Source organism: Thermaerobacillus caldiproteolyticus, assembly GCF_015326725.1.
GTDB classification, from domain to species: Bacteria; Bacillota; Bacilli; order Bacillales; family Anoxybacillaceae; genus Thermaerobacillus; species Thermaerobacillus caldiproteolyticus.
The window spans coordinates 573554-688896 of the sequence record NZ_CP064060.1 but is presented as its reverse complement, the minus strand read 5'-3'; the positions used below and the strand labels follow the sequence as shown (position 1 = coordinate 688896).

Annotated in this window: 116 protein-coding genes (2 of these 116 running past the window's edge); 4 read left to right on the top strand and 112 right to left on the bottom strand. The window is 42.3% G+C overall.

The features are described 5' to 3' along the window. The 92 genes from ISX45_RS03625 to ISX45_RS03170 all read right to left on the bottom strand — a co-directional run. Positions 1 to 533, bottom strand: partial view of a M16 family metallopeptidase gene (locus tag ISX45_RS03625; protein ID WP_194519988.1) — the beginning only. 712 nt of this gene lie to the left of the window's left edge; the window shows 533 of its 1245 coding nt (coding positions 1-533); its start codon is at positions 531 to 533; its stop codon lies off the left edge, out of view. Positions 534 to 546: 13 nt separating this feature from the next. Further along, positions 547 to 1470 (bottom strand): polysaccharide deacetylase family protein, encoded by a 924-nt coding sequence (locus ISX45_RS03620; RefSeq protein WP_194520601.1) that lies wholly within the window; start codon positions 1468 to 1470, stop codon positions 547 to 549. A gap of 204 nt (positions 1471 to 1674) precedes the next feature. Continuing rightward, entirely contained in the window at positions 1675 to 3792 is a 2118-nt protein-coding gene (gene pnp, locus ISX45_RS03615; RefSeq protein ID WP_194519987.1) for a polyribonucleotide nucleotidyltransferase, read from the bottom strand. 173 nt (positions 3793 to 3965) lie between these two features. Next, on the bottom strand, positions 3966 to 4235 hold the full coding sequence (gene rpsO, locus ISX45_RS03610; protein WP_181554883.1) for a 30S ribosomal protein S15: 270 nt from the start codon (positions 4233 to 4235) through the stop codon (positions 3966 to 3968). Between the two features lie 90 nt (positions 4236 to 4325). Further along, positions 4326 to 5309, bottom strand: coding sequence for a bifunctional riboflavin kinase/FAD synthetase (gene ribF, locus ISX45_RS03605; RefSeq protein ID WP_194519986.1), 984 nt, complete (start codon positions 5307 to 5309; stop codon positions 4326 to 4328). A 9-nt stretch (positions 5310 to 5318) separates the two neighbouring features. Next, on the bottom strand, positions 5319 to 6251 hold the full coding sequence (gene truB, locus ISX45_RS03600) for a tRNA pseudouridine(55) synthase TruB (protein ID WP_181554885.1): 933 nt from the start codon (positions 6249 to 6251) through the stop codon (positions 5319 to 5321). A gap of 54 nt (positions 6252 to 6305) precedes the next feature. Next, positions 6306 to 6671, bottom strand: coding sequence for a 30S ribosome-binding factor RbfA (rbfA, locus tag ISX45_RS03595; protein WP_181554886.1), 366 nt, complete (start codon positions 6669 to 6671; stop codon positions 6306 to 6308). 15 nt (positions 6672 to 6686) lie between these two features. Beyond that, the gene (locus ISX45_RS03590) at positions 6687 to 6965 is read right to left on the bottom strand and encodes a DUF503 domain-containing protein (protein WP_181554887.1); all 279 of its coding nucleotides are present in this window, start codon (positions 6963 to 6965) and stop codon (positions 6687 to 6689) included. Then, positions 6962 to 9148: a translation initiation factor IF-2 gene (gene infB / locus ISX45_RS03585; protein WP_181554888.1), complete on the bottom strand. Its 2187-nt coding sequence runs from the start codon at positions 9146 to 9148 to the stop codon at positions 6962 to 6964. The genes ISX45_RS03590 and infB overlap by 4 nt, the downstream gene beginning before the upstream one ends. Positions 9149 to 9152: 4 nt before the next feature. After that, complete coding sequence (locus tag ISX45_RS03580) at positions 9153 to 9470, bottom strand: YlxQ family RNA-binding protein (RefSeq protein ID WP_181554889.1); 318 nt, start codon at positions 9468 to 9470, stop codon at positions 9153 to 9155. Next, positions 9460 to 9750, bottom strand: coding sequence for an RNase P modulator RnpM (gene rnpM / locus ISX45_RS03575; RefSeq protein WP_181554890.1), 291 nt, complete (start codon positions 9748 to 9750; stop codon positions 9460 to 9462). Before rnpM ends, ISX45_RS03580 begins: the two co-directional genes overlap by 11 nt. A 13-nt stretch (positions 9751 to 9763) precedes the next feature. Then, positions 9764 to 10909: a transcription termination factor NusA gene (gene nusA / locus ISX45_RS03570; protein WP_181554891.1), complete on the bottom strand. Its 1146-nt coding sequence runs from the start codon at positions 10907 to 10909 to the stop codon at positions 9764 to 9766. A 39-nt stretch (positions 10910 to 10948) separates the two neighbouring features. Beyond that, complete coding sequence (gene rimP / locus ISX45_RS03565) at positions 10949 to 11422, bottom strand: ribosome maturation factor RimP (protein WP_181554892.1); 474 nt, start codon at positions 11420 to 11422, stop codon at positions 10949 to 10951. A gap of 210 nt (positions 11423 to 11632) precedes the next feature. Then, positions 11633 to 15946 carry a PolC-type DNA polymerase III gene (locus ISX45_RS03560; protein WP_194519985.1) on the bottom strand — a complete coding sequence of 1438 codons (4314 nt, stop codon included), beginning with the start codon at positions 15944 to 15946 and terminating at the stop codon, positions 11633 to 11635. A gap of 110 nt (positions 15947 to 16056) precedes the next feature. Further along, on the bottom strand, positions 16057 to 17760 hold the full coding sequence (locus tag ISX45_RS03555) for a proline--tRNA ligase (RefSeq protein WP_194519984.1): 1704 nt from the start codon (positions 17758 to 17760) through the stop codon (positions 16057 to 16059). Between the two features lie 79 nt (positions 17761 to 17839). Beyond that, the gene (gene rseP / locus ISX45_RS03550) at positions 17840 to 19105 is read right to left on the bottom strand and encodes an RIP metalloprotease RseP (protein WP_181554895.1); all 1266 of its coding nucleotides are present in this window, start codon (positions 19103 to 19105) and stop codon (positions 17840 to 17842) included. A gap of 14 nt (positions 19106 to 19119) precedes the next feature. Next, positions 19120 to 20268 (bottom strand): 1-deoxy-D-xylulose-5-phosphate reductoisomerase, encoded by a 1149-nt coding sequence (locus ISX45_RS03545; protein WP_194519983.1) that lies wholly within the window; start codon positions 20266 to 20268, stop codon positions 19120 to 19122. Positions 20269 to 20288: 20 nt separating this feature from the next. Beyond that, positions 20289 to 21083, bottom strand: coding sequence for a phosphatidate cytidylyltransferase (locus tag ISX45_RS03540; protein WP_194519982.1), 795 nt, complete (start codon positions 21081 to 21083; stop codon positions 20289 to 20291). 5 nt (positions 21084 to 21088) lie between these two features. After that, entirely contained in the window at positions 21089 to 21862 is a 774-nt protein-coding gene (locus ISX45_RS03535; RefSeq protein ID WP_194519981.1) for an undecaprenyl pyrophosphate synthase, read from the bottom strand. 159 nt (positions 21863 to 22021) lie between these two features. Continuing rightward, entirely contained in the window at positions 22022 to 22579 is a 558-nt protein-coding gene (gene frr / locus ISX45_RS03530; RefSeq protein ID WP_181554899.1) for a ribosome recycling factor, read from the bottom strand. Between the two features lie 2 nt (positions 22580 to 22581). Further along, positions 22582 to 23304, bottom strand: coding sequence for a UMP kinase (gene pyrH / locus ISX45_RS03525; RefSeq protein WP_181554900.1), 723 nt, complete (start codon positions 23302 to 23304; stop codon positions 22582 to 22584). Positions 23305 to 23373: 69 nt separating this feature from the next. Next, entirely contained in the window at positions 23374 to 24255 is an 882-nt protein-coding gene (gene tsf / locus ISX45_RS03520) for a translation elongation factor Ts (protein WP_181554901.1), read from the bottom strand. A 158-nt stretch (positions 24256 to 24413) separates the two neighbouring features. Next, positions 24414 to 25121 (bottom strand): 30S ribosomal protein S2, encoded by a 708-nt coding sequence (gene rpsB, locus ISX45_RS03515; RefSeq protein ID WP_181554902.1) that lies wholly within the window; start codon positions 25119 to 25121, stop codon positions 24414 to 24416. Positions 25122 to 25281: 160 nt separating this feature from the next. Next, positions 25282 to 25827, bottom strand: coding sequence for a hypothetical protein (locus ISX45_RS03510; protein ID WP_181554903.1), 546 nt, complete (start codon positions 25825 to 25827; stop codon positions 25282 to 25284). Between the two features lie 9 nt (positions 25828 to 25836). Beyond that, entirely contained in the window at positions 25837 to 26088 is a 252-nt protein-coding gene (locus tag ISX45_RS03505) for a hypothetical protein (protein ID WP_233414465.1), read from the bottom strand. A 382-nt stretch (positions 26089 to 26470) separates the two neighbouring features. Next, positions 26471 to 27232 (bottom strand): FliA/WhiG family RNA polymerase sigma factor, encoded by a 762-nt coding sequence (locus ISX45_RS03500; RefSeq protein WP_181554905.1) that lies wholly within the window; start codon positions 27230 to 27232, stop codon positions 26471 to 26473. A 38-nt stretch (positions 27233 to 27270) separates the two neighbouring features. Then, entirely contained in the window at positions 27271 to 27582 is a 312-nt protein-coding gene (locus tag ISX45_RS03495) for a hypothetical protein (RefSeq protein ID WP_181554906.1), read from the bottom strand. Then, complete coding sequence (locus tag ISX45_RS03490) at positions 27582 to 28088, bottom strand: chemotaxis protein CheD (protein WP_194519979.1); 507 nt, start codon at positions 28086 to 28088, stop codon at positions 27582 to 27584. Before ISX45_RS03490 ends, ISX45_RS03495 begins: the two co-directional genes overlap by 1 nt. Next, on the bottom strand, positions 28081 to 28716 hold the full coding sequence (locus ISX45_RS03485; protein WP_194519978.1) for a chemotaxis protein CheC: 636 nt from the start codon (positions 28714 to 28716) through the stop codon (positions 28081 to 28083). Before ISX45_RS03485 ends, ISX45_RS03490 begins: the two co-directional genes overlap by 8 nt. Positions 28717 to 28736: 20 nt before the next feature. Further along, the gene (locus ISX45_RS03480; RefSeq protein ID WP_181554909.1) at positions 28737 to 29180 is read right to left on the bottom strand and encodes a chemotaxis protein CheW; all 444 of its coding nucleotides are present in this window, start codon (positions 29178 to 29180) and stop codon (positions 28737 to 28739) included. 43 nt (positions 29181 to 29223) lie between these two features. Further along, positions 29224 to 31272 carry a chemotaxis protein CheA gene (locus ISX45_RS03475; RefSeq protein ID WP_194519977.1) on the bottom strand — a complete coding sequence of 683 codons (2049 nt, stop codon included), beginning with the start codon at positions 31270 to 31272 and terminating at the stop codon, positions 29224 to 29226. A gap of 5 nt (positions 31273 to 31277) precedes the next feature. Continuing rightward, complete coding sequence (locus ISX45_RS03470; RefSeq protein WP_181554911.1) at positions 31278 to 32375, bottom strand: protein-glutamate methylesterase/protein-glutamine glutaminase; 1098 nt, start codon at positions 32373 to 32375, stop codon at positions 31278 to 31280. A gap of 6 nt (positions 32376 to 32381) precedes the next feature. Next, on the bottom strand, positions 32382 to 33251 hold the full coding sequence (locus tag ISX45_RS03465) for a MinD/ParA family protein (RefSeq protein ID WP_194519976.1): 870 nt from the start codon (positions 33249 to 33251) through the stop codon (positions 32382 to 32384). Beyond that, positions 33248 to 34378, bottom strand: coding sequence for a flagellar biosynthesis GTPase FlhF (gene flhF, locus ISX45_RS03460; RefSeq protein ID WP_194519975.1), 1131 nt, complete (start codon positions 34376 to 34378; stop codon positions 33248 to 33250). The genes ISX45_RS03465 and flhF overlap by 4 nt, the downstream gene beginning before the upstream one ends. Then, positions 34375 to 36411: a flagellar biosynthesis protein FlhA gene (gene flhA, locus ISX45_RS03455; RefSeq protein WP_194519974.1), complete on the bottom strand. Its 2037-nt coding sequence runs from the start codon at positions 36409 to 36411 to the stop codon at positions 34375 to 34377. The genes flhF and flhA overlap by 4 nt, the downstream gene beginning before the upstream one ends. Before the next feature lie 25 nt (positions 36412 to 36436). Next, positions 36437 to 37519 (bottom strand): flagellar biosynthesis protein FlhB, encoded by a 1083-nt coding sequence (gene flhB / locus ISX45_RS03450; protein WP_181554915.1) that lies wholly within the window; start codon positions 37517 to 37519, stop codon positions 36437 to 36439. Further along, positions 37520 to 38293: a flagellar biosynthetic protein FliR gene (gene fliR, locus ISX45_RS03445; RefSeq protein ID WP_194519973.1), complete on the bottom strand. Its 774-nt coding sequence runs from the start codon at positions 38291 to 38293 to the stop codon at positions 37520 to 37522. A gap of 6 nt (positions 38294 to 38299) precedes the next feature. After that, positions 38300 to 38569, bottom strand: a complete 270-nt coding sequence (fliQ, locus tag ISX45_RS03440) for a flagellar biosynthesis protein FliQ (RefSeq protein WP_181554917.1) — start codon at positions 38567 to 38569, stop codon at positions 38300 to 38302. A gap of 14 nt (positions 38570 to 38583) precedes the next feature. Further along, the gene (fliP, locus tag ISX45_RS03435; RefSeq protein WP_194519972.1) at positions 38584 to 39252 is read right to left on the bottom strand and encodes a flagellar type III secretion system pore protein FliP; all 669 of its coding nucleotides are present in this window, start codon (positions 39250 to 39252) and stop codon (positions 38584 to 38586) included. Further along, entirely contained in the window at positions 39245 to 39910 is a 666-nt protein-coding gene (gene fliZ, locus ISX45_RS03430; protein WP_194519971.1) for a flagella biosynthesis regulatory protein FliZ, read from the bottom strand. Before fliZ ends, fliP begins: the two co-directional genes overlap by 8 nt. 21 nt (positions 39911 to 39931) lie before the next feature. Next, a complete protein-coding gene (locus tag ISX45_RS03425; RefSeq protein ID WP_181554920.1) occupies positions 39932 to 40291 on the bottom strand; it encodes a chemotaxis protein CheY in 360 nt (119 codons plus the stop codon). Between the two features lie 22 nt (positions 40292 to 40313). Beyond that, a complete protein-coding gene (fliY, locus tag ISX45_RS03420) occupies positions 40314 to 41555 on the bottom strand; it encodes a flagellar motor switch phosphatase FliY (protein ID WP_194519970.1) in 1242 nt (413 codons plus the stop codon). Further along, positions 41545 to 42546 (bottom strand): flagellar motor switch protein FliM, encoded by a 1002-nt coding sequence (fliM, locus tag ISX45_RS03415; protein ID WP_194519969.1) that lies wholly within the window; start codon positions 42544 to 42546, stop codon positions 41545 to 41547. The genes fliY and fliM overlap by 11 nt, the downstream gene beginning before the upstream one ends. Before the next feature lie 25 nt (positions 42547 to 42571). Continuing rightward, positions 42572 to 42994 (bottom strand): flagellar basal body-associated protein FliL, encoded by a 423-nt coding sequence (gene fliL, locus ISX45_RS03410; protein ID WP_181554923.1) that lies wholly within the window; start codon positions 42992 to 42994, stop codon positions 42572 to 42574. Then, positions 42987 to 43208 (bottom strand): flagellar FlbD family protein, encoded by a 222-nt coding sequence (locus ISX45_RS03405; protein WP_181554924.1) that lies wholly within the window; start codon positions 43206 to 43208, stop codon positions 42987 to 42989. The genes fliL and ISX45_RS03405 overlap by 8 nt, the downstream gene beginning before the upstream one ends. A 45-nt stretch (positions 43209 to 43253) precedes the next feature. Next, positions 43254 to 44270 (bottom strand): flagellar basal-body rod protein FlgG, encoded by a 1017-nt coding sequence (locus ISX45_RS03400; protein WP_194519968.1) that lies wholly within the window; start codon positions 44268 to 44270, stop codon positions 43254 to 43256. Positions 44271 to 44301: 31 nt separating this feature from the next. After that, positions 44302 to 44760: a flagellar hook assembly protein FlgD gene (gene flgD, locus ISX45_RS03395; protein WP_194519967.1), complete on the bottom strand. Its 459-nt coding sequence runs from the start codon at positions 44758 to 44760 to the stop codon at positions 44302 to 44304. Positions 44761 to 44773: 13 nt separating this feature from the next. Further along, the gene (locus ISX45_RS03390) at positions 44774 to 46033 is read right to left on the bottom strand and encodes a flagellar hook-length control protein FliK (protein WP_194519966.1); all 1260 of its coding nucleotides are present in this window, start codon (positions 46031 to 46033) and stop codon (positions 44774 to 44776) included. A gap of 14 nt (positions 46034 to 46047) precedes the next feature. Beyond that, entirely contained in the window at positions 46048 to 46671 is a 624-nt protein-coding gene (locus ISX45_RS03385) for a MotE family protein (RefSeq protein WP_181554928.1), read from the bottom strand. A 5-nt stretch (positions 46672 to 46676) separates the two neighbouring features. Next, entirely contained in the window at positions 46677 to 47120 is a 444-nt protein-coding gene (gene fliJ, locus ISX45_RS03380; RefSeq protein WP_194519965.1) for a flagellar export protein FliJ, read from the bottom strand. 7 nt (positions 47121 to 47127) lie between these two features. Then, positions 47128 to 48444 carry a flagellar protein export ATPase FliI gene (fliI, locus tag ISX45_RS03375; protein ID WP_181554930.1) on the bottom strand — a complete coding sequence of 439 codons (1317 nt, stop codon included), beginning with the start codon at positions 48442 to 48444 and terminating at the stop codon, positions 47128 to 47130. A gap of 4 nt (positions 48445 to 48448) precedes the next feature. Next, positions 48449 to 49219, bottom strand: a complete 771-nt coding sequence (gene fliH, locus ISX45_RS03370; protein WP_181554931.1) for a flagellar assembly protein FliH — start codon at positions 49217 to 49219, stop codon at positions 48449 to 48451. Continuing rightward, positions 49203 to 50216 carry a flagellar motor switch protein FliG gene (fliG, locus tag ISX45_RS03365; RefSeq protein ID WP_181554932.1) on the bottom strand — a complete coding sequence of 338 codons (1014 nt, stop codon included), beginning with the start codon at positions 50214 to 50216 and terminating at the stop codon, positions 49203 to 49205. Before fliG ends, fliH begins: the two co-directional genes overlap by 17 nt. Positions 50217 to 50228: 12 nt before the next feature. Continuing rightward, entirely contained in the window at positions 50229 to 51821 is a 1593-nt protein-coding gene (fliF, locus tag ISX45_RS03360; RefSeq protein WP_194519964.1) for a flagellar basal-body MS-ring/collar protein FliF, read from the bottom strand. A 56-nt stretch (positions 51822 to 51877) separates the two neighbouring features. Further along, complete coding sequence (gene fliE, locus ISX45_RS03355) at positions 51878 to 52129, bottom strand: flagellar hook-basal body complex protein FliE (protein WP_228485689.1); 252 nt, start codon at positions 52127 to 52129, stop codon at positions 51878 to 51880. Between the two features lie 64 nt (positions 52130 to 52193). Continuing rightward, positions 52194 to 52640 (bottom strand): flagellar basal body rod protein FlgC, encoded by a 447-nt coding sequence (flgC, locus tag ISX45_RS03350; RefSeq protein WP_181554935.1) that lies wholly within the window; start codon positions 52638 to 52640, stop codon positions 52194 to 52196. A 3-nt stretch (positions 52641 to 52643) separates the two neighbouring features. Continuing rightward, entirely contained in the window at positions 52644 to 53036 is a 393-nt protein-coding gene (flgB, locus tag ISX45_RS03345) for a flagellar basal body rod protein FlgB (protein WP_181554936.1), read from the bottom strand. A gap of 380 nt (positions 53037 to 53416) precedes the next feature. Next, positions 53417 to 54196, bottom strand: coding sequence for a GTP-sensing pleiotropic transcriptional regulator CodY (gene codY, locus ISX45_RS03340; protein WP_181554937.1), 780 nt, complete (start codon positions 54194 to 54196; stop codon positions 53417 to 53419). 25 nt (positions 54197 to 54221) lie between these two features. Next, on the bottom strand, positions 54222 to 55619 hold the full coding sequence (gene hslU, locus ISX45_RS03335) for an ATP-dependent protease ATPase subunit HslU (protein WP_194519963.1): 1398 nt from the start codon (positions 55617 to 55619) through the stop codon (positions 54222 to 54224). Positions 55620 to 55639: 20 nt separating this feature from the next. Next, the gene (gene hslV / locus ISX45_RS03330; protein ID WP_181554939.1) at positions 55640 to 56182 is read right to left on the bottom strand and encodes an ATP-dependent protease subunit HslV; all 543 of its coding nucleotides are present in this window, start codon (positions 56180 to 56182) and stop codon (positions 55640 to 55642) included. A 35-nt stretch (positions 56183 to 56217) separates the two neighbouring features. Next, the gene (gene xerC / locus ISX45_RS03325; RefSeq protein ID WP_181554940.1) at positions 56218 to 57120 is read right to left on the bottom strand and encodes a tyrosine recombinase XerC; all 903 of its coding nucleotides are present in this window, start codon (positions 57118 to 57120) and stop codon (positions 56218 to 56220) included. Between the two features lie 66 nt (positions 57121 to 57186). Continuing rightward, on the bottom strand, positions 57187 to 58491 hold the full coding sequence (gene trmFO / locus ISX45_RS03320) for an FADH(2)-oxidizing methylenetetrahydrofolate--tRNA-(uracil(54)-C(5))-methyltransferase TrmFO (protein ID WP_181554941.1): 1305 nt from the start codon (positions 58489 to 58491) through the stop codon (positions 57187 to 57189). A 60-nt stretch (positions 58492 to 58551) separates the two neighbouring features. Next, positions 58552 to 60627, bottom strand: a complete 2076-nt coding sequence (gene topA / locus ISX45_RS03315; RefSeq protein ID WP_181554942.1) for a type I DNA topoisomerase — start codon at positions 60625 to 60627, stop codon at positions 58552 to 58554. A gap of 94 nt (positions 60628 to 60721) precedes the next feature. Then, on the bottom strand, positions 60722 to 61612 hold the full coding sequence (gene dprA / locus ISX45_RS03310) for a DNA-processing protein DprA (RefSeq protein WP_181555237.1): 891 nt from the start codon (positions 61610 to 61612) through the stop codon (positions 60722 to 60724). A gap of 88 nt (positions 61613 to 61700) precedes the next feature. Beyond that, the gene (gene sucD, locus ISX45_RS03305) at positions 61701 to 62603 is read right to left on the bottom strand and encodes a succinate--CoA ligase subunit alpha (protein ID WP_181554943.1); all 903 of its coding nucleotides are present in this window, start codon (positions 62601 to 62603) and stop codon (positions 61701 to 61703) included. 17 nt (positions 62604 to 62620) lie between these two features. Then, on the bottom strand, positions 62621 to 63781 hold the full coding sequence (gene sucC, locus ISX45_RS03300) for an ADP-forming succinate--CoA ligase subunit beta (RefSeq protein ID WP_181554944.1): 1161 nt from the start codon (positions 63779 to 63781) through the stop codon (positions 62621 to 62623). 149 nt (positions 63782 to 63930) lie between these two features. Continuing rightward, positions 63931 to 64206, bottom strand: a complete 276-nt coding sequence (locus ISX45_RS03295; protein ID WP_181554945.1) for an EscU/YscU/HrcU family type III secretion system export apparatus switch protein — start codon at positions 64204 to 64206, stop codon at positions 63931 to 63933. Beyond that, positions 64203 to 65804: a hypothetical protein gene (locus tag ISX45_RS03290; protein WP_181554946.1), complete on the bottom strand. Its 1602-nt coding sequence runs from the start codon at positions 65802 to 65804 to the stop codon at positions 64203 to 64205. The genes ISX45_RS03295 and ISX45_RS03290 overlap by 4 nt, the downstream gene beginning before the upstream one ends. Continuing rightward, the gene (locus ISX45_RS03285) at positions 65801 to 66589 is read right to left on the bottom strand and encodes a ribonuclease HII (RefSeq protein WP_194519962.1); all 789 of its coding nucleotides are present in this window, start codon (positions 66587 to 66589) and stop codon (positions 65801 to 65803) included. The genes ISX45_RS03290 and ISX45_RS03285 overlap by 4 nt, the downstream gene beginning before the upstream one ends. An 89-nt stretch (positions 66590 to 66678) precedes the next feature. Beyond that, positions 66679 to 67536, bottom strand: coding sequence for a ribosome biogenesis GTPase YlqF (gene ylqF, locus ISX45_RS03280; RefSeq protein ID WP_181554948.1), 858 nt, complete (start codon positions 67534 to 67536; stop codon positions 66679 to 66681). Between the two features lie 18 nt (positions 67537 to 67554). Beyond that, positions 67555 to 68106 carry a signal peptidase I gene (gene lepB, locus ISX45_RS03275; protein WP_306465159.1) on the bottom strand — a complete coding sequence of 184 codons (552 nt, stop codon included), beginning with the start codon at positions 68104 to 68106 and terminating at the stop codon, positions 67555 to 67557. A gap of 98 nt (positions 68107 to 68204) precedes the next feature. Next, on the bottom strand, positions 68205 to 68552 hold the full coding sequence (gene rplS / locus ISX45_RS03270) for a 50S ribosomal protein L19 (RefSeq protein ID WP_181554949.1): 348 nt from the start codon (positions 68550 to 68552) through the stop codon (positions 68205 to 68207). A 138-nt stretch (positions 68553 to 68690) separates the two neighbouring features. After that, on the bottom strand, positions 68691 to 69425 hold the full coding sequence (gene trmD / locus ISX45_RS03265; RefSeq protein ID WP_181554950.1) for a tRNA (guanosine(37)-N1)-methyltransferase TrmD: 735 nt from the start codon (positions 69423 to 69425) through the stop codon (positions 68691 to 68693). Further along, positions 69425 to 69943 (bottom strand): ribosome maturation factor RimM, encoded by a 519-nt coding sequence (gene rimM / locus ISX45_RS03260; protein WP_181554951.1) that lies wholly within the window; start codon positions 69941 to 69943, stop codon positions 69425 to 69427. Before rimM ends, trmD begins: the two co-directional genes overlap by 1 nt. A gap of 17 nt (positions 69944 to 69960) precedes the next feature. Further along, positions 69961 to 70347: a YlqD family protein gene (locus ISX45_RS03255; protein ID WP_194519961.1), complete on the bottom strand. Its 387-nt coding sequence runs from the start codon at positions 70345 to 70347 to the stop codon at positions 69961 to 69963. A 49-nt stretch (positions 70348 to 70396) separates the two neighbouring features. Then, positions 70397 to 70642, bottom strand: coding sequence for a KH domain-containing protein (locus ISX45_RS03250; protein ID WP_181554953.1), 246 nt, complete (start codon positions 70640 to 70642; stop codon positions 70397 to 70399). Between the two features lie 14 nt (positions 70643 to 70656). Beyond that, on the bottom strand, positions 70657 to 70929 hold the full coding sequence (gene rpsP / locus ISX45_RS03245) for a 30S ribosomal protein S16 (protein WP_181554954.1): 273 nt from the start codon (positions 70927 to 70929) through the stop codon (positions 70657 to 70659). Positions 70930 to 71022: 93 nt separating this feature from the next. Further along, positions 71023 to 72363: a signal recognition particle protein gene (gene ffh / locus ISX45_RS03240; RefSeq protein WP_194519960.1), complete on the bottom strand. Its 1341-nt coding sequence runs from the start codon at positions 72361 to 72363 to the stop codon at positions 71023 to 71025. 13 nt (positions 72364 to 72376) lie between these two features. Beyond that, entirely contained in the window at positions 72377 to 72709 is a 333-nt protein-coding gene (locus ISX45_RS03235; protein ID WP_181554956.1) for a putative DNA-binding protein, read from the bottom strand. 129 nt (positions 72710 to 72838) lie between these two features. After that, positions 72839 to 73828, bottom strand: a complete 990-nt coding sequence (gene ftsY / locus ISX45_RS03230) for a signal recognition particle-docking protein FtsY (protein ID WP_194519959.1) — start codon at positions 73826 to 73828, stop codon at positions 72839 to 72841. A gap of 21 nt (positions 73829 to 73849) precedes the next feature. Continuing rightward, positions 73850 to 77413, bottom strand: coding sequence for a chromosome segregation protein SMC (gene smc, locus ISX45_RS03225; RefSeq protein ID WP_194519958.1), 3564 nt, complete (start codon positions 77411 to 77413; stop codon positions 73850 to 73852). 625 nt (positions 77414 to 78038) lie between these two features. After that, positions 78039 to 78782 (bottom strand): ribonuclease III, encoded by a 744-nt coding sequence (gene rnc / locus ISX45_RS03220; protein ID WP_194519957.1) that lies wholly within the window; start codon positions 78780 to 78782, stop codon positions 78039 to 78041. 330 nt (positions 78783 to 79112) lie between these two features. Next, positions 79113 to 79346, bottom strand: a complete 234-nt coding sequence (locus tag ISX45_RS03215; protein ID WP_194519956.1) for an acyl carrier protein — start codon at positions 79344 to 79346, stop codon at positions 79113 to 79115. A 78-nt stretch (positions 79347 to 79424) separates the two neighbouring features. Beyond that, positions 79425 to 80165, bottom strand: a complete 741-nt coding sequence (gene fabG / locus ISX45_RS03210; protein WP_181554961.1) for a 3-oxoacyl-[acyl-carrier-protein] reductase — start codon at positions 80163 to 80165, stop codon at positions 79425 to 79427. Next, a complete protein-coding gene (gene fabD, locus ISX45_RS03205) occupies positions 80165 to 81109 on the bottom strand; it encodes an ACP S-malonyltransferase (RefSeq protein ID WP_181554962.1) in 945 nt (314 codons plus the stop codon). Before fabD ends, fabG begins: the two co-directional genes overlap by 1 nt. Positions 81110 to 81122: 13 nt before the next feature. Next, positions 81123 to 82112: a phosphate acyltransferase PlsX gene (plsX, locus tag ISX45_RS03200; protein ID WP_194519955.1), complete on the bottom strand. Its 990-nt coding sequence runs from the start codon at positions 82110 to 82112 to the stop codon at positions 81123 to 81125. Further along, positions 82096 to 82692, bottom strand: coding sequence for a transcription factor FapR (gene fapR, locus ISX45_RS03195; RefSeq protein WP_181554964.1), 597 nt, complete (start codon positions 82690 to 82692; stop codon positions 82096 to 82098). Before fapR ends, plsX begins: the two co-directional genes overlap by 17 nt. Before the next feature lie 99 nt (positions 82693 to 82791). After that, on the bottom strand, positions 82792 to 84840 hold the full coding sequence (recG, locus tag ISX45_RS03190; RefSeq protein ID WP_194519954.1) for an ATP-dependent DNA helicase RecG: 2049 nt from the start codon (positions 84838 to 84840) through the stop codon (positions 82792 to 82794). After that, positions 84833 to 85720 carry an L-serine ammonia-lyase, iron-sulfur-dependent, subunit alpha gene (gene sdaAA / locus ISX45_RS03185; RefSeq protein ID WP_181554966.1) on the bottom strand — a complete coding sequence of 296 codons (888 nt, stop codon included), beginning with the start codon at positions 85718 to 85720 and terminating at the stop codon, positions 84833 to 84835. Before sdaAA ends, recG begins: the two co-directional genes overlap by 8 nt. Positions 85721 to 85767: 47 nt before the next feature. Then, a complete protein-coding gene (gene sdaAB / locus ISX45_RS03180) occupies positions 85768 to 86430 on the bottom strand; it encodes an L-serine ammonia-lyase, iron-sulfur-dependent subunit beta (protein WP_194519953.1) in 663 nt (220 codons plus the stop codon). Positions 86431 to 86496: 66 nt separating this feature from the next. After that, positions 86497 to 88173, bottom strand: coding sequence for a DAK2 domain-containing protein (locus ISX45_RS03175; RefSeq protein ID WP_194519952.1), 1677 nt, complete (start codon positions 88171 to 88173; stop codon positions 86497 to 86499). Positions 88174 to 88190: 17 nt separating this feature from the next. Then, positions 88191 to 88553, bottom strand: coding sequence for an Asp23/Gls24 family envelope stress response protein (locus ISX45_RS03170; protein ID WP_181554969.1), 363 nt, complete (start codon positions 88551 to 88553; stop codon positions 88191 to 88193). A 249-nt stretch (positions 88554 to 88802) separates the two neighbouring features. Between ISX45_RS03170 and rpmB the strand changes: the two genes are divergently transcribed. Further along, on the top strand, positions 88803 to 88988 hold the full coding sequence (rpmB, locus tag ISX45_RS03165) for a 50S ribosomal protein L28 (RefSeq protein ID WP_181554970.1): 186 nt from the start codon (positions 88803 to 88805) through the stop codon (positions 88986 to 88988). Positions 88989 to 89255: 267 nt separating this feature from the next. On the opposite strand, the gene spoVM is transcribed toward rpmB, so the two are convergent. From spoVM to ISX45_RS03080, 17 genes are all read right to left on the bottom strand, one after another. Further along, positions 89256 to 89336, bottom strand: a complete 81-nt coding sequence (gene spoVM / locus ISX45_RS03160) for a stage V sporulation protein SpoVM (RefSeq protein WP_003394991.1) — start codon at positions 89334 to 89336, stop codon at positions 89256 to 89258. A gap of 79 nt (positions 89337 to 89415) precedes the next feature. Further along, positions 89416 to 90063 (bottom strand): thiamine diphosphokinase, encoded by a 648-nt coding sequence (locus ISX45_RS03155; RefSeq protein WP_181554971.1) that lies wholly within the window; start codon positions 90061 to 90063, stop codon positions 89416 to 89418. A 320-nt stretch (positions 90064 to 90383) separates the two neighbouring features. Continuing rightward, positions 90384 to 91034, bottom strand: a complete 651-nt coding sequence (gene rpe, locus ISX45_RS03150; protein WP_181554972.1) for a ribulose-phosphate 3-epimerase — start codon at positions 91032 to 91034, stop codon at positions 90384 to 90386. Between the two features lie 2 nt (positions 91035 to 91036). Next, positions 91037 to 91918 carry a ribosome small subunit-dependent GTPase A gene (gene rsgA, locus ISX45_RS03145; protein WP_181554973.1) on the bottom strand — a complete coding sequence of 294 codons (882 nt, stop codon included), beginning with the start codon at positions 91916 to 91918 and terminating at the stop codon, positions 91037 to 91039. A 15-nt stretch (positions 91919 to 91933) separates the two neighbouring features. Continuing rightward, complete coding sequence (gene pknB / locus ISX45_RS03140; protein ID WP_181554974.1) at positions 91934 to 93883, bottom strand: Stk1 family PASTA domain-containing Ser/Thr kinase; 1950 nt, start codon at positions 93881 to 93883, stop codon at positions 91934 to 91936. A gap of 6 nt (positions 93884 to 93889) precedes the next feature. Beyond that, positions 93890 to 94639 carry a Stp1/IreP family PP2C-type Ser/Thr phosphatase gene (locus tag ISX45_RS03135; protein WP_181554975.1) on the bottom strand — a complete coding sequence of 250 codons (750 nt, stop codon included), beginning with the start codon at positions 94637 to 94639 and terminating at the stop codon, positions 93890 to 93892. Between the two features lie 4 nt (positions 94640 to 94643). Further along, positions 94644 to 95642 (bottom strand): dual-specificity RNA methyltransferase RlmN, encoded by a 999-nt coding sequence (rlmN, locus tag ISX45_RS03130; protein ID WP_267240209.1) that lies wholly within the window; start codon positions 95640 to 95642, stop codon positions 94644 to 94646. Positions 95643 to 95743: 101 nt separating this feature from the next. Continuing rightward, positions 95744 to 97087 carry a 16S rRNA (cytosine(967)-C(5))-methyltransferase RsmB gene (rsmB, locus tag ISX45_RS03125; protein WP_194519950.1) on the bottom strand — a complete coding sequence of 448 codons (1344 nt, stop codon included), beginning with the start codon at positions 97085 to 97087 and terminating at the stop codon, positions 95744 to 95746. After that, positions 97077 to 98033: a methionyl-tRNA formyltransferase gene (fmt, locus tag ISX45_RS03120; RefSeq protein ID WP_194519949.1), complete on the bottom strand. Its 957-nt coding sequence runs from the start codon at positions 98031 to 98033 to the stop codon at positions 97077 to 97079. Before fmt ends, rsmB begins: the two co-directional genes overlap by 11 nt. An 11-nt stretch (positions 98034 to 98044) precedes the next feature. Continuing rightward, positions 98045 to 98518, bottom strand: a complete 474-nt coding sequence (gene def / locus ISX45_RS03115; protein WP_194519948.1) for a peptide deformylase — start codon at positions 98516 to 98518, stop codon at positions 98045 to 98047. Positions 98519 to 98533: 15 nt separating this feature from the next. Further along, positions 98534 to 100948: a primosomal protein N' gene (gene priA / locus ISX45_RS03110; protein WP_194519947.1), complete on the bottom strand. Its 2415-nt coding sequence runs from the start codon at positions 100946 to 100948 to the stop codon at positions 98534 to 98536. Beyond that, a complete protein-coding gene (gene coaBC / locus ISX45_RS03105) occupies positions 100945 to 102150 on the bottom strand; it encodes a bifunctional phosphopantothenoylcysteine decarboxylase/phosphopantothenate--cysteine ligase CoaBC (RefSeq protein WP_181554981.1) in 1206 nt (401 codons plus the stop codon). The genes priA and coaBC overlap by 4 nt, the downstream gene beginning before the upstream one ends. Before the next feature lie 63 nt (positions 102151 to 102213). After that, the gene (gene rpoZ, locus ISX45_RS03100) at positions 102214 to 102414 is read right to left on the bottom strand and encodes a DNA-directed RNA polymerase subunit omega (RefSeq protein ID WP_181554982.1); all 201 of its coding nucleotides are present in this window, start codon (positions 102412 to 102414) and stop codon (positions 102214 to 102216) included. Between the two features lie 3 nt (positions 102415 to 102417). Then, positions 102418 to 103032 (bottom strand): guanylate kinase, encoded by a 615-nt coding sequence (gene gmk / locus ISX45_RS03095; protein WP_181554983.1) that lies wholly within the window; start codon positions 103030 to 103032, stop codon positions 102418 to 102420. A gap of 13 nt (positions 103033 to 103045) precedes the next feature. Continuing rightward, on the bottom strand, positions 103046 to 103309 hold the full coding sequence (remA, locus tag ISX45_RS03090; protein ID WP_181554984.1) for an extracellular matrix/biofilm regulator RemA: 264 nt from the start codon (positions 103307 to 103309) through the stop codon (positions 103046 to 103048). A 54-nt stretch (positions 103310 to 103363) separates the two neighbouring features. After that, a complete protein-coding gene (locus tag ISX45_RS03085; RefSeq protein ID WP_181554985.1) occupies positions 103364 to 104239 on the bottom strand; it encodes a YicC/YloC family endoribonuclease in 876 nt (291 codons plus the stop codon). Positions 104240 to 104327: 88 nt separating this feature from the next. Beyond that, entirely contained in the window at positions 104328 to 107000 is a 2673-nt protein-coding gene (locus ISX45_RS03080) for a cation-translocating P-type ATPase (protein ID WP_181554986.1), read from the bottom strand. Between the two features lie 106 nt (positions 107001 to 107106). Here ISX45_RS03080 and ISX45_RS03075 point away from each other — a divergent pair, with 106 nt between their 5' ends. Then, positions 107107 to 108819: an Rqc2 family fibronectin-binding protein gene (locus tag ISX45_RS03075; protein WP_194519946.1), complete on the top strand. Its 1713-nt coding sequence runs from the start codon at positions 107107 to 107109 to the stop codon at positions 108817 to 108819. A gap of 40 nt (positions 108820 to 108859) precedes the next feature. On the opposite strand, the gene ISX45_RS03070 is transcribed toward ISX45_RS03075, so the two are convergent. The 3 genes from ISX45_RS03070 to ISX45_RS03060 all read right to left on the bottom strand — a co-directional run bounded on the left by ISX45_RS03070 (position 108860) and on the right by ISX45_RS03060 (position 112037). Then, positions 108860 to 109423 carry a Uma2 family endonuclease gene (locus tag ISX45_RS03070; RefSeq protein ID WP_194519945.1) on the bottom strand — a complete coding sequence of 188 codons (564 nt, stop codon included), beginning with the start codon at positions 109421 to 109423 and terminating at the stop codon, positions 108860 to 108862. A gap of 540 nt (positions 109424 to 109963) precedes the next feature. Then, the gene (locus ISX45_RS03065; RefSeq protein WP_194519944.1) at positions 109964 to 111376 is read right to left on the bottom strand and encodes a sensor histidine kinase; all 1413 of its coding nucleotides are present in this window, start codon (positions 111374 to 111376) and stop codon (positions 109964 to 109966) included. Further along, positions 111360 to 112037, bottom strand: a complete 678-nt coding sequence (locus ISX45_RS03060; RefSeq protein ID WP_194519943.1) for a response regulator transcription factor — start codon at positions 112035 to 112037, stop codon at positions 111360 to 111362. The genes ISX45_RS03065 and ISX45_RS03060 overlap by 17 nt, the downstream gene beginning before the upstream one ends. Positions 112038 to 112224: 187 nt before the next feature. Here ISX45_RS03060 and ISX45_RS03055 point away from each other — a divergent pair, with 187 nt between their 5' ends. Both ISX45_RS03055 and ISX45_RS03050 read left to right on the top strand, forming a co-directional pair. Beyond that, positions 112225 to 112980 carry an ABC transporter ATP-binding protein gene (locus ISX45_RS03055; protein WP_194519942.1) on the top strand — a complete coding sequence of 252 codons (756 nt, stop codon included), beginning with the start codon at positions 112225 to 112227 and terminating at the stop codon, positions 112978 to 112980. Continuing rightward, positions 112977 to 115343 carry the 5' portion of an ABC transporter permease gene (locus ISX45_RS03050; protein ID WP_194519941.1) on the top strand. It continues 213 nt past the right edge of the window, so 2367 of the gene's 2580 nt are visible here — the first part of the coding sequence; it begins with the start codon at positions 112977 to 112979; the stop codon falls past the right edge of the window. The genes ISX45_RS03055 and ISX45_RS03050 overlap by 4 nt, the downstream gene beginning before the upstream one ends.

Below are 115343 nucleotides of genomic sequence, written 5' to 3'. Positions count from 1 at the left end.
TAATCTGCCATATATCTGCGGAGTGACTCTCCCGTAAACGTGCGCAATGTTTCTTCTGTTCCTAAAATCGGATAACCAAGCGGATGATTCGCGTAACACGCTTTGCTTAATAAGTCATGAACGATATCATCTGGAGTATCTTCGTACATTTTAATTTCTTCTAATACGACATTTTTTTCTTTTTGTAGTTCTTCATCGACAAACGTAGAATGGAAGAACATATCCGCCAACATTTCCAAAGCGAATTCGGCATGCTCATCTAACACTTTAGCATAATAACATGTATATTCTTTCGATGTAAAAGCGTTTACTTGACCGCCAATACTATCGAATGCTTCAGCAATTTCCCGTGCCGTTCGCGTTTTTGTTCCTTTAAAAAACATATGCTCTAAAAAATGGGAAATTCCATTGTTTTGTTCACTTTCGTTTCGTGAACCTGTTCCGATCCATACGCCAATCGCTACGGATCTTACAGTTGGAATTTGTTCTAGTACAATTCGTACTCCATTTCGACATGTATACTTGTTAATCAAAGCCTTGTTCCTCCTATTTTTTCACAATTCTTTTTTCATCTAATAGCGTAGATACATTGTCGATTTTGTATCCTTTTTGTTGAATCGAAACAATGAGTGGTTCAAGTGCCTCAGCCGTCGATAACGTAGGGTGCATTAAAACCATCGCGCCCGGATGAATTTTAGACATTACCCGTTTCACTATAACAGATGGAGACGGTTTTTGCCAATCAATTGTATCGACGCTCCACATAATTGTTTTCATGTTCAAATCATCGGCAATTTTCACTACATCATCGCGGTAACTGCCGCTTGGAGGAGCGAACCATTTGCATTTGACTCCTGTTGTCGCTTCAATGACTTTATTCGTTTTTTCAAGCTGTTCGCGAATCGCTTGATTGCTCATTGTTTTTAAATCAGGGTGACTGTATGAATGATTGCCAACTTCTTGCCCTGCATCTACAATCATTTTTGCCATATCAGGATGATTTTTTACCCAGCGTCCTTCCAAAAAAAATGTTGCCTTTACGTTATGCTTTTTTAAAATCTCAAGCATTTTCGGGATATATTCATTTCCCCATGCAACATTAATGAGGAAGGTGACCATCGGTTTCTCAGGATGCCCTCGATAAATCGCAGCAGGCGGCAAATCGTCTAGATGAACTTTCGGGGGAACTTGTTCATACACCAGCTTGCGCTTATCAAACGTCCCGTCTTTTTTCATATTTTGGTAAGAGTCGTTAATATTGACCTTTAATCCATTGTAGCCGGGGATGGCTTTCCATACTCTATCAATAACTGCATTTTGCGGAGCAATTTCATATTTTTTTGCTTTTGCTTCAATTTCCATGTATAGCTTATCTTTTGGCTTAGCTGCCTCAACGCTTCTTTCTCGCAACTTTGTAATATATTGATCAATAGCAGGCTGATTGACAATAGACAATGCAAACAAAAGCATAATGAACACCGAAACATATGGAACATATTTCCCTCTCACACCTGTCCCCTCCTTTTCTATTACAAATATGTAAGGCGAGGACAAGATAGAACTATTGCTCCGACAGATATGACAAATAAAAAAGCCGATGATTCCTCCAACTTTACAGCAGGAAGGCTCGGCTTTTTCTCATAACAAAGAAGCCTAGGAAAGTTCCGAGGCTCCTCATTTTATCCGTTCATTCCGTTCTTTTTGTTCGCGCAATACTGCTTTTCGCGACAAGTTGACGCGTCCTTGCTTATCGATTTCCGTTACTTTTACTAAAATTTCATCACCGATTGCGACGACATCTTCCACTTTGCCAATGCGCTCTTCCGCTAACTCGGAAATGTGCACAAGACCATCTTTTCCGTTAAACAATTCCACGAACGCACCAAATTTTTCAATGCGCTTCACTTTTCCTAAATAAATTTGTCCGACTTCGACTTCGCGAACGATATCTTCAATAATCTTTTTCGCTTTTTGGTTCATTTCTTCATTAACGGAGGAAATGAAGATCGTTCCGTCTTGTTCAATATCGATTTTGACGCCCGTCTCTTCGATAATCTTATTAATTTGCTTACCGCTTGGTCCAATGACTTCACGAATTTTATCCGGATTAATTTGCATCGTTAAAATTTTCGGAGCATATTTTGAAAGTTCTTTGCGCGGCTCGCGAATGGTTTGCAACATATGATTTAAAATTTCCATGCGGCCTTTTTTCGCTTGCTGCAGGGCTTCTTCTAAAATTTCGCGCGATAATCCTTTAATTTTAATGTCCATTTGTAAGGCAGTGACCCCTTTAGCCGTTCCCGCTACTTTAAAATCCATGTCGCCAAGATGGTCTTCCATGCCTTGAATGTCCGTTAAAATCGTATAATGGTCTCCATTTTTGACAAGTCCCATGGCAATGCCAGCGACTGGCGCTTTAATTGGCACACCTGCATCCATCATCGCTAGGGTGCTTGCGCAAATACTCGCTTGGGAAGTCGAACCGTTCGATTCCAACACTTCAGAAACAAGACGAATCGTATATGGAAACTCTTTTTCTGATGGAATGACTGGCTCTAACGCACGCTCTCCTAATGCTCCGTGTCCAATTTCGCGACGTCCCGGTCCACGCATCGCTCCCGTTTCACCGACCGAAAATGGCGGGAAGTTGTAATGATGCATAAACCGTTTCGTCTCTTCAATGCCAAGCCCGTCCAAAATTTGCACATCGCCAAGCGCCCCTAACGTACAAACGCTAAGCGCCTGTGTTTGCCCGCGCGTAAACAACCCAGATCCGTGCGTGCGCGGCAAAAGCCCCACTTCGGATGAAAGCGGACGAATTTCATCAATTTTGCGACCGTCTGGACGAATTTTTTCTTCAGTAATGAGGCGGCGCACTTCTTCTTTCACGAGCTTGTGTAAAATTTCATTCACTTGTTTTAACGTTTCTTCATCGGCCTCTTGTTCTTCATATTTGGCAACGACTCTGGCTTTTACTTCATCAATGGCAGCCTCGCGCGCTAATTTTTCTGGAACTTGAACAGCGCGCTTAATATCCTCTTCAGCGAGCTGGCGAATATCTGCTTCAAGCTGAGGGTCAAGCTCGTAAAGAACCACTTCCATTTTTTCTTTGCCGACTTGTGCAGCAATTTCTTCTTGGAATGCGATGAGGCGTTTAATTTCTTCATGTCCAAACATAATCGCTTCTAACATGATTTCTTCTGGAACTTCATCGGCCCCAGCTTCAACCATGTTAATGGCATCTTTTGTTCCCGCGACAACAAGATGAATGTCGCTTTTTTCCGATTGTTCGACTGATGGATTAATGACAAATTTTCCATCAACTCGTCCCACTGTTACTCCAGCAATCGGACCTTCAAACGGGATGTCGGAGATCGTTAAGGCAAGCGACGAACCGAACATCGCCGCCATTTCCGGTGAGCAGTCTTGGTCAACACTCATGACCATCGACACAATTTGGACTTCATTGCGAAACCCTTCCGCAAACAATGGACGAATTGGTCGGTCGATGAGGCGGCTGGCTAAAATTGCTTTCTCGCTCGGACGACCTTCGCGCTTAATGAATCCACCGGGAATTTTCCCGACTGCATATAGACGTTCTTCATAGTTCACAGTTAATGGGAAAAAATCAACATTTTTCGCCTCTTTGGACGCGGTTGCGGTGCTTAAAACCACAGTATCACCGTAGCGGACTAACACCGCCCCGTTCGCTTGTTTTGCTAACTGACCAATTTCCACAACGAGCGGCCGTCCCGCCCAATCTATGGAAAAAACACGTTTTCCTTGCTCCATATAGATGAGTACTCCTCTCTATGTACAAATCAAAAATATCAACGAAGAATTATCATTGGTTTTAGTATGGACGAATGTACAGCAATCTATCAATTATGAGGATGATCACCATTTCTAGAAATTTCTTTATGTAACTAGCAAAAAAGCGGGAATGCTCCCGCTTTTTTCTTACCTTAACGACGTAATCCAAGTTTGTTAATTAATTCACGATAACGTGTAATGTCTTTATTGCGCAAATACGTAAGTAAATTACGGCGCTTACCGACCATTTTTAACAAACCACGACGTGAATGATGGTCTTTTTTATGAACGCGTAAATGTTCATTTAAGTTGTTGATTTGCTCTGTAAGGATAGCGATTTGTACTTCTGGAGAACCTGTGTCGGTCTCATGAATTTTAAACTGATTAATGATTTCGTTTTTGCGTTCTTGTGTTAATGCCATCCTTGTTCACCTCCTCATTATGAAACACCAATTACCGAGCAAGCGTCGGTGACTCGACTTGCCAAGCAATGGTTATTTTACATACATTTATTAGAATACCTCTTTTCGTGACAAAATGCAAGTCTTTTCCGCTATATTCTTAAAATAAGCTTGTGCGTTCGCTTGATCTCTCTTAATTTGTGCAACTAATTGCTCAACACTGGAAAACTTTTGCTCGCTCCGAAGACGCATATGCCATTCAATGGTTACTATTTCTCCATAAATGTCTCTTGCAAAATCAAAAATATGCACTTCGATTGTTGGCCTACCTTCTTGCTTTTCATGGAAGGTTGGCTTATATCCTACATTGCATACCCCTTCAAATGTTTCCGTGCCGATCTTAATTTTGACCGCATATACGCCAAGCGCAGGCAAAAGATAATCATCGGTTAACTCAATGTTAGCGGTGGGAAATCCGATTGTTCTTCCACGCTTTTCTCCGCTAATGACAGTTCCTTCCACTTCATAAAAGCGGCCTAGCAGCTGCGGGAGTTGCTCGACTGCACCGTTTTTTAGAAGCCGGCGAATAGAGGTCGAGCTGATTTTTTCCCCTTTAAGTGTCAATTTCGGGACAATAGTTTGCGTAAATTGCTCGCGGGAGTGAAATGGCAATGTTTCCATTGTCCCTTTGCCAAGTCGTCCGTAAGTAAAGTCGAAGCCCGCGACAACATGTTTCACGTGAAAACCGATAATATATTGATCAACAAATTGTTGTGGAAGCAATTCGGCAAATGAAGATGTAAACTCGACAATATATAAATAATCGACACCTAAATGGGCGATCAGTTGCTCTTTTTGTTTTAATGGTGTAATGCAGTGAATATGTTGTTCTTTTTTTCCTAACACGACGGAAGGATGCGGGTGAAACGTCATCACCGCACTTTTATAGCCTTTTTCAGCAGCGAGGTTCACAGCTGTTCGGATCACTTCCTGATGACCAAGATGGATGCCGTCAAAGTAGCCTAGCGCCATTACCGTCGGTGGGAAGTCTTCTCTTTTCATATGATGAGGATGCGAGATGAATACCGTTTCCATGTTTCTTGTTCACCTTCTGTCTTTCGCTCTTTCCTCAGCAAACACTTTTAACGGTTTGATGAGGTGAGGTTTTGCCGGGTGTTTGATATAGAGAGCTAGCGCTTCTTTCCGTTCATTGATGACTACAATTGGTCCTTCTAACGATTGTAGCAAATGAGGAAGAGGTAAAATAGCTCCGTTTTTTACTTTCCCTGCTACTTTATCATTAATTTGATATTTCGGCAAATAGAAAAGCGCTTTTTCGATTGGTAACAAAATCTTCTCGATTTCGCCGCGCTCAATGTACTGTTCGATTTCTTCAAAGGTGATACAATCTTTTAGAGAGAACGGGCCAGATGCAGTACGAACTAAATGCGACATATGTGCTGGATACCCTAATCGTTCCCCAATCATAACGGCTAACGTACGAATATACGTTCCTTTGCTACATGTGACGCGAAATCGAAACGAAACGGTATCTCCAGAAAATGTTTCTCTTTCATCAAGCAACGTTAATTCATGAATGGTGACGATGCGTGTTGGTCTTTCTACTTCGATTCCAGCGCGTGCATATTCATATAATTTTTTTCCATTCACTTTGACAGCGGAATACATGGGCGGTGTTTGGGCGATTTCCCCCGTTAATTGTTCTAGGACGTGCTCGATTTCGCTTCGCTGAATGATGCGGTCTACTTTTTTCGTCTCGATAACTTCGCCTGAAGCATCTTCCGTTGTGGTGGCTGCTCCTAATGTCACTTCCCCTTCATACGTTTTGCTTGCCCCTGTTAAAAATTCAGCAATTCTTGTTGCTTTGCCAATGCAAATCGGCAATACGCCTGACACATCCGGATCAAGCGTGCCGGTATGACCAACCTTTTTCACCTTTAACAGGCGGCGAATTCGAAACACGCAATCATGCGATGTCATTCCTGCTGGTTTATGTAACAATAGCACCCCGTCCATTCGTGCACCCCTTCTACATACATAATGGAAATGGATAGACGAAATGTCTATCCATCATTCTTCATTTTTTTGTTCCTCTTTTTCTTTAGAAAGTTGCTGAATAAGGGATTCAATGCGATTGCCATAATCGATCGACTCGTCGATTTCAAAATAAATTTCTGGTGTTTTTCGTAAGCGAATGCGCTGACCGATTTCTGAGCGAATAAACCCTTTTGCTTTTGCTAATCCTTTCAATGTATTTTGACGCTGCTCTTCGTCACCTAACACGCTAATATACACTTTTGCTTGCTGTAAATCGCCTGTTACACGCACATCGGTTACGGTAACAAAGCCGATGCGTGGGTCTTTAAGTTTGCGACCGATAATATCGCTTAATTCTTTTTTCATTTGTTCACCAACACGTGTAGCTCGCAAACTCATGTGTTATCACCTCGATTAAAACCACTCAAATGTTGTAACCGTCCGCTCGATTTCCGGAAATGAATCGATCATCTCGAGCGCTCGCTGCAATTCCCGCTCGGTTGTCATTCGATTCGACGTAATGGCCACGATTCCGAGCTTCGTGCGTTGCCACATATCTTGATAATCGATTTCGGCTACTGATATATTATATTTTTGCTTGAGCCGTGTCATTATTCGTTGTAGCACGGCTCTTTTTTCTTTTAATGATTGCGCATCGTAAATGAGGCATTCACAGGCGACGTAGCCGATCATTTACGCTCTACTTCCTGCATAATGTACGCTTCAATGACATCGCCTTCTTTAATGTCATTGAAGTTTTTAATGGTTAAACCGCATTCATAGCCTTGTGCAACTTCTCTTACATCGTCTTTGAAGCGTTTTAATGTGTCAATTTGCCCTTCATAAATGACAACGCCTTGACGGATGAGACGAACACTGCTGTCACGCGTAATTTTACCGTCTGTTACATAGCATCCAGCAATCGTTCCAACCTTAGATACTTTAAATGTTTGACGAACTTCCGCTTGACCGATCACTTTTTCTTCATACTCAGGGTCAAGCATTCCTTTCATCGCTGCTTCGATTTCCTCAATGACTTTGTAAATAATGCGGTGTAAACGAATATCGACTTTTTCAGATTCAGCGACGCGTTTGGCGTTCGCATCAGGGCGAACGTTAAAGCCAATGACAATCGCGTTTGAAGCGGTCGCTAAAATAATATCCGATTCGGTAATTGCGCCGACGCCAGTGTGAATGATTTTCACACGGACTCCTTCAACCTCAATTTTTTGCAACGCTGCTGCTAACGCCTCGACGGAACCTTGAACGTCAGCTTTCACGATAATATTTAACTCTTTCATTTCGCCTTGTTTGATTTGTTCAAATAAATCATCAAGGCTGACACGAGCTTTCACGCTGCGCTGCTCAAGAAGCTGCTTTTGCGCACGCGCTTCTCCAATTTGCCGCGCTTTTTTCTCATCTTCAAATACCATGAAGCGATCCCCTGCTTGCGGCACTTCATTAAGCCCCGTAATCTCGACAGGAGTTGACGGGCCAGCTTCTTTGACGCGGCGACCTGTATCATTGACCATCGCCCGAACGCGACCGTATGTGCTACCAACAACAATTGGATCGCCGACGTGCAACGTTCCTGCTTGAACAAGCAATGTTGCAACCGGGCCACGACCTTTATCTAATTTTGCTTCGATGACCGTTCCGGTCGCACGGCGATTTGGATTTGCTTTAAACTCCTCTACTTCGCTGACAAGAAGAATCATTTCTAATAAGTTATCGATTCCTTCGCCTGTTTTTGCTGATAATTTACAGAAAATTGTATCGCCGCCCCATTCTTCTGGCACAAGGTTATGTTCCATTAACTCTTGCATAACACGGTCTGGGTTTGCTTCTGGTTTATCGATTTTGTTGACAGCGACAATAATTGGAACGTTTGCCGCTTTAGCATGGTTGATTGCCTCGACTGTTTGCGGCATGACACCATCGTCTGCGGCAACAACGAGAACAACAATGTCCGTTACTTTGGCACCTCGTGCGCGCATCGTTGTAAACGCTTCGTGTCCTGGAGTGTCAAGGAACGTAATTTTTTTATTGTTCACCACAACCTGATATGCACCGATATGTTGCGTAATTCCGCCTGCTTCTTGCTCGGTTACTTTGGAATTGCGGATCGAGTCTAAAAGCGTTGTTTTTCCATGGTCGACGTGTCCCATAATCGTAACAACTGGAGGACGTTCCACTAAATCAGCTGGATCGTCAACGATTTCTAATGATTCGAATTCCGTTTCGTCAATGACGACTTTTTCTTCGACTTCGACACCGTAGTCGGCGCAAACCAACTCAATGGCGTCTTTATCTAAATCTTGGTTGATTGTTGCCATAATGCCGAGCATAAATAATTTTTTAATGATTTCAGATGGCTCCCGGCCAAGTTTTTTCGCTAGCTCTGCGACCGTTAATGAGCCTTCAAACGTAATTTTCTGCGGCAATTCTTTTTCCTTTTTCTTTTGCGGCTCTTGTGGCGCAGGTTGATGAGCTTTTGGTTTTCCTTTATTTTTCTTTTTATTGTGATTAAAAACTTTCTTTTCTTTTTGTTGTGTTTGCAAATCGTGTTTTTTTCCTTCCCGGTTTTTGTTTGCACCTTTTTTGATCGGCACTTTCGTTTCGATGACTTCATCATCATCGTCGAAGTCATCAACATATCCTTTTGGCTTTACAGGTGCTGTCTGCTTTTCTTTCATAACAGGTGGTTGTTTCTGTTCTTTTTTCTTATACGTATGATCCAATTTCTCAACGACTTCCGGTTCTAGCGTAGCCATATGATTAGAAACTTCAATATTCATTTCTTTTAATTTATGAATGATGTCCTTACTAGGTACGTTATTTTTTTTGGCGTACTCATATACACGCATTTTAGACATAGATTCACCCCCACAATGATCCATCGAGCATCGTTATTAATTTTTTGGCAAAGCCTTCTTCAGTGATAGCAACAACCACACGCGCATCTTTGCCAATCGCCTGTCCGAGCATATAGCGATCGGGAACTTTTCGAAGCGGAACGCCGTAGGAAGCGCATTTATCAGAAATTTTTTTCTCCGTATTCACCGATGCGTCTTCCGCCAACAGCACTAATTTCGCTCTTCCGCTGCGAATCTCCTTGATCGCCAGCTCCTCACCAGAAACAACTTTACGTGCTCGATTTGCTAAACCTAATAAAGATGTCCATTGTTTATTGCCCATTCTCTACTTTGTTCTCCTTTTCTGCTAGTTGAAGCAGCTCTTCATATAGTGAGTCAGCAATATCTGCTTTTAAATGATGGGCTAACACGTTTTTCTTTTTTGCAAGCAAAATACAGTCTTTGCTTAACGTAATATAAGCGCCACGACCTGCCTTTTTTCCGGTCGGGTCAATGGAGACGTCCCCATCTTTGGAACGAACAATGCGAATCATTTCTTTTTTCGGCTTCATTTCACCTGTCACAACACACTTGCGTAACGGAATTTTCTTTTGACCGGCCATCTGTGCTCACCTCTCACTCGATTTCTTCCTGTAAATCGAATGTTTGGTTGCTTTCATCTTCATTATTCATGTGTATGTCTTTTGAATCAAGCAAAGTGGATTGGGCGTACGGGTCAATTCCTAATTGCTTTGCCTCTGATTCGCTTTTAATATCGATTTTCCAGTTTGTTAATTTTGCTGCTAAACGGGCATTTTGTCCGCGCTTACCAATGGCTAGCGATAATTGGTAGTCTGGGACAATGACCGTTGTTGCTCTTTCCTCTTCATTGACAATGACGCGTAATACTTTTGCAGGGCTCAACGCGTTAGCAACGAATTCAACCGGGTCCGCTGACCAACGAACGATGTCAATTTTTTCGCCTTTTAGTTCATCCACTACTGCCTGAACACGTTGACCTTTTGGACCGACACAAGCTCCGACAGGATCGACTTCCGGATTGTCAGAGTGAACGGAAATTTTCGAACGGTCACCCGCTTCACGAGCGATTGATTTAATTTCCACCGTTCCGTCATAAATTTCCGGAACTTCAAGCTCAAACAGCCGCTTTAACAGTCCCGGATGGGTGCGCGATACGAAAATTTGCGGTCCTTTTGTCGTTTTTTCTACTTTCGTGATATACACTTTCAGGCGATCATGCGGCTTATAAGTTTCATTTGGCATTTGCTCGCTAGCTGGGAGCAATGCTTCGGCTTTTCCTAAGCTTACGTACGCAAATCTTGGGTCCACTCGCTGCACGATTCCTGTCATAATATCTTCTTCGCGGTCGATAAATTCCGCATAAATGACGCCGCGCTCAGCTTCACGCACACGCTGGGTAACGACTTGTTTTGCCGTTTGCGCCGCAATGCGCCCGAAATCTTTTGGCGTCACCTCTAGCTCAACAACATCGCCTACTTGATAATTTGGATTGATGAGACGGGCTTCCTCAAGAGACATTTCCAATCGTGAATCGCTTACTTCTTCGACAACTTCCTTCCGTGCGAAGACGCGAATCGTCCCTGTTTCGATGTTAAAATCGACGCGCACGTTTTGCGCTTGACCGAAATTTCGTTTATAAGCCGACACGATCGCCGCTTCAATCGCTTCGACTAATACTTCTTGGCTAATGCCTTTTTCCCGAACAAGCTCCGCTAAGGCGTCTAATAATTGCGTATTCATGAAACGTAAAATCCCCCTTCTCAAACGTTTGGCTGTCCGTTAAAAAAAGATGACAGCAAGTCTTGCACTCGCAATTTTTTCATACGGAACCTCTACTATTTTTTTACGCGTTTTTTCTTTGACGGTGACAGTAGCGGTTGTTCCATCAAATGCAGTAAGTTCGCCTTCAAACTCTTTTTCTCCTTCAATCGGTTCGTATGTTTTAATATATACATTTTTTCCAACCGCCCGTTCAAAATCAGCTAGTTTTTTTAATGGTCGTTCTGCTCCCGGCGAAGAGACCTCTAGGAAATAGTTATATGGAATCGGATCGACGATATCTAATTTTTCGCTTAATTTTTCGCTTACGACACCGCATTGCTCGATATCGACGCCTTGCTCCGAGTCAATAAATACGCGGAGAAACCAATTTTTCCCCTCTTTGACATATTCGATGTCCACTAATTCGAGGTTCATGTCATTCAGAATGGGTGTAACTAGCTCCTCAACTACTTCTGTCACTTTTTTGCTCATTCTGTCCCTCCTAGAATTCGAGAAAATCGCCTAATCGTTATAATGAGAAAATCCCCTGCAAAACTGCGGGGAAACGATGAAAGCGATCAACATCCAATCAATGCGAAAGAGTGGGTTTCCCCACTCTTTTCCTACACATTATCTTTACCATTTCCACTAAAACTATAACATATTGGGAAATATATTGCAACGAAAAATCGCCATTGGCATCTAGAATAAAGATAGTTGATTATGGTCTGGTAGCGAATCTAAACAGCCGCGGCTTTCTAAATATTCGAGTAACGTCTTTGATAATTTGCCGCGCTGTTGTAAGTCCTCTTTTGATAAAAATTCGCCTTCTTCACGGGCACGAACGATGTTGAGCGCCACGTTCGTCCCAAGACCCGGAATCGCATTAAACGGCGGAATGAGCGAGTTGCCGTCGATGACAAATTCCGTTGCTTGAGAGCGGTACAAGTCAATATTTTTAAACGAAAAGCCGCGTTCGCACATTTCTAATGCAATTTCTAAGACGGTCAACAAGCTTTTTTCTTTTGCTGAGGCGTCCAAACCTTTTGCGTTAATTTCCTCAATACGCTTGCGAATGGCTGCAGAACCTTTAATCATCGCATCTAAATCAAAATCCTCAGCGCGCACGGTAAAGTAAGACGCATAGTATAGCAGCGGATGATGGACCTTAAAGTACGCGATTCTCACTGCCATTAACACGTACGCAGCGGCGTGTGCTTTCGGGAACATGTACTTAATTTTTTTGCATGATTCAATATACCATTCCGGTACGTCATGCTTGCGCATTTCTTCTTCAAACTCAGGGGTTAGCCCTTTTCCTTTCCGAACGGATTCCATAATTTTAAACGCCAAGGACGGCTCCAAACCACGATAAATTAAATACACCATGATGTCGTCACGACAACCGATCACTTCTGATAACGTACAAATTCCGTTTTGAATAAGTTCTTGAGCGTTGCCGAGCCACACGTCCGTTCCGTGCGAGAGCCCGGAAATTTGCACAAGTTCAGAAAACGTTTTTGGCTTTGTATCCTCAAGCATTTGACGAACAAAGCGCGTACCGAATTCCGGAATCCCGAGCGTTCCGACATTACACATAATCTGTTCCGGTGTTACCCCAAGCGATTCAGTACCACTAAAGATTTTCATTACTTCCGGGTCATCGGTTGGAATCGTTTTTGGGTCGATACCGCTCAAATCTTGGAGCATACGAATGACGGTCGGATCATCGTGCCCAAGAATATCCAATTTTAATAAGTTGTCGTGAATGGAATGGAAGTCAAAATGGGTCGTTCTCCATTCGGAACTTGTATCGTCAGCTGGATATTGAATCGGCGTAAAATCATAAATGTCCATGTAATCAGGAACAACAATGATTCCCCCCGGATGTTGCCCGGTTGTTCGCTTGACGCCCGTACATCCTGCCGCAAGCCGGTCAATTTCCGCGCCGCGAAGTTGAAGATTATTGTCACTTGCATATCCTTTGACAAATCCGTACGCAGTTTTATCAGCAACCGTACCGATCGTTCCTGCACGATACACATTGTCCTCGCCAAACAAGACTTTCGTATAGTTATGGGCGCGTGGTTGATACTCCCCGGAAAAGTTTAAGTCGATATCCGGAACCTTATCTCCCTTAAAGCCGAGGAACGTTTCAAACGGAATATCATGCCCGTCTTTTTTATATTTCGTACCGCATTTTGGACAATCTTTATCCGGTAAGTCGAAGCCTGAGCCGACCGAACCGTCATTGAAAAATTCCGAGTGTTTGCAGTTTGGGCAAACATAATGCGGTGGAAGTGGATTTACTTCCGTAATTTCTGTCATTGTCGCTACAAACGAGGAACCAACTGAACCACGTGAACCGACAAGATATCCGTCATCAAGCGATTTTTTCACAAGCTTATGAGAAATTAAATAAATAACCGCAAACCCATGACCGATAATGCTCTTTAGTTCTTTTTCAAGACGTTGTTCGACAATCTCTGGGAGCGGATCGCCGTAAATGCTTTTCGCTCTTCGGTAACTCATTTCGCGAATTTCTTCATCCGCTCCTTCGATACGCGGAGTATAAAGCTCGTCTTTAATCGGTTTGACTTCTTCGATTAAATTGGCGATTTTTTGCGTGTTTGTCACGACGATTTCTTTTGCTTTCTCTTCCCCTAAAAATGAAAAACAATCAAGCATTTCATTCGTCGTCCGAAAATAGACATCCGGCAGTTCATGACGATTAAGCGGATTGGCTCCGGATTGAGAGTGAATTAATATTTTTCGATAAATTTTATCTTCTGGGTGCAGGTAATGAACATTACCAGTAGCAACAACCGGGATATTTAATTTTTCGCCGAGTGAAACAATCTTGCTAATAATTTCTTTGAGCATTTCTTCGTCTTTGACATAGTCCATTTCGATTAACGGTTTGTATACTTCTGGCGGATGGACCTCAAGGAAATCATAAAATTTCGCGATTTCCTCGACTTCTTCCGGCGCTTTTTGAATCATGTTGTCAAATACTTCTCCTTTGTCGCAGCCTGAGCCGACTAAAATGCCTTCGCGATGCTGCTGCAACACGGATCTCGGGATACGCGGAACGCGATAAAAATATTGAACATGGGCAAGAGATACTAGTTTAAATAAGTTTTTAAGACCAACGTCATTTTGGGCAAGCAATGTCACATGAAACGGACGAGAACGTTGATATGATGTTGCTTGGCGTGAGCGCTCATTGAATTCATCGTGATACAAAATCCCTTTTTCTTGCGCATCTTTTAATAGCCGCATAAGCAAATACCCTGTCGCTTCAGCATCGTAAATGGCACGGTGATGCTGCGTTAATTCGATGTCAAATTTTTTACAAAGCGTATTGAGACGGTGATTTTTCAATTCCGGATATAAAAAACGCGCTAGTTCCAATGTATCGATGACGGGATTCGTTACCTTTCCGAGACCGATCTTTTTAAATCCGACATTTAAAAAACCGATGTCAAAGCTTGCGTTATGAGCAACGAGGACGCTGTCACCGATCCATTCATAAAATTGTCGCAACACGTCTTCTACATCCGGAGCATCTTTCACCATATCATCGGTAATACCGGTTAATTCAATGGTCGTAATTGACAGTGGATGGTGCGGATTTGCAAACGATGTAAAACGGTCAATAATTTCGCCGTCTTTCACCTTGACAGCGGCTAACTCAATGATTGTATTGTAAACAGCCGACAACCCAGTAGTTTCCACGTCAAAAACAACATACGTATCTTCCGCTAATAAACGATGCGCTTCATTGTAAGCAATCGGTACCCCGTCATCAACAATATTTGCCTCAACGCCGTACAGAACTTTCATTCCATATTTTTTCGCAGCGCTGTACGCTTCTGGAAATGACTGAACAACAGCATGATCGGTGATCGCAATGGCCGGATGTCCCCATTTTTTCGCCTGTTCAATCAGCTTCGTCACAGAGGTAACCGCATCCATCTGGCTCATCGGTGTATGAAGATGAAGTTCAACTCGCTTTTCTCCTTCCGGAGCAGTATCTTCGCGTTCTTTTGCTTTGATTTCATTAATATCGTTTGCGATGAGAACAAGGTCGCGGACGAACGTGTCGTTTTGCACGCTTCCTCTTACTTTTACCCACATGCCCTTTTTCACGTTGGCCATTAGCGCCACATCTTCTTTGTCGCGCGAGAACATTTTCACAAGAATCGAGTTCGTATAATCGGTGATCTTTAATGTCAATAAGGAGCGCCCGCTTTTTAGCTCTTTTAGCTCAACATCGAACACATAGCCTTGAACGACAACGCGCCGTTCTTCTTCAACGATGCTGTCAAGCGTGCGAATTTCCTCCTCGTCTTTAATTGGATAGCCGATGACAAGTGGTCCTGTCGGTGCCCCGACCGCTTCTTCTGCCGCTGTTTCCTTCTTCATCGTCATTTCCGTTAATGCGGCTAATGCTCGCGCTTCATCTTCTTGTTGTTTTTGTGCTAAAAATTGCTCATAGTCGCTTTCCGATTGTTTCACTTCTGTTTCCAGTTGGAAAAACGGAAAGCCAAACGATTGATATACCTCGGCGATTTTGGCAGCAAAGCGTCTTTTAACAGCAACGGATTCCGTATCATTGCGCACGGTCACATACAATTTATTACCTTTGACAACGGGGATCTGCTCATGAAGCAATGTGATCAACGGAGAAGAAATCCCTTGCAACTCTTGTAAACAAAACCGCCAATATCCGTGAACATCCGATTCTGTAAAAGTGGAGTCAACGGTTTGAATCGTATGTTTGACGTTAGCAATGTGTTGAAACGCCTGAACAAGTCTTTGTGCAAATCGCTCGTACACGCTTACAGGTAAAATAGCTGGGAGCAAAAAATAAAAGTGCCAACACTTTTGTTCCTTGTCAATAACAAGTTTTTGAATGCCCGCTTCAGCAAAATACGGAACGAAATCATCCGATGTCAATTGAAGTTGTTGCAACAATACTTGAAACCGCTCTTTTTGCTCGCTCGTTAACATGCGCTCGCTCCTTTCTCCTCTCTCCTTCGATTAGTATATTAGATAATAGGAGAAGGGCTGTCCTGAAACAGGAATCAGCCCTTATTTTTCTGTTTATAAAAGGCTACAGGTTATTGCTCAAGAAGACGTTGAATTGTATCTACAAGTTCGTCAACATGGACTTCCATTGACTCCCCTGTCCGGCGCACTTTCACTTCGACGATTCCTTCTCCGGCGCGTTTCCCAATCGTGACACGAACAGGGATGCCGATTAAGTCACTATCTGCAAATTTCACACCTGGACGTTCTTGACGGTCATCGTACAGCACTTCAAAACCTGCTTGTCCCAATTTTTCGTACCATTCGTCCGCGAGCTGACGCTGTTCATCGTTTTTTGGATTGATAGAAATTATATGCACATGAAACGGAGCAACAGCAGCTGGCCAAACAAGACCGTTTCCATCGGCAAACTGTTCAGCAATCGCCGCCAACAAGCGTGAAACACCAATGCCGTAACATCCCATAATCATCGTTTGCGTCCGGCCATTTTCATCTAAATATGTTGCATTCATCGCTTCGCTATAGCGCGTACCTAGTTTAAAGACGTGGCCAACCTCAATTCCGCGCGCAAAACGAATCGTTCCTTTTCCATCTGGTGATGGGTCACCTTCTTGGATGAAGCGTAAATCTGCATATTGAGAAACAGTGAAATCACGCTCAGGATTTACCCCGATATAGTGATATCCTTCTTCGTTGGCACCGCACACTCCATTGACGATCGCTTGAACGGCGTGATCTGCAACAACCGTGATAGATTCGCTCACGCCAATCGGACCTAATGAGCCGACTGCACATTTCATCACTTGTTTTGTTTCTTCCGGTGAAGCAAGTTCGACGACAGAGGCATCGAACAAGTTTTTCACTTTCACGTCGTTTGCCTCATGGTCGCCGCGGACAAGCACGAGAACGTATTTGTCATCGACTTTAAAGAGCAACGATTTGATACATTTTTCTGCCGGCACGCTCAAAAACGAAGCCACTTCTTCGATCGTTTTTTGTTCTGGTGTATGCACTTTTTCTAGTTCACGAAGCGGTTCATTGCTTTTTTCATATGTCGTAACGACCGGCGCCATTTCAATGTTTGCCGCGTAGTCTGAAGCGTCAGAATACGCGATCGTATCTTCACCGATGTCTGACAGCACCATGAATTCATGTGTATCTTTTCCGCCAATCGCGCCTGAATCGGCGATGACCGCACGGAAATTCAGGCCGCAGCGACGAAATATATTGGAATACGCTTCATACATTTTATTGTACATTTCGTCCAAACTTTCTTTCGATGTATGAAACGAGTACGCATCTTTCATAATGAACTCGCGGCCACGCAACAACCCGAAGCGAGGGCGCTTTTCATCACGAAATTTCGTTTGAATTTGATATAGTGCTAATGGCAGACGCTTATATGTTTTGATTTCATCACGTACTAACGCTGTGATGACTTCCTCATGGGTCGGTCCGAGCGCAAAATCGCGTTCATGACGGTCTTTCAGCCGCATTAATTCCGGGCCATATGAGTACCATCGACCGGATTCCTGCCATAATTCTGCCTGTTGTAACGCCGGCATGAATAACTCGATCGCTCCGGCGCGATTCATTTCTTCGCGAATAATCGTTTCGATTTTTTGTAACACGCGTTTGCCCAGCGGTAAAAACGTATAAACACCGCTTGCGCTTTGACGAATAAATCCTGCGCGCAACAAAAGCTGATGGCTTTTTACCTCTGCATCTGCTGGCACTTCTCGTAACGTTGGAATAAACGATTGACTTTGTCTCATCCTATTGCACCTCTTTATTTCTATATCTCTTTTTCAAAAAGAAGGGAAATAGGCAGCATCCTTTTCCCTTCCGTTATTTTTATTTTGATAGAAAAAACTTTTGAATGTCGTTCCATGTAACGACAAGCATTAACAGCATTAAAAGAGCAAAACCGATAAAGTGAACCATTCCTTCTTTTTGACGGTCGATCGGTTTTCCTCGCAACGCTTCAATTGCAAAAAAGAGCAAACGACCACCGTCAAGAGCTGGGAGAGGCAATAAGTTCACAATTCCAAGGTTAATGCTTAGAAACGCTCCCCATTTCATTAAATAATAAATTCCTGATTGCGCGAATTTGTTTGTCGATACTGCAATTCCTACAGGACCAGAAAGCATATTAAGCGAGAATTGTCCGGTAATTAAATGTCCTAATCCTACGATAATTTCCTTTGTCCAATAATACGTTTCTAATGCTCCCTGTTTCACAGAACCGAGAACCGATTTTTCCATCGGGCCATATACGCCGATTAAGCCAATTGTTTCTCCTTGGACGGTTTTCGCTTTCGGGGTTACAGGAATGTCAAGTACTTTACCGTTTCGTTCTACTTTAAAAATCAATTCCTCTCCCGGATGGGCTCGGATGATATCAACGATTTGTGTCCATGTCGTTACTCGCTCATCGTCGATCGAAAGAACAATATCTCCTTGTTTCAACCCAGCCTCAAGAGCTGCCCCATTTTTTGTCATCTCGCCGATGATCGGCTTATCTACTGGATAGCCCTGCAATAAACCGATGAGGACAAAGACAACAAATGCAAGGACAAAGTTCATGAGCGGTCCAGCAAAAATCGTCATCGCTCGTTGTCCTAACGTCTTAGCGACAAATTGGCGATGATATGGAGCAATTTGAATTTCTTGATGATCGACGACAAAGAACGCTGGTTCATTTATAGAAAAACGCTCTAGTCGCTCTCCATTTTCGTCCTCATAGCCGGCAATGTACATTCCATGTTCTAAATCGGCATGTTCAACTTCAATGATTTTCGCGTTTGGATACTCATCTTTATGATTGATAATGATTTTATTTACCTTTCCATCTTGATCCAATTCAAGCCCGACCACTTGCCCCGGCTTTACTTCGATCATTTCGGGGTCTTCACCCGCCATGCGGACGAAACCGCCTAAAGGCAATAAGCGAATGGTATAAACCGTTTCATTTTTCTTGAATGAAAATACTTTTGGACCAAATCCAATCGCAAATTCGCGACATAAAATTCCTGCGCGCTTTGCAAAAATTAAATGACCAAGCTCATGAAAAAAAACTAGCGCACCGAAAATAACAATAAAAGCAATTACTGTTTCCAATTTTTCAACCACCTTTACGTTAGTAGTGAACGAACATAATGACGCGTATCGGCATCGATTTTGCGAATCTCATCAAGCGTCGGCTCCTTCACCATTTGATGATGTTCCAGCGCTCGTTCAATGTATTCCTCAATCGCTAAAAAAGCAATACGGCCTTGTAAAAATGCCTCGACTGCTTCCTCATTGGCAGCATTGAGCACTGTCGGCAAAGAACCGCCTGCTTTTCCTGCCTCATACGCTAATTGTAAACAACGATAACGCGTAAAGTCTACTTTTTGAAAGTGGAGCGTACCGATCTCCGCTAAATTGAGCGGTTTGGCGTTTGACAGTTCCAAGCGGTCCGGATACGTTAACGCATATTGAATCGGTACGCGCATATCTGGTGTACCGAGTTGAGCAATAACGCTGCTATCACGAAATTGAACAAGCGAATGAATAATGCTCTCTCTATGTAGTAAAACATCAATTTGCTCATATGGCAAATGAAATAGCCAATGCGCTTCAATAACTTCGAGCCCTTTGTTCATCATCGTGGCGGAATCAATCGTAATTTTTGCCCCCATCGACCAGTTCGGATGACGCAGTGCTTCCTCCACGGTGACATTTTCCAATTGTTCACGCGTTTTGTCACGAAAGCTGCCGCCTGAAGCGGTTAAAATAATCTTTTCGATATGTTTGGACTGTTCTCCTTGCAAACATTGAAAAATCGCAGAGTGTTCGCTATCGACTGGCAAGAGAGCCACTTCATTCTTTTTAGCTGCTTCCGTTACAATATGGCCAGCAGTCACAAGCGTTTCCTTATTGGCTAAGGCAATCGTTTTTTTTGCTTCGATTGCCTTTAGCGTCGGAACGAGCCCGAGGCTCCCGACAACGGCGTTCACTACTATTGTTGCTTTCGGATGTGTTGCGACTTCGATTAATCCTTCTTCACCACAAACAATTTTCACTTTTCCCTTGTACTCGCTATGAAGGCGCATACGTGCGCTTTCATCGGCGACGGAAACAAGTTCTGGGGCAAATTCCTCAATAATTGCTCTTCCCACTTCGATATTTTTTCCAATCGCCATGGCGACAAGGCGAAACTCATCTGGGTGCGAACGAATCACATCTAATGTTTGCGTGCCGATTGAACCGCTTGCCCCTAATAAACTAATATATTTCACTACCTTCACTCCTAACTCCCTTACAACGCTACATTTATGAAAAAGTGTAAAATCGGTAAAATAAACAATAAACTGTCAAATCGGTCTAAAATGCCTCCATGTCCCGGCAAAATGTTTCCTGAATCTTTCACGCCGTAATGCCGCTTAAACGCCGATTCCACCAAATCTCCCATTTGTCCAAATATAGAAAGAATCGCTGTCATCACCAATAAAAGTGGAAAACTTGTAAAAAACCCGGTACATAGTTGGTAAACAGCGGCGACGATAAGGGCGCAAACAATTCCGCCAATCGATCCCTCCACCGTTTTGTTCGGGCTAATTTCCGGCCAAAGCTTTCGTTTTCCCCATGCCCGTCCGATAAAATACGCTCCTGTATCGGTCGCCCATATAATAAATAGCGCGTAAAACATATAGTATAGTCCGGTGAAACGGGTTTCCATGAAATAGTAAAAACCAAAACCAACATATAACGTTGACAGTAAAGCAAATCCAGCTTCGTCAAACGTAAATTGATTTTTCGTGATTACTGTATATGTAAGCAATAATAAAACAGCGATAAGAAGCACGTCCGTTTTTGTGACATGAAGTGCTGATAGCCAACCATCATACGGCTCTCGAGTGAGCAATGTCCACAAAAAAAGAAAGCTTATAATCCCTTCCATCGAAAAGGCACGAAGATGTTTCATGCGAAACAGTTCAAACAATCCAATCGTTGCTAATACGTATGTTACTATTATAAACGGAACTCCGCCAAAAATCACAACCGGTAAAAAAAGTGCGGCGGCGACGACTCCTGTAATGATTCGTTGTTTCATCTCTTTTAAACTCCTCCAAACCGACGACCCCGTTTTTGAAACTCGGCGATCGCCTCTAATAAATGTTGTTCAGTAAAGTCCGGCCAAAGTACATCAGTAAACCAAAACTCCGTGTACGCAAGCTGCCAGAGCATAAAATTGCTTAAACGAATTTCTCCGCTTGTACGAATGAGCAAGTCCGGATCCGCCAAATCTTTGGTCATTAAATATGAAGCGACAAGATCCTCATTGATATCTTCAGGAGATAAAAGGCCTTTCTCCACTTGTTTGGCAATCGACTGAATCGCGTACGTAATTTCAGCACGGCTTCCATAGTTTAAAGCAAAATTCAAAATTAACCCTGTATTTTGTTTCGTCTCGGCAATCGCTTGCTCCACAGCACGTCGTGTATGGTCAGGTAATTGCTCGCGATTACCGATCACGCGAACGTTGACATTTTCCTCGATTAATTCCGGTAGAAATGTCGTTAAAAACTGTTCGGGAAGTTTCATTAAATATTCGACTTCGCTTTTCGGCCTCTTCCAATTTTCTGTCGAAAATGCATATAAAGTAAGCACTTTAATTCCTAACTCGTTCGCAAAGCGAGTAATTTTTCGTACTACTTGCATTCCTTCATAATGTCCAGCTGCACGTGGCAGCGCTCGCTTTTTCGCCCACCGCCCATTGCCGTCCATTATGATCGCCACATGCTCCGGAATGGGGTGGCGCAATATTTCTTCTTTTGTATAGGATAGGGACAAAGGCGATTGTTTTTTATTTTTCCAAATTTTATCAAACATACTAGTCCTCCGCCTTTATGTATTTTACTACTAATGTATCATGAGGCTAGTGAAATCAGAAGTAACGATTTCTCGAAAATGAACAAATATACCTCATTTTGCTTCTCCATTATAACAAAAAAACCCTCCATCAACATAGAGGGTCTTTATTGTTTATAATTACACTTCCATAACTTCTTTTTCTTTCTCTTTTGTAATTGCCTCGATTTTCGCAATGTGTTCATCGGTAATTTTTTGGATATCATCGGTGTAACCGCGCAATTCATCTTCGGTAATTTCACCGTTTTTCTCGAGCTTTTTCAATTCATCATTCGCATCGCGACGAATATTGCGCACAGCAACTTTTGCTTCCTCGGAATATTTTTTTACAAGTTTCACAAGCTCACGACGACGCTCTTCTGTTAATGGAGGAATCGTAATACGAATGACAGAACCGTCGTTAGAAGGCGTTAAGCCTAAATCAGATGCTAAAATTGCTTTTTCGATGTCTTTCAAAATCGACTTGTCATAAGGTTGGATGACAAGTAAGCGCGCTTCTGGTACATTAATGCCTGCTAATTGATTCACTGGTGTAGGTACTCCGTAATAGTCAACAGTGACTTTCTCAAGCAATCCCGGATTTGCTCTTCCGGCACGAATCGTTGCTAATTCACGACTGAATGCTTGAACTGCTTTATCCATTTTTTCTTTTGCTGTTGTGAGCACTTGTTTCGCCATGATTATTTCCCCCTTACAATTGTTCCAATATTTTCACCGAGCACAGCTCGTTTAATATTGCCTTCTTCGGTAATCGAGAAAACAATGAGTGGAATGTTATTATCCATACATAAAGACGAAGCAGTCGAATCCATCACACCAAGCCCTTGTTTGATGACATCAAGGTAGGAAAGCTCATCGTATTTCACCGCGTTTTCATCAACTTTCGGGTCAGCGCTATATACACCATCAACGTTATTTTTTGCCATTAAAATAACATCTGCTTCAATTTCCGCTGCCCGCAGTGCAGCAGTCGTATCTGTCGAGAAATATGGATTTCCTGTTCCTGCCGCAAAAATCACAACGCGTTTTTTCTCGAGATGGCGAATCGCTCTTCTTCTTATGTATGGCTCGGCTACTTGGCGCATTTCAATTGATGTTTGCACACGCGTCTCGACGCCAAGATTTTCAAGGCTATCTTGAAGAGCAAGCGAATTCATGACCGTTGCGAGCATTCCCATATAGTCCGCCGTTGCCCGATCCATTCCCATCTCGCTTCCTGTTTTTCCGCGCCAAATGTTGCCCCCACCAACAACAACCGCTACTTCGACACCTAATTCCGCTACTTCTTTTACTTGTTTAGCGATTGATTGAATAATAGTGGGATTAATTCCAAACCCCTGTTCACCGGCTAACGCTTCGCCACTCAGTTTTAATACGATACGTTTATACTTCGGGTTGCTCATGTTAGACCTCCATGCAGCTAGTCTTTAAAAATAGGGAACACGCAGTGTGTTCCCTATTCGCTCCGGTCATTACTTTCTTACTTGGTTCATGACTTCTTCAGCGAAGTTGTCTTGACGTTTTTCAATTCCTTCGCCTACTTCGTAACGAACGAAGCTTTTTACAGTAGCACCGTTTGATTCAACAAATTGGCGAACTTTCATGTCTGGGTTCTTGACGAATGCTTGCTCTAACAAGCAAATATCTTCGTAAAATTTGTTTAAGCGGCCTTCAACCATTTTTGCCACGATGTTTTCTGGTTTTCCTTCGTTCAATGCTTGTTGCGTTAATACTTCGCGCTCGCGAGCAATTTCTTCTTGTGATACTTGGTCGCGAGACACGTATTTTGGATTTAATGCCGCAATATGCATTGCTACATCTTTAGCTACTTCTTCGTTTGTTGTTCCTTCTAATAATGTTAATACGCCGATGCGACCACCCATGTGCAAGTATGCACCAAACGCAGCATTGTCGCCTTTTTCAACAATTTCAAAGCGACGTAATGTTAACTTTTCACCAATTTTCGCAATTGCTGCATTAATATGGTCTTGAACTGTTGTTCCGTTATCCATTTTTTGCTGAAGCGCTTCTTCTAGCGTAGCTGGTTTATGTTTTAACAAGTGCGCAGCAAGCTCTTTTACAAGCGTTTTGAAGCCTTCGTTTTTCGCTACGAAATCCGTTTCCGAGTTAACTTCTAAAATAACCGCTGTGTTGCCGTCCACTTCAATTAATGTTGTTCCTTCCGCTGCAATGCGATCTGCTTTTTTCGCTGCTTTCGCGATTCCCTTTTCGCGGAGCCAGTCAATTGCTTTTTCCATATCGCCGTTTGTTTCTGTGAGCGCTTTTTTGCAATCCATCATGCCTGCGCCCGTTTTTTCACGTAATTCTTTAACCATTTGAGCTGTAATTGCCATGAATAAAATCCTCCTTTAGTCTTTGCATATATGTATGAACAAAATTCGCAAGGCAAATTTTGTTTTTCTCAGCCATCATTAGTATAGCCAAGAAAAAATGTTTTCTGTCTCAAAAAAAGGTGATAAAAGGCTTTCCCCTCTTATCACCTTTCCAAACATTACTCAGCGGCTACAACTGCTTCTTCGCCTTGTTTTGCTTCTAAAATCGCATCGGCAATTTTAGATGTAAGAAGTTTTACTGCACGAATCGCGTCGTCGTTCGCTGGAATGACGTAGTCGATTTCATCTGGATCGCAGTTTGTATCAACAATACCGATGACCGGAATGTTTAATTTACGCGCTTCTGCTACAGCGATGCGCTCTTTACGTGGGTCGATGACAAACAATGCATCCGGTAGTTGTTTCATTTCTTTAATGCCGCCTAAAAATTTCTCTAAGCGTTCTTGTTCTTTCTTTAAGCGGATGACTTCTTTTTTCGGCAATACATCAAATATGCCGTCTTCTTCCATTTTCTCAATTTCTTTTAAACGCTTAATGCGCTTTTGAATCGTTTCAAAGTTGGTTAACGTACCGCCTAACCAACGTTGGTTTACATAGAACATACCGGAACGTTCTGCTTCTTCTTTAACAGAATCTTGCGCTTGTTTTTTCGTACCAACGAACAAGATTTTTCCGCCGTTAGCTGCTAATTCTTTCACGAAGTTGTATGCTTCCTCGACTTTTTTTACTGTTTTTTGTAAGTCGATGATATAAATGCCGTTGCGCTCTGTGAAAATATATTTTTTCATTTTTGGGTTCCAACGGCGAGTTTGGTGCCCGAAGTGTACACCAGCTTCAAGCAATTGCTTCATAGAAATGACTGACATGCTTTTTCCTCCTACTTGTTTGGTTTTGATTCCTCCGCCCATTTCATCTTTAAGCAAGACTGACTCACTCGTCAGCACCTTTGCTTAAATCGATGAGCGTGTGTATTCACACCATGTAAAAATATATCACAACTAAAAGTGACAATCAAGCTATATTTGACTACCTTTGCCGAAATTTAAGCAACAGCTCAATTTCTGTTTTTCCTTTTTTTAAAATCTTCGCGATTTCTTCGATTGTTTTTCCATTTTTATGTAATTGTATCGCTCGCTCAGCGATGGATGAAGAAGAGCCAATCTCAACTTTGTCGGTGATGGCTTCGATGTTCGGAAGATGCGTTGGCCACTCTTGTTCCACCGGCGCTACCGTTTGCGATGATGAATGAGTGTTTGTCTTCGATGATGGTGTCGCCGTGTTGCTATGCGGCGGAAGACTTTGTTCCGGCTCCGAGCTAGGAGATTTCGATGATGATGTTATCACTTCATCAGCCGGCTGATTGACTGCTTCAGATAACGCATTAAGGAAACGGTCATTTTCTTCCTTCCATTCTACTAAATAGGCGGAAACGGTATGTTCGATGTCTTTGATTAGTTGCGTTTGCCGCTTTTCAACTTCTTTTACTTTTGACCATTGCAAATATAATAAAATGATCACTAAAAACGAAATGGCATGTAATATGAAACTAACGACTAATAAAAACGCTATCATTGAACCCCTCTATCCCTTGACATCAATGTTGTTTCCTTTGTACGGATGCATAGTTTCGCTTTCTTTTTCGCGACGAACGTTTGCACTTGAGCGCTTCTGCGTTACTTGCCGACGCATACGTTCGTCTTGTTTTTGCGTCTCTTGAGTGAGATGTGCTTGCACAAGCTGCGGCTGTTGCTGCAGTTCGTCTTGTATTTTTCCAACATCGTACATTCTTGGAAGTGCGATTTGTAACTCAACCAACTTTAAACTCACATTCATCACTTCCTTTACCGAAATACACAGGCAAGGTGTACCTAAGACGAATCAACTTGGACAGTCCTTCACCCTATTAACTTTTCCGACATATACTATGATAAAACAAGAACTGATGTTTCGTTCTTCTTTAAAAACTGCATAGGTAAGAAATAGCTCAGCCAAACTCTTGTTGAACGTAAAACCTACGAAGCCATTAAGAACAAAATATCAAAACACTAAACCGAATATCAGACATGCTTGATCATAGAGCGCATGTCTACGGAACTATATGCGCTGCCGTGAGAGGGGATACCTCCCCTGAACTTGAGCCATATCCGATGGAAAAATGCCCATCGGTCGAATCACCCAAGAACCTTGCTGTTATAGCTGTGGGAGTGTCAAGAAACTAAAAAGCTTGTTCAAGAATTTTTCGCAGCTTAAAAATAGCCTTTGAGTGAATTTGTGAAATTCTTGACGTCGAAAGCCCCATGATTTGTCCAATCTCTGTTAAGGTGAGCTCCTCTTTATAAAATAAGCTAATGACGAGTTGCTCTTTTTCGCTTAATTGTTGAATCACTTCAGCCAGCTTTTCATATAGTTCTTGTTTTAACACTATTTCCTCAGGGGAGAGCGCTTGTTCATCACGAATCGCTAACGAACTGTCTTCCTCTTCATTTTCGTTTGGTCGATCGTGAAGCGATAAAACGTTGGCAAAAAATCCTTCATTCACTACGCTATATACTTCTTCTTCGGTCATTCCTAATTCATCCGCCACTTCTTTGGCTGTAACGGTTCGCATATATCGTTGCTCTAGCTTTTCAATCGTTGCTTCAATTTTTTTGGCCTTTTCTCTTGTGCTGCGCGGAAGCCAATCTTCTTTTCTTAATCCGTCCAAAATGGCACCGCGAATACGAAACGAAGCGTAGGTATCGAATTTTAAATCGCGAGAAGGGTCAAATTTTTCGAGCGCGTCGTAAAGACCCATTAAACCAAAACTGATTAACTCTTGATGATTGATATTTTTCGGTAAAGACGCAATCATTCGTTGAACATGATAATGAACGAGTGGCATATATTTTTGTACAAGTTCATCGCCAGCTTGCGGATCGCGATGATATATCCAATTGTTCCAATGTTTCTGTTCTTCGCTCGCTGAGATGTTGGTCATTGTACCCCTCCTCGTTCGCTAGAAACCGACCGATCGTTTTACTGATTTTTGCCATCATTAGGATGATTCGTGATATGGCGAATATAGTCGGCTATTTTTTTCGCTTCGTCTTCCGTCAGCTCTTTCGTCAATGATTGTAATTCTTCTTCATTTAACATAAGGGGAGGCTCTGTTTGATCCTTTCGAATGTAAGCAATCATCCACCGAAAAACATATCCGCTGAAAAAGAAGATAATAAACGCCGTAATGCTTCGGATCACTGTTGTCATTACATTATTCGCGGAAAAAGAAAGGAGGAAGACGATGAGCAATCCGAATAATCCCAATAATAAATTCCACCAACTTGCCATTATATTTCCTTTACCCCTTGGCTGACTGTACGAATCAACAACAGCCCTGTTTTTGGATTAAATTCGATCGTTCGTCCGCTGTTTCCCCCAACATCTTCTGCGATAATCGGAATATGAAAGCGGTGCAATTGTTGTTTGACTGCTTCTACATTTCTCGGTCCAATTCTCATCATATCCGTATTCGCAGAGGTAGATTGAAACTGGAACATTTGCGCTCCCCCAGCCATTTTTGCCTTTAAGACTCCTTTTCTTCCGCCTGCTTGAACAACAAGATGAATCAACGCCTCTATCGCTGTGTCAGCATATTTAGCTACATTGATGTTTTCCGCACGCGCTAACGATGAATCAGGTAACATGACATGCGCTAACCCAGCCACTTCTTTCATATGATCAAAAATCACCACTCCGACACATGACCCTAATCCAGATGTTCGAATGACATTTGGGGCTTTGACAACATTCATATCAGCAATGCCGACTTTGACAACCTGAACAATTTCATTCATGAAGTTCCACACCTAACGCACGAAAAATAGGTGCGAACGAATCTGGATCAGGGAGTAAAAAGAAGTGCCCGTTAACGCTATCTTGTGGTTGTTGTTCTTCATGTAGAGCCGTATCAATGACAATGGCATAATCGCCAACACGCGACAACTCAATCAGCCCATATTGTAAAATAGCCCCAATCATATCAACCGTTAGCGCAGGTACAGACGGATATAGTTTCAAATGAGTAAAGTCCGCCAGCGCGGAAAGGTACGATCCGGCTAATATATTTCCTAACTCTTGGAATGCAGATACCCCTAATTCTGATTGCTGGCCTGTAAATGAAAATTGTGCGTCTCCCGTCATTTGTTGGATAAAACGCTCCGCTTGAGGCAAAGACAGAACGAAAAACATATTGCCCGGAGCGTCCCCTTCAATACGTAGAAAAACAGAAGCTACAACATGCTCGGCCCCGCCGACTAGTTCCATCACTTCATCGAAGGAAACAATTTGCACATTTGGAACCGTCATTTCGATTTTTTTGTTTAGTAATTGGGAAAGGGCTGTCGCCGCATTTCCCGCCCCGATGTTTCCGATTTCTTTTAAGATATCTATATGATCATCATTCAAGCCACTTAAGTACGGCATTTGTATCCCCGCCTAATTTGTTACGAGTGTTTTTCTAATACTTTTTCTAAATCAAGCAAAATGAGGAGTCTTTTGTCAATCTTTGCCACACCGTGAATATAGTCAACTTCTACCGCTTCAATTACTTCAGGAGTAGGCTCAATGCTATGTGCTGGAATGTCTAATACATCATTAGCCGCATCGACAATAAAACCGACTTCCACTTCGTCGACAGCAACAATAATGATGCGTGTCTGTTCAGAAAAAGGCGCTGCCTCGATTCCGAACCGCTCTCGTAAGTCGATAATAGGCGTCACTACTCCCCGTAAATTAATAACCCCTTTTACAAAATGAGGAGTGCGCGGAACGCGGGTAATGTGTTGCACTTTTTCGATGGAACGAACTTGCTGAACAGGAATGGCATACTCCTCATCTTTTAATTGAAACACGATGACTTTTAACTCTGCCTCTTGAACTTCCATCATTTTCGTTTTCTCCTTTCGGAAACAAGGTCGTCGTTTTGTCGTTTTATTTGATTAACGCATTACAATCAATGATTAGCGCTACTTGGCCGTCTCCTAAAATGGTTGCGCCAGAAATGGCGAACACAGATGTTAAGTAGTTTCCTAATGATTTTAATACGACTTCTTGCTGACCGATAAATGAGTCAACAACAAGACCTGCCATTTTTTCTCCTTTGCGAACGATAACAACAGATAACGTATCGCTTTCTTCTTTGGAAACAGGCACTTCAAAAATATCTCTTAAGAATAAAAGAGGGACAACTTTTCCACGGAAATCGATCACTTTTTGATTATGGGCATGTAAAATATCCTCTTTTTTAATCATAGCCGTTTCAATAATCGAAGATAGTGGAATCGCATATTTTTCATCTTGAATTTCAACAAGCATGACCGAAATGATCGACAACGTTAACGGCAATTGAATGGAAAAGATTGAGCCGACTCCTTCTTGAGAATCAATCGTTACTGAACCGCCGAGCGACTCAATCGTACTTTTCACAACATCCAGCCCGACCCCGCGCCCGGAAATATCAGAAATTTTATCAGCAGTAGAAAAGCCAGAAGCAAAAATAAGCTCATATACTTGTTTATCCGTTAGATTTGCTGCATTTTGTTTCGAGATAATTCCTTTATTGATCGCTTTTTGCAGTACTTTTTCACGGTTAATGCCAGCACCGTCGTCTTCGATTTCGATAAATACATGGTTACCGCTGTGATATGCCTTTAACTTTACCGTTCCTTCTTCAGGTTTGCCTTTGGCACGGCGCACATCCGGCGTTTCGATGCCGTGGTCTATCGCGTTGCGAAGCAAGTGAACGAGCGGATCACCAATTTCATCAATGACAGTGCGGTCTAATTCTGTTTCTGCTCCGATGATTTCTAAATGGATTTGTTTACCCAAGTCACGCGCCAATTGTCGCACCATTCTCGGAAAGCGATTAAAGACTGTTTCAACCGGCACCATTCGCATATTTAAAATAATGTTTTGCAGATCGCTTGAGATGCGCGACATTCGTTCTACTGTCTCATGAAGTTCTGGGTTATTTAATTCACGAGAAATTTGTTCTAACCGTCCTCTGTCGATGACGAGTTCCTCAAATAAGTTCATTAAAATATCGAGCCGTTCAATATTCACGCGAATCGTTTTATTCACTGCCGTCGTTTGTTTGTGCGTTGTGCTTGTTTCTTGTTCATGTTTTTTTCCCTTTTTTTCTTCCTTTTGCAATGTCGCGGCTACTTCCATTTTTTGTTGATGAACTTCCGACTCTGATATGTCGTGTTCGTTCGTTCCTTTTAGTTCATCTATATCAAATCGGGTCACAGTGACTTCTTCAAGCTCGGAAACTTTCATAACTCGTCGATACAGCTCGTCTTCTGATTCTTTTGAAACGACTGTGACAATAAACTCTTGGTCGAACTGTTCTTCTTCTAATAGCTCCGCAGGCGGATTTGATTTAATGACCTCTCCTACTTGATTCAATGTTTCAAATACCATAAACACACGCGCTGCTTTCAACAAGCAATCCGCACGCAATTTGACGCGAATCTCGTAGGTAAAAAATCCTTGCTCTTTTGATTGTTGCAACACATTGTACTCAAACTCTCCATACGTTTGTGTCAGCGTTGCATTAGAAGAATGCGTTGTTCGCTCAGTTTTCGTCGCAACTGGCGATTCCCCTTGTTCAATACGTTTTAATTGTTCGACAACCTCTTCTACATCTCGTTTGCCGTCCCCACCTTCAGCAATGGAGTTCACCATTGCCTCCAAATCATCAACGGCACGAAAGACGACGTCCAATATTTCCGGAGTAACGGTAATTTTATGGTTACGAATACCGTCTAATACATTTTCCATTTTATGGGTTAAGTTAGCCAAATCTTCAAACCCCATCGTTGCTGACATGCCTTTTAACGTATGCGCCGAGCGGAAAATTTCATTGACGATTGAAATATCGTCAGGACTTTTCTCCAACTCCAACAGTTGCTCATTAATCGTCTGCAAATGCTCTTTGCTTTCATCAACAAACACTTCTAAATATTGGCTCATATCCATGGCTTCTACACCCCTTGCCCGTCTACATATTTCATCATCGTTTCTGCGATTTTTTCTAAAGGAGTAACGTGATCAACGATATTCGCGGCAATCGCCGCTTTTGGCATTCCGAATACGACCGCTGTTTCCTCTGATTCCGCAATCGCCTTTGTATTTCCGCTTTCTTTTAGCTTCCTTAACCCCGCTGTTCCATCGGATCCCATTCCTGTCATAATGACCGCAATTTTTTCATAGTCTGATAGATCGCTGACCGATTCGAATAACACATCGACAGATGGACGATGCCCATTTCGCGGTAGCGATTGTTCCACCCGGGCTACAAGCGCCTCTCCGGAGCGAGCGACTAGCAAATGGAATCCCCCTGGCGCAATGTAAGCCGTGCCATTTTGTAATACTTCCCCATCTTCTGCCTCTTTTACATGAATGCGAGAGAGGGAATCGAGGCGCTGCGCTAACGATTTCGTAAATCCCTTTGGCATATGTTGAACAATAACGATGGGAGCGGCTATATGTTTTGGCAGTTGTGTTAACACTTGTTGCAGGGCACGCGGTCCCCCCGTCGATGTACCGATACAAACAATTTTTTTCTGACGTGCAGTTGAAGAAATCGGTCGCGACGGCTTTAGTTCTATTTTACTATATGACTGAAGAAGCGGACTAGTTGTTGTTTCTATGCGCGCCTGCTTTTCCATCGTGCGCAAGTTCGCGCGGCTGGCCAAAATAACTTTATGAATGAGTTCTTCTTTTACCTTGTGCAAATCAAGCGAAATCGTTCCGGACGGCTTCGTGACAAAATCAATCGCTCCGTACTGCATCGCTAAAATTGTGTTTTCCGCTCCCTCTTTCGTCGTGCTCGACAACATCACCACCGGAAGCGGATGCTCGTGCATGATTTGTTTTAACGCCTCTAATCCGTTCATCACCGGCATCTCGACATCTAATGTGACAACATCTGGCCTCAGAGACGAAATTTTTTCGAGAGCATCTTTGCCGTTTCGTGCCGTTCCAATCACCTTGATTTGCGGGTGTTCAGATAAAAAATCGGTAATAACTTTTCGCATAAAGGCAGAGTCATCAACAACTAATACATGAATGGTTTTCATGAGTCCCTACCTTTCTAACAAGAATTTCCTAATTCTAGTAAAAAAGTTGGATGAACGAGAGAGCAATTCTTCATCCGCCGTCCGGTTCGCTAAATATCGGTCTGTAAGCCGGAACATCGCACGGCTTACTTTTGTTGTCGGATCAAAAAGTACAAATGGAGTTTGTTTCGTTACCGCCCTTAGTACAGCGCGGTCTTCCGGCAAAACACCGAGTTTTGTTACCTCTTTTCCAAGAAAATGTTTCATAGCATTGGTTAACCTTTGCAGCGTTTCCCGACCTTCTTGATCGGTGAGTGCTCGGTTAACAACTAAATAAAAAGGAATGTTTTTGTCTAGCATATGAATATATTTCATTGCGGCATAAGCGTCGGTAATAGCTGTTGGCTCTGGTGTCGTAATCACAAAAATTTCATGGACAGATCTTAGCAATTGCAGCCGGTCTTCGGAAATCCCAGCCCCCATATCAAAAATAAAGTAGTCATATTGGGCGGAAACGGATTGCAATTCGTTTAGAAAATAATGAACTTTTTCCTCATCCATCGTAAAAATTTTCGTTAATCCTGTTCCACCAGCGATAAATGATAGGTTTTCTGGTCCTTTTTTGATAAGATCGTGAATCGAAAGGTGCTGATGAAACAAATCGATTATCGTTGTGTGGGACGGTTGACCTAGTAAAATATCAATATTTGCCATACCGATATCCATGTCAAACAACAATACGTTAAAGCCTTGTTTGGATAGACTAAGAGAAAAATTTAAGGAAAAATTCGATTTCCCGACACCGCCTTTTCCGCTCATGACCGCAATGGCTTTTGTTTCTTTTTTTTGATTCATCTGACTTAATCGCAACCGTAAACTTTCTGCTTGATCTCTCATCTTCGCTCGACCCCAAACAATATATTCGCCACCATTTCTGGGGATGCCTCAATAATGTCATCAGGAACATTTTGACCATTCGTCAAATACGCCGCACCAATTTTCGAATCGACCATTAATCGAAGCATCGCCCCATAATGGCTTGTTTCATCCAATTTCGTGAAAATGAATCGATCGATGTGAATAGCAGCAAACTGTTCGTATATCGCTTTCATATCGATCCATTTTGCCGTTAAAGCGAGGACAAGGAACGTTTCCATTTCTTCATTAAAATCAATGATTTTCTGTAGATCGTTCACATATTGTGGGTTACGAAAATTTCGTCCGGCTGTATCGATAAAGACGATGTCATAGTGTTCTAGCTTTTTCTTAGCCTCCTGAAAATCTTCCATATTATAACAAACTTCCAGTGGCACATCTAAAATTTTGGCATATGTTTTTAATTGATCAATCGCGGCAATCCGATACGTATCCGTTGTCATAAATGCGACTTTTTTTCGATGCTTTAAGACACATTCAGCCGCCATTTTCGCCAATGTTGTCGTTTTGCCTACTCCCGTCGGTCCGACGACATTTACGTATTTCTTATTAAACGAAATTCCGCCAAAAGCAAGTCCTTCTAACTGTTTTCCTACTACTTCCTTTGCCCACATGAACAATTGCTCTTTAGTAGCATTGGCATGGTGCAAATACCAGCGCTCTAACAGATGTGCCATAATGTCTTGACGCAGATCGCTTGAAACTTCTTGCTCCACAAGCAAGTCGTTTAGTTCATTTAGCGGTTGAGGATATTGGGCAAACTCGGTTGTCACATTGGTAGACAGCTGCTTGATCATTGTCTTTAATTCATGTAACTCATGCAACAATGCCGCATCTTCCAGCGGCTTTTTTTCCTCTACCAAAGAGGTGAACGAGCGAGAGGCATCCCTTTTCTCCGCCGCCGCCGAACGTGCTGGTTTTGGGTCAACAGCTGCGATGACTTCAATATTTTTTTTTGTAAACAGCCCGAAAAAACCGCCTTTATGGACGACTTTCGAATTTAAAATGACCGCGTCACTTCCTAATTCGGCACGAATCATTTTCATGGCTTCCGGCATGGAAGGCGCAACAAACTTTTTCACTTTCATTCAATATCCACCATCCCAACGCTTTGAACTTCAACGTTTGCCTCTAGTTCGTTATAGGATAATACAGGAACATTCGGAAAATATCTCTCCGTTAATTGGCGAACATACATCCGAACAGCAGGCGAACAAAGTAAAATCGGCGTCTGATTTTGAAGCGAATGTTGTTCAAGCTGAGATGCCACCGCTTCTATAATTGCTTGTGATACAGACGGATCTAATGATAAGTAATTTCCGTGTTCTGTCTGATGAACTCCCTCCGCAATCGCTTTTTCCACTTTTCCAGACAACGTAATGACTCGTAACGGTTCCCCCGCTACAACATATTGACTTGTGATTTGTCGCGCTAATGCTTGACGTACATATTCTGTCAATACATCGGTATCGCTCGTCATTCGGGCAAAATCGGCTAATGTCTCGAAAATGACCGGCAAATTGCGAATGGATACTTTTTCTTTTAATAATTTGGCTAGCACCTTTTGAACGTCACCAATCGAAAGCGGGGTTGGTGTGACTTCTTCGACTAATATCGGATACGACTCTTTCAGATGGTCAACTAATTGTTTTGTTTCTTGTCGTCCTAACAGCTCATGGGCATGCGCCTTCAGTACTTCCGTAATATGCGTCGAGACAACCGATGGCGGATCGACAACGGTATAGCCCAACATTTCTGCTTGTTCCTTCATGTCCTCCGAAATCCATTTTGCCGGCAGCCCAAACGCCGGTTCAACAGTATCAATTCCCTCGATCGAATCATCTTCTACGCCGGGACTCATCGCCAAATAATGGTCAAGCAGCAGTTCTCCTCGTGCCACTTCGTCCCCTTTAATTTTGAGACGATATTCGTTTGGCTGCAGCTGAATATTGTCGCGAATTCGAACAACGGGGATCACTAAGCCTAGCTCTAATGCTAATTGCCGGCGAATCATAACAATGCGATCGAGCAAATCACCGCCTTGATTCGCATCAGCAAGTGGAATCAGCGCGTATCCAAATTCAAACTCAATCGGATCAACACTTAATAGGTTGACAACACTTTCCGGACTTTTCATTTGATCCATCTCTGCTTCTTCTTGCTCTTCTACAGACATCTCTTCTTCTTTCATCGGCTTAGCAGAGAAATGATATCCCCCAAGCGCAAGCAATCCAGCAATCGGAATCGTTAATACATCATTAATCGGCGTCAACAATCCTAATAGAAAAATAGTGCCTGCTGTCACATAAAGCATTTTTGGAAACGCAAAAAGCTGCCTCATAATATCAGCACCAAGGTTGCTATCTGATGCTGCGCGGGTCACAACAATACCAGTCGCAGTTGAAATAAGCAACGCCGGAATTTGGCTGACAATGCCGTCCCCAACGGTCAATAACGTATACCGTTGCGCCGCTTCAGCGACATCAAGCCCTTGCTGAACAACCCCAACGACCATTCCAAACAGCATATTAATCACAACGATGATAATGCCGGCAATAGCGTCTCCTTTTACGAATTTGCTTGCACCGTCCATTGCTCCATAAAAATCGGCTTCCTGCGCCACTTTTTCGCGGCGTTCACGCGCTTGTTGCTCTGAAATCATCCCTGCGTTCAAATCAGCATCAATGCTCATTTGTTTTCCCGGCATCGCATCTAATGTAAAACGTGCCGCTACTTCCGATACGCGCTCTGCCCCTTTCGTAATGACGACAAATTGAATGATAATTAAAATTAAGAAAACAACGAAGCCGACAACGACGTTTCCACCAACTACGAATGTGCCAAATGTTTCGACGACACCGCCAGCTTCCCCTTTACTTAAAATCGAGCGCGTGGTTGACACGTTAAGCCCTAAGCGAAACAACGTCAGCAACAGCAATAAAGAAGGAAAAATCGAAAATTGTAACGGTTCACGCATATTCATGGAAGTAAGGAGAACTAAAAGCGCAAGAGAAATATTGATAATAATGAGAACGCTAAGCAGCCACGACGGCAGCGGAATAATCAACATCGCTACAATTAATACAACCATCAATAATACCGATAAATCTCTTGCTGGCATGAAATTTCTCTCCTTGAATGTTCTACTAAACTTTTCGTTTTAGACGATATACGTACGCTAAAATTTCAGCAACCGCCTTGAAAAATTGCTCTGGTATCATATCGCCAATCTCTGTCTGATGATAGAGCGCTTGAGCAAGCGGACGATTTTCCACGGTGACGACATCATGCTCTTTTGCTAGTTGTTTAATCTTTAACGCTATATAGTCAACACCTTTTGCCACTACAACCGGCGCGTCCATCTTTCCGTCTTCGTACTTCAGTGCGATCGCATAGTGCGTAGGGTTGGTGATGACGACATCCGCTTTCGGCACTTCTTGCATCATTCGCTTCATCGCCATTTCCCGTTGTTTTTGCTTAATTTTTGATTTGATTAGGGGATCGCCTTCTGTTTTCTTATACTCATCTTTAATGTCTTGCTTGGACATGCGGATATTTTTTTCAAAATCAAAACGTTGATATAAATAATCGAAAAAAGCAAGGAACAATAAAGCAGCGGAAGCATAAAGCCCCATTTTCACCGCTAAACTAGCTAACGAGCTTAATGTCGTATCAAGCGATTGCGTTGTTAACGATAAAATATGATCAAGCTCAAACCATAAAACAGAAAAGGTGACGACTCCAATAACCGTTATTTTCAAAATCGACTTTAATAATTCTACGATGGATCGCAACGATACAATTCGTTTGAATCCTTGAATCGGATCGAGTTTGCTTAACTTTATTTGCAGCGGTTCTGTCGTAAACAAGAAGCCCACTTGTAAAAAGTTAGCAAAAAATGCCCCGGCGATGGCTGCGCAAAAAATCGGTGCAATCGTTCCTGCGATGTCTTTGAGGATGCGGATAAACACCGCATGAACGGAATCGATGGTTATGTCGGTAAACATATATTGTTCCAACGACTGACGCAATAGACGTAAAAATACATCTTTGTACAAATGACCAGAAAATAGTAGAACGATAAAGACAACAAGCAACACAACAGCGGTATTGACATCGGCACTTTTGGCGACTTGTCCTTTTTCGCGCACTTCTTGGCGTTTTCGCGGCGTCGCTTTCTCTGTCTTTTCTCCGGCAAAAAACTGCAAATCCAGGCGCAATCTATTCATTTATTTGCCCCCTAGCAAACTCATAAACTCCCGCATCGATACAAACATCGTTTCAAACAAATGCTGGACAGCGACAAACATGGTTGTCATCGTCACCATTAACAAGATAAAGGTAACAACAATTTTCACCGGCAATCCCACGACAAAAATATTTAATTGCGGTACTGTTCTTGCAACAATTCCTAAAGCTACATCGACTAAAAATAAGCAACCAACAATCGGTACCGACATTTGGAAGGCGATCACAAACATTTGACTAAATGCTTTAATGACATACTCAATGGCATGTCCTTGATCAAACAAAGCCCAACGATGAAGCGGGATGAATCGGTAACTATAAAATACTCCATCTAATAGCACGTGATGCCCGTTCACCGCCAACAACAACAATAAAGCAAAGGTATAAAAATACTGTCCCATTAACGGACTTTGGGCACCTGTTTGCGGGTCGATGACGTTCGCAATCGCAAATCCCATCTGAAAATCGATGAGTCCACCGACGATTTGAATCGCTGAAACAATCATGTACGCAAACAATCCAATGCAAAGGCCGACAAGCACCTCTTTAATTACAAGTAGTACATACGTCTCATCAAGAGCAATTTGTTCTTTTGGAATCGTAAAAAACATAATCCAACTGATAAAGAACGATAATCCGATTTTATGAGCAGCGGGAATCGTTCGGTACGAAAATAGCGGCAATGTGGCAAAAAAGGAAGCCACTCGAGCAAATACTAATAAAAACGCTGAGAAATTTGAAAACAGCTGTTCCATCTTTCATCAGCCTATAAATCTCGTTAAATTATTAAAAATATCATACGCGTACGAAACCATTCTAGAAAGCATCCACGGTCCAAAAAAAACAAGACCAAGTAAAACAGCGACAATTTTCGGCACAAATGCGAGCGTTTGCTCTTGAATTTGCGTCGTCGCTTGAAAAATGCTAATAATCAACCCTACGGCAAGGGCTAGTAACAGCAGCGGACCACAAACGATTAAAGTCGTATATACGCCGCGTTCCGCCATATGAATCACGAAATCAGCACTCACGTATGTCACCTACTTTATTGAAAACTTTCAAGCAATGATTTCACAACTAAATACCAGCCATCTACAAGCACAAACAGTAAAATTTTAAATGGCAGCGAAATCATTACCGGCGGAAGCATCATCATTCCCATGGACATCAGCACGCTTGCCACCACCATATCGATGACGAGAAACGGAATGAAAATCATAAATCCCATTTGAAATGCTGTCTTAATTTCGCTAATCGCAAACGCAGGAACAAGTGCCGTCAACGGAATATCTTTCACGCTTTTCGGTTTTTCGATGCCGCTGTATGATAAAAATAAGGCTAAATCTTTTTGACGAGTCTGCTTGCTCATAAACTCTTTAATCGGCACCGAAGCGCGTTCATACGCTTGCTCTAGATTAATTTTTTCAGAAAACAGCGGCTGAAGCGCTTGGTCATTAATCTCCTTAAACGTAGGGGCCATAATGAAAAACGTTAAAAATAGAGCCAGACCGATTAATACTTGGTTTGGAGGCATTTGCTGTGTTCCAAGCGACGTACGAACAAACGACAACACAATAATAATGCGTGTAAAGCAAGTCATCATAATTAAAATGCCTGGTGCGATAGATAATACCGTCAATAACAGCAACAATTTTACAGACATTGAGACATGTTCAGGAGCAACTTGGTTAAAAAATTGCATAAATTCACTCATCAGACGCTGTTCCCTTCTGTTCAATCTGCTTTAACAATTCATTGCGTTTGTTCGATAGCTCCTGCATTTGCTTCGCAAAGATGTCGCGAAACGGGATTTCCTCGCTGGCAGTCTCTTTCCTCTGCGTAAAGGGCGCTCGCAAAGAGGAAATCCAGCGATTCGGCTCCAACATTTGTTGCAGCTTTTCGTTATGCATAGATAAGATTTCATTGATTTCTTCCTCATCGTCAATTTCCCGCAACAGTTGAATCGACTCCCCGACTCCGATGACCAAAATGCGGTTTCCCACTTTCAATAGCTGTACAGATCGGTTCGTACCAACACTCGTACCGCCAAGGTGTTCAATAATTCCGCGCTTTCCTGAAAGCAAACGTCCACGCTGATTCATAAACCGCAACAAGCCATAAATCAATAGAAGAACGAAGGCGGTCGCACCAATGAGTTTCACGATATCCCAAACCGAAAAAGAAGGGGCCGCCTGCACCGCCGAAGAATGGGAGTCACTTTTCGTTGCGGTCGACTGATCTTGACATGTGTCTGGATGTTGTAAACACTCTTTCACAGTAGGAGATTGCTCCGCAAAAACAGGAAACCCTGTTTGCGAAGCAATAAACATCACGATACATAAAAACAAAGAAATGATTCGCAAACGAAACAAACTTGTTCCACCTCTTATTGTTTATCCAAGTGTTTTGTTAATGGCCTCAAGAACACGATCAGCTTGGAATGGCTTAACGATAAAGTCTTTTGCTCCCGCTTGAATGGCGTCAATTACCATCGCTTGCTGCCCCATTGCTGAACACATAATGATTTTGGCGTTGCTATCAAACTTTTTAATTTCTTTCAATGCTGTAATGCCGTCCATCTCCGGCATCGTAATATCCATCGTAACTAAATCGGGACGCGTTTCTTTATACTTTTCTACTGCTTGCAAGCCATCAGCTGCTTCCGCCACAACTTCATGCCCGTTTTTCGTTAAAATGTCCTTGATCATCATTCGCATAAATGCTGCATCATCCACGATTAGTATTCTTGCCATTTGCAACAAACCTCCTAAACAACTATTTTAATTTTTTCAAGCGGTCACTTTGACTAATAATATCGGTGACGCGGACACCGAAATTTTCGTCAATGACCACAACTTCTCCTTTTGCAATTAGCTTGTTATTGACTAATATATCGACTGGCTCTCCAGCTAGCTTATCTAGTTCGATAATCGAGCCTGACGACAAATTTAAAATATCTTGGACAGAGCGTCTCGTGCGACCTAGCTCTACCGTTACTTGTAATGGAATATCAAGGAGCATCGTCAAGTTTTTCGCCTCGGTCTCAGCTAAGGAAACAGGTTCGAAGCTTGCAAAATCAACCGGTTGAACGTGATGCTGCCCCATTCCTACATGCGTTCCAAAATGATTTGGTCCTTGCGGCTGTTGATACGCTGCCTGATAAGGTGCATCCCCTCCGTGGGAAACATATGGTGCTGCTGTCGGTTGCGGTTCATGAACAAGGTGAACTTTGTCACCTGCTGATACAGCTGTTTCATGATGAGAGCTTTCCAAAAGAGAAGCCTCTTCTTTTCCTGCGTTACTCTGTCCTCCATCCATTGTATCGGAAGAAGATTCATTTGCACTAGATGAACCTAATAAATTTTGCACAAGCTCTTTTGCAAAATCGACCGGCAACAGCTGCATAATATTAGAATCAATCAAGTCACCAATTTTTAAGTGAAACGAAACTTTCACAAATATATCTTCATCTGGCAAATATTCGAGTCCTTCTCCTTCCTTGATATCCAGCAAATGAATGCTTGGGGGAGAAATATCGACTCTTTTTCCAAAAACCGTTGACATCGAAGTAGCTGCTGAGCCCATCATTTGATTCATCGCTTCTTGCACGGCGCTCAGTTGAATTTCCCCTAATAACTCGGCCGGATTTTTTCCGTCTCCACCTAGCATTAGATCAGCAATAATTGCAGCATCTTCTTGTTTAATGACAAGCAAGTTGGTGCCTAAAAACCCCTCTGTGTAGTTCACTTGGATTGCGACATATGGAAACGGAAATTCATCGACAACGTTTTTTCGCTGGATGATTGATACATTTGGTGTTGTAATTTCCACTTTTTGATTTAATAACATCGACAGCGCTGTTGCTGAGCTTCCAAATGAAATATTACCAATTTCTCCTAAAGTATCTTGCTCGAGCGTAGACAGCACATCATCAACGGATGGGGTGTCATCAAAATCACTCTCTCCACGCAACAACGCATCAATTTCTTCTTGGGATAACATATCATCACTCATCATCGTTGTCTTCTCCCCCCTTGAGCTTGTCTAAAATTTGTACAGCCAGTCGTTTGTTCATTTTTCCCGGCTGACCTACAAATTTAGGAATGTCACCAATTTTCACAATAAGTGGTTGTTGAATCGATTGGTCAAGTTGAATGACATCACCGACATCAAGCTGTAGAAATTCCTGAATCGTAATCGTTGCTGTACCGAGTTCCGCGATAATCGGCAGTTTGGCTAGCTTGATTCGTTTTTCTAGCGCTTCTGTTTCCTCTGGCGCCCGCTCCTTTTTCTGCGTCTGCATCCAATAATGAACGGAAAGTCTCGGTATAATCGGTTCAAGTACGACATGTGGGATACAAATATTAATCATTCCGCTTGTTTCGGCAATTTGTGTATTTAACGAAATGACAACAACGGTATCATTCGGTGAAACCATCTGTAAAAACTGCGGATTCACCTCAAATTCAGCTAAAATCGGGTCGATCTCCGCAATCGATTCCCATGCATCGCGCAAATTATGAAACGCCTTTTCAAATAAATTGGACATAATCCGCATTTCAATTTCCGTTAAATTGTCCACTTTATTAAAGCTTGATCCCCGTCCGCCCATCACGCGATCCAACATCGCATAAGCGACATTTGGGTTCACTTCCATTAAAATATGTCCATCGAGCGGTGGAACTTCAAATACATTCAAAACAGTCATTTTCGGGATCGAGCGAATAAATTCTTCATACGGAATTTGATCGGCCGTTGCTACTGATATTTGTACATATGTTCGTAACTGCGCCGAGAAAAAAGTTGTTAATAATCTTGCAAAGTTTTCATGGATGCGCGTTAAACTGCGGATTTGATCTTTTGAAAAGCGGAGCGCCCGCTTGAAATCATAAACTTTCACTCGCTTATCTTCTTCTTCCTTCATTAACTCCTCGGCGCTCATTTCCCCGGTTGACAGCGCAGCTAATAGCGCGTCAATTTCACTTTGGGATAATACTTCACCCGTCATATGTTTCACCCCCTAGCTTTGCAGGTTATTGGAGGATGAAGGAGGTAATATAGACTTGCTCCACTTTTCCTTCTTGCATCACTTGATTAATTTGCTGTTTGAGGCGATTTTCAAGATTAATCATTCCTTGTTTTCCTTTAAAATCTTGCGGCTTCATTTCCGACAATTCTTCAATAATAATATTTTTAATTTGGAAATCGCGCTTTTCCGCCTCCGCTTTTGCATCTTCACTATTCGTTTGAATTTTAAAAGACACTTTTATAAAACTGCCATCTACTAAATTGGTCATAATTTCTGGAATGTCAACAGAGCTTTCCACAATTTCGTCCGCACTTGGCTTTTTATTCTCTTCATGACCGGTTAATTTCATGACAACAAATAAGGCGACAGCACCAATAAGCGCGATGACAACTAATACCATGATCATTGTTTTAACTAGTCTATTCATGTTCCAGTCCCCCTAAGCCATCGGGCAAGCGTAGTACCGAAATTTGCCGATAGAAGTCTGTAATCAGATCGATGACCTCTTGAACAGACTCTTGCACAACAAATTTTTTTCCATTTGTTAATGTAATCGTTGTATCAGGAAATGCTTCTACTTGTTCTATGTAAATCGCATTCAATGTAAATGTTTTTCCATTGAGTCGCGTTACTGTAATCATCTATGTATAAGGGACTAGGCGGCACCTAGCCCCCTCCCTCCTTTATTATTTCTTCAAGTTGACAAGCTCTTGTAAAATTTCATCTGATGTTGTAATAATCCGCGTATTCGCCTGGAATCCGCGTTGAGCGACAATCATTTCCGTAAACTCTTCGGCAAGGTCAACGTTGGACATTTCAAGAGCACCAGATTTAATGGTTCCGATTCCAGATGCCCCTGGGAAGTTTAAAATTGGTGTACCAGAGTTCGTTGTATCTTTAAATAGGTTGCCACCTACTTTTTCTAACCCGCCATTATTAGGAAATTTAGCCAACACAAGTTGTCCTGCCCATCTTAAAGTTCCAAATTGATCTACGTATGTGATCGTACCGTCCGAACCAATGCTTATACTTTGAGCATCTGTTGGGATCTTAATTGGTTTGTATTGTACATTAGTCGTCGTTTTATTAAATGAAGAACCGGTAGGGACGGTGATATTAACATTCCCGTTTGTAATGGTTGGCGGATTATTTTTGAAATCAAAAGAAACATTTTCTACATCTTTTGGCGTAGGACCTAAAGTTGTAGTTATTAATGGATTTGTAGCATCTGTAGTATCTACATCATAATCACCTTGCTCATATGCGGCAAATCCAACAACATATAACCCATCACTTGTTACTAAATACCCATCTTTATCTAAATAAAAGTTTCCAGCTCTTGTAAAAAAAGGCTGACTAGAAAATGGTTTAGTACTATCATTTGTTGTTGTAACTTGGAAAAAGCCATCACCGGAAATAGCTAAATCTAACACCCGACCTGTTGTTTGGGTACTGCCTGGAGTATGAATCGTATCGATGGCAGCCAATTGTGCCCCTAATCCAACCTGACGTGGGTTTGTTCCACCGCGCCCTTGGCTTGGGGCACTTGCTCCAGAAATTGTTTGATTAAATAAATCTTGAAATATCACACGCCCTTTTTTAAATCCATACGTATTAACGTTGGCGATGTTGTTTCCAATAACGTCTAATTTCACTTGGAAGTTTTTCATTCCGCTAATTCCAGAATACATAGAACGAAGCATGTTGATCCCTCTCCCTTTTTCCTATATTTTCTTAGCGTATCTCTTCCGTCGGAGCTTCTACCTTGATAATTTGCTTGCCGGAGATCATCTTTCCGTCTTCCAACTCTAAAAAGATTTCGTTGTTTTTCTGCAACACGGATTTTACAATACCGCTTGTTGGAGTGTCTGATGTATCTGTTTCTTCGCTATCTTCTTCCCAGTACACTTTTTTGCCAATCATTTCACTATAACGCAATATGGCATTTTCATTTTGCAATTGAATAAATTGCTCCAGCTCTGTTGCCATATTGGTGATTTGTTCCAACGTAGAGAAATTCGCCATTTGCGCAATAAACTCTTTGTCTTCCATCGGATTTAACGGATCTTGGTTTTGCAACTGCACAAGTAAAATCTTTAAAAAATCGTCTTTTCCAAGAATTTGGTTTCCTGTCTGACGCTCTGGTGGTTTATAGTTGCTTAATAATAAGCTTGAGTCAATCGTATTTGCCATGTTCGAACGCTCCCTATACTTCGAAGTTGACTAATTCGTTCGTTAACGAATCTTGGAAATGAAGGTCGCTTTCCTGTTTTAGTTGTTGGCGTTGTTCGCGCTGTTGTTGCTCATCACGGCTGCCGCGCTGTTCTCCAAACGGCTGCTCGTAAGTTGGCATTGGCTCATGGGTAAACACATCAAATTTTTCAATTGTAATATGTTGTGCTGGAATCACATGACGAATTTGCTGAATGTTTGCTTCAATAAGCTCCTTTGCTGAAGTACTTGAAGCGATTATTTTGGCCATCAGTTCACCATTTTCTTGAACAAGCTTAACTGTTAACGTACCTAAATGTTCGGGGTGCAACCGAATCACCAGCTGCGATTGTCCGTTCCCTAACTGCGTGAATTTCCCCGATTTTATAATTTCTGTTAGTTGTTGAACGAACTGCTGATTCATACTTTCCTTTGATGCCGTTTCATGTAAAGAAATGACCGGCATTTTTTCTTGTGGAAACACCATTGAATTGAACCCGTTCACAAAAAGTTGAGGCGCTGCTTCGTCATGTGCTTGCTTGTGTATTGGAATTTCCACAGTTTGCATCAATGAATGGTTTGTTAAAGCTGCTGGAATCTTATCGGATTGAACAGGCATGGCGTGTGTTAAGACAAATGGCCGATTTACGTGATTATCGCTACTCATGAGCGGAATTCCGCTACGATTCACAAACGTTGTGAAAAGAGTATTTGTTTCTTGTGTCTGGCGTTTCTTTAACATTGTTAAGAGCGGCCCTACATCAAGTGCTTCATTGTTCCCGTCATCGTTTCGCTGAAACATTGCCGGTAAATCAAGATGTTGTACCATTGTTTCAGCTGTTTCAGCTCCATCACGCTGAAGCAATGCCATAAATTCTGTAACTATTTGTTCTATTTCTGACGTTCCGCGTTGTTCTATCAATTGTTGAACCGAAGATGGATCTGTCTCGAGCCGCTCACGAATGGCTTGTGCTATATCATTCGGCAACAATTGAAGAAGGAAGCTCAGCCACTCAATACTTGCTATGTCATTATTAGATACATCATTATCCATTTTTGAATGAGATACTGACTTCTCTTCTACAGGCGATGATAGCTGCCCGTTTTTAACATTAGAGTTATTGAGCTGTTCTGCCATTAACAACTGCTGAAATACATTCATTCCTTCATGCTTTTGTTCCGCCGTTTTTGCTGTTTGTTTAATTTGACTAGTTACATTTTTCATAGGTACTTGATCATAAACCCCAATTTTCATCGCTTCACCCCCCTTCATTCAGATGTGCTCGCTTCCGCTCGTTTTGTCAGTAGCGCTGTATATTTTGCTGCGTTGGCAGGAGTCATTTTTTCGAGAATGGCCGCTGCTTTGTCACTGCTTAAAGACGATAAAATGTTAATCGCATCTCCGTCAGACATTTCAGAGATAATCGCAGCGGCGTTTTTAGGAGACATCGTTTCATACATTTTCGAAATATCTTGAACGGTCTGCTTTGCTTCATTTGATGACGATTGCGCCTCTTCTTCTTGCTTTGCTGATAGTTCGGCGTTTAGCCGCTCGATTTCTTGCTTTAATGAGTCGATTTGCTTTTGCTTATTTTCTGCTTCTTTTTCTAACTCTTTAATCTTCATCTTTTGTTCTTCGATAGTCGCTTTTTGTTCAACAATGTTTTTTTTCAATACTTGTTCTGAAGTCGTTTTAGTTTCGCCGACAAGTTGTGAAACGCCCGGTACTTTCGCTCCGTACTTTTTCGCTACGTCGAATACATTGACCCCTGCAATCGTTGTAATGACAAGTGTTAAAGCGATAGCAAACAATAGTGGAATGACAATCACAAACAAAAACCATTGAAGTTTATTCACTTTTTCTTCCTTTTCAATTTCTTGGTCTTTCATCATCTCACCTAATTTCTACGATTGGCAAATTGTTGTATAGAAATTTCGTCCATCCATTTATTTTCGTTTGCGCGTATCGTCTGTAACACTGTTTGCACATGTTTTTCTTTCATCTTTTCATATTTCTTGACTTCGATATTTAATTCTGCTAACTTCGCTTGTTTTGCTTGCATTTGCTCCCGCGCTTGGATCACAAGATGTTGATAATGGTGAATCGTTCGTTCCAGATTCGTCATAAATTGCTGAAAATAGCGAATGTCTTGAATTGATAATCCCAATTGCAATTTTTGTTTATGGATCCGTTCATAATCTTCTTTTTGTTTTAAGCATCGATAGAGTTTTTCCGCAACTTCTTCAAACCTCTTCAGCGCTTCATTGTACTCGCTGATCGCCGTCTCTTTTTCCTTTTCTTTCATTGCTAGCACTTTATCAAATTTAAATGCATATACCATGATCGATTCACCCTGAATGTACGAGATTCATTAACATGTCAATGCTTTCGTCTTTCGTAAACTTGTCGTGTATATCTTGTTTTAAAAAAGAAATGATTTTCGGATAGTAGCGAATCGCTTCATCAATTTCTTTGGAAGAACCTCGTTTGTACGCCCCTATATTAATTAAGTCTTCCGAATTAATATAAGTGGAAAGGAGATGGCGCAGTTTTTCTGCCGCCGCCTTATGCTCCGGCGTGATAATGTGGTTCATCACGCGACTAATGCTTTTTAACACATTAATCGCTGGATACTGCCCTTGATTGGCTAAATTTCGTTCGAGCACAAAATGTCCGTCTAAAATGCCGCGGACAGTATCGGCGATAGGTTCGTTCATATCATCGCCATCTACTAGCACCGTATAAAAAGCGGTAATCGTCCCATGTTCGTTTGTTCCTGTACGCTCTAACAATTTTGGCAATATCGCAAATACGGATGGCGTATATCCTTTGGTTGTCGGCGGTTCACCGATGGCTAATCCGACTTCCCGCTGTGCCATCGCTACGCGAGTAACGGAATCCATCATGAACATGACGTTCATGCCTTTGTCGCGAAAATATTCCGCAATCGCAGTAGCAGTGTATGCGCCTTTAATCCGCATAAGGGCCGGTTGATCAGAAGTAGCGACAACGACGACAGAGCGGGCGAGCCCCTCTGGCCCAAGATCACGTTCAATGAATTCGCGAACTTCACGGCCGCGTTCACCGATAAGGGCAATGACATTGATATCGGCGTTCGTATTGCGGGCAATCATCCCCATTAATGTGCTTTTTCCCACACCAGAGCCAGCAAATATACCAACGCGTTGCCCTTTTCCTACAGTTAGTAAACTATCAATCAGGCGAACACCGACTTCGATCGGTTCTGTAATCGGCGGCCTTGCAAGTGGGTTGGGCGGCTCTTGCTCGATCGAAATGGCGTGTAATCCTTTAGGTAACACGCCCCCATTCAACGGTTTCCCGAGCGAATCAAGCACTTGGCCGATTAACTCCGCCCCTACTTTGATCTCAAGCGGTTTCCCGGTGGCTTCGACAATGCAGCCCGGCGAGATGTCTTGAACCGTTGAAAAAGGCATAAGAAGGACGTTTTGTTCACGAAATCCGACTACTTCAGCGGCAATTTTCTGCTTGTGTTTCCCGCTGCCGACATGAATGTAACAAACGTCACCAACCGAGCTTTCCGGGCCTTTTGATTCAATCATTAAACCAATCACTCTCGTTACTTTTCCAAACCGTTTGTATGAATCGATCGTTTCAATTTCTTGAAGAAGGGTTTGCCAGTTCAAACAGTTATTCCTCCCCGAGCCGTTCGAGCAGTTTTTCTTTTATTTTCTGTAATTGAGTGTCGACGCTGGCGTCAATTCGCCCGAATGGTGTCTCGATCATACATCCATTTTCTTCTAATTGTTCATCAGGATAAATAAACATATCAACTTCTTGGTTAAAAATAGATCTCAACTCGTCTTTTTGTTGCACGACCATTTCATAATAAAGCGGGTGCACATAAATTTTCACTTCCGATTGATCGCGGACTTCTTTGATCGCGCGTTTTACAAGGGACAGAAAATGGACGTCATTTTCAGCGAACTTTTCGCCGATGATTCGTTCAGCTACCTTTAATCCAATGAGAAGAATCGTTTCGTCAGCAGCTTCAACTTGCTTGTAAAACTGCTCATTCGCGGCTTCAACAACGCGCTGTGCTTCATGGATGAGCTCACGATAATGATTCAGCGCCTCTTCCTTTCCTTGGGCGAATCCCGATTTATATCCTTCTTCTTTCGCCATGTCAATAAGCTGTTGTTTTTCGATATTCCAATTTTCTCGTTCTTGAAACAGTTGCTGCTTAACGGATTCGTAATAGTGCTCCGCCTCTTGTTTAATGAATTGGGCTTCGCGTTCTGCTTGTTCTATCGTCATTTGGGCATAAGTATGTTCGCTCATATCAACAGTTGCTGACAAATCATGTTGTTTCAAAAAATAGTTTTTAATTTCAATGAGTTTTTTGCGACTATGATCGGTTTTCGTAAACGGAGCTTTAATCACATTAGACAATAATATCATCTCCTCCACCGCGTGCAACAACGATTTCGCCCGCTTCTTCGAGGCGACGAATCACTGACACAATACGTGATTGTGCTTCCTCCACATCGCGCAGACGAACCGGTCCCATAAACTCCATTTCTTCTTTGAACGTTTCGGCCATGCGTGTCGACATGTTGCGAAAGACAACTTCTTTGACCTCGTCGCTCGATACTTTCAGTGCCAGCATTAAATCGTTGTTGTCTACTTCGCGAATGACACGTTGAATCGCGCGATTGTCAAGAGTAACGATATCTTCGAATACAAACATCCGCTTTTTAATTTCTTCAGCCAATTCCGGATCTTGAATTTCAAGTGCATCAAGAATCGTTCGTTCCGTGCTGCGGTCAACGCCGTTTAGCACTTCAACGACCGCCTCAATACCGCCCGTTTGCGTATAATCTTGTACAAAGGTCGCTGATAGCTTGCGTTCTAAAATTTGTTCGACCTCGTTAATGATTTCCGGAGATGTACTATCCATTAATGCGATTCTTCGCGCAATATCAGCCTGCATTTCTTGAGGCAATGCCGATAAAATTTGTCCGGCTTGCGTCGGTTCGAGATAAGATAGTACAAGAGCAATTGTTTGTGGGTGCTCATTCTGAATAAAGTTTAATATTTGCGCTGGGTCAGCTTTGCGAGCAAAATCAAATGGTCTCACCATCAACGCAGATGTTAAACGGTTAATAATGTTCATCGCTTTGTCCGAGCCAAGCGCTTTTTCCAATACTTCTTTTGCGTAAGCAATTCCACCTTGCGAAATGTAATCTTGCGCTAATGCGATTTGATGAAATTCCTCTAACACTTCCTCTTTTTCCTGAGCTTCCACTTGACGAACGTTCGAAATCTCTAATGTTAGTTTTTCAATTTCTTCTTCCGATAAGTGCTTATAAACAGAAGCGGATACGTCTGGCCCAAGAGAAATGAGGAGTATGGCAGCTTTTTGCCTTCCCGTTAATTCGCTTTTTTTCTTTGCCATTCTTCATTCCCCCTAGTCTTCCGCCAACCAAGCTCTTAGTAGCTTTGCAAATTCATCCGGCTTTTCTTTTGCTAGTTTTTCAAGCTGCTTGCGGCGCAGTGTTGACTCTGTTTCTCGTTCTTGATGAATATCTGGAATTTCAGGAACAACTGGCTGTTCAATTAATTCATCCAGCTCTTCTTCATCATCTTGTTTACGCTTGCGCCATAGGAAAAAGACAATCAGACCGATTAAAATTGCAGCAACAATTCCACCGGCAATATATGCCCATGTTGGAATCGCCGATTTTGGCTCAGTAAATTTCATTTTTCCGTTAAATGGCTGAACAGAAACGACAATTCGGTTTTGAATGTCCGCATCGGTTAATTGTTGTCCGTTGTCCTTGGAAATCGATGTACGGACAATCGTTCCCAAGATTTTTTGAATATCATCGACCGTTTGTTGTGGCAGAGAGTTTGGATCTTTCGGATTTGGTGGTTCCACCATGACTTGAATTCCTAAATCGCGAACTTTATACGGGCTTTCGACAATATGTTTTTTTATTCTGTTAACTTCGTTATTAATTGTTTCTTCTGTTCGCTCATAATCTCCGTTTGTATCGCCCGTTGTTGTTTGATAGCTTGGAACTTCGTTTTCTCCTGTACCAGCTACTCCTCCCGGTTGCGCTCCTTTTCCTGAATAAGTTTCTTTAATCCGTTGAACGCTAACAGCAATACCTTGTTTATTTTGTTCATCTACAGGAGTCACCAAGTTTTCTTCGCGATTTTCTTGAGTAAAATCGACATCTGCAGTAACAGATACAACCACTTTATCCTGTCCCATCATCGTGCCAAGCATTTGCTGGACTTGACGTTGAATGTCCCGCTCGATTTGCTTCTTCACTTCTTGTTGCGTAGCAAACGCCGTACCTGTCGATAAATTTTTGTCATTATTTTTTAAGTCGAAATACTCAAAATATTGATTCATAATGACGATATTATCAGTAGGAAGGTTCGGAACGCTTTTGGACACGAGATGATATAATGCCTTAATTTGTTCATCGCTAAATTGATAGCCTGGTTTTGTTTTTAACACGACCGAAGCCGATGCTTCTCCCTGATCGTCTGAAACAAATACGCTCTGCTGTGGAAGGCTAATCATGACTTTCGCGTCTTCCACTCCATCAATGCTTTTGATTAAATTGGCAAGTTCTGTTTGCATTGCTTCTAGTTTTACGACGTTAAACTCATTGTCCGTCATACCGAAACTAGCATTTTTCCCAAAAAAGGAATAATCAATGCTGCCGCTGTTCGGGATTCCTTCCGCTGCTAGCTCGACTTTTAATGTATCAGCCATTTTTTCCGGCACTTTAATCGTCGTACCGTTATCGGTAACCTGTGACTCGACACCGCGTTGGTCAAGCGTCGCTTTAATTTGCCCTGTTTCCTGCGGCGTTAAGTTGCTGTATAGCGGCACGAAGTTCGGTCTTGTTGCCCAAAATGACGTAACAGCAACAAGAAGAAGAAACAATAGAATACCGCTAATAGCAATTATTTTTTGCTTTTTTGTACGCCCTTTCCAGAAAGACGTAAATCGATGTATCCAGTCTTTTAATCTATCGTTCATAGTATTCCCCCGATTACTGCGAGATGAGCATGTTCATTAGTATGTATAAGTATGTATTAGACCTGCATTCTCATCATTTCTTGGTACGCTTCGATAACCTTATTGCGAACTTCTAATGCAAGCTGCAAAGAGATGCTCGCTTTTTGCGAAGCGATCATTACTTGATGTAAGTCGACATTTTCACCGTTGACAAGTTTTTGTGTTAATTCGTCCGATTTTACTTGTTCGTCGTTTACCTTATTGATCGCATCTTTTAAAAATTGGGAAAACGCCTTTTGCGCCTCTGATGATTTTGTGGTTGGAAGCATTTCCGTATTAGAAACTGCTGGAACCCATCCTTGGTTAACTCCTTGAATCATTACTCATTCTCCTTTATTTTCCGATTTCTAATGCTTTCATCAACATTCCTTTTGTCGCGTTAAAAACAGTCACATTCGCTTCATAAGACCGGGTCGCACTTATTAAATCGACCATTTCTTTCAACGGGTCAACGTTTGGTAGCTGCACATATCCGTCCCGGTTCGCATCCGGATGAGTTGGATCGTAAACGAGTTTAAAAGGTGTTTCATCCTCAACAATTTTTGTCACTTTGACACCGCTACCGACGGAAGAACGGCTGTTCATTGCCGCCTGCAAGTATGTAGAAAAACCTTCTTCTTTTGGTTCCATGACAACTAATTTCCGCCGGTACGGCTCCCATTGTCCATTGACGAACCGAGCCCGCGTCGTATCTACATTCGCCATGTTTGAGGAGATGACGTCCATGCGCAATCGCTGTGCCGTCAGTGCCGAAGCGGTCGCATTTAAGCCTTCAAACATCGATTACTTCCCTCCTTTAATAACAGTTTTTAACGTATTGAATTTTCCGTTCAACTGCTCAATTAATGCATTGTAATAAATTTGATTTTCTGCCAAATCCGACATTTCTTTATCAATATCGACATTATTTCCATTATGATTGTATACTACATCGTTTCTTGTCGCCACAAAAAAATTGCCAGTTGCATCATGCTGAAACTCAAAGTGTTTTGGGTTTGTACGCTTCGCTTTCAACGAAGTAAGCGCGCGATCCAGCTCCGTTTTAAACCGAACCTCCTTTGCTTTGTAATTCGGTGTGTCGACATTTGCGATATTATTCGCAATCACTTTTTCTCTCAACGACGCATAATCAAGTCCTTGTTCAAGCATCGTAATCGTCTTGGAAAATAATTTCAAACAAAATCCCCTCTTTTTTCCTATTTTTCGACAATAGCTCTATTTCCCATTTTATAAGAATGTAAAAACAATGTATAGCCGGAATATTGTACTATTTTTCCATACAAAAAATAACAAAAAAGTAAAGGTAATCGCTTAACATTGAGGGGCAACATTCTTTGGGCGTCACAGTAAGAGAATGTTTTCTGCAAAAAGTAAAGCAAGGAGATGTAGTTGTAGTCTATCCCTTTTCTTTCGCAAGAAAAGCATAAGCGCCCTTTCCGGATGAGACAGTATTTTTGTGATCTGGGAGAGCTAGCTAAATCTTTTAGCCGTCTAAAGTTCTTGCTTTCATAAAAATAAAAAAGAGCATTCATCGAACGGAATGCTCTTTTTTCATTTTAGTGTGATTTTAATTTCTCAAGCTCTGTTAAAAACTTATCATTTAGCACTTTAATGTACGTTCCTTTCATACCAAGAGAACGCGATTCAATGACACCCGCACTTTCAAGTTTACGAAGGGCATTTACGATAACCGAACGTGTAATGCCAACGCGGTCAGCAATTTTACTTGCGACAAGTAATCCTTCCGTGCCGTCCAGCTCTTCAAAAATATGTTCAATAGCCTCAAGTTCACTGTATGATAGTGAGCTAATTGCCATTTGTACAACAGCTTTGCTTCTCGCTTCTTCTTCAATTTCTTCCGCTTTTTCACGCAAAATTTCCATGCCGACAACAGTAGCACCGTATTCCGCTAAAATTAAATCATCGTCGTTAAACTCACGATCGAGTCTCGATAAAATTAATGTTCCAAGCCGTTCGCCACCGCCGTTAATCGGCACGATTGTCGTTAACCCTGTTTTAAATAAATCGCGGTTTTCAACCGGGAACGCTGTATATTCACTATTAATATCAAGGTTAGGTGAAGTTTCAGTGATATTAAATAAGCTTTTCGTGTACTCCTCAGGAAATTGACGATCCTCTAACATTTTTTTCATTCGTTCATTTTCAATGGACTGCTTAATCGCAAAACCAAGCAATTTTCCGCGGCGACTGACAACAAACACATTCGCTTCAATCACTTGGCAAAGTGTTTCTGCCATTTCTTTAAAGTTAACTGGTTTTCCCGCTGCTTTTTGCAGCATCGCATTAATCGTTCTTGTTTTCTGCAATAAATTCATGATTTATCTCCTCCTATTCTCATCACTACAAAATAAATTCACTTAAATCTTTGTTTTTGACAATGCTGCCGAGCTTTTGTTCGACATATTGCGGTGTAATCACGACTTTTTCAAGCGTAATATCCGGGGCTTCAAATAGTAAATCTTCCAGTAATTTTTCCATGATCGTATGAAGGCGTCTCGCCCCGATATTATCCGTCGCTTGATTCACCTCAAAAGCCACTTCAGCAATCTTATGAATAGCATCGTCAGAAAATTCAAGATTTATACCTTCTGTAGCAAGAAGCGCTGTATATTGTTTAATGAGCGCATTATTAGGCTCCACTAGTATTCTTACGAAATCATCGACAGAAAGTTTCGCTAATTCGACACGAATCGGAAAACGCCCTTGCAACTCTGGAATTAAATCGGACGGTTTGGCTATGTGAAAGGCACCAGCAGCGATAAATAAAATATGATCTGTTTTGACAGGACCGTATTTGGTCATAACAGTCGATCCTTCCACAATCGGTAAAATATCGCGCTGTACTCCTTCACGGGACACGTCGGCGGAAGAAGCATTTTGCCCTCTTTGTGCGATTTTGTCAATTTCATCGATGAAAATGATTCCAGATTGTTCAGCAAGTCGTACTGCTTCTTGGGTTACTTCGTCCATGTCAATTAATTTTTGCGCTTCTTCGTTTGTTAGCACTTTGCGCGCTTCACTTACTTTCAGCTTGCGTTTTTTGCGCCGCTTCGGCATGAGGCTGCTTAATGCATCTTGCATGTTCATGCCCATCTGCTCGATGCCCGCCCCTTGCAAAAAGTCGAACAACGTTGCTTGCTGCTCTTCGACTTCAATCGTGACAAGCTCGTCTTCCAATTCTCCGTTTGCAAGTTGCAGCGCGACTTGTCTTCTTTTTTGTTCGATATACTGCTCATCTTGCGTATGTGCCGTATCTTGTTGTGCCGTTTGACCGCCTCCGAATAATAGTTCGAGCGGATTTTTCATCGTTTGTTTTTGTTTCCCCGGCACCAAAAGTTCCACAAGCCGTTTGTTCGCTTGCTGTTCAGCGCGGTCTTTTACTTCATTCATTTTCCGTTCTTTCACTAACCGAACAGATGTTTCAACAAGGTCACGCACCATTGATTCAACGTCACGACCAACATAACCAACTTCGGTAAACTTCGTTGCTTCTACTTTAATAAATGGTGCCCCGACAAGTTTGGCCAACCTTCTTGCGATTTCTGTCTTCCCTACCCCTGTTGGACCGATCATTAAGATGTTTTTCGGCACAACTTCATCGCGCAATTTTTCATCAAGCAAGCTGCGGCGATAGCGGTTTCGCAAAGCGATTGCAACCGCTTTTTTCGCTTCTTTCTGACCGACGATAAATTGGTCAAGCTTCTCGACAATTTGCCGTGGTGTTAAGTTTTCGTTCATCTCTCTCCCTCCTCCCTTTCTTACAATTCCTCGACAATAATATGGTCGTTTGTATACACACAAATATTAGCAGCAATTTCTAAAGCCGCTTTAGCAATTTCTTTCGCTGATAGCTGTTCTCCTGCATATTGCTTCAGTGCACGTCCTGCCGCTAGCGCATAATTCCCGCCAGAACCAATTGCTAAAATGCCATCGTCCGGTTCAATTACTTCCCCTGTTCCCGATACTAACAATAAATGGCTTTCATCCATCACAATTAGCATCGCTTCCAACCGCCGCAACACTTTATCGCTGCGCCATTCCTTCGCCAGCTCGACCGCCGCACGCGGCAAGTTCCCGTTGAATTCTTCTAATTTCCCTTCAAACATCTCAAATAACGTAAACGCATCAGCAACAGATCCAGCAAAACCGGCTAATACTTTTCCCTGAAATAGCCTTCTTACTTTTTTTGCTGTATGCTTCATGACGACAGCATTTCCGAACGTGACTTGACCGTCACCAGCCATTGCGCATCTCCCGTTATGACGGATCGCAAAAATCGTCGTGGCATGGAACTGTTCCATTCGTTATCTTCCTCCTTCCCGACTAGCGGCAGTCATTATGCCCGCGGGTGTGTATGCAAATAAATATGGCGCAAGCGATCTTTTGTGACATGAGTATATACTTGTGTTGACGAAAGGTGCGCGTGTCCCAACAATTCTTGAACAGTACGCATATCTGCGCCTTCATTCAGCAAATGTGTAGCAAACGTATGCCTTAGGACGTGCGGGCTTATTTTTTGCATAATCGCCGCTTTCTTGACCATCTCGTTTAAAATATGACGTACCCCTCGAGGTGTTAATGGGTTCCCGCGAGCATTCACAAACAAATAGTTATGAGCGGTTTTCCCCTTTTGCAAAAGCTCACGCCGCCCGTTTTGAACGTATCGTTCTAACGCTTCTTTAGCAAAGCGTCCAAACGGAACATAGCGCTGTTTATTTCCTTTACCATGAATTAACATCGTTGAAACAGAAAAATCAATATCGGAAAGTTGAATGTGACAACATTCACTAACACGAATACCTGTGGCGTAAAGAAGCTCGATCAGCGCTTGGTTGCGTTGTCCGAGTGCTGTATTTACATCATTGACATGAAACAAGCTTTCTAATTCCTGCTCGTATAAAAAACTAGGAATTTTTTGTTCTTTTTTCGGTAACGCTGCCAACGCAAACGGATTTTCCGCCACTTTTTTTTCTCGCAATAAAAACTTATAAAAGCTTCGCAAGCTAGATATTTTACGCGAAATGGAGCGACTTGATTGTTGCTCATGATGTAGATTCGTCAAATAAAGACGGACATCGCTATACGTGACTTCCTCTAAACGCTCAATCGCCTGCTCGTTCATAAAGGCAAAAAATTGTTCAATATCGCGTTTGTAACACACAATAGTATATTCTGAATAATTTTTTTCAATTTGTAAATATTCTATGAACAAATTTAACGCAATTTTCAAATTTTCCATTCTCAACACCTCACAAGGGCTATTAAATATTAACATACATTCAACAGCCCTTGCAATGAATTTCTATCAATTTTTTACAAAATTCTGAATTGTGTCCAATGCTCGTTGTGCGTATCGTTCATTACGCTGCTTTTTATCTTTAATCGTCTCCTCAAGTGGCGCAAATAAGCCAAAATTCGCATTCATTGGCTGAAAATGATTCGGGTTGGCGGTCGTAATGTAATGCGCCATGCTACCAATGGCTGTTTCTGGTGGAAAGACAATCAACTCTTGTCCTAATACGAGCCGTGCCGCGTTGATGCCAGCCACTAATCCTGATGCCGCTGATTCTACATATCCTTCAACCCCAGTCATTTGCCCAGCAAAAAATAAATCATCTCGCTCTTTATATTGATACGTTGGCCGTAGCAATTTTGGAGAGTTAATAAAAGTATTGCGATGCATCACACCGTAGCGAACGATTTCCGCGTTTTCTAGTCCCGGAATGAGACGGATGACTTCTTTTTGCGGTCCCCATTTTAAATGAGTTTGAAATCCAACAATGTTGTAAAGAGTGCCTGCTGCATCATCTTGGCGGAGCTGGACGACAGCAAACGGGCGCTTTCCTGTACGCGGGTCTTCAAGCCCCACCGGCTTCATCGGACCAAATAACAATGTCTTTTTCCCGCGCTTAGCCATTACTTCAATCGGCATGCACCCTTCAAAATAAATCTCTTTTTCAAACTCTTTCAATGGGACCGTTTCCGCGGAAATAAGGGCTTCGTAAAAGCGGTCAAACTCCTCTTCTGTCATCGGGCAGTTCAAATAGGCCGCTTCCCCTTTATCATAGCGTGATTTGATATACACTTTATCCATGTTAATGCTTTCTTTTTCCACAATCGGAGCAGCAGCATCGTAAAAGTATAAATACTCTTCACCTGTCAGTGCTTTCAATCGATCGGATAACGCTTTGGACGTTAATGGTCCCGTTGCGATAATCGTCGGCCCAGAAGGGATTTCCGTCACTTCTTCGTGAATCACTGTGACATTTGGATGGTTTTTTACTAAATCTGTGACCCGTGCTGCAAATTCATGGCGATCAACTGCAAGCGCGCCACCCGCAGGGACGGAACATTCATCCGCTGCTTTGATAATCACGGAGTTCAGGCGGCGCATTTCTTCCTTTAATACACCAACAGCGTTCGTTAATGAATTAGCACGCAATGAATTGCTACAAACAAGCTCAGCAAATTTATCGGTATGATGGGCAGGAGTTTGCTTCATGGGACGCATTTCATAAAGTCGTACGTTGACGTTGCGACTAGCGAGCTGCCATGCGGCTTCACTTCCCGCTAGACCTGCGCCAATGACGTTGACAGTTGGTTGATTCATTGTTTTTCCTCCTTGCTATCTCGTATAAAAGCGGTGAGGATTAGCATCCCTCACCGTTTTCTATGATTGTGGCTTCTCTTCATAATCACACTCGATACATTGCACTTGCATACCCTTTTTTAATTTTTTCTCGACTAACAAGCTTCCGCATTTCGGACAAGGACGTGCAAGCGGTTTATCCCACGACACGAAGTCACAGTCTGGGAAGCGGTCGCACCCGTAAAATACTCGCTTTTTCTTGCTGCTTCGTTCCACAATGTTTCCTTTATGGCATTTCGGGCATTTTACCCCGATTTCTTTTACGATCGGTTTTGTATGACGGCATTCCGGAAAATTAGAGCAAGCGACAAACTTGCCAAACCGTCCCATTTTATACACCATTGGGCTACCACATACTTCGCACTCCATTCCGGCAGGCTCATCTTTAATCTCGACTTCTTTCATTTCCTTTTCCGCAATTTGTAAGCGTTTTTCAAATTCACGATAAAACTCATCGACGACTTTTACCCACTCAATTTTACCTTCTTCGATTTCATCTAAGCTCTTTTCCATTTTCGCCGTAAATTCAACATCTAAAATTTCCGGGAAAAACTCTAATATGAGCTCTAAGACAATTTCCCCCAATTCAGTCGGTACAAAGCGCTTATTTTCAAGAACCACATAGTTTCGTTTTTGAATCGTATCAAGCGTTGGTGCATAGGTCGATGGACGACCGATTCCAAGCTCTTCTAGCGTTTTCACTAATCGAGCTTCCGTATAACGAGGAGGCGGCTGCGTAAAATGCTGCCTCTGTTCGATATCTTTACTAATAACCGTTTCTCCCTCTTGCAAGTCCGGGAGCAACCGGTCTTGTTCATCTGTTTGGTCGTCAGTTCCTTCTACATATACTTTCATAAATCCCGGAAATTTAACTTTTGAGCCACTCGCCCGAAACAATACCCCTTCATTTTCGACTTCTACGCTCATCGTGTCAAGAAGCGCTGGAGCCATTTGGCTTGCAACAAATCGCTCCCAAATGAGCTTATACAAGCGAAATTGGTCCCGACTTAAATACGGTTTGACCGAATTCGGATCGCGAAACGTCGACGTCGGTCGAATCGCTTCATGAGCGTCTTGAGCGTTCGCGCTTTTCTTTTCTTTCCGCTTTTCTTGCGCGACAAATTCTTTCCCGAATGTCGCTTCAATATACGAAAGCGCCTCTTGCTGTGCCGTTTCTGACACCCGTGTAGAGTCGGTACGCATATATGTAATTAAACCGACTGTTCCTTCGCTGCCAAGGTCAATCCCTTCGTATAGTTGCTGAGCAAGCATCATCGTCTTCTTTGTACGAAAATTAAGCTTACGGGCTGCTTCTTGCTGGAGCGAAGACGTCGTAAACGGCGGCACTGGATTTCGTTTCCGTTCCTTTTTCGTTACCGATTTGACAGTGAAACGATTTCCATTGATGCGCTGTAAAATTTTCTTGACTTCCTCCTCATTTTTTAAGTCAAGCTTTTGTCCATCCACTCCGTAAAATAAAGCGGTAAACGTTTCATTTCCTTTGACGAATTCCGCTTGAATCGTCCAATATTCCTCAGGCTGAAATTCTTTAATTTCTTTCTCACGGTCAATGATCAGGCGCAAAGCGACAGACTGCACGCGACCGGCGCTTAATCCCTTTTTTACTTTCTTCCAAAGAAGCGGGCTAATATTGTAGCCTACGAGTCTGTCAAGCACACGGCGCGCTTGCTGAGCATCAACTAAATGCATATTAATGGCGCGCGGATGCTGGAACGATTCCTTAATGGCATCTTTCGTAATCTCGTTAAATACAACACGGCAATCGGAATGAATATCAAGCTCCAGCATATGTGCTAAGTGCCAAGCGATCGCTTCTCCTTCGCGGTCCGGGTCGGCAGCTAGAAACACTTTTTTTGCTTTTTTTGCCGCTGTTTTTAACTCTTTAATAACCGGCCCTTTGCCGCGAATCGTAATATATTTTGGTTCGTAGTCATTATTTATATCAACGCCCATCTGGCTTTTTGGCAAATCGCGAACATGTCCCATTGACGCTTTCACTTTATATTTTTTTCCTAAATATCGTTCAATCGTTTTTGCTTTCGCTGGTGATTCAACGATGACTAGATAGTCTGACATAACTTTTCCTCCCTTAAGAGGTAAATTTAAAATCTTCATTATTATTAATGATTCTTATGACATTTGTCAAACAAGATATGAATATTTCTCTTTTTTATTTCGGAAAAAGGTAGAAAAACTCTTCGATAATGTCTGCCGCAGAACGAACTAATTTTGCCCCTTGCTGGATCAAGAAGTTCGTTCCTTTCGATTGCTCTATCAAAATAGAACCAGGAACAGCAAACACTTCTCTGCCCTGTTCTAACGCTAGTGCAGCAGTAATTAATGAACCGCTTCTTTCCTTTGCTTGAATGACAACAGTTCCAAGCGATAAACCGCTAATAATGCGATTTCGCAATGGAAAGTGCCATTTTTGTGGCTTTGTATGCGGAGGATATTCAGAAAGGATCAGATGATCTCGCATGAGCTGTTCCGCTAACTTTCGATTTTGTTGCGGATATATATGCTGAAATCCTCCAGCAGTCACAGCAATCGTTTTTCCGCCACATTCGATCGTCATTTCGTGCGCTGCAGCGTCAATTCCTACGGCAAGGCCGCTGACAATGAGCCACCCGTTAGAAATAAGCGGTGGCAGTAACAGGCGTAATGATTCAATTCCTTCACTCGTCGGCTTTCTCGTCCCGACGATGCTGATCATTTTGAAACTTGAGAGCCATTCGATATTCCCTCTTGCATACAACACCCATGGTGGTTCAAAAATATGTTTCAAAAGCGGTGGATAGCAGCGATCGAAAATGGTGATCGCATGAATATTTTTGTCCCTATATGTTTTTATCATACTTTGAATGGCAAGGGAATGTAAATCTTGGAAAAGAAGAGAACATTGTTCGGGGGAAATCGACAACAGCTGAGTAAAATCGGAATATGAGAAGGAAAAAATCGAGGAAAGCGACGGATCGACTTCAAGGAAACGAGCAATCGTTTTCCAGTTGACGCCGCGACAATGATGAAGATGAATCAGGCGTTCTCGAACAGATGAATACATCAAATCTTCCTTTCTCCATGTCGAATTTTAGATAAAATTTTTCAAAGAAAACTGTCCCGCACGGAGCGCCAATGCGGGACGATGATGATTAATGCGTTTTACATTTTTCGTAAAGCCCTTGTTCTTTGAGGACAGAAATTAATGTTTCGCCGATAACAGCAGGAGTTTCTGCTACTTTAATGCCGCATTCATTCATTTTCTTAATTTTTTCTGCCGCCGTTCCTTTGCCGCCAGAGATGATTGCACCGGCATGTCCCATTCTCTTACCCGGAGGTGCAGTTTGACCACCGATAAAGCCGACAACTGGTTTTTTCATGTTTGCTTTTACCCATTCGGCTGCTTCTTCTTCCGCCGTACCGCCGATTTCTCCAATCATGATTACTGCATATGTCTCTTCATCTTCGTTAAATGCTTTTAAAACATCAATAAAGTTCGTACCGTTGACAGGGTCCCCGCCGATACCGACCGCTGTAGATTGACCAATTCCGGCTTGTGTTAATTGATGGACCGCTTCGTATGTTAACGTGCCGGAGCGAGAAACGATACCGACATGACCTTTTTTATGAATGTAACCAGGCATGATACCGATTTTGCATTCTTCTGGTGTAATCACACCTGGGCAGTTTGGACCGATGAGACGCGTTTTTTTGCCTTCCATATAACGTTTCACTTTGACCATGTCAAGGACTGGAATGCCTTCGGTAATGCAAACAACGAGATCTAATTCAGCATCAACCGCTTCCATAATCGCATCTGCGGCAAATGGGGCTGGGACGTAAATAACAGACGCGTTCGCTCCTGTCGCCTTCACCGCTTCTTCAACCGTGTTAAATACAGGAACACCTTCAATTTCCGTCCCGCCTTTACCAGGTGAGGTTCCGCCTACAATTTTTGTACCGTATTCAAGCATTTGCTTCGTATGGAATAATCCTTGTGAACCTGTAATTCCTTGAACGATGACTTTTGTATCTTTGTTAATAAAAACGCTCACAGTTCTCCCTCGCCTTCTTAACGTACTAGCTCGACAATTTTTTGTGCACCGTCCGCCATTGACTCAGCAGCGGTAATATTTAATCCAGACTTTTCTAAAATCTTTTTACCTAATTCGACGTTCGTTCCTTCTAAACGAACAACAAGCGGAAGCTCTAAGCCGACTTGTTTTGTCGCTTCTACAATTCCGTTCGCAATGACATCACATTTCATAATGCCGCCGAAAATATTGACGAAAATGCCTTTTACTTTCGCATCGGAAAGAATGATTTTAAACGCTTCCGTGACTTTTTCCGCGGTCGCGCTGCCGCCGACATCTAAGAAGTTGGCTGGTTCGCCGCCGTAGTATTTGATAATGTCCATCGTTGCCATCGCAAGACCAGCACCGTTGACCATGCAGCCGATATTGCCGTCAAGCGCGATATAGTTCAAATCGTATTTCGACGCTTCAATTTCTTTTGGATCTTCTTCATCTAAGTCGCGATATTCAAGCAATTCTTTATGGCGATATAAAGCGTTAGAGTCGAAGTTTAATTTTGCATCAAGCGCCATCACTTTGCCGTCGCCAGTGACAACAAGCGGGTTAATTTCCGCGATGGAGCAGTCTTTTTCGACAAATACTTGATAAAGTCCCAACATAAATTTCACGGCTTGGTTGACAAGCTCTTTTGGAATATTGATGTTAAACGCTAAACGGCGCGCTTGAAACACTTGCAACCCAACAGCCGGATCGATATATTCTTTAAAAATTTTCTCTGGTGTTTTAGCTGCGACTTCTTCGATTTCTGTACCGCCCTCTTCAGACCCCATTAACACAACGCGAGAAGTGGCACGGTCAACGACTAAACCGATATAATATTCTTTTTGAATATTGCATCCTTCTTCAATGAGGAGGCGCTTTACTTCTTTTCCTTCAGGACCTGTTTGGTGAGTAACAAGTTTTTTGCCTAATAGCTCGCTTGCATATGTACGAACTTCATCCAAGCTTTTCGCTACTTTTACCCCTCCGGCTTTTCCGCGTCCGCCAGCATGAATTTGCGCTTTGACGACACACACTTGGCTTCCTAACTCTTTCGCTGCTTCGACTGCTTCCTCAACTGTAAAAGCTACGCGACCGTTCGGCACGCTAACCCCATAGCTTCTGAGGATTTCCTTGCCTTGATACTCATGAATATTCATGCGTCAACCTCCTATGTATAAAAATAAAAAATACTAGCGCTTTCATTGTATAATGATACTTTCCATATTGTCTACCGTTTCGACATAAAACAAAAAAATCCTCCTTAATAGAGAGGATTTTGTCAAACTTGGCATAACAACGCAAATTGCTACGTTGTTTCCGTAAGCCGCCGTTCGATTCGATACACAAATGCAAATAGTTCAGCAACAATTTGATACAGCTCTTCTGGAATCGCTTCGTTGATTTCAAGTTCGCTTAATAGCTGTACAAGCGATGGATCTTCTTGAATGGGAATGCCATTCTCTTTAGCAATAGCAATCAAATTTTCGGCGACGTATCCTTGACCTTTCGCAACGACAACAGGCGCGGTATGCTCACTAGGATGATACGTCAGCGCAACTGCTTTTTTCTCCTCTTTTTTCATATTCGATAATCCACCCCTGAATATTGCTCTTGTAAAAGTGGCGGTGCGGCTATCTTCTCTTGCTTCGACGAGACGACTTTTATCGTAGATAACCTATACCCATATGCTTCGATTCTTTCTTTTAACGTCGGCTGCATTGCCGCAACGAGTGTTTCTAAATGCGGTGTCTCGTTGATGAGAGAAATATGAACAATACGGTTTTGAATGTTTACATCAATCACCGTTTCTTTTAATCTCTCTAGCTGTAGATAAAAAAGGATGCGACAATAGTTTGGATCAATTTGACCATTTTTTTGCTTTTTTCCTTGCCAATGAACGGTCACGTCAGTTAGTCCATTGCCAAAACGGAACGGGATTTGTATAAAAAGATGTTGAATCGGTCCTTGCATTTGAGCGAGCAATTGTTGTCCAGTTATGCGATGAGTAAGCGTTTCGATCATGTTTTTGAGACTGGGCTCAGAAACTTCTTGCGCGGCTTTCAAAAGAAGTGGCTTTAATGCCACAAATTCAAACATTTGGATTGTTTTTGCCTTGATGGCATTTTGAACATCCGCTTCATATTGAAGTCCAAGCAGCTGAACAAATTGTTTGATCGTCTTCGCAATAGCTGAAGAAGACATATCGTTAGCTGAAGCGGCAAATATCGTTTTCAGAAACTGTTGCTCACTTTCAGGTAGTTTCTCGTTCATATAAGCCGTATAAAGCGAATAGAATTGTTTGATAATCTGTGGCTCTTGCTCTTGAAACCGAGCAAGCAATGTCCCGATTTGCTGCTTCACTGCTTCCTCATTCCCTGTCTTGATTTCATCACGAAGGCGCCAGCGCTCTGGTTCTCGTTCAATTTGATTTTCATCTAGTGACAGTCCTAGTTTTTGCAATAAACCTTGTGCCTGTGGCTCGTGGTGTGCCCACTTTTCTAGCAGCAAGGCAATGGTTTGATAGACATTCACTTCCCCTGTGGTAAGCGGCTGCAATTGATGAAGCAATGACTGTACGGTTTCGGTTTGTTGTTGTGGCGGAAGGGACATAAGTGCGTTCTGCAAGTCTAGTAATTGCTTAGATAAAGGAAGCGGGTGCTGTGCAGCCTTCATCGCTAAAAAGATTTCTTTCGTAAACGGCAAACGATGCGTGTACATGTAACGAATTGCTTGCAGGCCCGCTTCTGTGTCCTTTGTTTCAGAAAGCCATTTTGCTGCTTGAAAAACGTCTTCTTTGACGATGGGGAGCTGTTCTTGTAATAAAAAGCGGAGAAGCGGCTGGGCATTGCGAGGAAGCTCCCATTGTCGGGCAAGCTGTTGTGCGGCTTCATCGGCAGTTTGTTGGCTGTTTTCCATTTCTGTATTGAGTTGTTCGACCAGCTTTAAATAGAACGTTTCATCAGAGATAGAAACTTGAAACCAATAATGGCTGCCGACCTGTAGCGGCACTTGCAACTGAGCAATGAGCGTTTCCCCGCCTACTTGTACGAGCGCTGTTTGATTCGGCTGTATGCTTTCTATTTTTCCATATAGGATTTGTCCGTTACGAAATGGAAGATGGCTGACTTGTTCAGAAACAGAGCGATGAAACGAGCCATTTATATGACGAATAAAAGTCATATTTCTCCCTCTCTCTTCTGTTGTAACACTTCTTTAACAGGGGCAAACGAGCGGCGATGTTCGTTTGTAATTCCATATGTACGAATCGCTTGTAAATGGTATTCCGTTCCATACCCCATATGTTTTTCAAATCCATATTGCGGGTATTGCATGCCTAATCGTTTCATAAAACGATCTCGTGTCACTTTGGCAATAATCGAGCTTGCTGCAATCGAGACGCTGTTCGCATCTCCTTTAATAAGGCTTTGTTGAGGAATATCAATCGGCAATTTCATCGCGTCAATTAATACATAGTCAGGCTGAGGCGTAAGCTGTTGAATCGCCCGAATCATTGCTATTTTCGTCGCTTCGTAAATGTTTACTTCGTCAATCTCAGCAGCTGTAGCAACCCCGATTCCAATGGAAACCGCGCATGATTGAATAGTGTCAAACAGCCTTTCGCGCTTTGCTTCCGATAATTTTTTTGAATCATTTAAGCCTGGTATATACACGTCTTTCGGTAAAATCACAGCAGCGGCTACTACCGGACCAGCCAACGGGCCACGCCCTACCTCATCGACGCCGGCAATGTAATGAACACCATTGTTATATAATTGCTGCTCATGACGTGACATCTGGTCCCATTGCTGCTTTGCTTGTGCAGCACTTTCTTTTTGTTTATACCAACGAGCGATTAATTTTTGGACGCTTTTTCGTTCGTCGTGGCATAATTCTTGAAATAGCGGATGATGCTCATCTGTCAACGTCTGTAATAGCGACTCAATTTCTTTTATGGTACGTTTCATTGAATGAATCGTTCCTTTCCTTATCTACTGTTTATATCGACATATTGAAGAAAAAATAAAGCCCGTATAAGGAAACGGGCTTTATCCTATCACTCTGGTTTTTCAAAGCTGAGTCGTCCGAGTTTTTCCGTACGAATTTCTCTGAGAACAAGCTCAGCGACTTTATCATAGTCAATGGCACCGCCGCTCATAAGGCAACCACGGCGTCTACCTATTTCATCAAACAGCTTGACGATATCTTCAGGAATGCCGTCAAGCGAATACCGCTCTTTTAGCCGTTCAGGATAATGTTGTTTTAAAAAGTTTAACGCATACACAGCGACATCTTGCAAATTTAAAATCGTATCTTTAATCGCTCCCGTTGTCGCCAACTTGAGGCCGACTTCTTCATCTTCAAATTTCGGCCATAAAATTCCCGGAGTATCGAGAAGTTCCATTTCTTTGCCAACTTTAATCCATTGTTGTGCTTTTGTCACTCCAGGCTTGTCTCCTGTTTTGGCGATATGCTTGCCCGCAAGGCGATTAATTAATGTCGACTTTCCAACATTTGGAATACCAACAATGAGAGCGCGCATCGGGCGAGGGTTTTTAATTCCTTTCGCTGCCATTTTGGCAAACTTATCTTTTAACATCTCTTTGGCTGCTGTAACGATTTGCTTGACGCCCGTTCCCGCTTGTGAATCGATGGCTAACGCGCGCAAGTGTTGCTCTTCAAAAAAAGAAATCCATTGTTTTGTAATTGCCTCATCAGCCATATCGGCTTTATTTAGCAACACGATGCGCGGTTTATTCGCAAGGATTTCGTCAATCATCGGATTTCTCGATGAAAGAGGGATGCGCGCATCCAACAGTTCAAACACAATATCGATAAGCTTTAATTTTTCCTGTACTTCCCGTTTTGCTTTGGCCATATGGCCTGGAAACCATTGAATTGTCATTGCTGCCACCTACATTCATGAACATGTTTATTTAATAATGCGAGCATCAGAAAGCGGCCAGTACACAACATTTGCCTTTCCAACGACTTTGTCCATAGGGATAAAGCCGATATGGCGGCTATCTTTGCTAAAGCGGCGATTATCTCCCATGACAAAGAGATAGCCTTTAGGTACTGTTTTTCGTCCGGTGAGTTCTTCCAATGTAAACGGTTCAGTTAACGGACCATCAATGACCTGTTTTTTGTATTCATCTAAATACGGCTCTTCATACGGTTTGCCGTTAATGTACAGTGTGTCATTTTTATATTCGATATGATCACCAGGCAATCCAATAACTCGCTTAATATAATCTTTTCCTTCTTCGGCATGAAACACAATGATGTCAAAGCGCTGCGGAGCACCGATTTTATAAGAAAGCTTATTGACAATCATGCGATCATGGTTATGAAGAGTTGGCATCATCGACAATCCATCAACAATAATTGGAGCAAAAATAAAGTAACGGATGCCGCCTGCTAATAAAACGGCAATAACAATCGCTTTTACCCATTCCCATGTTTCATTTTTTTTCTTCATCATTGTTCTCCCACCTAATCTCTTTTTACCACTATTATGACATAAAATGAATGATTTGAGATGAGAAAAAAGGAGCTTGGTGATCAAGCTCCTTTTGCTGATTAACGAATGATTTCTTTAATACGTGCAGCTTTACCGCGAAGTTGACGTAAGTAGTAAAGTTTCGCACGACGTACTTTACCGCGGCGAACAACTTCTAACTTCGCAATTTTCGGTGTATGCACTGGGAATGTGCGCTCTACACCTACACCGTAAGAAACCTTGCGAACGGTAAATGTTTCGCTGATTCCAGCGCCGCGACGCTTAATGACAACACCTTCAAACACTTGAATGCGCTCACGGTTTCCTTCGATAACTTTTACGTGAACACGTACAGTGTCGCCAGGACGAAACTCTGGTAAGTCTGTTCGCAATTGTTCTTTCGTGATTTCTTGAATTAAATGATGCATCATATTCCACTCCTTCCAACAGATGTTCATGACAATGCTTTCTTCATCATTGCAGCGGAACACCGTTTTCCCAACTTAAGTACACGACTTAAGTCACACAAAAACTATACTAGCATAAACCTGTATCGTATGCAATAGTTACCGTTGTTCTTTTTTGAATTCTTCGAGCCATTGCTTCTGTTTCTCTGTCAACTCACAGTTTTCAAGAAGGTCAGGTCTCCGTAAAAACGTTCGCCGCAACGATTGTTTTGCACGCCATTCTTCAATGAGGCGATGATTTCCCGATAAAAGAACTTCCGGTACCTTCATGCCGCGAAAATCTGCAGGCCGCGTGTAATGAGGATGCTCAAGCAAACCGGAGCTGTATGAATCATGTAGTGGAGAAGCTTCATTGCCAAGCACGCCCGGCAACAGGCGAACAACACTGTCGACTATGACCATCGCTCCTAATTCTCCGCCTGTCAACACATAATCGCCGATGGAAATTTCATCGGTTACTAAATGTTCGCGAATGCGTTCATCATATCCTTCGTAATGTCCGCAAATGAGAACTAAATGTTCCTCTTTGGCGAGCTCTTCCGCTTTTTTTTGCGTGTAACGCTCACCTTGGGGACAAAGCAAAATGATCCGAGGACGCTCGGAATGTTTCGTTACTTGAGCGACAGCATCAAAAATCGGCTGCGGCTTTAACACCATGCCTGCTCCGCCGCCGTACGGATAATCATCGACCGTTTTGTGTTTATTGTCAGCGAAATCGCGAAAATTGATAACGTTAATTGAAACGGCTTGTTTTTCTTGCGCTTTTTTTAGAATGGATTCATTGAACACGCCTGTGAACATGTTAGGGAATAATGTCAATATATCAATTCTCATTATTCAAGCAGCCCTTCCATCGGACGAATCGTAATTGTTTTTTCTTTGACGTTCACATCAATAACGACATCGGCAATGTATGGAATGAGAATTTCTTTTCCATTGTTTCCTTTGACAACCCATACATCGTTTGCGCCAGGTGTTAAGATTTCCTTCACAGTTCCAATCGTTTCTCCGCCTTCAGTGACGACTGTACAGCCGATGATTTGGTGGAAATAATATTCCCCTTCTTCTAGCTCACCAAGCTGGCTTTCCGGCACTTTCAAAAGCGCCCCTTTGAATTTTTCGACAAGGTTAATATTGTCGTATCCTTCAAAGGCTAGCAAGTCAAAGGATTTATGAACACGATGGCTTTTTACTGTCACTTCGATTGGTTGAGGTGCATTTTCCATAAAAATATAGAGTGTATTCCCTTTTTTATACCGCTCCTCGGCAAAGTCGGTTCGTGAAATAACGCGCACTTCTCCGCGAATGCCGTGCGTATTAACAATTTTTCCAACATTAAACCATTTTTCCATCCGTTCTTCACCCCTTTTTAGCGAATTTCTTTGACGATTCCATCTTCGATAATAATCGCGCGCTTTGCTGTGATGTCTTCCCAACGGTCACCTACGTTCACTTCGATCAACGCTTGTACGTCTCGTTCTTTCAATTCGCTGCCTAACGGTAGGATATGTAATTGTTCCAATTGAAAATCAAGAAGTTTGATTTTCTCAAGTCTTGCGTCAATTTCTTTTGTAAAATACTGTTTAAGAAGGTTCGGTGAATGTTTGCTTGTTTTTTCAAGCCGCTTTTGTTCAAAACGGAGTTGATCACATTCTCGTTGAAGTTGTTGTTTTCTGGCCATGAACGTTTCCTGCAATACCTGTTTGCTTTTTTCCGTTACGATTTGTTTTACTTCAACGGTTTGAATAATTTTCATATCGCCACTCCTCATGGAACCGATATATAAAAAAGGGGAGGATTTGTCCTCACCCTTTATCTTTTACGTGCACGATAACACGTTTTGGTTGTTGTGATGCAGCAGCATGCACAACGGTCCGAATGGCGTGAATCGTGCGGCCTTGCTTTCCGATAACCTTCCCTACGTCTTCGTCGTGTACCGATAATACGTAGGTGATTGTATGTTCATCCAACGTTTCTGTCACGACAACCTCTTCCGGATGATCCACAAGCGATTGTACGATCGTCTCAACTAACTCTTTTAACTCTTTCATTTACATCACAAGCATTATTTGCCGTATTTTAAGTTATGGAATTTCTCTAAAATGCCTTGTTTTGAGAATAAGCTACGAACAGTATCAGACGGTTTTGCACCATTTTGCAACCATTTTAATGCTAATTCTTCATTAATTTTAATTTCTGCTGGCTCTGTAAGCGGATTGTACGTACCGATAGTTTCAATGAAACGACCATCACGTGGAGAACGAGAATCTGCTACAACGATACGATAGAAAGGTGATTTTTTCGCACCCATACGTTTTAAACGAATTTTTACTGCCATTTTTTTCAGCACCTCCGTAAATATTTCACACAAGATAGTATATTAGCAATAATCCACTAGTTTGTAAAGTGTTTTTTCTTAACACATTATTGCCTACATAAACGGGAATCTAAACCCTTTTTTCTTTCCTTTGGTCATCGTTGTCATCATTTTCATCATTTTTTTCATTTCGTCAAATTGCTTTAATAAGCGATTGACTTCCTGAACAGACGTACCGCTCCCTTTCGCAATTCGCTTTTTGCGACTAGCGTTAATAATTTCAGGATTCATCTTTTCTTCTTTCGTCATCGAGCGAATAATCGCTTCGACATGGCTAATTTGTTTTTCGTCGATTTGGATGTTGTTTAAGCCTTTCATTTTATTGGCCCCAGGGAGCATCTTCAAAATTTCATCAAGCGGTCCCATTTTTCGGACTTGACCGAGCTGTTCCAAGAAATCATCAAGGGTAAACGACATCGTACGCATTTTTTGTTCAAGCTCTTTCGCTTTTTCTTCATCAACGGCGGCTTGTGCTTTTTCAATGAGCGTAAGCACATCCCCCATTCCTAAAATGCGTGATGCCATGCGCTCAGGATGGAACGGTTCGAGCGCGTCTAATTTTTCACCCATACCGACAAATTTAATCGGCGTATTAGTGACCGCTTTAATCGATAATGCTGCTCCGCCGCGCGTATCGCCGTCTAATTTCGTTAAAATGATCCCGGTCAAACCGAGTTGTTCATTAAAACTTTGGGCGACATTAACCGCGTCTTGACCGGTCATCGCATCGACGACAAGGAAAATTTCATCTGGCTTGGTGACTTCTTTGATTTGCTTGAGCTCATCCATTAACGCTTCATCAATATGGAGACGCCCCGCTGTGTCAATGAGTACGTAGTCATGATGCTCTTCCTTCGCCTTCGCAATCGCTTGCTTGGCAATTTCCACTGGGCTTACTTGATCGCCCAATGAAAATACCGACATATTCAGCTGCTTTCCGAGCGTCTCGAGCTGCTGAATTGCTGCTGGACGATAAATATCAGCGGCAACTAAAAGCGGTTTTCGATTGTACTTTTTGCGCAATAAGTTGGCTAATTTTCCTGTTGTTGTCGTTTTTCCGGCACCTTGCAGACCGACCATCATAATGACGGTTGGCGGACGGGTAGCCACAGCAATTTTACTTTGTTCCCCGCCCATGAGTGCCGTTAATTCTTCTTTGACGACTTTAATGACTTGCTGGCCCGGTGTTAAGCTTTTTAACACTTCCTGACCGACAGCCCGTTCGCTTACACGCTTGACAAAGTCTTTGACGACTTTAAAATTCACATCCGCTTCTAATAACGCGAGCCGCACTTCGCGCATCATGTCTTTGACATCGGCTTCCGTCACTTTGCCTTTGCCGCGAATTTTGTTCATGACGCTTTGCAGACGGTCGGCTAATCCTTCAAACGCCATCGATTCCCGCCTCCTATTCCAATTTCTCTAACGCCTCAATCGTTTCGAGTAACTCCTGATCATTGGCGTATTTTTTTAAAGCGAGCTCTTTTAGCCGCTTAATGAATTGCTGTCTCTTTTGAAATTTTTGAAACAATAGCAGCTTTTCTTCATACTCCTCAAGCATTGCTTCCGTTCGTTTTATATTATCATAGACGGCTTGACGACTGACTTCGTATTCTTCTGCAATTTCACCGAGGGAGTAATCGTCTAAATAATAGAGCGACATATAGCTTCGCTGTTTTGGCGTTAACAACGATTGATAAAAGTCGTACAAATAGTTCATTCTCGTTGTTTTTTCAAGCATAAAACTCCCTCCTTGCTTGTTAAGTGAAATGCCTTTACACAAGGATTAGTGTACTGCTTTTAGATAATTATGTCAAGTTTTTTTCTTTACAAAAAAAATCGGGTAGTGCTTCTCTACCCGATTTTTTTGTTATGGTTGTGGTTCTTCTAGCAAGTCGGCAAACAACCCATACACATATTGTTCAGGGTCAAATTCTTGCAAGTCATCCATTTTTTCACCAAGGCCAACCAATTTTACCGGAATGTTCAGCTCGTTGCGAATCGCAAGGACGATGCCCCCTTTTGCGGTGCCATCGAGCTTCGTTAGGACGATGCCGGTGACGTTCGTAGCTTCTTTAAAAATTTTCGCTTGGCTCATCGCATTCTGGCCTGTCGTCGCATCTAAGACGAGCAATACTTCATGCGGCGCACCAGGGATTTCACGTTCGATGACGCGCTTCACTTTTTCTAGCTCTTTCATCAAGTTAACTTTATTTTGTAAACGGCCCGCTGTATCGCATAATAGAACGTCCACATGGCGCGCTTTCGCTGCTTGAATCGCGTCGTACATGACCGCTGCTGGGTCGGAGCCAGCAGATTGTTTAATGACTTCTGCCCCGACGCGTTCTCCCCATACTTCTAGCTGTTCAATGGCGCCAGCACGGAATGTATCTCCCGCAGCAAGCATCACTGTTTTTCCTTCTGATTTAAGCTTGTGGGCTAGCTTTCCAATGGTCGTCGTTTTGCCAACTCCATTGACGCCAACAAATAGAATGACCGTTAACCCGTTTTCTTGAATATTTAATGTCGCTAAATTGTCATCGTCACCGCGGTAAATATCGACAAGCTTCTCAGAAATCACCGCTTGCATTTCTTTCGGATCTTGAATATTGCGGCGCTTCACTTCCATTTTCAGCTCGTCAATGAGTTCCATTACCGTCGTTACACCAACATCGGCAGCGATTAAAATTTCTTCCAGCTCTTCAAAAAACTCTTCGTCGACTTTTCGGTAACGGGCAATTAAATCGTTGACCCGCCCGGCAAATGAATCGCGCGTTTTTGAAAGGCCTTGCTTAAACTTTTCCGTTACCGAATCCGCCTGTTTTGTGATTTTCTCTTTTAATTTTTTAAAAAAGCTCATATTCATGCCATCCTTTCCAAATTAAGACTTTACAAGTTGCTTGGAATCTTCTAAACGAACGGACACTAGCTTCGACACACCTGACTCTTGCATCGTTACACCATAGAGCACGTCAGCTTCTTCCATCGTTCCCTTGCGGTGGGTGATGACAATAAATTGAGTTTGATCACTGAACCTCTTTAAGTATTGGGCATAGCGGTAAACGTTTGCTTCATCCAGCGCCGCTTCGACTTCATCCAATACGCAAAATGGCACCGGGCGCACTTTTAAAATCGAAAACAGCAACGCAATCGCTGTTAAGGCTCGTTCACCGCCGGAAAGCAAGCTTAAGTTTTGCAGCTTTTTCCCCGGAGGCTGAGCAACGATCTCAATGCCGGTTTCGAGTAAATCGTTCGGGTCCGTCAGCTGCAAATCAGCACGTCCCCCGCCAAACAGCTGTTGAAATACTTCGCCAAAATGGGAACGAATTTGTTGAAACGTCGAAAGGAAGCGTTTTTTCATTTCTTGATCCATCTCATCGATGACTTGGTGTAATGTCTCTTTTGCTTGCTGTAAGTCGCTTTTTTGTTCCGTTAAAAATTGATAGCGTTCCGACACGCGTTCGTATTCATCAATTGCTCCTAAGTTGACAGTTCCTAATTCGTCAATCGCCCGCTTAATGAGCTTTACTTTTTTGCGCGCTTCGTTCACGTCCATTGTCAGCGGATATTTTTCTTTTGCTGCTTCAAACGTTAACATATACTCCTCACGAAGGCGGGAAAGCAAGTTTTCTAGTTCCACATCGAGGCGATTGAGCTTTACTTCTTCGTCTTTGACGATATCGACCAATTGTTTGTACTGCCGTTTTTTCTCTTTCAATTCGCGCTCAAAGTGTTCCAGTTTTGCCTGATATTCTAATCGTTGCTCGCGGCGGCTTGCAATGAGTTCAATCGTTTCGTTTTTGTCTTGCAATTTTTTTTGCCGTAATTGCTCAAGCTGCTCCTCGCCGGAATCGTTTGAGTTCATTTCCTCGATAAGAGAAGATAAGTCTTCTTTTGCTGTTTGAAGCTGTTTTTCCGTTTCTGACTGTTCAAGCGAAAGCCGCTCGATTTTCTCTTCGACGTTTTTTAGTAGCTGCTGCTTTTGGGCAAGGGCAATTTTCTGCTCTGTAATGACTGCTTGCAACGCTTCTTTAGAGCTTTGTTCATCTTGTTTTTGAACTGTTAATGTTTGAATGTGGTCATCGATTTCTTTCAGCTTGTTCTCCAGATCATGCAATTGCTGCTCGATGACGGTCAGCTTTTCCCTGATTTCTTTTGCCTCTTGTTCATCATGCGCTTTTTCATGGTCATAAAGCGCTAGACGTTCGTTCATATTTTTTTCTTGCAATTCCACTTCGCGTAATTCGCTTTTTACTTCTTGAAGAGCAAGTCGCCATTGTTCGGCTTGTTGCCGAAGCTCAGACAGCGCTTTTTCTTCTTGCTGGATGTCTTTCTTTTTCGTTTGGACATATCTCTCAAGCTGCTCAGTTTTTTGTTCCATTTCTTGCAGTTTCGACGCTATTGTTTCCAGCTCACGGTTTCGGCTTAGAAGCGAGTTCGCTTTTTTCGCCACTCCCCCGCCCGTCATCGCACCGCCAGGATTGACGACATCGCCTTCGAGCGTCACAAGACGGTAGCGATAATGTAACAAGCGGGCCAGTTCATTCGCCCCTTTTAAATCCGTTGTCACAATGACGTTGCCGAGTAAGTTGGATATGACTGCGCGATAGACAGGATCATATGCAATCAACTCGCTCGCGACACCGACAAATGCCGGATGATTTTGAATAAGGGAACGTTGTTCTGCGGTCACCGATTTTGGTTGCATGACGTTCATTGGCAAAAATGTCGCCCGCCCATAGGCGTGCTTTTTTAAATAGTGAATGGCCGCACGCGCCACTTCTTCATTTGCCACGACGATGTGCTGCATCGCACCGCCTAACGCAATTTCTAGAGCTGTCTCGTATTGGCTTGGCACTTGAATTAATTCGACAACCGCACCGTGAATGCCTGGAAACTGCTCACGCGCTTTTAAAATTTCTTTTACACCTTGGAAAAATCCAGCGTAATCTTGCTGCATCTCTTCAAGCATTTCTTTGCGCGATTTTGTTTGCTGTAAATATTGGTACGCTTGATACAGCATTGCTTCCTTCTTTTCGAGCTCCGCCTTTGTATTAGCTAAATGAGCAGTTTTTTCTTGTAATAACGTTTCATGCTCCTGCAGCGTTTGCTCGATTTGCTTGCGCTTGCCATCTAGCTTCGTGTATTGCTCCTGCATGCGCTCCCGATCTTCCAAATATTTTCGATTTGCCTCGGCCAGTGTCGCTTGCTTTGCCTGCAATTTTTCCAACAAGGCACGTAAATGAGAGCGCTCATTTTTGAGCGAGGCTTGCTCATGGACTAGTTCAATATAATCACTTTTTAATTGTTCGATTTTTTCTTCAACATTGATGTCATAAGATGAAAGAGACGTTTGCTTTTCTTTTAGCTCCGCTTGTATAGAAGCGATTTCCTTCTTTATATGGGCAAGCTGCTCTTTTTCTTGCTCGAACATCTGTAATAATCGCTCTTTTTTTTCCGAAAGAGAAGCGATTGTTTCTTCGAGCTGTTTTTTATATTGGGCAGCATTTTTCTTTCTTTCTTTTAGTACTTCTTTTCTGCCTTCGAGTTTTTCTAATTCTTCACTAGCCACAAGCAACACTTGTTGTAATCCATCAATGGATTCATCCAGCGCTGTAATTTGATCGCGAAGTTGTTCAATGTGCGCCTCTTCCTTTTGCAATGTCGTCGACAGCTCCATCTCTTTCTGCTGGTGCTCGGTTAGCTGTTCATGTAGAGCTGTCCATTGCTTATGCAATTCCTCAATTTCATAGACAGTAAGCGCAACTTCAAACGTTTCTAGTTCGTCGCGTTTTTCTAAATAGTCTTTCGCAATGGAAGCTTGCATTTTTAATGGCTCTAATTGCTGCTCTAACTCGTGCAAAATATCGCTCACACGATTCAAGTTTTCTTGTGTCTCCGCAAGCTTATTCTCCGCCTTTTTCTTGCGGATTTTATATTTTAACACCCCGGCAGCCTCTTCAAAAATCGTGCGCCGCTCTTCCGGTTTGCTGCTTAATATTTCTTCGACGCGTCCTTGACCAATGATCGAAAATGCTTCTTTTCCTAATCCAGAGTCCATAAATAAATCAATGATATCTTTTAGACGACAAGGCTGTTGATTAATAAAGAATTCGCTTTCTCCGGAACGATAGACGCGCCTTGTAATGCTTACTTCCTGATAGTCAAGAGGCAAAAATTGATCTTCATTATCAAGGGTTAACGTGACTTCAGCGATATTTAATGGTTTGCGCGAATCGCTCCCCGCAAAAATAATATCCTCCATTTTTGCTCCACGGAGTGATTTTGCTGACTGTTCTCCTAACACCCAGCGAATCGCATCGGTAATATTGCTTTTTCCGCTTCCATTTGGACCGACGACTGCTGTTACTCCGGGAACAAATTCGATCGACACGCGATCAGCAAACGATTTAAATCCGATAATATCTAACCGTTTGAGGAACATTCGTACTCCGCCTCACTATCTTTCATCATATAAAATCTTCCTTATTGTAACATAACTGCATGCGCAAACATAGAGTAGGAAAGAAGGGCTGACTATGTTTCGGTGAGCCAGCCCTTTCCTTCTTGGAATATGAGAATTTTGAAAAGACAAGATGATGCCTACGACGGCTAGTTCTCTTGCGCCCAATCCCCTCTTTCAAAGGACATTCGGGCTTCGAAGGCTGAACGCAGCACTTCCGCTTTTCTTGATTGTCTAGCTTGAGCGATCGCCCTATCCCGATGCATCGCGGATAGGTAAACCGCCTATTTTCTATCATAATCAGAATTGATATCTTACTTCCTTTTTTGGTCTAGCTCGGCTCACAACGTGTCTACTGCTTGAATCAACTTTTTCGTTGACATGCGCCGAGTCATCACAAGCACAGCGTTTGAAAAATAACCTTCTTCCGTCGTTTTGTCTAGCTCTCTTGGGCCAAATAACCTTCCCCTCAAAGTATAAGTATATTGTAAGCACTTCTACGGACGAAGAACATTGGCCGTCGCGGAGCTCTAGAATAGCGACATTTCGCCGTTTGCCTACAGAACGCGAGCCGTTTTTAGGCGAAATTAAGGCGCTAGCGCTTTTCTTATTCTTCCATCACCGATTTTAACTTTTGCAATGCCATTTGCGCAGCTTGTTGTTCTGCTTCTTTTTTCGATTTACCGACACCAATCCCAAGCTCTTTCCCGTTTAACGAAACACAGGAAACAAATTCCTTATTGTGAGCAGGACCTTTTTCTTGCAAAATTTTGTATTCGATGACACCGCTACCATCGCGCTGGACAAGCTCCTGTAGCTGACTTTTATAATCCATCACATGAGAAAAAGCACCTTCATTAATTTTTGGAAAAATCGTTTGTTCCAAAAACCGAATGACCGCATCCATTCCTTGATCTAGATAAAGAGCACCGATAAACGCTTCGAACACATCTGCTAAAAGTGCGGGTCTTGTCCGCCCACCCGTTAATTCTTCCCCTTTTCCGAGCAAAACAAGCTCACCAAAAGACAGGGCATTCGCAAATTTCACAAGGGACGGTTCACAGACAATCGCAGCTCGCAGTTTCGTTAATTCTCCTTCACTCATATGGGGAAATTTTTTGAAAAGATATTGCGAAATGGTTAACTCTAATACGGCATCTCCTAAAAATTCAAGACGCTCATTATCTTCATGCGGTCGTTTGCGATGCTCATTCACATACGATGAATGGGTAAACGCTTGGACGAGGAGCTTTTCATTTGTAAAAAATATGCCAATGTTTTCTTGCAACTGCTTAAATTGGGACCGTCTTTTTTCGCTTATTCGCTGTTCTTTGTCTCTCTGTCTCGACATAAATAAGAACCTCCGACTTCGTTCCATCTTAAAAATAATCCTGCACTCAATGGAAAACGACCGCTACAAACAGAAAAAGCGATGCGTCTATCATTCATTATGTCCGTTTACTCGTTCCTTACTCTATCAGAATCCTATTGAATCTCTTACGTTTTATTTACAATCAGGAACTTTCTTGCTATATAAGTCCAAATTGAAAAACCGACATAAGTTCGGTGGAAAAACAATCGAAATAATTTGTATATGTTGGAAAATGAATCTGCATTTATTATATAATAAAAAGCATAGAAAGCCCCGTTTTGATAACGGGACTTTTCTATCTATAGATCTTTACATACGGCTTTTTATGTAGTTCACAGCATCTCCTACTGTGACAATTTTTTCAGCTTCTTCATCGGAAATTTCCATATTAAACTCGTCTTCCAATTCCATTACGAGTTCCACTACATCTAATGAATCGGCTCCTAAATCATCTTTGAAAGAAGCTTCAAGTGTCACTTGAGATTCTTCAACACCTAAACGGTCAACGATGATTTTCGTTACGCGCTCTAACACGTCTGCCATCGTATTCACCTCCTCTCATGATTATAGTAAATTTCATGACAAAATACTAGCGAATGATAGAAATTTTTCAAGGTGCAGTTACATGACCATTCCGCCGTCAACGTGGAGGGTCTGCCCTGTCATGTAGTTGGCTGCATCAGATACTAGGAAAGCGACTACTTTCGCAATATCTTCTGGTTCACCAAAGCGAGCAAGCGGAATTTGTTTAAGCATTTCTGTGCGAATGTCTTCGCTGAGACGATCCGTCATATCGGTTGTAATAAATCCAGGTGCAATGGCATTGACGGTAATATTGCGGCTCGCTAGCTCTTTTGCAGCCGTTTTCGTTAACCCGATGACACCTGCTTTGGCTGCGACATAGTTCGCCTGTCCAGCATTTCCAATTACTCCAACGACCGAAGCAACATTGACGATACGTCCGTACCGCTGCTTCATCATTGGTCGCGTCACAGCTTTCGTACAGTTGAATACCCCTTTTAAGTTAGTGTTAATCACTTCATCCCATTCTTCTTCTTTCATGCGCATCAATAAATTATCGCGTGTCACACCGGCATTGTTCACTAAAATATCAAGACGTTCAAAGCGGTCAAGCACTTCTTTTACCATTCGGTCAACCGCCTCGGCGTTCGATACGTCCGCTTGAATCGCGAACGCTTCACCACCCATGTTCACAATTTCTGCAACAACTTCATTCGCCTTTGCTTCACTACCCGCGTAGTTTACCGCTACTTTCGCTCCTTGGTGCGCTAACTCTAAGGCAATAGCGCGGCCAATTCCTCGCGATGCCCCTGTGACAAGGGCTACTTTTCCTTCTAGCATCATGATTCCTCCTTCAACGCCTGAACAGTCGCTTCTAATGAAGAGAAATCGTTCACGGCGTAAACATGAACATCCCGATTGATTTTTTTGACAAGTCCTGATAACACTTTCCCCGGCCCGATTTCGATAAATGTGTCAACACCTAATTCTATCATTTTTTCAACAGACTGTTCCCAGCGAACAGGAGAGTAAAGCTGTTCGATTAATAATTGTTGAATTACTTCCTTTTTAACCATCGGTTCTGCAGTTACATTCGCGATCACCGGAATCGTCGCATCAGCAATCGCGATTGTGCCCAATACATCTTGTAATTTTCCAGCAGCTGGCTTCATGAGCGAAGAATGGAACGGACCGCTTACCTCAAGTGGAATGACGCGCTTAGCACCATTTTCTTTTGCAAGCTGTGACGCTTTTTCCACTCCTTCTTTCGAGCCGGAAATGACAATTTGCCCCGGGCAGTTTAAGTTGGCCAGCTGAACAGGAGTTCCTTGCTGAGATACTTCGTTCGTAATCGCTTCTAATTTTTCTGCGTCCATTCCTAACACAGCTGCCATCGTTCCTTCGCCTGCCGGTACCGCTTCTTCCATAAACTCTCCACGCTTTCGCACCGCGTATACCGCATCACGAAATGAAAGCGCTCCTGCTGCCACAAGGGCTGTATACTCTCCTAAACTATGCCCAGCGACATAATCCGCAACAATCCCAGCTTCCTTTACTTTTTCAAGCAACGCGATGCTCGTAGTAAGCAAAGCCGGTTGCGCATTGTACGTCAATGTCAGTGTCTGCTGTGGACCTTCGAAAATGAGCGAAGAAAGCGAAAAGCCAAGCCGCTCATCTGCCTCTTGAAAAATTGCGGCTACTTTTTCATCTTTTTCCGCCAATTCTTTTCCCATTCCAACCGTTTGTGAACCTTGGCCCGGAAAAATAAATGCGATTTTCCCCATAGTTTCTCCTTTCTTACGACCGAATTTTTTCAAGCTCCTGTTTCAGAGTTCCTACCATATCGCTCATGACCATTTCCCGTGTTTGACGCACAGCATGGAAAATAGCATTCGCATCGGAAGAACCGTGCGCTTTCACAACGGGCGCGTTCAATCCAAATAACGCAGCCCCGCCGTATTCGGAGTAATCCATTTTCTTTTTTAACTCAAGTAATTTGGGCTTTAATACAGCTGCAGCAAGCTTGCTTGTGAAATTGCTCGTTAACGCCGTTTTTAACATCGAAAATACAGAAATGGCCGTTCCTTCAATCGTTTTTAAAGCGACGTTTCCTGTAAAGCCGTCCGCCACTACAACGTCAGCGACACCTTGCAGTAAATCGCGGGCTTCCACGTTTCCAATAAAATGAAGATTTGTCTCTTGAAGAAGCTGAAATGCCCGCTTCGTTAAATCGTTGCCCTTTTGGTCTTCCGTTCCGACATTTAACAAACCGATGCGGGGCTTTTTGATTCCTCTTACATGCTCAGCGTATGTCGCGCCCATGAATGCGTATTGCAGTAAATGTTCTGGACGGGCATCGACATTTGCTCCGACATCTAAAAATACAAATCCTTTTCCATCGGTCGTCGGTAGTGTCGGTGCTAATGCTGGGCGATCAATTCCCTCCATTCGCCCGACAATAAACAGACCTGCAGCCATGAGTGCCCCGGTATTTCCTGCCGATATGCACGCATCAGCACGGCCTTGCTTTACCTCCTCAGCCATAAGGACCATCGATGACTGCTTTTTTCTTCTTACTGCTCGCACCGGTTCATCAGTCGCTTCAATGACTTCCTCAGTATGAATGATGGTAATGCGCTCATCGGATGAAAGGTAAGAGCGAATTTTTTTCTCATCTCCGAAAAGCGTAATTTCTATATCTGGAAAGTGTTGAATCGCCTTTACAGCTCCAAGAACGATTTCTTTCGGGGCGTGGTCGCCGCCCATCGCATCAATCGCTATTTTCATCTTTTACTCCATCCTTTTTCCCGATGTTAGATCGATACATTTCAAATTCCCCTGAAAAAACAAGCTCTTGTCCAACATAGCTATTGACTTCAACAAGCGTTCTTCCGTTTTCGTTCACTCCGATGACTCTGGCTTTTGCAATGACTCGTTCGTTTTCCTTCACCTGCCGTGTAAAGCGGATGTTCGCCTTCGCCGTCAATGCCAATTCATCGTTAATGACGGCGACCGCTAACGAGTTGGCTTGGGCAAATAAATGATGTCCCCGCGCAATGCGATTTCGCTTAAACACATGCTCTTTTTTGACATCAAAAATCGAAATCGCACTGTGGTCAAGCTCAATATCAATAATTTCACCGATGACTTCTTCAATCGGAAGAGATTTAACTTTGTCAGCTAATGATTGCTGGGCGACATGTTTAATTCGCTCGCGCAGTTCTGGAATCGACAATTCTAAACGGTCCAGACGAATTGTTTGAATGCTAACCGAAAATTTTTCTGCTAACTCTTCATCCGTAATAAATGGATTTTCTTCAATCGTCTCTTGCAAGAGCCGTTGCCGTTCTCGTTTGCTTCTTCGCATTATTCATACACCGTCCACTTTTATGACTAGGTACTAACAGTAGTATATAATCAAAAAAAACAGATTGCAAGACTAAAAACGAGTTTGCAATCTGTTTTATTAATCGAGTTTTTCACCGTGTAACACACCGGATTCTTGCAAATAAAGGCGTAACGCTTCATAGGAAGAATCGTTCCAAAACGCGTGGGAATAAATCAATTTCGCTGCATCGCTGCGGGCCACTTCGAGAATGCGATAATCATGCACAACATCGCCTAGCTTAAATTCAGGCATCCCGCTTTGCTTCGTGCCAAAGAAATCGCCGGGACCGCGCAACTCTAAATCTTTCTCTGATAGTACAAAACCATCAGTTGTTTCCGTCATAATGCGCATGCGTTCTTTTCCCGTTTCCGATTTCGGGTCCGCTACTAAAATACAATAGGATTGTTCATCGCCGCGTCCGACCCGTCCTCTTAGCTGATGGAGTTGTGCCAATCCGAACCGCTCAGCATCATAAATGACCATCACTGTCGCATTCGGCACGTTTACCCCGACTTCGACAACGGTCGTCGATACTAAAATTTGCACGTGATTTTGACTGAATGCTTTCATGACTTCGTCTTTTTCCTCTGAGGAAAGGCGTCCATGCATAAGTCCAATTTGATATTTTCCCCGGTAATAATGAGTCAACATGCTATGAACATCAATCGCGTTTTGGACATCCAATTTTTCCGATTCTTCAATGAGCGGACAAATAACATATGCTTGCCTTCCTTTTTGAACCTCTTTTTCAATAAAATCGAGAACGCGTTCGAGCATATGATGCTTGACCCAATACGTTTGAACTTTCTTTCGCCCTGCTGGCATTTCATCGATGATCGACACATCCATTTCACCGAACGCTGTAATCGCGAGCGTTCGCGGAATCGGAGTCGCCGTCATAAATAATACGTCTGGAGATTCTCCTTTTTCACGCAAAATGCGGCGCTGTTCAACACCGAATCGGTGCTGTTCATCGGTAATGACTAATCCGAGTTGATGAAAGTTTACTTCATCTTGAATAAGGGCATGGGTTCCGATGATGATGTCGATGTTACCAGAAGCTAGTTTTTCTAATACTTCTTTTCGTTTTTTTCCTTTGATCGAGCTTGTCAAAAGAGCAATCGATACGTCTGCCGGCGCTAATAACGCCTGTAGCGACTGCGCATGTTGTTCTGCCAAAATCTCTGTCGGCACCATCAGTGCCCCTTGGTAACCAGACAGCACAGTCGCATATAAAGCAATTGCTGCCACAACCGTCTTTCCGGAGCCCACATCTCCTTGCAGAAGCCGATTCATTCGATAAGGAGACTGCATATCTTTGATGATCTCCTGAACCACTCGTTTTTGTGCCCCTGTCAACGGAAAAGGCAACTGTTGAATGAACTCCTGTAATTGCTCCATGGAAAAGGTGTGAGCAATGCCTTTTGAATGCTCGCGTTGAACTTTACGCAAAGCATGAATTTTTAGTTGAAACAATAAAAACTCTTCGTAAACAAGCCGGCGTCTCGCTTGCTTTAGTTCTTCGTGAGAACGCGGAAAATGAATCGCACGAATCGCTTCTTTTTTGGATACGAGACGATAGGCATTTCTCACCGTTTCTGGGAGCGGATCAAGAATGGCTTCACCGAATTGCTCAAGCGCTAATTTTATGAACCGCCGCATCCCTTTTACCGTCAATGCGCCCCGGATCGAATAGACTGGCTCTAGCTCGCGCTTTTCCGGCAATGCTCCAAGCTTGAGTTCACTCGCTGTAATCGTCTGGCGATGTTGATCCCACTTTCCGGTAACGGTGACCGTTTCGTTAATGGATAGTTTCCCTTTTAAATACGGTCGGTTAAAGCAAACGACAGTAATTAAATAGCGTCCCACAAGCAAACGAAACGTTAAGCGCGATTTTTTACGAGTATAATACGTAAGAGAAGGTTCACTATGAACCTTCCCTTCGACAGTCACCTTTTCATCGTGTTTCACATCAGCTAAATCTCGCAGCTCATAATCCTCGTAACGGTAAGGAAAATGCATGAGCAAATCTTCAATCGTTTTAATTCCCATTTCTTGTAATGCTTCGCTTGTTTCTTCCCCAATTCCTTTGATTTGCGTCACTGGCTGTTGTAATACGTTATCCACGGCTATTAGCTGATACGCCGAAAATTTTGGCCGCTAATGCGCGACCAGTCGGCGTTGCTGCTAACCCTCCTTGTGCAGTTTCTTTCAAAGCGGTTGGCATCGCCTCACCGATGCGATACATCGCTTCAATTACTTCATCGCAAGGAATGCGACTTTTAATGCCGGCAAGCGCCATATCCGCCGCCACCATCGCATTTGCGGCCCCCATTGCATTTCGTTTTACACACGGGACTTCTACTAATCCTGCGACAGGATCACATACTAATCCTAACATATTTTTTAAAGCAATGGCCATTGCTTCAGCTGCCTGGCTCGGCGTTCCCCCTGCCATTTCCACTAAAGCGGCCGCTGCCATTCCTGCCGCAGAACCCACTTCTGCTTGACAGCCCCCGGCAGCCCCAGAAATCGAAGCGTTATTAGCAACAACAAATCCAAACGCACCGGCAGTAAATAAAAACTCGATCATCTGTTCACGCGTCGGATGTAATTTTTCTTTAACAGCAAATAGCGTTCCCGGTACGACTCCGGCAGATCCCGCTGTTGGCGTTGCACAAATCGTTCCCATCGCGGCATTTACTTCATTGGTAGCAACTGCTTTACTGACCGCGTCTAAAATCGTTTCGCCGGATAAAAATCGTCCTTGGCGAATATATGCTTGCAGCAAAACAGCATCACCACCCGTTAAGCCTGAATGGGAAGAGACACCTGCTAATCCTTTCTCTACAGCCTGTTCCATGACTTGCAAATTTTTCTCCATTTGCGCAAAAATTTCGTCTCTACTTCTCCCTGTTACTTCCATTTCTTGTTGAATCATCACTTCAGCAATTTTGATTTGCTGACTTTCCGCCAATTGCACGAGTTCAGCGACATTGCGAAACATCGTGATGCCTCCTTCCACGCTGCATTTTTGTAAACGCTTTCCTTTTCTTAATCAACAATTTTAGTCACTTGAATGATATGCGGCAATGCTGTTAATTCGTCAATGATAGACTGGTCAATCGCTTGGTCAACTTCGATCGTCATTAACGCTTCCTTTCCTTTTTCTTTCCGCGATACTTCCATATGTCCGATATTAATCGCGTATTTGGCTAAGACGTTCGCTACGGACGCAATCGTTCCGTATCGGTCATTGTGCACGATGAGCAATGCTGGATGGTGACCCGATAATTTGAGTTCAAATCCGTTTAATTCTGTAATTTCAATTTTCCCTCCTCCGATAGAAATGCCGACAAGCTCAAGCTCTCCTTTTTCGTCTCCGATGCGAATTCTCGCTGTATTTGGATGATTGGGAACAGCATCTTCTTCATAAAACATGACGTCAATGCCTTCTTGTTTGGCGATTTCCATCGAGAAAGGAATGCGCTCATCGAATGTATCAAAATCTAATAATCCTCCGACAATAGCGACATCCGTTCCATGACCTTTATACGTTTGCGCAAAAGAGCCATAAAGAGAAATATGGGCCCATTTTGGTTTTCTGCCAAATAAGCTGCGAGCCACTCTGCCGATTCGTGCGGCTCCCGCTGTATGCGAGCTTGAAGGACCAATCATAATCGGCCCGATAATGTCAAACACGCTTTTATATTTCATGCTTTTTCTCTCCCTTTGCTTCCAATAAAATAGAAGGGGAATTCCCCCTTCTACTATTCTAACATATTATTCAACAGAAAAGATAAATGGATATAACGGTTGTCCCCCGTTGTGCACTTCCACTTCAACATCTGGATATGTCTCTTCAACATAGGTAACAATCGCTTCTACTTCTTCTTCCGTTGCTTCTTCACCATATAAAATTGTGACAATTTCGCTATCTTCATCAATCAACGCATTGATTAGTTGTTTTGTCACGGACAGCTTATCTTTTTCTGACACAACGATTTTTCCATCAGAAATCCCCATGTAATCATCTTTTTCAATCGTTACTCCATCAATCGTTGTATCGCGCACCGCAAATGTGACTTGTCCCGTTTTGACTTGAGATAATGCCGCCGTCATCGCCTTTTCATTTTGCTCGGCAGAAAGGGTCGGATTAAACGCTAAAATGGCAGCCATTCCTTGAGGAACAGTCTTGGATGGAATCACAATTACTTCGTTGTCCACCACGGATGCTGCCTGTTGAGCGGCCATAATAATGTTTTTATTGTTTGGCAAAACAAAAACAGTTTCAGCATTGACGCTTTCAATCGCTTTGACGATATCTTCCGTACTCGGATTCATCGTTTGACCGCCTTCAATGACCGCATGGGCACCGATGCTTTTGAATAAATTCCTAATTCCGTCTCCCATCGAGATCGTAACGATGCCGTATTGTTCCTTTTGCTTCACCGCCGGCGCTGGCTGCATAGATTTGTGTCCTTCATTAACGATGTTGGCATGCTGCTCGCGCATGTTTTCAATTTTAATATTTAATAAGCTCCCGTAGCGCTGTCCGTATGTTAGCACTTCCCCTGGCTGCTCGGAGTGAATATGAACTTTCACTAGCTCATCATCAGCAATGACCAATAACGAATCGCCAAATCGGCTTAAGTCTTGGCGAAATGCTTCCTCAGAAAACGGATGCTGGCGCAGCTTCTCTTCTTCAAATCGAACCATAAACTCCGTACAGTAGCCAAATTCAATATCTTCCGTATGCATATGACTTTGAGCACTTTTATGATGCTCGGCATTGATCAATTCTTGCATAGAAACCGCCGCTGTCTTTAGATCGTCAACAGCTTCCCCTTTCAATTCCGCTAAAAATCCCTCATATACGTACACAAGACCCTGACCGCCGCTATCGACAACACCCACTTCTTTTAACACGGGAAGCAATTCCGGAGTACGCTGTAACGAGGCTTTCGCTTCTTTCACCACTTCTTCCATGACAATAGCAATATCAGGCTCTTTTTTCGCGACAGCAGCAGCGCGTTTCGCTGCGTCTTTGGCCACTGTCAAAATCGTTCCTTCGACTGGTTTCATAACAGCTTTATATGCTGTCACCACACCCGCTTCTAACGCAGCTGCAAATTCAATACTATTAATTTCCTTTTTTGTTTCGATCGCCTTAGCAAAGCCGCGAAATAATTGCGATAAAATAACGCCAGAGTTTCCACGCGCTCCCATGAGCAAGCCTTTCGCTAAGGCACTGCCTACTTTTCCAATATGGTCAGAAGGGTTATTTTTGACTTCCTTCGCTCCAGAAGTCATTGATAAGTTCATATTTGTCCCCGTATCTCCATCCGGGACTGGAAAGACGTTTAGCGCATCTACCGCTTTTGCATTGTTGGCTAGATGCTGTGCTCCTTTTAGTACCATTTCAGCGAAACGTCTTCCGTCTAAAGTTTTGATTGTCACAGAACACTTCCTCCTTACTACGGGTTCGTAACTCGAACCCCTTGAACATAGATGTTAATTGATTGCACAGAAAGTCCTAATATTTGGTCGAGCGTGTACTTTACTTTTGTTTGTACATTATGGGCGACTTCGGAAATTTTTGTTCCATAGCTAACGATAATGTACATATCGATATGTACTTCTCCGTTTTCTTCGCGAACAATAACACCCTTTGAAAAGTTTTCTCTTCGTAAAATTTCCGAAATCCCATCTTTAATTTGGCTTTTTGAAGCCATTCCAACAATTCCGTAGCAATCCACAGCAGCACCGCCAGCGATCGTCGCAATCACGTCGTTAGAAATTTCGATTCGTCCGTACTTTGTTTGTAACTCGATGGACATCAGTCGTTCCCCCTTTGGAATTGTTCACACAGCTACAGCCATTGTACTATAACGACTAACTTTTTAAAAGTCCTCCCATCACCTACTAGTATTATTTAGCCGAAATCTAAAACATATGTCAAGGTGATTTTCTTGAAAGCTGCTCACTGACATATTGCAATCTGCTACTTTGTATGATAAATTATAGTAGTGTTTTTCGCACGCCAAGTCGATAACGCTAATTTGTTTGACAAGTAAGGAGGGAAAAACATGGCAAAATGCTTTGTAACAGGTAAGAAAAAATCTTTCGGCAACTCACGTTCACATGCAATGAACGCCAATAAGCGTACATGGAAAGCCAACCTTCAAAAAGTACGCATTTTAGTAGATGGAAAACCAAAACGTGTATGGGTTTCTGCTCGTGCACTTAAATCCGGTAAAGTAGAACGCGTATAATAAAAAAGCGGAGGCGACCCAAATTCGCATAAAACTGCCTACGTCCTGTTGGAAAAGCGGTGAAATGTCGCCATTTTGGCTCCGCGATGGGCAAATCCTCTTCTCTTTTGAGGCGACAAGAACCTCAAGAGAGAAGATTAAGGTAATTTGATCCCTAGCTGCTTAGGAAGCGAGCTGGTTGGTCGCCGAGCTAGACAAAATGAAAAGCGCAAGCGAACTCCATTCTATGTTCGCAAATAAAAAAGCACCAATTTCTTGGTGCTTTTTTCATCCTTTTTTAAAAGAGTTTAACATAGCGCGCACAATTCCGCCAAGAAATTTTGGCAGCTTAATTGTATAAAACTTCATTTCAATTCCCTCCTCAGCTATCGTGACGAGCTTTACCTCATTTTCCTTATAAGTATATTCCATTGACGAGAAATAGTACCTAGAAGCACCCGCCTAAATCTTTGCTTCTTATCATCATTAATATGCCTTCCGAAAATGAAAAAGTACCAGAAGATCGGATGAGTTCATTACTAATACATAGTGTGGAACCAATAGAAATATGACAGTTTGTTAATGGATATTTAAATCCTCTTAACGTAATTCCTTTCACTTCATGCGAAATGGGAATGAAGGAAATATAACGATGATGATCATGCAAGACCGGATATGTTCCGGGAGTATGGACGGTGATCGTGTTTTGTCTATCAATGATTTCAATTGGCTTATCGATATACTTCACTAGGAGTTGTACATTGCCGAATAAATGATCGAGTCGGCCGCCTGTTGCCCCAAAGACACGAATTTTTATTGCATTTTGCTCGGACGCCCAGTCAAGAGCAATTTCCATATCGGTTTTATCTTTTTCGGATGGCCATATTTCCATGTCATCTAAAACGGTCTGTACCCATTTCAGTTCTTTTGCATCCATGGAATCAAAATCACCAAATGCTTTTACAGGCTGAATTCCCATTTGTAACAGGCGAAGAGCGCCTCGATCAACTCCCACCCATTTTACATTGTCACCATTATAATGATGAAGCGGAGGAAGAAATTCACTCGGCCCGCCTCCGACAATATGAATGATCATCTCTTTCTCTCTCCCTTGCTACTCTATTCAAAACAATTCCAGTTCCCGAATTTGCTTAAAAACTGCTCACGTCCTGTGGTCAAACGACAAACTGTCATCATCCCAGTTCCCGCGATGGACAAATGGCAAATATTCTTCACCTGCGAGATAGCTTGTCCTCCCTCAGGAGTGTTTGAACTGATTACATCACTTTTCAGATCATGAGTTTTTATCGATGCCAATTCAATAAGCAAACAGACTGGACGCTTCAGATAATGTTTGTTTCACATTTATGCTTTCTTATCTTTGAACAAAAACGGAAGGCTTTATCCACCTTCCGTTCATGTTGTACCGCGAATCGCGCGAATAGCCGCAGCACGGTCGCGTTCATTATAAATGGCCGAACCGGCAACAAGCACGTTCGCACCTGCTTCGATACAGAGACGGGCCGTTTCTACATTTACCCCTCCATCTACCTCAATTTCGATGTCTAACCCTCGCTCTTGTGCCAGCTCCGCAACGCGTTTAATTTTTGGCAACACAGAAGGGATGAATTTCTGCCCGCCAAAGCCTGGGTTGACCGTCATTAATAATACTAAATCGACATCATCAATAATGTGCTCAATCATCGCCACAGGTGTATGCGGATTTAAAACGACACCCGCCTTGACCCCGCATTCTTTAATCAGGTGAATAGTGCGATGTAAGTGCGGGCATGCTTCAACATGGACAGATAAATAATCAGCGCCCGCTTTCGCAAATGTTGGAATGTACCGATCAGGTTGTTCAATCATTAAATGGACATCGAGCGGTAATTGTGTAATTGGACGAATCGCTTCAACAATAAGCGGACCAATCGTAATGTTCGGAACAAAATGCCCGTCCATCACGTCAACATGAATATAATCCGCTCCACCTTGTTCCACATCGCGAATTTCCTCACCGAGTCGTGCAAAATTGGCGGATAAAATCGAAGGAGCAATTTTTACCATGTTTAATACCTCGGCTTTCTTTCTTTAATTTCTTCCATAAAGCTGACATAATGATCATAACGATAAGCAGGAATCTCCCCTGCTTCTAACGCTTTCCTAACAGCGCATTTTGGCTCGGCAATATGCGTGCATCCACGAAATTTACATTCGTGACTGCGCTCACGAAATTCAGGAAAACAAAGCGGCAATTGTTCTTCCTCGATATCATGAAACTCTAGTGCACTAAATCCTGGTGTATCAGCAACTAAGCCGCCGCCTACCTCCATCAGTTCGACATGGCGAGTTGTATGCTTACCACGCCCTAAATGGGTGGAAATATCATTCGTTTTTAACTGAAGATCCGGTCGAAGTGCGTTTAAAAGCGATGATTTTCCGACCCCCGATTGCCCGGCAAAAACAGAAATCCGTCCTTCTAGATAAGGAAGTAACTTCTCGATTCCTGACTTTGTTACTGTGGATGTTTCGATGACATCATAACCAATTTGTCGGTAATCGTTTATATACGTTTCAATTGTTGATCTTATCTCATCATCGAGCAAATCCATTTTGTTCACAACAATAATCGGTTGAATGTCTTTTGCCTCAATCAGAACAAGAAAGCGGTCAAGAAGGACTGGGCTAAAATCTGGCTCTACCGCAGAAAAAACAAGAATTGCTTGATCGACATTGGCAATCGGCGGGCGAATAAGCTCATTTTTCCGTTCGCAAACTTCCATAATATATCCGTCCGTTTTACTGTTTGCTTGAAAAACAACATGATCACCGACAAGAGGAGTAATTTTATGTTTTCGAAATACTCCCCTGCCTCGGCATTGAATGATTTCTCCATCACTTAATACATAATAAAATCCGCTTAATGCTTTAATAATTTTTCCTTCTGCCATAGCTTCACCCCTTATTTACGAATTTGGATACGGAACAGTCCCTTCTTGTTTGACAACATTGTTCACAATGACGCGATAATATCCATTTCCTTTGTACGGAATATTAAATTCCACCGTTTCTTTCACCGGCGCAGTGAGACGATACGTTTTATACGGTTTAGTCATATCGTGATTAGCATCTTGAATATAGAGTTGTGCGTCAACAATTCCGCCTTCCTGCTCCGGTTCATATGGGATGTCGATTTCTTTTACGACCATTTTGTTCGGAAGTAGCTCTTTTCCACGTGAAATGACGACGGTAATAGTCGCTCCTTTTTCTAATTCGGTATTTGCTCTCGGCGTTTGCGACATGACAATTCCTTCCGGCACTTTATCGGAATATTCATGTTTGACAATAACATATAACTGTTGTTCTTGAACATAATCGCGCACACTTTTTTCCGTATAGCCGGTTAAATCTTTTAAAATAATTTTTTGAGGTCCGATGCTAACGGTAAACGTCACTTCCGTTTCGTCCGGAACGACTTTCTCGCCCGGAGAAGGAAATTGTTCAATAATGGTACCGGCTGGTTCGTCACTATAACGCTCGTTTCGCTTAACAAGCAAAAATTTTTCATTTTTTAATTGCTCTTCCACATCATCAATATTTTCACCTATGAAATTTCCAAACTCGACTTTCTTTTTTCCAATACTTTTATAAATCGTAATCGCTGTTCCTTCTTTTACCGTCTTCCCAGCCTCTGGCTTTGTACGAACAACTTTTCCCTCAGTGATCTCATTGTCTTCCATATCTACCGTATTCTTAATTTCAAATCCTAACGAAGATAACTTCTCTACTGCCTCATCATAGTCTTTGTTCGTGACATCAGGCACGGTGACATCATTTGGAAAGAAAAGAGCCGGTACCCACGTTACTACACTCACCCCGACAGCAACAAGAAAAAGTAAAGCGGCAATGATCCAAGCGATCCACTTCCGCTTCTTTTTTGGCGTTTGAACGGACGAACCGTCTGTTTTCTCTCCGTTTTCGTCACGCACAATCGTTGATTGCTCGTCAGGGATCATGTCTCCTTCCTTAATAATCGGAATCGCTTTTGTCGGTTCATCATCATCAGGGATAGTAAATTTTTTTTCATTCAATCGATCAGGATTGAGCGCCGTGCGAATATCTTCATTCATCTCTCTTACGGATTGATAACGATAAAATGGATCTTTCGCTGTCGCCTTTAAAATGATATTTTCCACACTTTGTGGAATGTTCGGATTCCATGCTTTCGGAGAAGGAGTTTCCGCTTGTAAATGTTTTAGCACAATCGAAACAGCTGATTCTCCAGAAAATGGGAGACGCCCCGTCAACAGTTCGAACATGACAATTCCTAATGAATAAATATCCGATTTCGCCGTGGTGATCCCGCCGCGCGCTTGCTCTGGAGATAAATAATGAATCGAACCAAGTACCGAATTTGTCTGCGTAATCGTTGTCGAGCTTAACGCCACCGCTATGCCAAAATCGGTAACTTTGACGTTCCCGTGCTCGTCGATTAAAATATTTTGCGGCTTAATATCGCGGTGAATGACACCGTTTTCGTGCGCATGCGCAATCGCTGATGTCAGCTGTTCCATAATATCGATCGCCTTTGGAACACTCAGCGGCGCATGCTGTTGGATATATTGTTTTAATGTATAACCACGCACATACTCCATGACAATATAATAAATTCCTTCATCTTCACCGACATCATAAATGCTTACGATGTTTTCATGGTTTAAGCTTGTGGCCGCTTGCGCTTCGCGGTGAAATCGTTTAATAAATTGCTCATCACTAGAAAAATCAAAACGTAACACTTTGATGGCGACATCACGTTCCAAAATCATATCTCTCGCCAAATAGACGTTCGCCATTCCTCCGCCGCCGATTAAACTCATGATTTTATAGCGACCGCTTAGTCGTTTGCCAATGAGCACGTCTGATCACCCACTTTCACGTTCCGCTGAAAATTCGACAATCGCTAACGTAATGTTGTCTTCACCACCATGCTCATTTGCCAGATCGATCAATTTTTGTGCCTTTTGTTCCAGTGACTCAGACGATGTTAAAATATGTACCATCGCTTGTTCCGGCACTTTATTCGATAAGCCGTCCGAGCATAACAGCAATACATCGTGCTCCTCCACGCTAATCGTTTTGACATCGAGCTTTACCTCTTTTTCCGTCCCAAGTGCTCGCAGCAACACATTTTTGCGCGGATGGTGCTCTGCATCTTCTTTAGAGATTTGTCCTGTTTTTACTAATTCATTGACGAGAGAATGATCTTCAGTAATTTGTTGAAAACCATTTTGATTAAGGAGATAACAACGGCTATCTCCGATATGACCAATTGTCGCAAAGTGGTCAGTGCAAATGGCACTGACAATCGTTGTCCCCATTCCTTGGCATTCCTCATGTTGTAAAGAATGATGAAGCAAAATGCGATTAATGTTGGCAACATGATCTTTGAGCCATTGTTCCGCAATATCAGGGGAAGAGATGTTTTCGGTCTCTTCCCATTCATTTTTTAAATACGTAATCGTCATTTCACTCGCCACATCACCAGCGCGATGTCCGCCCATTCCATCAGCAACAACCGCCAAATAATGTCCGTCTTTGTTTTGAAAAATCCCGCCGCAATCTTCGTTGTGAGGTCGAATTTTACCAACGTCGGTTTGGAAAACGACTTTCATTATTTCACCTCGTCTCTTCTTTTCGCTCCTTCGCGCGAAGCTGCCCGCATGCTGCATCAATGTCGTGTCCTTGTTCGCGGCGAATCGTAACATTAATCCCATGCTTTTTTAACGCGCGCTCAAACGCAAAAATTTGCTCGCGCGGTGTTCGCACATAATTTCGTTCCGGTACGTAGTTGACTGGAATTAAGTTTACGTGGCATTTTAATCCTTTAATAAGTTCCGCCAATTGTTCGGCGTGTTCAATTTGATCGTTCACCCCGCCGAATAAACCGTATTCAAACGTCACGCGGCGACCGGTTTTTTCGATGTAATAACGCACTGCTTCCATTAATTTTGGCAGCGGATACGCCTTATTAATCGGCATGAGCTTCGTCCGCAATTCCGTCGTTGGTGCATGTAAAGAAATAGCAAAATTAATTTGCATTCCTTCATCGGCAAATTGATAAATTTTTGGAATGATGCCGCTTGTCGATACAGTAATATGGCGTGCACCAATGTTGAGCCCTTTTTGGTGATTGACAATTTTTAAAAACTTGATGAGCTCATCGTAATTATCGAATGGCTCGCCAATTCCCATGACGACAATGCTGCTTACCCGTTCTCCTTGTTCGTCAAGAGCTTTTTGCACTTTGACGACTTGAGCGGCAATTTCCCCTGCTTCTAAATGACGCTTCAAACCGCCAAGCGTGGAAGCGCAAAACGTACACCCGATGCGACAGCCAACTTGGGTCGTTACGCAAATCGAGTTCCCGTAATCATGTCTCATTAAGACCGTTTCGATCGAGTAGCCATCATGAAGCTCAAATAAAAACTTCATCGTGCCGTCTTGCGATGTCTGTTGAACAAGTGTTTTTAATGTTGTGATGACAAAATGGTCATCGAGTTTTTCGCGCAATGCTTTTGGGAGATTCGTCATATCAGAAAAGGAGCTTACCCGCTTTTGGTACAGCCACTCATATACTTGTGTAGCGCGGAATGGCTTTTCTCCTTGTTCAACCATCCACGCCTGCAATTCTTCCAACGTCAGCGAATAAATGGATGGATTGCGAGTAGCTGTTTCTCGTTTGTTTCGCGTGATGATGTCTGTTTTTTTCAATGAAGTTACACCTTCTTTCGTAATGATGCGATAAAAAATCCGTCTGAGCCGAAGTAATGAGGAAGTAAATGCAGTTGCCCATCGTGAACATATGGCTGCACTTTTTTCGGCAATCGCTCTTTCAATGTTTCATCGAGGATAAATTCAGGATGTTGTTGTAAAAATTGTCTGATCACCGCTCCGTTTTCTTCCTTATCAACCGTGCATGTGCTATACACAAGTGTGCCGCCTTTTTTCAGCAATGGGGCCACCGCACGTAAAATTTCGAACTGTAATGTCGCTAACGCTGGAATATCCGCTTCTGTTTTAGCGTATTTAATATCCGGTTTGCGCCGAACGACGCCAAATCCTGAGCATGGCGCATCAACTAAAATTTTATCAAACGTTTCTTCCGCAAAATAATCGGCAACGCGGCGGCTATCCAGCACATGTGTGACGATGTTCGTGAGCTGAAGGCGTTTGGCTTGCTCCTCAATTAGTTTAACTTTATGTTCATGAATGTCTAATGACACGACTCGTCCGGTATTGTTCATCAGTTCGGCAATATGGGTCGATTTTCCACCCGGTGCCGCGCAGCTATCAAGAACTTGTTCATGTTCATGAACGCCAAGCGCTCTGGCAACAAGCATTGAGCTTTCATCTTGAATGGTGATAAGCCCTTTTTGAAACACTTGGGTATGCGCCAAATTCCCTTTTTTTGCTTGAATCGCTTCTTCGACGATTTCTCCGCGCGCGACTTCGACACCTTCTTGTTCAAGCGTATGAATCACTTGTTCCACCGTCGTTCGCGCTGTATTGACCCGCGCTGTTTGCTTCGGCGCATGCAAGTTCGTTTCACACATTTTCTTCGTTTCTTCGATGCCGTATTGGTTGACCCAACGCTTGACGAGCCAATGTGGATGGCTTGTCGCCACCGCTAATCGTTCAATGTCATCGACAATCGTGTCTAACGAAGGGACGCCCTCGCGTTGAATGGCGCGAAGCACACCGTTGACCATTGAAGCAATTCCCTGATGACCACGCTTTTTCGCAATCTCGACGGCTTCAAAAATAGCGGCGCGATCAGGAATGCGATCAAGATAGATCATTTGATACAGTGACAGACGCAGCAACACCTTTACCCATGTTTGCAGTTTACGCGCTTTTTTTATAAATGGCCGCAGATAATAATCAAGCGTGTCGCGCCGTTGGATCGTTCCATAGACGATTTCCGTCAACAAACCAACGTCTTTTTTCGGAAGTCGATACGTTTGAATCATGTTATTTAACAATAAATTGCTGTAGGCCTCTTTTTCTTCCACCGCTAAAAGCGTTTCTAATGCTACTTCTCGTACGTTTTTAGTCCTCATTTTCGTCTCCTAGCTTCATTCCAATTGTGACATGAGCACCCGCACCACGCAAAAATTGTGCGGCATTCATTCGTTTTTTGCCTGCTGGTTGCAGTTCAGTAATTTTAATCGCCGTTTCATTTCCGGTTGCGACGACAATACCATCATTAACGATTTCGATAATCGTTCCCGGAGCAGCTTTTTTCACCGCAGGAACTTTTTCTCCCCACCAAATTTTCCATACTTGTCCTTCAAACGTTGTATAGGCAACCGGCCAAGGATTTAACCCGCGAATATGGTTATAAATGTCCTCACCGGTCTTTGTCCAATCAATTTTTTCTTGTTCTCGCTTGATATTGTAGGCAAACGTTGCCTCTTCTTCGTTTTGCTTGACCGGTGTCAGCTTTCCGGCAAGCAAAAGCGGAATCGTCTCTGATAACAGTTTTGCCCCAGCAGCGCTTAATTTATCATGAAGCGTGCCGACCGTATCTGTTTCCGTAATCGGTACCTCTATTTGTGTTAAAATGTCTCCTGCATCAAGCTTTTCAACCATGTACATAATGGTAATCCCTGTTTTTGTTTTTCCTTGTAAAATCGCATAGTGAATCGGAGCACCGCCGCGCAATTCAGGCAATAAAGAGGCATGAACATTAATGCAGCCATATTTAGGAGCCTCGAGCAATTCCTTCGGCAAAATTTGTCCAAAGGCCGCAGTGACAATTAAATCTGGTTGCAGCGCCAGCACTTGTTCATATTGCTCTTTTTCACGGATTTTTGTCGGCTGCAATACAGGAATTCCATGTTTTTCCGCTTCCACTTTTACCGGCGGCGGAGTTAACTCCTTTTTTCTTCCTTTTGGCTTATCCGGCTGTGTCACAACGCCGACCACTTCATAGCCATCTTCAATAAGTTTCCTTAACACCGGGACCGCAAAATCCGGTGTGCCCATAAACACGATTCTTGTCATTTGTGCATCATCTACCCTTCTAATTCTTCCGGTTCATAATAGCGAATGACTTTTGATGTAAACAATACTCCGTGCAAATGATCGATTTCATGTTGTAATGCGCGCGCTAAAAAGCCGGTCGCTTCGAGCGTATACGTACGGCCGCGCCGATCTTGCGCCCGCACTTTAACATAATCGGCACGTTTTACTTCACCAAATAACCCCGGAAAGCTTAAACATCCTTCCGGTCCAATTTGTTCCCCGCGCGCTTCAAGAATCACGGGATTTATGAGCTCAATACGCCCATGCTCATCGCCGACATCCACGATAGCAATTTGTTTGGCGATGCCTACTTGCGGTGCTGCTAAGCCGACACCGTCCGCATCTAACATCGTATCGTACATGTCATTAAGCAGCTTCACAAGACGTCGGTCAAATTCTGTTACTATTTCGCAAACCGTTTCTAAAATTTCAGCTGGATATGTTACGATTTCCAGTTTAGCCAAATCAATTCCTCCCATTTACATCATCATATATGGATTCGTATCAACGGTGATAAACAATTCTCCTTGGGAGATTTCTTGCTGGTAGCGGTCAACAACTGTTTTTAACACACGGGTAAAGTTTGGTTCCCGCTTGTATTTTATCATGCATTGATAGCGATATCTATCATGGAGACGAGCAATCGGCGAAGCAACAGGCCCAAGAATGATCGCTTCTTTTGATAAATGGGCGCGCAAATACGCAGCAATTTTTTCCGTCACGGCAACCGCCTTCGTGATTTCGGAATGGGAAACAGTGATTAATGTTAAGTAATAGAACGGCGGATAACCATGTAGTTTGCGAATTGCCATTTCTTTTTGATAAAACATGTCATAATCATGCTTCGCTGCCAGCTCAATGCTGTAATGCTCCGGAGTGTACGTTTGAATGACAACTTCTCCCGGCAGCTTATGCCGCCCTGCGCGCCCGCTCACTTGCGTCAATAGCTGGAACGTTTTTTCCGAAGAACGAAAATCAGGAAGGTGTAACATCGTATCTGCCGCTAATACGCCGACAAGAGTGACCTTTGGAAAATCTAGCCCTTTGGCAATCATTTGAGTTCCCAATAATATATCTGCCTTCCCTTCACCAAACGCTTCCAGCAGCCGCTCATGGGCTCCTTTTCGGCTCGTCGTATCAACGTCCATGCGGATGACCCGCGCTTCAGGAAGCAGTTTGTTCAGCTCTTCTTCCACTTTTTGTGTGCCCGTGCCGAAAAAACGAATATGTTCGCTCTCGCACGAAGGGCAACGATACGTAAGCGGTTCCTCATGCCCGCAGTAATGGCATTTTAATCGCTGCTGTACGCGGTGATAAGTGAGCGAAATGTCACAATGCGGACAGCGAATGACATGCCCGCAATCGCGGCACATGACAAACGTCGAGTAACCGCGCCGATTTAAAAATAATACCGATTGTTCGCCTTTGGTAAGGCGATCTTGCAGTTTTTCAAATAAAATGCGCGAAAACATTGAACGGTTACCGCTCCGCAGTTCCTCGCGCATGTCGACGATGTTGACCGTCGGCAAACCGTTTTCGCTCATTCTCTTTTTCAATGTCAACAGTTGATAGATTCCTTTTTTCGCTCGAGCAAATGATTCAAGTGAAGGAGTGGCGCTGCCAAGGACAACCGGACATTGATGAAAACGGGCGCGGTAAATCGCGACGTCGCGGGCATGATAACGCGGATTTTCCTCTTGCTTGTAACTAGCTTCATGTTCCTCGTCAATAATAATCATGCCGAGATTTTCGAAGGGAGCAAAAATCGCCGAACGCGCGCCGACGACAAGTTTGACCTCCTTGCGATGAATTTTTCGCCATTCATCGTATTTCTCTCCGACAGATAGACCGCTATGAAGAACCGCCACTTGCGAGCCGAACCGTCCTTTAAACCGCTCAACCATTTGCGGCGTCAATGAAATTTCCGGCACAAGCACAATCGCTTCTTTCCCTTGGCGCAACACTTCCTCAATTGCCTGCATATATATTTCCGTTTTCCCGCTTCCGGTCACACCGTATAGCAAAAATACTTCATGTTTGCTCGCCCGCACGCTTTCTACAATTGGAGCGAGCGCCTGTTTTTGTTCATCGGTGAGCGGAAGCGGTTCTGTCTTTACAAACTCGCGATGCTCATAAGGATCGCGATAGATTTCCACTTCGCGCTCACTAAGAATTCCTTTTTGGATGAGCGCTTTAACGGAAGCATGAGAAGCGCCGCTTTGTTCTAATAATTCTTTTAGTGGCATACCATCCTTCGCTGAAAGAAGAAGCGTTAATAGCTGTTTTTGCTTTATCGCGTTGGCTGGAAGCGCCTCGATCGCTTCATGAATCTGCTCTTTTGAAACTGCTATATCAATGTATTTGATGGTTTTTTTCGCGGCTTTTTCTTTGACGCGATACACAACCTCTAAATAGCCCTTCTGAATTTCTTTTTGCAAAAGCGGAACAACGTTTGTATGTTCTACGTCTTTCCAAGAAATGACGGAACGATCGGCAAAGAGCGACTGAATCGTTTCAGGCAAACGGGCGCGATCCTCTTCGTGAACGAGATGGATTTCTTTTTCGTACTTCGCTTTCATCGCCGCCGGCAACATCGCTTGATAGGCAGAAATTGCAAAACAAAGCGTCGTTTCCGTTAAATACTGTCCTAAACCGAGCAACTCTTCGTTCAATACTGGAGTGACATCCAGTATCGCTTCAATCGGTTTTAACGTTTTTACCTCGGAATGTGACTTAATGTTAACGACAAAACCTTGCAATAGTCGCGCGCCGAACGGAACCGTCACACGCATACCAACCTGTAATACATCTTCCCATTTTTCCGGTATTACATAATCAAATGGTCGGTCCGTTTGCCGCGCTGGAACATCGACAATTACCGCTGCTATTTTCATTGAATCGCCTCGATATATTGATGGATTTCTTTTAAAATCTCTTCCGCTACTTTCTTTTTCGGTAAAAGCGGAAGCGATGTAACAGACCCGTCTCGTTTGAAAATCGTTACAATATTTGTATTGCCGGCAAATCCAGCTCCCTCTTCGCTAACGTTATTAGCGACAATCATATCTAAATGTTTGCTTTCTAATTTCTCTCGGGCATACTCTTCGACGTGCTCTGTTTCTGCTGCAAAGCCAACTAATAGTTGCTTCGTTTTTTGTTCCCCAAGCACTTTTAAAATATCGATCGTCCGCTCCATTTCAATGACGTAATCTCCCGGCTGCTTTTTTATTTTTTGTGTAAATACGTGTTTCGGACGATAATCAGCAACAGCAGCTGATTTAATGACAATATCGACCGTCGGAAATACTTTCATGACTTCTTCGTACATTTCCTGTGCTGATTCCACACGAATCGTTTTCACATTAGGGGGAGACGGTAAACAGGTTGGCCCGGAAATGAGCGTGACTTCCGCACCAAACTCCGCTGCCGCTTCGGCAATCGCATACCCCATTTTCCCGGTCGAACGATTCGTAAAAAAGCGAACCGGATCTAACTTTTCCCGCGTCGGTCCTGCGGTGACCAGCACCTTTTTTCCTTGTAACAACGGCGTAGCAGAAGAAAAATATTCTTCGATACATTCTATGATTTTTTCCGGCTCTTCTAACCGTCCTTTTCCTACATATCCGCATGCTAAGTATCCTTCTGACGGCTCAATAAACCGGTAGCCGAAACGAAACAACTTTTCAATATTTTCCTTCACAACTGGATGTTCGTACATATGGACATTCATGGCCGGCGCAATCCACACAGGTGCTTTTGTTGCCAGCAATGTTGTCGTAATCATGTTATCAGCAATGCCATGGGCTAGCTTCCCAATCGTATTGGCCGTCGCCGGAGCAACAATGACAAGATCCGCCCAATCGGCTGCATCAATATGGGCAATAACTGCCGGATTCTTTTCTTCGAATGTATCAACATATACTTCGTTTCGTGATAACGCTTGAAAGGTTAATGGGGTGACAAATTGACATGCTGCTTCGCTCATCATCACTTTGACATTGGCTCCCCGCTGCTTTAATTGGCTTGTTAACGCCGCTGCCTTATAGGCAGCAATTCCACCTGTCACACATAATAAAATATTTTTTCCATTTATCATTTCACACAGCTCCCCTATGGTCTGTCACTATTGTAAAAAAATAACAACCTAACGGTTAGGTTGTTATTTTTCTTCTTCTGCTAATTCGATATGACCTGCGGCAATTTCCTCTAACGCTTTTCCAACAAATTTTTTTGATACAGGATTTTCAATCGTCAAATCTTCCTTTTCTTGCAATTGACGTGCCCGTTTAGCAGCAACGGTCACAAGCGTGTATTTCGAATCCAATTTTTCCATTAGTAAATCGATGGAAGGATACAGCATACTTCATTCAACCTCCAGCATTTTTTTATAACGTTGCGCGACGCGTTCGCGCTTGCAATGCTCCGCAGTGACAATCGCTTTAATGCGCTCACACGCCAATTCAACTTTGTCATTTTCAACAACATAGTCGTACGCATCCATCATTTCGAGCTCTTCTCTTGCCGCTTTCATTCGGTTGTTAATTAACTCTTCTGACTCAGTTCCCCTTGTGACAATCCGTTTTTTCAACTCGCTTAAGCTCGGTGGCGCAAGAAAAATAAACAGTCCTTCTGGAAACGCTTTGCGCACTTGTAAGGCGCCTTGCACTTCGATTTCTAAGAATACGTCTTTTCCTTCTTGAAGCGTTTTTTCGACGTAATCAATCGGCGTACCATAATAGTTGCCGACATATTCAGCCCATTCGAGCAATTTATTTTCACGAATCATTTGTTCAAATTCTTCGCGTGTTTTAAAGAAATAGTCGACACCATCGACTTCGCCTTCGCGCGGTTTTCTTGTTGTCACAGAAATCGAGTAATGTAAGTTAATATCTGGCTGCGAAAATAATGCTTTCCGCACCGTTCCTTTTCCAACACCAGATGGTCCCGATAAAACAATTAATAATCCTCTTTCACACATAAACGTCTAAACCCTACCCTTCCTCCGATAAATCATCACGTTCATATAGACGGTGTGCGACCGTTTCCGGCTGCACGGAAGACAATATAACATGATCGCTATCCATTATAATGACCGCACGCGTTCTTCTTCCATGGGTCGCATCGACTAGTTTTCCGCTCTCTCTTGCGTCTTGAATAATTCGTTTAATCGGAGCGGAATCAGGATTGACAATCGAGATAATACGGGCGGCTGAAACCATATTTCCATAGCCGATATTCACTAATTTAATACCCATGAAAGAAATCCTCCTACCATAAAATTGTTGCCGCAACTTGACGGTTATAAACAGTTACTCTATATTTTGCACTTGCTCTTTTACTTTTTCAAGTGCGCTTTTCATCTCTACCACTTGTGCAGCGATGCGGCTATCGTTCGCTTTCGAACCGATCGTATTGATCTCGCGATTTAGCTCTTGCACTAAAAAGTCAAGCTTGCGTCCAATCGGTTCGGTCTTATGTAATGTGTCCACAAACTGCTCCAAATGACTATCAATTCGTTTTAATTCTTCATTAATATCCGCTTTTTCCGCGAAAATAGCCACTTCCGTCAAAATGCGTGTCTCATCAACCGCCCCTTGCACAAGTTCATCGATTCGCTTCATTAGCCGCTCGCGATATTGTTCTGTCACTTCAGGAGCCCACGTACGAATATTGCGCACACATTGTGTCATCATCGCAAGCTGCTCATGAATATCATTCAATAGCGCTTGTCCTTCCTGACGGCGCATCTCTGTTAACTGTTGAGCCGCTTCTTCAGCAGCTGCAATGACCAATTGTTCAATCTCTTCATTTCCCGTCTCTTCTTCAATCACTTCGGTCGCTCCTTCAAGCTGGAACAGTTGCCCAAGCGTAATACGATCTTGCAGAGAAAAACGCTCATTCGCTTCCTGCAAGCGCTCATAGTATTCATCAATTAATTGCCAATCAACTTGTAATTTTCTTTTTATTAATCCTTCTCCTTCGACATTGACAAAAACTTCGACTCTGCCTCTTTTCACGTACTGTAAAATCACTTTTTTTATTTTATCCTCAAAGACGAGCCATTGTCTAGGGATCCGAACAGAAATTTCGCAAAAACGATGATTGACCGATTTCATTTCTACCGTTACATTCATATGTTCATTCGCTTTTTTGCTTCGTCCAAAGCCTGTCATGCTGTAAACCATATTATCACACCCAATTATATTAACATCCAAAAAGAAAAGGTCATAGAGTGGTCCTCTATCACCTTGATTATTATATCATATTTTTTCATCATTTTCTTGTAAAAAACGAACCGGCAAATAAAAATGTCGGTAATGCCGCTAATCCCACGATTAATACCCAATCAAGCAGGATAATCGGAACCGTATGGAAAATCCCTTGTAGCGGCGGATAATAAATGACGACAAGTAGCAACAAGACGGATAGTAACACAGCTCCAACGAGATACAGATTGCCAAAAGGATTACGGTCAAAAATCGAACGTTCACAGCGGCAATCAAAAACATGAATTAATTGAGCCATCACTAACGTCGCGAACGCAACCGTTTGAGCATATACAAGATTATTTTCGCCTCGCTCATAAACAGTCATAAACGCCGCGAGCGTCACGATTCCAATGATGAACCCACGGCTCACAATTTTCCAACCAAGCCCGCGGGCAAATACTCCTTCCTTCGGATGGCGGGGCTTCCGTTTCATCACATTTTCTTCCGCTTGATCAAGCCCTAACGCCATCGCTGGAAGCCCATCAGTGACAAGGTTGACCCATAAAATTTGAATCGGCACAAGAGGTAACGGCAATGCGAGAAGCATCGCAAACAACATCACTAAAATTTCCCCGACGTTGGAAGCAAGCAAGTAACGAATAAATTTGCGAATGTTTTCGTAAATGTTTCTTCCTTCTTGAATCGCGGCTTGAATGGTGGCAAAGTTGTCGTCTAACAGTATAAGCGAGGCCGCTTCTTTGGCAACATCAGTACCCGACTGCCCCATCGCGACTCCAATATCTGCCGCCTTAATCGCCGGCGCGTCGTTCACGCCATCACCGGTCATCGCCACGATATGTCCCCTTCTTTGGAACGCTTTGACAATTTTCAATTTATGTTCCGGCGATACGCGAGCAAACACATAAATATCATCAACGACTTGCTCTAACTCATCAATGGAAAGCCGCGCCAAGGTTTGACCGTCCATCACTTTTCCGCTGTTCGGTAAAACCCCTAATTGCCGTGCAATCGCCTTGGCGGTTAATACATGGTCACCGGTAACCATCACCGTTTTAATTCCCGCTTCTTTACATTGTTGTACCGCTTTTTTGACTTCGGGACGCGGCGGGTCGATCATCCCTTGAATGCCCAAGAAAATTAATTCCTTTTCCGCTTCTTTTTCCGATGCAATTCGTTCATGGGCTCGCAATGGACGATAAGCAATCGCAATGGTGCGAAGCGCTTGATTTGCCATTGTGTGAATGACGTCTTGTACCGTTTTTCTCCAAGCCATTGTCATCATTTGCTCTCGACCGTTCCACCATATATGCCCGCTCACTTGCAACAACACATCAGGAGCGCCTTTTGTCACAATAAACCGTCTGCCCGCTCCGTCTTTAACGATGACGGTCATCATTTTTCGCTCGGAATCAAATGGGAATTCCTGTTCAATGATAAATTCGCTCTCTACTCTCTCTTTTGTCAGCCCTGCTTTCATCGCCGCAACAAGCAGTGCGCCTTCCGTTGGATCCCCCTCAATGTAACGACGCTTCCCTTTTTCCTTTATTTGTGAATTGTTACAAACTGCCCCAAATGTTAGCAACTGCTGTAATGAGGTTTCTTTTTTGGTATCAATAGTGCGGCCGTTTTCATAAAACTGTCCTGCCAGTTCAAGCCCCGTCCCGCTGACCGTCCAGTTTCTTCCGCTCGCCCATATGTGCGTGACGGTCATCATATTTTCTGTCATCGTACCCGTTTTATCGGAACAAATGACAGATGCACACCCTAGCGTTTCGACCGCTGGTAATTTACGAACGATCGCGTTTTTCTTAATCATTCGCTGTACACCCAGCGCGAGAGCAATCGTCACAATTGCCGGTAATCCTTCTGGAATCGCCGCGACCGCTAATGAAACGCCAGCTAAAAACATTTCATAAATATCGTGCCCTTGAATGACACCAATTCCTACAACAAGAACGGTCAAAAGCAGCGCAACAACAATTAAAATCTTACCTAATTGCTCTAGTTTCCGTTGCAGCGGAGTCATAACCGTATCCGCTTCTTGGAGAAGGTTCGCAATTTGTCCCATCGCTGTTTTCATTCCCGTCGCGATAACAATGCCGACGCCACTTCCCCTTGTCACTAATGTCCCCATAAACGCCATATTATGTAAATCACCGATAGCTGCATGCTCATTCGCAAGCGGAACGGCTGATTTGGCCGTCGGAACTGATTCTCCTGTTAATGCCGATTCCTCAATTTCTAATCCTTTTGCATCGATTAAGCGAACGTCCGCGCCAATGCGGTCACCGCTCGAAAATTTCACAACATCCCCGACGACAAGCTCTTGCGAACGGACCTTTACCCACTCTCCATCACGCAATACCATCGCCTGCGGTGCCGATAATTGTTTGAGCGCCTCTAGCGATTTCTCAGCACGTCGCTCTTGGAAAAAACCTAAAAATGCGTTCATAATGACAATGACAATAATGGCAATTGCATCGACATACTCACCAAGCAGCCCAGAAATCACCGTGGCAATCAATAACACAAGCACCATAAAATCTTTAAACTGACCTAAAAATAATCGAAGCGCAGACTGCTTTTTCGCCTCTTTTAACTCATTATAGCCAAACCGTTTTAGTCTCTTTTTCGCTTCATCGGTCGTTAAACCTTTGGCGATATTCGTATTCGTTTCCTTTGCTACATCATTTGATGTAAGCATATGCCATTGCATTCACTTCATCCCTCCCTCTTCGCTTTTCTATGAAAGCTTATTCAGACATGTCCAAAAAAATGATATGATATTCAATGAAACAAAAAGATAAGGAAAGGTGTTTTCCATGTCATTTGACGGAGTGTTTACCTATGCTATGACAAAAGAACTAAAAGAAGCGCTAGAAGGAGGGCGCATTACAAAAATTCATCAACCGTTTAAACATGAGCTCGTATTGCAAATTCGCTCGCATGGGCAAAACCATAAATTGCTGTTATCGGCGCATCCAAGCTATGCGCGCGTTCATCTTACGAAAGAAACGTATGACAATCCAGCCGAACCGCCGATGTTTTGCATGCTTCTTCGCAAACATTTAGAAGGAAGCATCATTGAATCCATTCATCAAGTTGATTTTGACCGCATTATTATTATCGAAGCCAAAGGGCGAAATGAAATCGGCGATGTGCACACAAAGCAACTTATTATCGAAATTATGGGACGGCACAGCAATGTCATTTTAGTCGAAAAAGAAACGAATACAATTATTGACAGCATGAAACATCTCTCTCCTGCCGTCAACCGTTATCGAACCGTCTTGCCGGGACATCCGTACGTCGCACCACCGACTCACGGAAAAATCAATCCGTTAGAAGCAACGGAAGAGATGATCATCAAAAAATTAGATTTTCACGCTGGAAAATTAGCAGAACAACTCGTGGCGACGTTTGCCGGCATTTCCCCCCTCCTTGCAAAAGAAGCAGTATTTCGCGCGGGACTGGCGAACCGAACGACACTACCAAAAAGCTTTGTCGCGTTAATGGAAGACGTGCGGATGAATCGGTTTGCTCCATGCATTTACACGAATCACGAAAAAGAATGGTTTTACGTGCTGCCGCTTACGCACATAAAGGGAGAAACGAAACGATTTGGCACGCTCAGCGACATGCTCGACCGCTTTTATTTTGGAAAAGCAGAACGTGATCGCGTCAAACAGCAAGCACATGACCTAGAGCGGTTCGTCATCAACGAAAAAGCGAAAAACGAAAAAAAGTTAAACAAGTTGGAACAAACATTGCAAGAGGCAAAAAATGCAGAGCAATATCGGCTTTACGGGGAATTATTGACAGCGAACTTATATGCAATGAAGCGCGGCCTGCAAGAAATCGAAGTCATCAACTATTATGACGAACAAGGTCGTACAATCACGATTCCGCTTGATCCGCAAAAGTCGCCGTCTGACAATGCCCAACATTACTTTCAAAAATATCAAAAAGCGAAAAATTCGCTTCATATTGTGCAAGAGCAAATTGAGCGCACAAAGCAAGAGATTGATTATTTTGCAACGCTTCTCCAACAACTCGAATCCGCTGCTCCGAAAGATATTGAGGAAATTCGCGAGGAGTTAATCGAACAAGGATATTTGCGGGCACGGCCGACAAAACACATGAAAAAACAAAAACAAAGAAAAATTGAACTTGAACGCTATGTTTCAAGCGATGGAACAGAAATTCTTGTCGGCAAAAACAATAAGCAAAACGACTATTTAACAACAAAGCTAGCACATAAAGATGACATCTGGCTGCACACGAAAGACATCCCGGGTTCGCACGTCGTCATTCGCAGCAAAAACCCGTCGGAACAAACGATCATCGAAGCCGCCCACCTTGCTGCCTACTTTAGTAAAGCGCGACAGTCCAGCTCCGTTCCTGTTGACTACACGCGTATCCGCTACGTCAAAAAACCGAGCGGCGCCAAACCGGGCTATGTCATTTACGAAAACCAACAAACAATCTATGTCACACCGGATGAAGATTTGGTGATTAAGATGAAAAAACAATAATACAACAATACCTCCCCATTCCTTTTTGGGAGGTATTGTTCTATACAAATATCTCTTCTAAATTTAACGCCAATCCCGGAAAACAAACAGATTGTACGATTCCTGTGCCAGCCTTGATATCTGCTTGTTCATATAATCCATCTTTATTTAAAGTATAAACAGTAATCGCATCTTTCATCGGGTTGACGATCCAATATTCCTTTACACCATATGCCATATATAAGTTAAACTTTGTAACTAAATCATGCGCTTGGTTAGAAGGACTTAATATTTCTACAATAAGAGTTGGAACACCGACATATTTCGTATCGGTAAATCCTTTTTCTTCACAAATAATGCTAAGGTCTGGAATGACAACTTTTCGATCAGGCAAATCATCGCTTACTAACTCAATATCCGTAGGTGCGGCGAATACTTTGCATTTTTTCCCTTTTAAATATATACCAAACTGTGTATGGATATTGCTTGAAACAAGTTGATGCTTAATGCTAGGCGAAGGAGCCATATAAACAACACCGTCAATATATTCTAGTAAATCGTCACTTTCCTCCCTTAAGACTAGATATTCCTCATACGAAACCTTGGAATAATGAGGAAATTCCATAAAAATTCCTCCTTCTTTCTTCATTGCCCGGCTTTGGAAGCATTTGTAGGACGAGCCATTTATCATTCTCAGCCTTTGCGAACGTTCTTCTTTTTATTATATCACGAAAGGTGACAAGAATGTTCCGCCAATGCAAAACAAACGTTTCTCCCTTATTTCCCTCGCACATTTTAGCCTACCCGTGGAGAAGAAAAAAGGGATTTTCCAAAACGGAAATCCCTTTTTACTATATTTTTTATTTCCTCCACTCTTCCGAATTTCCCGCCATTCTCACAATGTCTTTCTCCGTAATGACACCCATCTTCACCGCTGTTTCAATGAGGATGCCATAATCAGTAAACGTGTATAAAACATGCTTTTACAAAGTGTAACCAACAAAGTTAGTAAACATGTTTACTTTACTAAAACACATAGAAGTGCTTAATTGAGCAAATAAATCAGCTAAAAGTACACAATAAAGCTATAAGTAAGATAATACTTATATAAAGCCTATGTCCATCTTCAAACATATTAGGAGTATAGAAAAAGTTATAAAGTAAGTCAGGACACTTCATTATATTTAGAGTTTTCTTTTGGTAAGTAGGCTGTAAACACTGCTCCACCATGTGAAATGTGATTGCTAGCTCTTAAATCTCCGCCGTGCGCTAAAAATATTTTTTTTGCTATAGTCAATCCTAGACCTGCACCGCCTGTTTTTCTGTTGCGTGAACCTTCTCCCCTATAAAGAGGGGTAAATAGATAAGGCAAATCCTTTGGATTAATTCCTTCTCCTGTATCTATAACGGATATTTCAATATTTTTATCTGTTTCATGTAAGGAAATAGTAATTTTTCCGTCATTAGGTGTATGTCTAAGAGCATTGTTTAACAAATTATCAATGGCCCTTGTTAGTAAATGTTCATCTGCAAATATGACATAGTTAGTTACCGAGCTAACTATTTCAACTTTAATATTCTTTTTTTCTGCTTCTAATTTAAATTCTTTTATAATATTATTTAAAAATTTATAGATGTTTATTTTTTCAAGATTAGGTTCTTGTTCTAGATGTTCAAGTTTTGTAAATATAAATAAATCGGATATCAATGTATCCAATACATTTGCTTTCCTTTGACAAACTTCAATATATTTCTCCATTTTTTCAGGTGTATCGGCAATTCCCTTCTGAATCCCTTCCAAATACCCTCTTATTGAAAAGAGAGGAGTTCGCAGATCATGGATAATAGAAGAAATAAATAGTTTTCTTTCTTCTTCCATTTTGATTTGTTGTTTAATCGAATCATTTAGCTTTTGGCTCATAATCCTAAACGCGGTTGATACATGTTCTATCTCTTGTATTGGGGATTTAGGTAAATCAATGTTTAACATTCCCTTTGATATACTTTTGGTTGCTTCAGCTAACTTTTTTAGTGGATGAAGTAACGCCTTGTTTATAAACCAAGCACCAAAAATTAACATAATTAACGAGAAAGTTAACCAAATTACCAGCCCGCCATATTCATTTAACCATTCTTTAAGTTTAGAATTATGTACGGTGATTATAGAAGATTGAGTCACATGAATATAAGCTATCCCTTGGATTTTAGAATCCTTGAAAACCAGATGTTCTTCAACGGGCCTTGTCTTTATATTAGTGTTGGTTGGTTGTTCATTCATATCGGAATAAGAGAAATTTGAGAAAAGCTCCTTGTTGGACGAGTTAAATAATCGTACTTGCATCCCATATCGATCTAGTTTTGGTGTGATTTCTGTTTGCCATTCAGGATCTGACCATTTAGAAACGTTATTTAAAATTTCATCTCTTATATTGAAGTAGTTACTGTTTAGAGGAACTTTAGGATCTTCAACTAAAGATTTACTTATAATGAAGGTTAAAAATATAGGAATAAAACTCACACAAAACAAAAGAATAAATAACCATTTTTTTATTGATAGTTTTTTACTTCTTATCTTCAAACTTATATCCCACTCCCCAAACAGTATGAATCCACTGAGGTTTTGAAGGATTTTCCTCAATTTTTTCTCTAACTCTGGCTATAAAAACTCTAATCGTGTGTTCATCTATTAACTCATTTCCCCACACTTTTTGGTATAACTGGTCATGGCTAAATACCTGTTTAGGATGTTCTGCTAAAAACTGAAGCAGCTCAAACTCCTTTGGGGTTAGGTTTACTCTCCTTCCATTTACAAACACTTCTCTCGTATATATATTAATTTTTAAACTTCCATAATGGAGAGTATGATTATTTTCTCTCGAACGAGAGCGGCGTAAAACGGCTTTTATGCGTGCAACGATTTCTCCTGGAGTAGCTGACTTTACAATATAATCGTCAGCTCCTATGTTTAATCCACGAATTTTATCTGTATCATCTTGGACAGCAGTTAAAAAAAGAATAGGAACATCACTGATTTCCCTAATTTGTTTACACGTTGTAAATCCAGATTGATTTGGCATCATAATATCTAAAAGCACACAATGAACAACTTGTTTTTTAAGAATAGATAAGGCTTCCAAACCATTCGAAGCTGTAAGTACATTATAACCTTCTGCTTCTAAAAAATCTTTCATCAACTCGATAATTTCTTCTTCATCATCTACAAGTAAGACTGTTTCCACTCGCCCCTTCCCCTCCTTCAAATAAATTTTTCCAATATTATACCAAAAAGAACTAAAAAAATTTAAAGTTATCAATAAATATTAATAAATTATTGACCCTTTGTTGATATGTCTTTGACTCTAAATTGATTTTTACTTTCTAAACTAATTATTGATACCGATTTTGAAGGAAGGAGAGGTTAGAATTATGTCCACAATATTGGAAGCTAAATCCCTAAATAAGATATATGGTGAAGGGAATAACCAATTTTACGCACTAAGAGATGTGAATTTAAAGGTTAATAAAGGAGAATTTGTGGCTGTTATGGGTACTAGCGGTTCAGGTAAGTCAACCTTACTGAATATGCTCTCTTGTTTAGATCGCCCAACCTCTGGGGAAGTTTTTCTGGATGGCATCTCTTTAACTTCAGCAAGTGAAGCTGAACTGACAAAATTAAGAGGAGAAAAGATAGGATTTATATTTCAATTCTTTAACCTTATCTCGGTACTAACTGCAGAGGAAAATGTCTCATTACCCCTATTTATATTAGGGAAATACGACGATCAGGCAAGGAAAAAAGTACTTGATTTATTGAACTTGTTAGGAATTGGACGTTTAGCATCCTCACGGCCTTCGGATATGTCCGGAGGACAGCAACAAAGAGTGGCTATTGCTAGAGCGTTAGTCACAGAACCAAAAATTATATTAGCCGATGAGCCAACAGGAAGCTTGGATTCAAGAACAAGCAAAGAGATTCTAGATATCATGCGTCATTTCTGTGATGAAATGAACCATACTATCGTGATGGTAACACATGATGCTAAAGTCGCCTCCTATGCCCATCGCATCGTATTTATGGAAGATGGAAAGTTGATTGATGAGCTTAATTTAAAAAACTCTAGCCAATCAGTGAGGCAAAGAGTGGTTGAAATTACTCGCAGAATTGAGGGGGAGTTAGTATGAATATCATGAAACTAGATTGGAAATTTTTTGTATCTAAAAAAAGTAGAGCTTTTTTCTCCATATTAGGTGTCGCTTTAAGTGTGATGCTTCTGGTGATATCCCAAATTCTTATACTTACTGTTGAACGTTCTAATGAGTATACTTTAAGAGAAAAGTATGGTAATTACGATATGCTAGTGGGATATCAAACCGATAAGCACAATCTTACAGAAGACGATATCACTTTTATTAATCAAATTCCAGGTGTTAAAAATAGCACACCTCTGCTTTACCCTTATATCGGTGAAAAAATGAAAATTCCAGAAATAACAGCTCTGCCTATGTATGTTGGCTTTAAAAATGATCAATTAGCAAAAGAACATCCTTTTTTAAATATAGACAAAGGAACATTCCCGAAAGGAAACGAGGTTATCTTGCCTATCCGATATTTGAAATCAAATCATTTAGAAATTGGGTCTGAAATTGAGCTACCTTTCCCTCCTCGTAATAATAAACAAAAAGTCGTTATATCTGGAACATTAAAACAAAATGAAAAATTAGAGAACATTGCAGTTTTTGATTACGATTGGTTAAGTAAGGTTACATCAAATAAAGGAAAAGCAACTGTTTTGATGTTAAAATTAGAAGACGAAGCATCAAAGGAAAAAATTAATCAAATTATCAAATCCAAATATCCTGATATTTTTATTGATAACAGGACAAAGATGGAAAAAGAAAGGGAGAACATAGGGGGCTTAAAGCCATTTGTTCATACCATTTCGATTTCAGCATTGGCAGGAAGTTTTCTTATCGTCGTAAGTACGCTACAAATGGCCATACTGGAAAGAAAACGTGAACTAGCAACTTTAAGACTTATTGGTATAAAACGCTATCAATTGACACTTATGATTGTTTTTGAATCAATGGTCATTGGATTTATCGGCGCTACAGTTGGTGTTTTATTAGGAATTGTGCTTTCTTTCTTATCCCAACGTGTTGTAGAACAATTAATGGGGTTTTCTCTTGTAGGGATTGTAATCCCTTGGAAGTCATTATTCCTATGTGCAGTGAGCGGAATAGTTATTACCGTACTTGCAGGGATTATACCGGGATATCTTGCTAGTAAATTACCCCCTATAGTTGCTTACAAACAAAGTGAACCATCCTTAGATAAATATAGTTTTTTAGTACGATGGTTATCACCAATTTTGTTAATTGCTTCAATCGTAGTCTCAATATTTAACTATTTATATACGAAGGGACCTGAATGGATTTATCTTTTAACTGGTTTATGTTTCCTATTCTCCATGTTTATAGGGATTCCAGTCATTCTTTATTTGACTGTTAAGTTCATCTCGTTTATATCCAAACCTTTCCTCGGATCAGATGCATTATTGGCAGGACGGAATGCCTTACGCCAGATGAGAAAAAATATACAAATAGCAGGCATACTGATGCTAGCATTTGTCATTGGTCTTACTGGTTACTTACTTTTTTCTTCCATAGCGATTCAAGCCGAAAAAGATATAAAAACTAGGTATCCAATGGATTATAAATTACAAGCTACTGATTCATCGCTTGAGCCAGGTTTTTCCAAAAGTTTAGAAGAACAAATTAAACAAATAGAAGGTGTAAGTTCAATATCCATTCCTACAGCTTTATTTGGATTAACACTTAATCTTGACCAAAACTATATTAAAAACTGGAATGGTCAACTATTCAATATAAATGGTAAGAAACAAATTCATATTAGCCTTAGAGCAATAAATATCAATGAAGTAACAAAATTTCATTCCATAAAGGTGCTAGAAGGAACAATTGATCAAGGAGCTCTGCGTAATGATGGAGTTATCATTACAAAAAATTTAAAAAAATTTGGGTTTCAGTTAGGTGATTATATTCAAATAGGACGTTATAACGAAGTGATTAAGGGAGAAAATTCTGGCCACCGATTCAAAATTGTCGGAATTATTGATAAGATGCCTGTTTTACCTTCTGATGAATATACAGCTTATACCGACAGAGAAAATCTTAAAAAATATTTTAAAATTAACACGATTGAACAAATTCAATATAATATTTCTAATCCATCCTTAAGTAGTGTTATTCAAAAAAAGATTGACAAATTGTTAAATAACCCAAATTTTTCAAATGTTATACTTTATGACCGTCAAAAAGAACTTTTAACGTTACACCGGCAGGTACAACAAAGGTTATTTATTTTACTTGCTGCTGTGATTTTAACTATTTTCCTCGGTATTATAGGATTGATGAATAACATAGCTAGTAGCCTAAGAGAAAGAAGTAGAGAGTTTGCGGTGCTCAGAGCGCTAGGAAGCCGACCAAACCAAGTAGTGAGATTAGCCTTGTTAGAAGGAGTAATC

Excerpts from the sequence above, each read along its gene's own strand:
- ISX45_RS03540 (WP_194519982.1), bottom strand. The coding sequence starts at position 21,083 with ATGAAACAACGAATCATTACAGGAGTCGTCGCCGCCGCACTTTTTTTA.
- flhF (WP_194519975.1), bottom strand. The coding sequence starts at position 34,378 with ATGAAAGTGAAAAAGTTTGTTGCGCCTTCCATGCCGGAAGCCATGAAA.
- pnp (WP_194519987.1), bottom strand. The coding sequence starts at position 3,792 with ATGGAGCAAGGAAAACGTGTTTTTTCCATAGATTGGGCGGGACGGCCG.
- ISX45_RS03285 (WP_194519962.1), bottom strand. The coding sequence starts at position 66,589 with ATGAAACGTACCATAAAAGAAATTGAGTCGCTATTACAGACGTTGACA.
- lepB (WP_306465159.1), bottom strand. The coding sequence starts at position 68,106 with ATGATGAAGAAAAAAAATGAAACATGGGAATGGGTAAAAGCGATTGTT.
- topA (WP_181554942.1), bottom strand. The coding sequence starts at position 60,627 with ATGTCAGACTATCTAGTCATCGTTGAATCACCAGCGAAAGCAAAAACG.
- fliG (WP_181554932.1), bottom strand. The coding sequence starts at position 50,216 with ATGGCAAAGAAAAAAAGCGAATTAACGGGAAGGCAAAAAGCTGCCATA.
- ISX45_RS03155 (WP_181554971.1), bottom strand. The coding sequence starts at position 90,063 with ATGATCATTCATATTGTCGGAGGCGGGCCGAGTGAATTTCTTCCTCCG.
- ftsY (WP_194519959.1), bottom strand. The coding sequence starts at position 73,828 with ATGAGCTTTTTTAAAAAATTAAAAGAGAAAATCACAAAACAGGCGGAT.
- rpsB (WP_181554902.1), bottom strand. The coding sequence starts at position 25,121 with ATGTCAGTCATTTCTATGAAGCAATTGCTTGAAGCTGGTGTACACTTC.
- coaBC (WP_181554981.1), bottom strand. The coding sequence starts at position 102,150 with ATGATAAATGGAAAAAATATTTTATTATGTGTGACAGGTGGAATTGCT.
- priA (WP_194519947.1), bottom strand. The coding sequence starts at position 100,948 with ATGAAAATAGCAGCGGTAATTGTCGATGTTCCAGCGCGGCAAACGGAC.
- flhB (WP_181554915.1), bottom strand. The coding sequence starts at position 37,519 with ATGAATAGATTGCGCCTGGATTTGCAGTTTTTTGCCGGAGAAAAGACA.
- fmt (WP_194519949.1), bottom strand. The coding sequence starts at position 98,033 with ATGACAAGAATCGTGTTTATGGGCACACCGGATTTTGCGGTCCCGGTG.
- ISX45_RS03555 (WP_194519984.1), bottom strand. The coding sequence starts at position 17,760 with ATGAGACAAAGTCAATCGTTTATTCCAACGTTACGAGAAGTGCCAGCA.
- xerC (WP_181554940.1), bottom strand. The coding sequence starts at position 57,120 with ATGGAAAATTTGAAAATTGCGTTAAATTTGTTCATAGAATATTTACAA.
- flgD (WP_194519967.1), bottom strand. The coding sequence starts at position 44,760 with ATGGCAAATACGATTGACTCAAGCTTATTATTAAGCAACTATAAACCA.
- ISX45_RS03485 (WP_194519978.1), bottom strand. The coding sequence starts at position 28,716 with ATGCCGTACTTAAGTGGCTTGAATGATGATCATATAGATATCTTAAAA.
- ffh (WP_194519960.1), bottom strand. The coding sequence starts at position 72,363 with ATGGCGTTTGAAGGATTAGCCGACCGTCTGCAAAGCGTCATGAACAAA.
- sdaAA (WP_181554966.1), bottom strand. The coding sequence starts at position 85,720 with ATGTTTCGCAATGTCGCTGAACTCGTGCAATTGGCGGAAAGTCAGCAA.
- ISX45_RS03425 (WP_181554920.1), bottom strand. The coding sequence starts at position 40,291 with ATGGCAAGAATACTAATCGTGGATGATGCAGCATTTATGCGAATGATG.
- rsgA (WP_181554973.1), bottom strand. The coding sequence starts at position 91,918 with ATGGCAGAAGGAAAAATTATTAAAGCATTAAGCGGATTTTATTATGTA.
- ISX45_RS03495 (WP_181554906.1), bottom strand. The coding sequence starts at position 27,582 with ATGGCAAGTTGGTGGAATTTATTATTGGGATTATTCGGATTGCTCATC.
- rimP (WP_181554892.1), bottom strand. The coding sequence starts at position 11,422 with ATGAGCAAAAAAGTGACAGAAGTAGTTGAGGAGCTAGTTACACCCATT.
- rplS (WP_181554949.1), bottom strand. The coding sequence starts at position 68,552 with ATGCATCATTTAATTCAAGAAATCACGAAAGAACAATTGCGAACAGAC.
- ISX45_RS03070 (WP_194519945.1), bottom strand. The coding sequence starts at position 109,423 with ATGGAATTTCCTCATTATTCCAAGGTTTCGTATGAGGAATATCTAGTC.
- frr (WP_181554899.1), bottom strand. The coding sequence starts at position 22,579 with ATGGCGAAACAAGTGCTCACAACAGCAAAAGAAAAAATGGATAAAGCA.
- gmk (WP_181554983.1), bottom strand. The coding sequence starts at position 103,032 with ATGTGTGAAAGAGGATTATTAATTGTTTTATCGGGACCATCTGGTGTT.
- flgC (WP_181554935.1), bottom strand. The coding sequence starts at position 52,640 with ATGTTTGAAGGCTTAAATGCGACCGCTTCGGCACTGACGGCACAGCGA.
- fliL (WP_181554923.1), bottom strand. The coding sequence starts at position 42,994 with ATGAATAGACTAGTTAAAACAATGATCATGGTATTAGTTGTCATCGCG.
- dprA (WP_181555237.1), bottom strand. The coding sequence starts at position 61,612 with ATGTATTCATCTGTTCGAGAACGCCTGATTCATCTTCATCATTGTCGC.
- ISX45_RS03255 (WP_194519961.1), bottom strand. The coding sequence starts at position 70,347 with ATGAAAATTATTCAAACCGTTGAAGTAAAACAAATCGTAACGGAAAAA.
- ISX45_RS03405 (WP_181554924.1), bottom strand. The coding sequence starts at position 43,208 with ATGATTACAGTAACGCGACTCAATGGAAAAACATTTACATTGAATGCG.
- hslV (WP_181554939.1), bottom strand. The coding sequence starts at position 56,182 with ATGGAACAGTTCCATGCCACGACGATTTTTGCGATCCGTCATAACGGG.
- trmD (WP_181554950.1), bottom strand. The coding sequence starts at position 69,425 with ATGAGAATTGATATATTGACATTATTCCCTAACATGTTCACAGGCGTG.
- ISX45_RS03390 (WP_194519966.1), bottom strand. The coding sequence starts at position 46,033 with ATGAAAATTGGGGTTTATGATCAAGTACCTATGAAAAATGTAACTAGT.
- rlmN (WP_267240209.1), bottom strand. The coding sequence starts at position 95,642 with ATGGTTGAACAAGGAGAAAAGCCATTCCGCGCTACACAAGTATATGAG.
- ISX45_RS03590 (WP_181554887.1), bottom strand. The coding sequence starts at position 6,965 with ATGATCGGCTACGTCGCCTGTGAATGCCTCATTTACGATGCGCAATCA.
- pyrH (WP_181554900.1), bottom strand. The coding sequence starts at position 23,304 with ATGAGCAACCCGAAGTATAAACGTATCGTATTAAAACTGAGTGGCGAA.
- rpmB (WP_181554970.1), top strand. The coding sequence starts at position 88,803 with ATGGCAAAATGCTTTGTAACAGGTAAGAAAAAATCTTTCGGCAACTCA.
- ISX45_RS03505 (WP_233414465.1), bottom strand. The coding sequence starts at position 26,088 with ATGAATGTGAGTTTAAAGTTGGTTGAGTTACAAATCGCACTTCCAAGA.
- ISX45_RS03385 (WP_181554928.1), bottom strand. The coding sequence starts at position 46,671 with ATGATGAAAGACCAAGAAATTGAAAAGGAAGAAAAAGTGAATAAACTT.
- ISX45_RS03580 (WP_181554889.1), bottom strand. The coding sequence starts at position 9,470 with ATGGGCAATAAACAATGGACATCTTTATTAGGTTTAGCAAATCGAGCA.
- rnpM (WP_181554890.1), bottom strand. The coding sequence starts at position 9,750 with ATGGCCGGTCAAAAGAAAATTCCGTTACGCAAGTGTGTTGTGACAGGT.
- rnc (WP_194519957.1), bottom strand. The coding sequence starts at position 78,782 with ATGTCGAGACAGAGAGACAAAGAACAGCGAATAAGCGAAAAAAGACGG.
- ISX45_RS03250 (WP_181554953.1), bottom strand. The coding sequence starts at position 70,642 with ATGAAAGAGTTAAAAGAGTTAGTTGAGACGATCGTACAATCGCTTGTG.
- ISX45_RS03055 (WP_194519942.1), top strand. The coding sequence starts at position 112,225 with ATGTCCACAATATTGGAAGCTAAATCCCTAAATAAGATATATGGTGAA.
- ISX45_RS03290 (WP_181554946.1), bottom strand. The coding sequence starts at position 65,804 with ATGACTTTTATTCGTCATATAAATGGCTCGTTTCATCGCTCTGTTTCT.
- ISX45_RS03135 (WP_181554975.1), bottom strand. The coding sequence starts at position 94,639 with ATGAAAGTCGTTTTCCAAACCGACGTTGGTAAAATTCGACCTCACAAC.
- trmFO (WP_181554941.1), bottom strand. The coding sequence starts at position 58,491 with ATGAATCAACCAACTGTCAACGTCATTGGCGCAGGTCTAGCGGGAAGT.
- sdaAB (WP_194519953.1), bottom strand. The coding sequence starts at position 86,430 with ATGAAATATAAAAGCGTGTTTGACATTATCGGGCCGATTATGATTGGT.
- plsX (WP_194519955.1), bottom strand. The coding sequence starts at position 82,112 with ATGAAAATAGCGATTGATGCGATGGGCGGCGACCACGCCCCGAAAGAA.
- truB (WP_181554885.1), bottom strand. The coding sequence starts at position 6,251 with ATGGACGGGGTGCTATTGTTACATAAACCAGCAGGAATGACATCGCAT.
- fabG (WP_181554961.1), bottom strand. The coding sequence starts at position 80,165 with ATGCTAGAAGGAAAAGTAGCCCTTGTCACAGGGGCATCGCGAGGAATT.
- ISX45_RS03475 (WP_194519977.1), bottom strand. The coding sequence starts at position 31,272 with ATGGATATGAGCCAATATTTAGAAGTGTTTGTTGATGAAAGCAAAGAG.
- remA (WP_181554984.1), bottom strand. The coding sequence starts at position 103,309 with ATGGGTATTAAATTAGTGAATATCGGCTATGGAAATATGGTTTCAGCC.
- ISX45_RS03235 (WP_181554956.1), bottom strand. The coding sequence starts at position 72,709 with ATGCTTGAAAAAACAACGAGAATGAACTATTTGTACGACTTTTATCAA.
- ISX45_RS03510 (WP_181554903.1), bottom strand. The coding sequence starts at position 25,827 with ATGATAGCGTTTTTATTAGTCGTTAGTTTCATATTACATGCCATTTCG.
- fapR (WP_181554964.1), bottom strand. The coding sequence starts at position 82,692 with ATGCGAAGAAGCAAACGAGAACGGCAACGGCTCTTGCAAGAGACGATT.
- ISX45_RS03215 (WP_194519956.1), bottom strand. The coding sequence starts at position 79,346 with ATGGCAGACGTGTTAGAGCGCGTAACGAAAATCATCGTTGACCGTTTA.
- fliJ (WP_194519965.1), bottom strand. The coding sequence starts at position 47,120 with ATGGTATATGCATTTAAATTTGATAAAGTGCTAGCAATGAAAGAAAAG.
- ISX45_RS03080 (WP_181554986.1), bottom strand. The coding sequence starts at position 107,000 with ATGCAATGGCATATGCTTACATCAAATGATGTAGCAAAGGAAACGAAT.
- ribF (WP_194519986.1), bottom strand. The coding sequence starts at position 5,309 with ATGGAAACGGTATTCATCTCGCATCCTCATCATATGAAAAGAGAAGAC.
- ISX45_RS03085 (WP_181554985.1), bottom strand. The coding sequence starts at position 104,239 with ATGGTTTACAGCATGACAGGCTTTGGACGAAGCAAAAAAGCGAATGAA.
- rbfA (WP_181554886.1), bottom strand. The coding sequence starts at position 6,671 with ATGAGTTTGCGAGCTACACGTGTTGGTGAACAAATGAAAAAAGAATTA.
- fliM (WP_194519969.1), bottom strand. The coding sequence starts at position 42,546 with ATGACGGGTGAAGTATTATCCCAAAGTGAAATTGACGCGCTATTAGCT.
- ISX45_RS03480 (WP_181554909.1), bottom strand. The coding sequence starts at position 29,180 with ATGATGGAAGTTCAAGAGGCAGAGTTAAAAGTCATCGTGTTTCAATTA.
- ISX45_RS03500 (WP_181554905.1), bottom strand. The coding sequence starts at position 27,232 with ATGACCAACATCTCAGCGAGCGAAGAACAGAAACATTGGAACAATTGG.
- hslU (WP_194519963.1), bottom strand. The coding sequence starts at position 55,619 with ATGAACGAAAACTTAACACCACGGCAAATTGTCGAGAAGCTTGACCAA.
- fabD (WP_181554962.1), bottom strand. The coding sequence starts at position 81,109 with ATGGGGAAAATCGCATTTATTTTTCCGGGCCAAGGTTCACAAACGGTT.
- fliP (WP_194519972.1), bottom strand. The coding sequence starts at position 39,252 with ATGAGTGAATTTATGCAATTTTTTAACCAAGTTGCTCCTGAACATGTC.
- tsf (WP_181554901.1), bottom strand. The coding sequence starts at position 24,255 with ATGGCAATTACAGCTCAAATGGTTAAAGAATTACGTGAAAAAACGGGC.
- rpsP (WP_181554954.1), bottom strand. The coding sequence starts at position 70,929 with ATGGCAGTAAAAATTCGTTTAAAACGTATGGGTGCGAAAAAATCACCT.
- rsmB (WP_194519950.1), bottom strand. The coding sequence starts at position 97,087 with ATGAGGACTAAAAACGTACGAGAAGTAGCATTAGAAACGCTTTTAGCG.
- ISX45_RS03170 (WP_181554969.1), bottom strand. The coding sequence starts at position 88,553 with ATGTCCATCGAGTTACAAACAAAGTACGGACGAATCGAAATTTCTAAC.
- ISX45_RS03465 (WP_194519976.1), bottom strand. The coding sequence starts at position 33,251 with ATGAGAGATCAAGCAGAAAGTTTACGGTTGCGATTAAGTCAGATGAAT.
- infB (WP_181554888.1), bottom strand. The coding sequence starts at position 9,148 with ATGTCTAAAATGCGTGTATATGAGTACGCCAAAAAAAATAACGTACCT.
- ISX45_RS03470 (WP_181554911.1), bottom strand. The coding sequence starts at position 32,375 with ATGAAAACCATTCATGTATTAGTTGTTGATGACTCTGCCTTTATGCGA.
- ISX45_RS03620 (WP_194520601.1), bottom strand. The coding sequence starts at position 1,470 with ATGCTTTTGTTTGCATTGTCTATTGTCAATCAGCCTGCTATTGATCAA.
- ISX45_RS03075 (WP_194519946.1), top strand. The coding sequence starts at position 107,107 with ATGTCATTTGACGGAGTGTTTACCTATGCTATGACAAAAGAACTAAAA.
- ISX45_RS03490 (WP_194519979.1), bottom strand. The coding sequence starts at position 28,088 with ATGAATGAAATTGTTCAGGTTGTCAAAGTCGGCATTGCTGATATGAAT.
- ISX45_RS03400 (WP_194519968.1), bottom strand. The coding sequence starts at position 44,270 with ATGCTTCGTTCTATGTATTCTGGAATTAGCGGAATGAAAAACTTCCAA.
- ISX45_RS03535 (WP_194519981.1), bottom strand. The coding sequence starts at position 21,862 with ATGTTTGATAAAATTTGGAAAAATAAAAAACAATCGCCTTTGTCCCTA.
- rpe (WP_181554972.1), bottom strand. The coding sequence starts at position 91,034 with ATGGTAAAAATTGCTCCTTCGATTTTATCCGCCAATTTTGCACGACTC.
- flhA (WP_194519974.1), bottom strand. The coding sequence starts at position 36,411 with ATGCCAGCAAGAGATTTATCGGTATTATTGATGGTTGTATTAATTGTA.
- fliE (WP_228485689.1), bottom strand. The coding sequence starts at position 52,129 with ATGCTTCCAACCACAAAATCATCAGAGGCGCAAAAGGCGTTTTCCCAA.
- fliF (WP_194519964.1), bottom strand. The coding sequence starts at position 51,821 with ATGAACGATAGATTAAAAGACTGGATACATCGATTTACGTCTTTCTGG.
- spoVM (WP_003394991.1), bottom strand. The coding sequence starts at position 89,336 with ATGAAGTTTTATACAATTAAGCTGCCAAAATTTCTTGGCGGAATTGTG.
- codY (WP_181554937.1), bottom strand. The coding sequence starts at position 54,196 with ATGAATTTATTGCAGAAAACAAGAACGATTAATGCGATGCTGCAAAAA.
- fliY (WP_194519970.1), bottom strand. The coding sequence starts at position 41,555 with ATGATGAGTGATGATATGTTATCCCAAGAAGAAATTGATGCGTTGTTG.
- fliR (WP_194519973.1), bottom strand. The coding sequence starts at position 38,293 with ATGGAACAGCTGTTTTCAAATTTCTCAGCGTTTTTATTAGTATTTGCT.
- ISX45_RS03295 (WP_181554945.1), bottom strand. The coding sequence starts at position 64,206 with ATGAAAAAAGAGGAGAAAAAAGCAGTTGCGCTGACGTATCATCCTAGT.
- rpsO (WP_181554883.1), bottom strand. The coding sequence starts at position 4,235 with ATGGCATTAACACAAGAACGCAAAAACGAAATCATTAATCAGTTTAAA.
- sucC (WP_181554944.1), bottom strand. The coding sequence starts at position 63,781 with ATGAATATTCATGAGTATCAAGGCAAGGAAATCCTCAGAAGCTATGGG.
- nusA (WP_181554891.1), bottom strand. The coding sequence starts at position 10,909 with ATGAATACGCAATTATTAGACGCCTTAGCGGAGCTTGTTCGGGAAAAA.
- rimM (WP_181554951.1), bottom strand. The coding sequence starts at position 69,943 with ATGGAAAAATGGTTTAATGTTGGAAAAATTGTTAATACGCACGGCATT.
- smc (WP_194519958.1), bottom strand. The coding sequence starts at position 77,413 with ATGTTCCTCAAACGGTTAGATATTATCGGATTTAAATCGTTTGCTGAT.
- rpoZ (WP_181554982.1), bottom strand. The coding sequence starts at position 102,414 with ATGCTGTATCCTTCCATCGATTTACTAATGGAAAAATTGGATTCGAAA.
- fliH (WP_181554931.1), bottom strand. The coding sequence starts at position 49,219 with ATGATATTATTGTCTAATGTGATTAAAGCTCCGTTTACGAAAACCGAT.
- ISX45_RS03560 (WP_194519985.1), bottom strand. The coding sequence starts at position 15,946 with ATGTTAACGAGCGAGCAAAAAGAGCGGTTTCAAGTATTGTTGCAACAA.